Annotated in this window: 81 protein-coding genes and 1 pseudogene (1 of these 82 running past the window's edge); 67 read left to right on the plus strand and 15 right to left on the minus strand. The window is 44.7% G+C overall.

All coding sequences use genetic code 11. The features are described 5' to 3' along the window. The 8 genes from NQ117_RS00005 to NQ117_RS00035 all read left to right on the plus strand — a co-directional run. On the plus strand, positions 1-13,860 hold a 13,860-nt coding region (locus NQ117_RS00005), incomplete at its 5' end, for a non-ribosomal peptide synthetase (RefSeq protein WP_258275985.1). Between the two features lie 548 nt (positions 13,861-14,408). Beyond that, positions 14,409-14,573 carry a hypothetical protein gene (locus NQ117_RS00010; RefSeq protein ID WP_258275986.1) on the plus strand — a complete coding sequence of 55 codons (165 nt, stop codon included), beginning with the start codon at positions 14,409-14,411 and terminating at the stop codon, positions 14,571-14,573. A 17-nt stretch (positions 14,574-14,590) separates the two neighbouring features. Continuing rightward, complete coding sequence (locus NQ117_RS24085) at positions 14,591-14,737, plus strand: hypothetical protein (RefSeq protein ID WP_375163007.1); 147 nt, start codon at positions 14,591-14,593, stop codon at positions 14,735-14,737. Positions 14,738-14,772: 35 nt separating this feature from the next. Continuing rightward, positions 14,773-15,177 carry an ApeP family dehydratase gene (locus NQ117_RS00015; protein WP_375163039.1) on the plus strand — a complete coding sequence of 135 codons (405 nt, stop codon included), beginning with the start codon at positions 14,773-14,775 and terminating at the stop codon, positions 15,175-15,177. Positions 15,178-15,541: 364 nt separating this feature from the next. Next, a complete protein-coding gene (locus NQ117_RS00020; RefSeq protein ID WP_258275988.1) occupies positions 15,542-16,081 on the plus strand; it encodes a GNAT family N-acetyltransferase in 540 nt (179 codons plus the stop codon). Between the two features lie 294 nt (positions 16,082-16,375). Next, a complete protein-coding gene (gene gltP, locus NQ117_RS00025) occupies positions 16,376-17,650 on the plus strand; it encodes a glutamate/aspartate:proton symporter GltP (protein WP_258275989.1) in 1,275 nt (424 codons plus the stop codon). Between the two features lie 132 nt (positions 17,651-17,782). After that, positions 17,783-18,238 carry a WapI family immunity protein gene (locus NQ117_RS00030; RefSeq protein ID WP_258275990.1) on the plus strand — a complete coding sequence of 152 codons (456 nt, stop codon included), beginning with the start codon at positions 17,783-17,785 and terminating at the stop codon, positions 18,236-18,238. Between the two features lie 22 nt (positions 18,239-18,260). Further along, positions 18,261-18,629: a VOC family protein gene (locus NQ117_RS00035; protein ID WP_258275991.1), complete on the plus strand. Its 369-nt coding sequence runs from the start codon at positions 18,261-18,263 to the stop codon at positions 18,627-18,629. A 70-nt stretch (positions 18,630-18,699) separates the two neighbouring features. On the opposite strand, the gene NQ117_RS00040 is transcribed toward NQ117_RS00035, so the two are convergent. Next, positions 18,700-19,263, minus strand: a complete 564-nt coding sequence (locus NQ117_RS00040) for a GNAT family N-acetyltransferase (RefSeq protein ID WP_258275992.1) — start codon at positions 19,261-19,263, stop codon at positions 18,700-18,702. 367 nt (positions 19,264-19,630) lie between these two features. On the opposite strand from NQ117_RS00040, the gene NQ117_RS00045 reads away from it, so the two are divergent. From NQ117_RS00045 to NQ117_RS00105, 13 genes are all read left to right on the plus strand, one after another. Continuing rightward, a complete protein-coding gene (locus NQ117_RS00045; protein ID WP_258278111.1) occupies positions 19,631-21,484 on the plus strand; it encodes an assimilatory sulfite reductase (NADPH) flavoprotein subunit in 1,854 nt (617 codons plus the stop codon). A gap of 75 nt (positions 21,485-21,559) precedes the next feature. Beyond that, entirely contained in the window at positions 21,560-23,293 is a 1,734-nt protein-coding gene (gene cysI, locus NQ117_RS00050) for an assimilatory sulfite reductase (NADPH) hemoprotein subunit (protein WP_258275993.1), read from the plus strand. Between the two features lie 200 nt (positions 23,294-23,493). Beyond that, positions 23,494-26,184 carry a winged helix-turn-helix domain-containing protein gene (locus NQ117_RS00055; RefSeq protein ID WP_258275994.1) on the plus strand — a complete coding sequence of 897 codons (2,691 nt, stop codon included), beginning with the start codon at positions 23,494-23,496 and terminating at the stop codon, positions 26,182-26,184. Positions 26,185-26,281: 97 nt separating this feature from the next. After that, positions 26,282-27,214: an NAD(P)-dependent alcohol dehydrogenase gene (locus tag NQ117_RS00060; protein WP_258275995.1), complete on the plus strand. Its 933-nt coding sequence runs from the start codon at positions 26,282-26,284 to the stop codon at positions 27,212-27,214. Between the two features lie 206 nt (positions 27,215-27,420). Beyond that, complete coding sequence (locus NQ117_RS00065; RefSeq protein WP_258275996.1) at positions 27,421-27,924, plus strand: GNAT family N-acetyltransferase; 504 nt, start codon at positions 27,421-27,423, stop codon at positions 27,922-27,924. Between the two features lie 70 nt (positions 27,925-27,994). Next, positions 27,995-28,588 (plus strand): HD domain-containing protein, encoded by a 594-nt coding sequence (locus NQ117_RS00070; RefSeq protein ID WP_258278112.1) that lies wholly within the window; start codon positions 27,995-27,997, stop codon positions 28,586-28,588. Between the two features lie 87 nt (positions 28,589-28,675). After that, complete coding sequence (locus NQ117_RS00075) at positions 28,676-29,146, plus strand: GNAT family N-acetyltransferase (protein WP_258275997.1); 471 nt, start codon at positions 28,676-28,678, stop codon at positions 29,144-29,146. Between the two features lie 19 nt (positions 29,147-29,165). After that, on the plus strand, positions 29,166-29,489 hold the full coding sequence (locus NQ117_RS00080; protein ID WP_258275998.1) for an alpha/beta fold hydrolase: 324 nt from the start codon (positions 29,166-29,168) through the stop codon (positions 29,487-29,489). Positions 29,490-30,657: 1,168 nt separating this feature from the next. Further along, positions 30,658-31,215: a glycerol-3-phosphate responsive antiterminator gene (locus NQ117_RS00085; RefSeq protein ID WP_258275999.1), complete on the plus strand. Its 558-nt coding sequence runs from the start codon at positions 30,658-30,660 to the stop codon at positions 31,213-31,215. 194 nt (positions 31,216-31,409) lie between these two features. Beyond that, positions 31,410-32,207, plus strand: a complete 798-nt coding sequence (locus NQ117_RS00090; RefSeq protein ID WP_258276000.1) for an MIP/aquaporin family protein — start codon at positions 31,410-31,412, stop codon at positions 32,205-32,207. A 51-nt stretch (positions 32,208-32,258) separates the two neighbouring features. Continuing rightward, on the plus strand, positions 32,259-33,749 hold the full coding sequence (gene glpK, locus NQ117_RS00095) for a glycerol kinase GlpK (protein ID WP_258276001.1): 1,491 nt from the start codon (positions 32,259-32,261) through the stop codon (positions 33,747-33,749). 156 nt (positions 33,750-33,905) lie between these two features. Further along, positions 33,906-35,567 carry a glycerol-3-phosphate dehydrogenase/oxidase gene (locus tag NQ117_RS00100; RefSeq protein WP_258278113.1) on the plus strand — a complete coding sequence of 554 codons (1,662 nt, stop codon included), beginning with the start codon at positions 33,906-33,908 and terminating at the stop codon, positions 35,565-35,567. Positions 35,568-35,884: 317 nt separating this feature from the next. Next, the gene (locus tag NQ117_RS00105; protein WP_258276002.1) at positions 35,885-36,250 is read left to right on the plus strand and encodes a MerR family transcriptional regulator; all 366 of its coding nucleotides are present in this window, start codon (positions 35,885-35,887) and stop codon (positions 36,248-36,250) included. A gap of 76 nt (positions 36,251-36,326) precedes the next feature. On the opposite strand, the gene NQ117_RS00110 is transcribed toward NQ117_RS00105, so the two are convergent. After that, entirely contained in the window at positions 36,327-37,088 is a 762-nt protein-coding gene (locus NQ117_RS00110) for an SDR family oxidoreductase (RefSeq protein ID WP_258276003.1), read from the minus strand. Between the two features lie 260 nt (positions 37,089-37,348). Between NQ117_RS00110 and NQ117_RS00115 the strand changes: the two genes are divergently transcribed. The 19 genes from NQ117_RS00115 to NQ117_RS00205 all read left to right on the plus strand — a co-directional run bounded on the left by NQ117_RS00115 (position 37,349) and on the right by NQ117_RS00205 (position 64,444). Further along, positions 37,349-38,053, plus strand: coding sequence for a pentapeptide repeat-containing protein (locus NQ117_RS00115; RefSeq protein ID WP_258276004.1), 705 nt, complete (start codon positions 37,349-37,351; stop codon positions 38,051-38,053). Between the two features lie 40 nt (positions 38,054-38,093). Then, positions 38,094-38,714, plus strand: a complete 621-nt coding sequence (locus tag NQ117_RS00120) for an HD domain-containing protein (protein ID WP_258276005.1) — start codon at positions 38,094-38,096, stop codon at positions 38,712-38,714. Between the two features lie 145 nt (positions 38,715-38,859). Then, the gene (locus tag NQ117_RS00125) at positions 38,860-40,803 is read left to right on the plus strand and encodes a stalk domain-containing protein (protein ID WP_258276006.1); all 1,944 of its coding nucleotides are present in this window, start codon (positions 38,860-38,862) and stop codon (positions 40,801-40,803) included. 334 nt (positions 40,804-41,137) lie between these two features. Then, complete coding sequence (locus NQ117_RS00130; protein ID WP_258276007.1) at positions 41,138-43,207, plus strand: serine hydrolase domain-containing protein; 2,070 nt, start codon at positions 41,138-41,140, stop codon at positions 43,205-43,207. Between the two features lie 260 nt (positions 43,208-43,467). Further along, positions 43,468-45,540, plus strand: a complete 2,073-nt coding sequence (locus NQ117_RS00135; RefSeq protein ID WP_258276008.1) for a serine hydrolase domain-containing protein — start codon at positions 43,468-43,470, stop codon at positions 45,538-45,540. A gap of 265 nt (positions 45,541-45,805) precedes the next feature. Next, on the plus strand, positions 45,806-47,878 hold the full coding sequence (locus NQ117_RS00140; protein WP_258276009.1) for a serine hydrolase domain-containing protein: 2,073 nt from the start codon (positions 45,806-45,808) through the stop codon (positions 47,876-47,878). A 230-nt stretch (positions 47,879-48,108) separates the two neighbouring features. Further along, the gene (locus tag NQ117_RS00145; RefSeq protein ID WP_258276010.1) at positions 48,109-48,777 is read left to right on the plus strand and encodes an HAD family hydrolase; all 669 of its coding nucleotides are present in this window, start codon (positions 48,109-48,111) and stop codon (positions 48,775-48,777) included. A gap of 284 nt (positions 48,778-49,061) precedes the next feature. Then, positions 49,062-50,081 carry an ABC transporter substrate-binding protein gene (locus tag NQ117_RS00150; protein ID WP_258276011.1) on the plus strand — a complete coding sequence of 340 codons (1,020 nt, stop codon included), beginning with the start codon at positions 49,062-49,064 and terminating at the stop codon, positions 50,079-50,081. Between the two features lie 34 nt (positions 50,082-50,115). Then, positions 50,116-51,129, plus strand: coding sequence for a FecCD family ABC transporter permease (locus NQ117_RS00155; RefSeq protein WP_258276012.1), 1,014 nt, complete (start codon positions 50,116-50,118; stop codon positions 51,127-51,129). Further along, a complete protein-coding gene (locus NQ117_RS00160; RefSeq protein WP_258276013.1) occupies positions 51,126-52,169 on the plus strand; it encodes a FecCD family ABC transporter permease in 1,044 nt (347 codons plus the stop codon). The genes NQ117_RS00155 and NQ117_RS00160 overlap by 4 nt, the downstream gene beginning before the upstream one ends. Positions 52,170-52,199: 30 nt before the next feature. After that, positions 52,200-52,979: an IucA/IucC family C-terminal-domain containing protein gene (locus tag NQ117_RS00165; protein WP_258276014.1), complete on the plus strand. Its 780-nt coding sequence runs from the start codon at positions 52,200-52,202 to the stop codon at positions 52,977-52,979. A 420-nt stretch (positions 52,980-53,399) separates the two neighbouring features. After that, positions 53,400-54,395, plus strand: a complete 996-nt coding sequence (locus NQ117_RS00170) for an ATP-grasp domain-containing protein (RefSeq protein ID WP_258276015.1) — start codon at positions 53,400-53,402, stop codon at positions 54,393-54,395. A gap of 35 nt (positions 54,396-54,430) precedes the next feature. Further along, positions 54,431-55,795 carry a diaminobutyrate--2-oxoglutarate transaminase gene (locus NQ117_RS00175; protein ID WP_375163040.1) on the plus strand — a complete coding sequence of 455 codons (1,365 nt, stop codon included), beginning with the start codon at positions 54,431-54,433 and terminating at the stop codon, positions 55,793-55,795. Beyond that, positions 55,789-57,222, plus strand: a complete 1,434-nt coding sequence (locus tag NQ117_RS00180; RefSeq protein WP_258276017.1) for an MFS transporter — start codon at positions 55,789-55,791, stop codon at positions 57,220-57,222. The genes NQ117_RS00175 and NQ117_RS00180 overlap by 7 nt, the downstream gene beginning before the upstream one ends. Then, positions 57,200-58,870, plus strand: coding sequence for an IucA/IucC family protein (locus tag NQ117_RS00185; protein WP_258278114.1), 1,671 nt, complete (start codon positions 57,200-57,202; stop codon positions 58,868-58,870). The genes NQ117_RS00180 and NQ117_RS00185 overlap by 23 nt, the downstream gene beginning before the upstream one ends. Next, positions 58,854-60,632: an IucA/IucC family protein gene (locus NQ117_RS00190; protein ID WP_258276018.1), complete on the plus strand. Its 1,779-nt coding sequence runs from the start codon at positions 58,854-58,856 to the stop codon at positions 60,630-60,632. Before NQ117_RS00185 ends, NQ117_RS00190 begins: the two co-directional genes overlap by 17 nt. After that, the gene (locus NQ117_RS00195) at positions 60,629-61,408 is read left to right on the plus strand and encodes an HpcH/HpaI aldolase family protein (protein ID WP_258276019.1); all 780 of its coding nucleotides are present in this window, start codon (positions 60,629-60,631) and stop codon (positions 61,406-61,408) included. Before NQ117_RS00190 ends, NQ117_RS00195 begins: the two co-directional genes overlap by 4 nt. Then, positions 61,405-62,610, plus strand: a complete 1,206-nt coding sequence (locus NQ117_RS00200) for a type III PLP-dependent enzyme (protein WP_258276020.1) — start codon at positions 61,405-61,407, stop codon at positions 62,608-62,610. Before NQ117_RS00195 ends, NQ117_RS00200 begins: the two co-directional genes overlap by 4 nt. Position 62,611: 1 nt before the next feature. Then, complete coding sequence (locus NQ117_RS00205) at positions 62,612-64,444, plus strand: IucA/IucC family protein (RefSeq protein WP_258276021.1); 1,833 nt, start codon at positions 62,612-62,614, stop codon at positions 64,442-64,444. Positions 64,445-64,606: 162 nt separating this feature from the next. On the opposite strand, the gene NQ117_RS00210 is transcribed toward NQ117_RS00205, so the two are convergent. Continuing rightward, entirely contained in the window at positions 64,607-65,485 is an 879-nt protein-coding gene (locus NQ117_RS00210) for a LysR family transcriptional regulator (RefSeq protein ID WP_258276022.1), read from the minus strand. A 90-nt stretch (positions 65,486-65,575) separates the two neighbouring features. On the opposite strand from NQ117_RS00210, the gene NQ117_RS00215 reads away from it, so the two are divergent. Then, positions 65,576-65,884, plus strand: a complete 309-nt coding sequence (locus tag NQ117_RS00215; RefSeq protein WP_258276023.1) for a cupin domain-containing protein — start codon at positions 65,576-65,578, stop codon at positions 65,882-65,884. A gap of 110 nt (positions 65,885-65,994) precedes the next feature. Here the strand turns inward: NQ117_RS00215 and NQ117_RS00220 are convergent, their stop codons facing one another. Further along, on the minus strand, positions 65,995-66,618 hold the full coding sequence (locus NQ117_RS00220; protein WP_258276024.1) for a helix-turn-helix domain-containing protein: 624 nt from the start codon (positions 66,616-66,618) through the stop codon (positions 65,995-65,997). A gap of 305 nt (positions 66,619-66,923) precedes the next feature. On the opposite strand from NQ117_RS00220, the gene NQ117_RS00225 reads away from it, so the two are divergent. The 4 genes from NQ117_RS00225 (at position 66,924) to NQ117_RS24090 (ending at position 69,988) form a co-directional block, all read left to right on the plus strand. Further along, complete coding sequence (locus tag NQ117_RS00225; RefSeq protein WP_258276025.1) at positions 66,924-67,466, plus strand: AAA family ATPase; 543 nt, start codon at positions 66,924-66,926, stop codon at positions 67,464-67,466. A gap of 126 nt (positions 67,467-67,592) precedes the next feature. Continuing rightward, complete coding sequence (locus tag NQ117_RS00230) at positions 67,593-68,570, plus strand: glycerophosphodiester phosphodiesterase family protein (protein WP_258276026.1); 978 nt, start codon at positions 67,593-67,595, stop codon at positions 68,568-68,570. A 259-nt stretch (positions 68,571-68,829) separates the two neighbouring features. Beyond that, positions 68,830-69,288, plus strand: coding sequence for a hypothetical protein (locus NQ117_RS00235; RefSeq protein ID WP_258276027.1), 459 nt, complete (start codon positions 68,830-68,832; stop codon positions 69,286-69,288). 70 nt (positions 69,289-69,358) lie between these two features. Further along, positions 69,359-69,988: a VanZ family protein gene (locus NQ117_RS24090; RefSeq protein WP_375163008.1), complete on the plus strand. Its 630-nt coding sequence runs from the start codon at positions 69,359-69,361 to the stop codon at positions 69,986-69,988. A gap of 118 nt (positions 69,989-70,106) precedes the next feature. Here the strand turns inward: NQ117_RS24090 and NQ117_RS00240 are convergent, their stop codons facing one another. After that, positions 70,107-75,257 carry a DUF7507 domain-containing protein gene (locus NQ117_RS00240; protein WP_258276028.1) on the minus strand — a complete coding sequence of 1,717 codons (5,151 nt, stop codon included), beginning with the start codon at positions 75,255-75,257 and terminating at the stop codon, positions 70,107-70,109. 341 nt (positions 75,258-75,598) lie between these two features. Between NQ117_RS00240 and NQ117_RS00245 the strand changes: the two genes are divergently transcribed. Both NQ117_RS00245 and NQ117_RS00250 read left to right on the plus strand, forming a co-directional pair. Beyond that, the gene (locus NQ117_RS00245) at positions 75,599-76,375 is read left to right on the plus strand and encodes an alpha/beta fold hydrolase (RefSeq protein WP_258276029.1); all 777 of its coding nucleotides are present in this window, start codon (positions 75,599-75,601) and stop codon (positions 76,373-76,375) included. A 4-nt stretch (positions 76,376-76,379) separates the two neighbouring features. After that, positions 76,380-77,033 carry an NAD(P)H-dependent oxidoreductase gene (locus NQ117_RS00250; RefSeq protein WP_258276030.1) on the plus strand — a complete coding sequence of 218 codons (654 nt, stop codon included), beginning with the start codon at positions 76,380-76,382 and terminating at the stop codon, positions 77,031-77,033. 132 nt (positions 77,034-77,165) lie between these two features. Here the strand turns inward: NQ117_RS00250 and NQ117_RS00255 are convergent, their stop codons facing one another. The 4 genes from NQ117_RS00255 to NQ117_RS00270 all read right to left on the minus strand — a co-directional run bounded on the left by NQ117_RS00255 (position 77,166) and on the right by NQ117_RS00270 (position 89,053). Next, the gene (locus NQ117_RS00255; RefSeq protein WP_258276031.1) at positions 77,166-77,594 is read right to left on the minus strand and encodes a hypothetical protein; all 429 of its coding nucleotides are present in this window, start codon (positions 77,592-77,594) and stop codon (positions 77,166-77,168) included. A 547-nt stretch (positions 77,595-78,141) separates the two neighbouring features. After that, a complete protein-coding gene (locus NQ117_RS00260; RefSeq protein WP_258276032.1) occupies positions 78,142-83,031 on the minus strand; it encodes a DUF7507 domain-containing protein in 4,890 nt (1,629 codons plus the stop codon). A 216-nt stretch (positions 83,032-83,247) separates the two neighbouring features. Further along, positions 83,248-88,128 carry a DUF7507 domain-containing protein gene (locus tag NQ117_RS00265; protein WP_258276033.1) on the minus strand — a complete coding sequence of 1,627 codons (4,881 nt, stop codon included), beginning with the start codon at positions 88,126-88,128 and terminating at the stop codon, positions 83,248-83,250. 427 nt (positions 88,129-88,555) lie between these two features. Continuing rightward, positions 88,556-89,053: a LysR substrate-binding domain-containing protein gene (locus NQ117_RS00270; protein ID WP_258276034.1), complete on the minus strand. Its 498-nt coding sequence runs from the start codon at positions 89,051-89,053 to the stop codon at positions 88,556-88,558. Between the two features lie 53 nt (positions 89,054-89,106). Between NQ117_RS00270 and NQ117_RS00275 the strand changes: the two genes are divergently transcribed. From NQ117_RS00275 to NQ117_RS00290, 4 genes and pseudogenes are all read left to right on the plus strand, one after another. Next, positions 89,107-89,460, plus strand: coding sequence for an arylamine N-acetyltransferase (locus NQ117_RS00275; RefSeq protein WP_258276035.1), 354 nt, complete (start codon positions 89,107-89,109; stop codon positions 89,458-89,460). 63 nt (positions 89,461-89,523) lie between these two features. Further along, complete coding sequence (locus NQ117_RS00280; protein ID WP_258276036.1) at positions 89,524-89,646, plus strand: hypothetical protein; 123 nt, start codon at positions 89,524-89,526, stop codon at positions 89,644-89,646. A 23-nt stretch (positions 89,647-89,669) separates the two neighbouring features. Beyond that, a pseudogene (locus NQ117_RS00285) lies at positions 89,670-90,413 on the plus strand (alpha/beta hydrolase). A 306-nt stretch (positions 90,414-90,719) separates the two neighbouring features. After that, positions 90,720-91,433: a glycosyltransferase family 2 protein gene (locus NQ117_RS00290; RefSeq protein WP_258276037.1), complete on the plus strand. Its 714-nt coding sequence runs from the start codon at positions 90,720-90,722 to the stop codon at positions 91,431-91,433. Positions 91,434-91,530: 97 nt separating this feature from the next. Here NQ117_RS00290 and NQ117_RS00295 read toward each other — a convergent pair whose 3' ends face one another. Continuing rightward, positions 91,531-96,459 carry a DUF7507 domain-containing protein gene (locus tag NQ117_RS00295; protein WP_258276038.1) on the minus strand — a complete coding sequence of 1,643 codons (4,929 nt, stop codon included), beginning with the start codon at positions 96,457-96,459 and terminating at the stop codon, positions 91,531-91,533. Positions 96,460-96,663: 204 nt separating this feature from the next. Between NQ117_RS00295 and NQ117_RS00300 the strand changes: the two genes are divergently transcribed. Both NQ117_RS00300 and NQ117_RS00305 read left to right on the plus strand, forming a co-directional pair. After that, positions 96,664-97,266 (plus strand): prolyl hydroxylase family protein, encoded by a 603-nt coding sequence (locus NQ117_RS00300; RefSeq protein ID WP_258276039.1) that lies wholly within the window; start codon positions 96,664-96,666, stop codon positions 97,264-97,266. A gap of 33 nt (positions 97,267-97,299) precedes the next feature. Continuing rightward, complete coding sequence (locus NQ117_RS00305; RefSeq protein ID WP_258276040.1) at positions 97,300-98,586, plus strand: glycosyltransferase; 1,287 nt, start codon at positions 97,300-97,302, stop codon at positions 98,584-98,586. Positions 98,587-98,726: 140 nt separating this feature from the next. Here the strand turns inward: NQ117_RS00305 and NQ117_RS00310 are convergent, their stop codons facing one another. Both NQ117_RS00310 and NQ117_RS00315 read right to left on the minus strand, forming a co-directional pair. Next, the gene (locus tag NQ117_RS00310) at positions 98,727-99,749 is read right to left on the minus strand and encodes an aliphatic sulfonate ABC transporter substrate-binding protein (RefSeq protein WP_258276041.1); all 1,023 of its coding nucleotides are present in this window, start codon (positions 99,747-99,749) and stop codon (positions 98,727-98,729) included. A 42-nt stretch (positions 99,750-99,791) separates the two neighbouring features. Continuing rightward, positions 99,792-100,727: a TauD/TfdA dioxygenase family protein gene (locus NQ117_RS00315; RefSeq protein ID WP_258276042.1), complete on the minus strand. Its 936-nt coding sequence runs from the start codon at positions 100,725-100,727 to the stop codon at positions 99,792-99,794. 444 nt (positions 100,728-101,171) lie between these two features. Between NQ117_RS00315 and NQ117_RS00320 the strand changes: the two genes are divergently transcribed. From NQ117_RS00320 to NQ117_RS00365, 11 genes are all read left to right on the plus strand, one after another. After that, positions 101,172-101,942 carry an ABC transporter ATP-binding protein gene (locus tag NQ117_RS00320; protein WP_258276043.1) on the plus strand — a complete coding sequence of 257 codons (771 nt, stop codon included), beginning with the start codon at positions 101,172-101,174 and terminating at the stop codon, positions 101,940-101,942. A gap of 27 nt (positions 101,943-101,969) precedes the next feature. Next, complete coding sequence (locus tag NQ117_RS00325) at positions 101,970-102,818, plus strand: ABC transporter permease (RefSeq protein ID WP_258276044.1); 849 nt, start codon at positions 101,970-101,972, stop codon at positions 102,816-102,818. 641 nt (positions 102,819-103,459) lie between these two features. Beyond that, positions 103,460-104,227, plus strand: a complete 768-nt coding sequence (locus NQ117_RS00330; protein WP_258276045.1) for a nucleotidyltransferase domain-containing protein — start codon at positions 103,460-103,462, stop codon at positions 104,225-104,227. 446 nt (positions 104,228-104,673) lie between these two features. Further along, positions 104,674-105,345, plus strand: a complete 672-nt coding sequence (locus NQ117_RS00335) for a DNA alkylation repair protein (protein ID WP_258276046.1) — start codon at positions 104,674-104,676, stop codon at positions 105,343-105,345. 213 nt (positions 105,346-105,558) lie between these two features. Then, positions 105,559-105,807: a DUF6597 domain-containing transcriptional factor gene (locus tag NQ117_RS23995; RefSeq protein ID WP_309137869.1), complete on the plus strand. Its 249-nt coding sequence runs from the start codon at positions 105,559-105,561 to the stop codon at positions 105,805-105,807. Next, the gene (locus tag NQ117_RS00340) at positions 105,731-105,982 is read left to right on the plus strand and encodes a hypothetical protein (RefSeq protein ID WP_258276047.1); all 252 of its coding nucleotides are present in this window, start codon (positions 105,731-105,733) and stop codon (positions 105,980-105,982) included. Before NQ117_RS23995 ends, NQ117_RS00340 begins: the two co-directional genes overlap by 77 nt. 13 nt (positions 105,983-105,995) lie before the next feature. Beyond that, complete coding sequence (locus tag NQ117_RS00345; protein WP_258276048.1) at positions 105,996-106,127, plus strand: AraC family transcriptional regulator; 132 nt, start codon at positions 105,996-105,998, stop codon at positions 106,125-106,127. A gap of 310 nt (positions 106,128-106,437) precedes the next feature. Next, positions 106,438-107,910 carry a protein adenylyltransferase SelO gene (locus NQ117_RS00350; protein WP_258276049.1) on the plus strand — a complete coding sequence of 491 codons (1,473 nt, stop codon included), beginning with the start codon at positions 106,438-106,440 and terminating at the stop codon, positions 107,908-107,910. Between the two features lie 57 nt (positions 107,911-107,967). Next, complete coding sequence (locus NQ117_RS00355; protein WP_258276050.1) at positions 107,968-108,420, plus strand: GNAT family N-acetyltransferase; 453 nt, start codon at positions 107,968-107,970, stop codon at positions 108,418-108,420. A 274-nt stretch (positions 108,421-108,694) separates the two neighbouring features. After that, positions 108,695-109,192, plus strand: coding sequence for a hypothetical protein (locus NQ117_RS00360; RefSeq protein WP_258276051.1), 498 nt, complete (start codon positions 108,695-108,697; stop codon positions 109,190-109,192). 272 nt (positions 109,193-109,464) lie between these two features. Next, positions 109,465-109,827 carry a hypothetical protein gene (locus tag NQ117_RS00365; protein ID WP_258276052.1) on the plus strand — a complete coding sequence of 121 codons (363 nt, stop codon included), beginning with the start codon at positions 109,465-109,467 and terminating at the stop codon, positions 109,825-109,827. A 110-nt stretch (positions 109,828-109,937) separates the two neighbouring features. Here NQ117_RS00365 and NQ117_RS00370 read toward each other — a convergent pair whose 3' ends face one another. Then, positions 109,938-110,921 (minus strand): zinc metalloprotease, encoded by a 984-nt coding sequence (locus NQ117_RS00370; RefSeq protein ID WP_258276053.1) that lies wholly within the window; start codon positions 110,919-110,921, stop codon positions 109,938-109,940. 301 nt (positions 110,922-111,222) lie between these two features. Between NQ117_RS00370 and NQ117_RS00375 the strand changes: the two genes are divergently transcribed. The 3 genes from NQ117_RS00375 (at position 111,223) to NQ117_RS00385 (ending at position 113,327) form a co-directional block, all read left to right on the plus strand. Continuing rightward, positions 111,223-111,702, plus strand: a complete 480-nt coding sequence (locus tag NQ117_RS00375; protein ID WP_258276054.1) for a MarR family winged helix-turn-helix transcriptional regulator — start codon at positions 111,223-111,225, stop codon at positions 111,700-111,702. 124 nt (positions 111,703-111,826) lie between these two features. Next, the gene (locus NQ117_RS00380; RefSeq protein ID WP_258276055.1) at positions 111,827-113,035 is read left to right on the plus strand and encodes an ArsA family ATPase; all 1,209 of its coding nucleotides are present in this window, start codon (positions 111,827-111,829) and stop codon (positions 113,033-113,035) included. Further along, positions 113,022-113,327, plus strand: coding sequence for a hypothetical protein (locus NQ117_RS00385; protein ID WP_258276056.1), 306 nt, complete (start codon positions 113,022-113,024; stop codon positions 113,325-113,327). Before NQ117_RS00380 ends, NQ117_RS00385 begins: the two co-directional genes overlap by 14 nt. A gap of 312 nt (positions 113,328-113,639) precedes the next feature. Here the strand turns inward: NQ117_RS00385 and NQ117_RS00390 are convergent, their stop codons facing one another. Together NQ117_RS00390 and NQ117_RS00395 are read right to left on the minus strand one after the other, a co-directional pair. After that, complete coding sequence (locus NQ117_RS00390) at positions 113,640-114,506, minus strand: pentapeptide repeat-containing protein (RefSeq protein WP_375163009.1); 867 nt, start codon at positions 114,504-114,506, stop codon at positions 113,640-113,642. 156 nt (positions 114,507-114,662) lie between these two features. Beyond that, positions 114,663-115,343, minus strand: partial view of a DUF418 domain-containing protein gene (locus NQ117_RS00395; protein WP_258276058.1) — the 3' portion only. 489 nt of this gene lie beyond the right edge of the window; the window shows 681 of its 1,170 coding nt (coding positions 490-1,170); its start codon lies beyond the right edge, outside the window; it ends in the stop codon at positions 114,663-114,665.

Raw genomic sequence — 115,343 nt, forward strand, 5'->3', positions numbered from 1 at the left:
AACGACAAGAACCTGTTCGACTTCGGGCCATCCGATACGTGGACGCTGTTCCACTCGTTCTGCTTCGATTTCTCCGTTTGGGAAATGTACGGAGCGCTGCTGTATGGAGGCAAGCTGGTCATCGTACCACCGCTCACGGCGAAAAATCCGGCCGATTTTCTGGCGCTGCTGGGCCGCGAACAGGTAACGATTTTGAACCAGACACCAACGTATTTCTACCAGCTGCTGCGTGAGGTCTTGGCGGATCATCCGTACAATCTGCGGATTCGCAACGTCATCTTCGGGGGCGAAGCGCTGAGTCCGCTGCTGCTCAAGGGCTTCAAGACAAAATACCCGGAGACGAAGCTGATCAATATGTACGGCATTACCGAGACGACGGTGCACGTGACGTATAAGGAAATCACGTGGGTCGAAATGGATGCGGCGAAGAGCAATATCGGGAAGCCGATCCCGACGCTGAGTGTGTATGTCTTGGATGAAAACCGCCGCCCTGTGCCGATCGGCGTAGCGGGCGAAATGTACGTGGCCGGGGAAGGCCTTGCGAGAGGCTACCTGAACCGTCCGGATCTGACGGCGGAGAAGTTCGTTAATTCCCCGTTTGCGGAGGGGGAGAAACTGTACCGCTCCGGGGACTTGGCGGCTTGGCTGCCGGACGGCAACATCGAATACCTGGGTCGGATCGACCACCAGGTCAAAATCCGCGGCTACCGGATCGAGCTGGACGAAATTGAGACGCAGCTTCTGAACGTCGAGGGCGTGGAAGAAGCGGTGGTGCTCGCCCGTCAGGACAGCGGGGGCGAGAAGGCGCTCGTCGCCTACTTTGTGGCGGACCGGACGTTGACGGTTAGTGAAATGAGAACCTCACTGGCCCAGGAAATGCCGGGGTACATGATCCCGTCGTACTTCGTGCAGCTGGAGCGCATGCCGCTGACTTCCAATGGCAAAGTGGACCGCAAAGCGCTGCCGGAGCCGCAAGGAGACTTGCAAACGGGCGTCGAATACGTAGCGCCGCGTAACCGGACGGAGTCCGAGCTTGTGAAGATCTGGGAGGAAGTGCTAGCCTACTCCGGTATTGGAGTCCTGGACAATTTCTTCGAGCTCGGAGGCCACTCCTTGCGGGCGACGAACCTTGTCAGCAAGATTCGGAAGGAAATGAACGTCGAACTTCCGCTGCGCGATGTGTTCCGCTACATGACTGTAGAGTCGATGGCCGGGGCTATTGCCTGCTTGGAAGAACTGCAGCATAGCTCGATTCCGAAAGCGGAAGAGAAAGCGTACTATCCGGTTTCCTCTGCGCAAAAAAGGCTGTACGTCCTACACCAGCTGGATAGCTCGGAGCTGAATTACAACCTCCCAAGCGCCTTGCAATTGGAAGGGACTTTGAACGAGGCCAAAGTGGAAAAGGCGCTGACTACTTTGGTGGCCCGGCACGATATGCTGCGCACCGGGTTTGAAATTGTGGATGGGGAGCCGGTTCAGCGTATTCATCCGCTCGTAGCTTTCAAGGTCGAGAAGCTTCAAGCAAGCGAAGATCATGTTGCGGCCATTCTTGAAGGCTTCATTCAGCCTTTTGACTTGACCCAGCCGCCTTTGCTGCGTGCCCTGCTGATCGAACTGGAGAAAGAGAAATTCCTGCTTGCGCTGGATATTCATCATATTGGTTCCGACGGCCTTTCCATGGACGTGCTGCTGCGCGAATTCGTGCGGCTTTACAATGGGGAAGAATTGCCGGAGCTGCGGATTCAATACAAGGATTACGCCGTTTGGCAGCAATCCGATGAGCAGCGCCAGCGTATCAAACGGCAGGAGGAATACTGGCGCGAGGTATTCAGCTCCGAGCTTCCGGTTCTTGAGCTGCCTCTCGACTTCTCCCGCCCGGCCGTTCAGCAGTTTGACGGTCAAACGCTTACGTTTACGCTGGATGCGGAGAAAAGCGAAGCTCTCAAACGGCTTGCCGGCGATTCGGGGGCGACGCTGTACATGCTTCTGCTGGCTGCGTACTCCGTATTGCTTTATAAATACGCGGGGCAGGAAGATATCGTGGTCGGCACTCCGATTGCCGCCCGTTCTCACGCCGACCTGCAGCCGATTATCGGCATGTTCGTCAATACACTGGCCCTTCGCTTGGGTCCGGCGGCGGAGCGGACGTTCGTGGATTACTTGCAGGAAGTGAAGGAAACGACGCTTGGAGCCTACGAGCACCAGGACTATCCGTTCGAGGAGCTGGTGGAAGCTCTTCAGGTGAGCCGGGATTTAAGTCGGAATCCGCTGTTTGACACCATGTTTTCTTTGCAAAAGCACGAAAGCTTGGATTTAACCCTTGAAGGCTTGCAATGGTCGCTGTTCGACATCGAGGAAAAGACGGCAAAGTTTGATCTTAGCTTAGATATCGTGGAAGCCGATAGCGAGTTGGTTTGCAAGATCGAGTACGCTACCTCGTTGTTTAGACAGGAAACGATGGTACGTCTGGCGGGTCATTATGAGCAGCTTTTGGCGTCGATCCTAGCTCAGCCGGGTGCGCGGATTGCGGATTTGGATATCTTGACGGACAGTGAAAAGCATGATTTGCTGGTCGGGTTTGACGTGTCGTCTTCGGCTCTTGCGAAGCAACCCGCCGCAGACGGTACAGGTTTGGAAGCGGATGAGTCGTGGAGAAAGAGAACATTCCACGAGCTGTTCGAGGAGCAGGCGAAGCGTACTCCGGGAGCGCTGGCGGTTGTCTACGAAGACAGCAAGCTGACGTATGCGGAGCTGAACGCCAAAGCGAATCGTCTGGCGTATGCACTGCGGGCGTGCGATGTGAAGCCGGAGCAGGTGGTCGGCATTCTGGCCGGCCGTTCGGCGGAGCTGTTGATCGGGGTGCTCGCCGTATGGAAAGCGGGCGGCGCTTATGTGCCGCTCGATCCGGACTATCCGGCGGAGCGGATCGAGTATATGCTCAGGGACAGCGGGGCGTCGGTGCTGCTCACACAGACCCGTCTGCTGGAGCAGGTGGAAGCTTGGCGCCGCGACGGAGCTCTAGTGCTGCAAACGGTGTTTGCGCTTGACGACGCCGCGACGTACAGTCTCGGAGCGGCGGAAGCGGCTGTGGGCGTACAAGCTTTGGGCGAAGCAGGCGCAAAGTCGGAGGTTTTGGCGCCAGCGGAAACGGCTTCTGCCGAAATGTCCGCCACGGCAGAAGCCGAGAAGAACGTACTAGCGGCGGATCTCGCATCGAATCCGGCGAATGTGAACAAGCCGCACGATTTGGCTTACGTCATCTACACCTCCGGTACGACGGGCCAACCGAAGGGCGTGGCGGTGGAACACCGTAGCCTGGTAAACACGGCGGTGGGCTACCGGCGGGATTACCGCCTGGATCAGTTCCCGATCCGGCTACTACAGCTTGCCAGCTTCTCGTTCGATGTGTTCGTGGGCGATATTGCGCGGACGCTGTACAATGGCGGCACCATGGTCATCGTGCCGAAGGACGACCGGATTGATCCAACCCGGCTCTCCGGCTGGATTCGCGACTACGCCGTGACAGTGTTCGAATCGACTCCGGCGCTGATCGTGCCGTTCATGGAGCATGTGCATGCCGAGGGTCTGGACCTCAGCTCGCTGCAGTTGCTGATCACAAGCTCGGATGCGTGCAGCGTAGCGGATTACCGCACCTTGCAGGAGCGATTCGGCTCGCAGTTCCGTATTATTAACAGCTATGGCGTAACGGAAGCAGCGATAGACTCCAGCTTCTATGACGAGCCGCTGGAGAAGCTGCCGAAGACGGGCAGCGTGCCGATCGGGAAAGCGTGGCTGAACGCCAAGTTCTACATCGTGGATACGAATCTGAAGCCGGTGCCGATCGGGGTGTTGGGTGAGCTGGTTATCGGCGGAGCGGGTGTGGCCCGCGGTTACTTGAACCGCCCGGATTTAACGGCGGAGAAATTCGTAGACAGCCCGTTCGCCGCTGGAGAGCGGCTGTACCGGACCGGGGACCTGGCGCGCTGGATGCCGGACGGCAACGTGGACTTCATCGGCCGGATCGACAACCAGGTGAAAATTCACGGCTATCGAATCGAGCTTGGTGAAATTGAAGCGGCCATGCAAAATGTTGCGGGCGTGCGTCAAGCGCTTGTCATCGACCGGACGGATGAGCGTGGACAGAAATACTTGTGCGGGTATGTCGTAGCGGATTCCAGCTTCGATCTGGAAGGGCTTGTGGCCCATCTGGACGCCGCGCTGCCTTCCCATATGGTGCCTTCGCGCATCATGCGCCTGGATCAAATGCCGCTTACGCCGAACGGGAAGATCGACCGTAAAGCGCTGCCTGTGCCGGAAGGAAGCATTCGTGCCGAGGCCGCATATACGGCGCCTCGTACTCCTGCCGAGCAAGTACTTGCGTCGGTCTGGCAGTCGGTGCTGGGTGTGGATCAGGTCGGCACGATGGACAATTTCTTTGCGCTCGGCGGCGATTCGATCAAGGCCTTGCAGGTATCGTCCCGTCTTTTGCAAACGGGGCACAAGCTGGTCATGAAAGATTTGTTCCATTACCCGACGATTTCCGCCCTTAGTTTGCAGCTGCAAACGGCGGAGAGAACGGCAAGCCAGGCTGAAGTGACGGGAGAGGTCATCTTGACCCCGATTCAGCGCTGGTTCTTTGAACAAAATCCGGCCGACGTGCATCACAGTAACCAGGCGTTCATGCAGTTCTCCAAGCAAGGCTTTGACGAAGAAGCTTTACGTCAAGCGGTGCGTCAGCTTGTCGTGCATCACGATGCTCTCCGTACGGTATACCGTCTAACCGAGAACGGCTATACAGCCTGGAACCGTGGCGCCCGGGAGAACGAAGCACTGTTCGATCTGGAAGTTGTCGATTTCAAGGGAGTCGGCGACGTGAAAGAAGCGGTAGAGGCTAAGGCAAATGACATTCAAGCGAGCATCGATCTGGAAAACGGTCCGCTGGTGAAGCTCGGCTTGTTCCGCTGTGACGACGGCGACCACCTGCTCATCGCGATCCATCACTTGGTCATAGACGGCGTATCCTGGCGGATTCTGCTTGAGGATTTTGCTGCCGGCTACGAGCAGGCGCTGCAAAGGCAGCCGATTCGTTTGCCGCTCAAAACGGACTCCTTCCAAGCGTGGGCGAAACAGCTCACTGATTATGCGAACGGTCCGGCGATGGAAAGAGAGAGAGAGTATTGGCAGCATATCGAGCAATTGACCTATGAGCCGCTTCCGAAAGATTTTGACCAAGGTAAATCCAAGCTGAAGGATAGCGGGCTCGTGACCGTTCGCTGGACGGCGGAGGAAACCGAACAGCTGCTGAAGCAGGCACACCGTGCTTACCATACCGAAATGAACGATTTGCTGTTTGCCGCGCTCGGCCTCGCGGTACAAGCTTGGAGCGGCCGGGAACGCGTGCTGGTGAATCTCGAAGGCCACGGCCGGGAAGATATTTTGCCGGATGTGGACATTACGCGCACGGTAGGCTGGTTTACAAGCCAATTCCCTGTCGTTCTGGAGCCGGGTCACGCTCAGGCGCTCGGTCATCAGGTGAAACAGGTTAAAGAAAGCTTGCGCCGTATTCCGAACAAAGGAATCGGCTACGGCATCCTGCGTTATTTGTCGGCGCCGCGTGACGGTGAGCGCTTCGCTTTGGAGCCGGAGATCGGCTTTAACTATTTGGGTCAGTTCGACCAGGATTACGAAAGCAGCGGCTCGCAGCCGTCTCCGTTCAGCCCGGGCTCCGATTCAAGCCCGAATGCAGTGATGGATTTTGTCCTCGACATCAACGGTATGGTGTCGGAAGGAGTGCTGGAACTCACGATCCGTTATGGGGAAACTCAGTATAAGCGGGAAACGGTAGAACGACTGGGCACCCTGCTTCAATCGAGCTTGCGTGAAGTCATCAGTCATTGCGTATCGAAAGAGCGGCCGGAGCTTACGCCTAGCGACGTACTGCTTCAAGATGTGACGGTGGAGGAGCTGGAACGGCTGGCCGAACATACGGCGGCGCTCGGCGAACTGGAGAATGTATACACACTGACTCCGTTGCAAAAAGGGATGTTGTTCCACAGCCTGCTGGATGCCGATTCGGAAGCTTACTTCGAACAGGTGACCTTCGATCTGTACGGAAGTCTGAATGTCGAAGCCTTCACCCAAGGATTGGATACGCTGGTGCAGCGGAATGAGGCGCTGCGGACCAACTTTATTATCGGCTGGAGAGACGAGCCGATTCAAGTGGTATTCCGAGAGCGGAAGTGTGAAGTGTACTTCGAAGATATTCGCTCGGTAAGCGATGAAGACTCGGAGAAGACGATAACCGATTTCGTGAGCGCGGATAAAGCGAACAAGTTCGATTTGGCCCGAGGCTCTCTTATGCGCGTGACCGCTTTGCGCACGGGTGACGAGTCCTATCATGTGATCTGGAGTCACCATCACATTTTGATGGACGGCTGGTGCATGTCCTTCATGATCAAGGAAGTGTTCGACACTTACTTCGCGTTCCAGGAGAAGCGGACGCCGGAGCTTCCTCCGGTTACCTCGTACTCCCGGTATATCGAATGGCTGGAAGCTCAAGATGCCGAGAAAGCTTCGCGTTACTGGTCCGATTATTTGGCGGGTTACGATCAGCAGACCAAGCTGCCCCAAGAGAAAATGCAGCTGAAGCAGGGCGCTTTTGAAGCGGCTGAAATCGATGTGGAACTCAGCAAGGAACTGACCAGGCAAATCGAGCGGGTGGCGCGCCAGCAACAGGTGACGCTTAATACGTTCATGCAGACCGTATGGGGACTGGTTCTGCAGGTATACAACAACAGCGAGGATGTCGTATTCGGCTCCGTCGTATCCGGGCGTCCGGCGGAAATTCCGGGCATTGAAAGCATGATCGGCCTGTTTATTAATACGATCCCGGTCCGTATTCAAGGCAAAGCCGAGGAGACGGTAGCTGATATTTTGAGAAAAACTCAGGATCAGGCGCTGGCATCGGGAGCTTACGAAACGTTCCCGCTGTTCGAAATTCAGTCGCTGAGTGAGCAAAAGCGCGATTTGATCAACCATATCATGGTCTTTGAAAATTATCCGATGGAAGAACAGATTGAGCAGGTCGTCGGCGGAGACAAAGAAGCGCTGAAAATCGCTAATATCCAGTCGCCGGAGCAGACGAACTATGACCTGGATATTACCGTCATTCCGGAAGAGCATATTTTGCTGCGGTTTACGTACAATGCGCTGACGTTCAGAGAGGAAGACATCAGGCTGATCTACGGTCATTTTGCTTGGGTAATGGAGCAGGCTGCGGCTAACCCGAACATCCGCGTGAATCAGTTGGAGCTTTTGACTGCGGCGGAAAAAGAGCAAATTCTTGGCGCGTTTAACCCGGCGCAGCCGGAAGCGGCTCCTGCGGCCGCGTTCCACCGGCTGTTCGAGGAACAGGCGGAGCGCACGCCGGAAGAGGCAGCCGTCGTGTATGAGAACGACAGGCTGACGTATGCGGAGCTGAACGAGCGGGCGAACCGCGTAGGGGCCACGCTGCGCGCAAGCGGCATTGGCCGGGAGACGATCGTCGGCATTCTCGCCGAGCGCTCGGTGGACTTGCTGGTGGCCGTGCTGGCCGTCTGGAAAGCGGGCGGGGCGTATGTGCCGCTCGACCCGGATTATCCGGCAGACCGCGTGCGCTTCATGCTTGAAGACAGCGGAGCGAAGGTACTGCTGACGCAAACGCCGCTGCGAGAGCGTGCTGATGCCTGGCTCGACGAAGAGGAGCTGGGGCTGGCGGCGGTGCTGTACCTGGACGACGAAGCGTCGTACAGCGAGGAGCGGGCGAATGCGCCGATTGGCTCCGGTATGGTCTCCGGCAAGCTGACGGATGCTGTGGATGCCAGCGATGAGAACCATCCGAATGTTGGCACGAACAGCTTCCATGAAGCCCGTCCGGAGGATCTGGCGTACGTGATCTATACGTCGGGAACGACGGGCAAGCCGAAGGGAGTAATGATCGAGCACCGCAGCCTGGTGAACACGGCGGCGGGCTACCAGCGGGAATACCGGTTGGATCAGTTCCCAGTGCGGCTACTGCAGCTCGCCAGCTTCTCGTTTGACGTGTTCGTGGGAGATATTGCGCGGACGCTGTATAACGGAGGCACGATGGTGATTGTGCCGAAGGACGACCGGATCGATCCGTCTCGTCTTCACCACTGGATGGAGCGGGAGCAGGTCACCATTTTCGAATCGACCCCGGCGCTAATCGTGCCGTTCATGGAGTACGTGCACGAGCAGGGACTGGATATGAGCGGGATGGAGCTGCTAATCACGAGCTCGGACAGCTGCAGCGTGGCGGATTACCGGGCCTTGCAGGAACGCTTCGGCTCGTTGTTCCGGATCATCAACGCATACGGCGTGACGGAAGCGGCGATCGACTCCAGCTTCTACGACGAGCCGCTGACGAAGCTGCCGCAGACAGGGCATGTGCCGATTGGCAAAGCGTGGCTGAATGCGAAATTCTACATCGTGGATGCGCATCTGAATCCAGTGCCAGTCGGAGTACTGGGCGAACTGGTCATCGGCGGAGTCGGGGTAGCGCGCGGGTACTTGAACCGTCCGGAGCTGACGGAAGAGAAGTTCGTAGACAGCCCGTTCGCCGCGGGCGAGCGGCTGTACCGCACGGGAGACTTCGCGCGGTGGATGGAAGACGGGAACGTGGACTTCATCGGCCGAATCGACAACCAGGCGAAAATCCGGGGGTACCGGATTGAGACGGGCGAAGTCGAAGCGAAGCTGCTGAGTGTAGGTGGCGTGAAGGAAGCGGTCGTCGTCGTCAGGGAAGATCAAGAAGGTCAGAAAGCTTTGTGCGCTTATTATACAGCGGAAGAAGGCTTGACGGCGGCAGATCTGAAACGGGCAATTGCCAGCGAGCTGCCAGGGTACATGATCCCGTCGTACTTCGTGGAGCTGGAGCGCCTGCCTTTGACGCCGAACGGAAAGATCGACCGGAAGGCGTTGCCGGCACCGGAAGGGGGAGCAGGCGGAGGCCGCGAATACGTGGCGCCGCGCACCGAAATGGAGGCGAAGCTGGCCGCCATTTGGCAGGATGTGCTTGTTCGGGAGAAGGCGGTAGGCGTAACGGACAACTTCTTCGACCTCGGCGGACACTCCCTGCGGGCGACGACGCTTGTCAGCAAAATGCATAAGGAGCTAGGCGTTGAATTCCCGCTTCGCGACGTATTCCGCTACTCGACGGTTGAGGAAATGGCCGCGGCTATGGAGCGGATGGAGATTGGTTCGTTCACGGCTATTCCGGCTGCGGAACCTAGCGAGTATTATCCGCTCTCTTCCGCTCAGAAACGTCTCTTTATCTTGAACCAGTTGGAAGGAGCCGAGCTGAGCTACAACATACCGGGAGCTATGCTGCTCGAAGGGGAGCTCGACCGGCAGCGGTTTGAAGAAGCGTTCCGCGGGCTCGTAGCCCGTCATGAAACGCTGCGTACCGGCTTTGAGATGGTAAAAGGCGAAGCGGTTCAGCAGATTTACGAAGAAGCCGCCTTTCAGGTGGAATTTGTGCAGATCAGCGGGGAGCAGGCGGAAGAAACGGTGCGCCAATTCGTTCGTCCGTTTGATCTAGCGAAGCCTCCACTTCTGCGGGTAGGCCTTGCCGAACTGGCGCGGGACCGGCACATTTTGATGTTCGATACGCATCATATCGTATCTGACGGCGTTTCGATTGACGTATTGATCGAAGAGTTCATCTGCTTGTACAGCGGGGAGCAGTTGGAGCCGCTCCGCATTCAGTACAAAGATTATGCGGTATGGCAGCAATCGGACGAGCAGAAAGCTCAGCTTGCCAAGCAGGAAGCCTACTGGCTCGACATGTTCCGCGGAGAGCTGCCGGTTTTGGAATTGCCGACGGACTATCCGCGCCCGGCTATGCAGAGCTACGAGGGCCGCACGCTGCAATTGTTTATGCATAGCGAGAAAAGAGAGGGTCTGAAACGGCTTGCAGCCGAGAACGGCGCAACGCTTTACATGGTTCTGCTTGCTGGTTATACAATTTTACTGCATAAATATACAGGGCAAGAAGACGTGGTGGTCGGTACACCAATTGCGGGAAGAAATCACAGCGACGTTCAGCCGCTGATCGGGATGTTCGTCAATACCCTGGCTATCCGCAGTTATCCGGCTGCTGGTAAGACGTTCCTTGACTACTTGAAGGAAATCAAGGAGACGACGCTGGGCGCTTTTGAGCATCAGAATTATCCGTTTGAGGAACTGGTGGATAAGGTGAACGTGGCTCGCGATTTAAGCCGCAATCCGCTGTTCGATACGATGTTTGCTTTGCAGAATACAGAGAATTTGGAAATCCAGCTTCCTGGACTCCATTTGTCGACGTATGCGAGCGAAGAAATTGTTTCTAAATTCGATCTCAGCTTGGACGTCACGGAGATCGAGGAAGGCTTGGAATATCTGTTTGAATACGCCACTGCTCTTTATAAAACCGAAACGGTGGAGAAATTGGCCGCTCACTACTTGCAGCTGCTTGAATCCATTCTCCGCAACCCGTCGGCGACTATTGCCGAGCTAGGCATTTTGACACTGGCGGAAAAAGAGCAAATTCTCGGCGCGTTTAACCCGGCGCAGCCGGAAGCGGCTCCTGCGGCCGCGTTCCACCGGCTGTTCGAGGAACAGGCGGAGCGCACGCCGGAAGAGGCGGCCGTCGTGTACGAGAACGACCGGCTGACGTATGCGGAGCTGAACGAGCGGGCGAACCGCTTGGCGACCACGCTGCGCGTAAGCGGCATCGGCCGGGAGTCGATCGTCGGCATTCTCGTCGAGCGTTCGGTGGACTTGCTGGTGGCCGTGCTGGCCGTCTGGAAAGCGGGCGGGGCGTATGTGCCGCTCGACCCGGATTACCCGGCGGAGCGCGTGCGGTTCATGCTCGAAGACAGCGGAGCGAAGGTACTGCTGACGCAAACGCCGCTGCGAGAGCGTGCTGAAGCATGGCTCGGCGAAGAGGAGCTGGCGCTGGCAGCGGTACTGTACCTCGACGACGAAGCGTCGTACAGCGAGGAGCGGACGAATGCGCCGATTGGCTCTGCCATGGTCTCCGGCAGGCTGACGGATGCTGCGGACGACGGCGATGAGATCCATCAGAATGTCGGCACCGACAGCTTCCATGAAGCCCGTCCGGAGGACCTGGCGTACGTGATCTACACGTCGGGAACGACGGGCAAACCGAAGGGCGTGATGATCGAGCACCGCAGCCTGGTGAACACGGCGGCGGGCTACCGGAGGGGTTACGGGTTGGATCAGTTCCCGGTGCGTCTGCTGCAGCTCGCAAGCTTCTCGTTCGACGTGTTTGTGGGTGATATCGCGCGGACGCTGTATAACGGGGGCACGATGGTGATTGTGCCGAAGGATGACCGGATTGATCCGTCTCGTCTGCACCACTGGATGGAGCGGGAGCGGGTCACCATCTTTGAATCGACGCCGGCGCTGATCGTGCCGTTCTTGGAGTACGTGCACGAGCAGCGGCTGAATATGAGCTTGATGGAGCTGTTGATCACGAGCTCGGACAGCTGCAGCGTGGCGGATTACCGTACCTTGCAGGAACGCTTCGGCTCGTTGTTCCGGATTATCAACGCTTACGGCGTGACGGAAGCGGCGATCGACTCAAGCTTCTACGACGAGGAGCTAGCGAAGCTGCCGCAGACAGGCAATGTGCCGATCGGCAAAGCGTGGCTGAATGCGAAATTCTACATCGTGGACGCGCATCTGAACCCGGTGCCGGTCGGGGTGCTGGGAGAGCTGGTCATCGGCGGAGTCGGCGTGGCGCGCGGGTACTTGAACCGTCCGGAGCTGACAGAAGAGAAGTTTGTAGACAGCCCGTTCGCCGCAGGCGAGCGGCTGTACCGCACGGGAGACTTGGCGCGGTGGATGGAGGACGGCAACGTGGACTTCATCGGCCGGATCGACAACCAGGCGAAAATCCGGGGCTACCGGATTGAGACGGGCGAAGTCGAAGCGAAGCTGCTGAGTGTAGGTGGCGTGAAGGAGGCGGTCGTCGTTGTCAGGGAAGATCAAGAAGGTCAGAAAGTTTTGTGCGCTTATTATACAGCGGAAGAAGGCTTGACGGCGGCAGACTTGAAACGGGCGATTGCCAGCGAGCTGCCGGGCTACATGATCCCGTCATACTTCGTGGAGCTGGAGCGCCTGCCTCTGACGCCGAACGGAAAGATTGACCGGAAGGCGCTGCCGGCGCCGGAAGGGGGAGCAAGCGCAGGCCGCGAATACGTGGCGCCGCGCACCGAACTGGAGACTAAACTGGTCGCCATCTGGCAGGACGTGCTCGGGCCGGTCACGATTGGCGTGACGGACAACTTCTTCGACCTCGGCGGGCACTCCCTGCGGGCGACAACGCTGGTCAGCAAGGTGCACAAGGAGCTGAGCGTGGACCTGCCGCTGCGCGATGTGTTCCGGCACTCGACCATCGAAGCGATGGCCGAAGCGATCAGCCAATTGGAGCGGCAGGAACACCTCTCCATTCCGGTTCTGGATAAGAGGGATTACTATCCGCTTTCCTCCGTGCAAAAACGGCTGTACATCCAGCAGCAGATGGAAGGCGCCGAGCTTAGCTACAACATGTCCGGCATGACGGTTCTCGTCGGGCGCTTGGAACGGAATCAATTCGAGTCGGCGCTCAAAGGAATGATAGCTCGTCACCAAATTTTGCGAACCGGCTTCGAAATGGTCGACGGCGAACCGGTACAATGGATTTATCCGGACTTGAAGTTTGCCGTCGAGTATACGAAAGCGACGGAAAGTGAAACGAAGAGCATCGTAGACGGCTTTGTGCGCGTCTTTGATTTGGAGCGGCCGCCGCTGCTGCGTGTGGGCTTAGTCGAATGGGGAGCGGAACGGCATCTGCTCATGCTGGACATTCATCATATCGTCACGGATGGCATGTCGATGGGCATCTTCGTCGAAGAGCTGCTGCGCCTGTATAACGGCGAGACGCTGGAACCGCTTCGGATTCAATACAAGGAATTCGCCGCTTGGCAGCAGTCCGAACCTGTAAAAGAGCGGCTGAAACGTCAGGAAGCCTACTGGCTGGACGTTCTGGAGGGCGAACTGCCGACGCTTGAACTGCCTACGGACTTTGTCAGACCTGCCGCTCGCAGCTTTGAAGGAGATGTGCTGCCTTTCAGCATCGACAAGCAGATGACCGACAGCTTGCAGCGCATCGCCGATGAGAACGGTGCCACCCTTTATATGATGTTATCGGCGGCCTATTCAATCCTGCTCAGCAAGTACTCGGGACAAGAAGACTTCATTGTAGGCACGCCGGTTTCGGGCCGAACACATGCCGATCTGGAGCCGCTCATCGGCATGTTTGTCAACACTTTGGCGATTCGCCATTATCCGTCCGGGGAGAAGACGTTCCTCGCTTACTTGAACGAAGTCAAAGAAACGATGCTGGGGGCCTACGACCACCAGGATTATCCGTTCGAGGAGCTTGTGAAAAAGCTGCAGGCGCCGCGAGATCAAAGCCGCAATCCTGTATTCGATGTCATGTTTGCTCTAGAAAATAAGGAAGATAACGTTCAAAGCTTCGGGGATATCAAGATCGAATCTTATCCGGAAACTCATACGGTTTCCCAATTTGATCTTACCTTGATCATTTCGTTGCTGGATGAGGGGATGAACGGGCAGTTTGAATATGCCACCAAGTTGTTTACGCGCAATCTGATCGACAATTTCGCTCAGGACCTGCTTGTGATCATCACCCAAATTTGCGAACAGCCTTCGGTGCTGTTGAAGGATATTTCCCTGAACGGGCAATCCGAACAGGAGCAAGATGTGCTGGAGGCCATTGATATTATTTTCTAATCCCTTACCCGGCTTGGGTGTATGCCGTATTTCTCTCGGTACGCATCCTGCTGGGTGTTTTTTTAAAAAATGTAAGAAAAAAAACGCCATAGGAATCTGACGTCAAGTGCCGTCGAGCAACTATTTCGATTTATTGGAAAACCGACAAAACACAACAGAAATCGTAGTTTACCTTTGGCATACTAAGAATCAAATAGGCAAGAAAGCATGTGAGTGGAAAAATGATAAAATATCCAGAAATAATGCTGATTATTCTAGTGATTTGGCGGAAGCTAATGATAGAGACATTTTGGCCTTCATGTCCGTAGGGGACGTTGAGTTGTATCGAAATCCTGACGATTATTCATAGAATATGGGTATATTCATGCTGATGCTGTGGGGCTATCACCTCACGGTCACTTTGTGTATAATTATGGAATATTACTCGAATCAAAAACGCCCAAGTTTAGATAAAAGCTGTCTAAGGCCTAGACGTTTCGTAAATGTAAGGACGTAACTAAACATGGATGAAAATATATTAATAACTCTTTTAAAAGGGGATGGCAGCCATGCAGAACCATTTTAAGTTAGAGGATCTGGCGAAAGAACTTCAAGATGGGAAACCATACATTGAATTTTTACGAGTTCCATCCATGTCAGCTGGTATTTATCACTTAAAGAAAACAGACATAGATAAGCAACCCCCCATACTGAGGATGAAATTTATTACGTAATAGAAGGAAAGGCAAGGATGTTTGTAGGCAAGGACGATTTTGAAGTGAAAAGTGGATCTACTATTTTTGTAGAAAAAAATGGTGATCATAAATTTCATTCCATTGAAGAGGACTTAATGATATTGGTGTTATTTTCACCGGCCGAATATACAAATAGAGAATAGTAGTATATTAATTTTAAAAGAGGAGCATGTAAATGATTGATATTCCAAGCGTAATACCACACCGATATCCGTTTTTAATGATTGATCGGATTGTAGAGGTAGAACAAGGTAAATGGGCGAAGGGGTATAAAAATGTGTCATGGAATGAATGGTTTATAACGGAATCAAGAAACGATATGCCAACTATGATGATTGTGGAGGCTTTAGCGCAGCTAGGAGCATTTGCAGCAATAGGTCAAGAAAAAAGTTTGGGATTCCTATCCTCGTTAAATGGTATTGAATGTTTTGGGAATGCGTATCCAGGAGATAGAATCGAATTGTACTATGAAGTGGTGAAGAATAAAAGAGGCTTTGTACTGGGGCAAGGAGAGGCTGCTGTAGACGGACAAGTAATCATTAGAGCTAAAGAAATTATGATTTATATACAAGAGCCCTCATGAAACATATCAAATGGCTTGGATTTAATGCATTTCTTCTATTCCTCGTCTTTGTTGTTAGCATCATTAGATGCAATTGTATTTACGGTAATACACGTAACAGCATCAGTGCTTTACGTACTATTATCGAGATATCAAATAGGAACGTATTTAAGTAAGCCTATTATTTCGCTATTGATTATTTTGTTGCATCTAGTATTCCTGTTTTATGCTCTAGTTCTTTTCGAAGCGGTGTTTCCGTTAACAGTGATGAGATCTGTTGTGAATGTAATGGGAGTGCTAGTTATCATAATGAGCATAATGGATATAGTTACATATGTAAAAAGAAAGAAGAAGCGGATACCTATCACTTAGTGGAGAGAATGTCATGACAGTCACAATAGAACTGACCGATCAAACTACAAAATTTATTATCAACAATTTATATCCTCTTTATTTGCATGATTTATCTGAGATTTGGGGTTGGAAGCCCAATAAATACGGTGTTTTTGAAGAAGATGAGACGTTGACTTTACATGATCAAAATAAAGTTTTTGATATTTGGTGGTCGGATCCAGCCGTATTTTTCCCCTATTTGATTAGAGTAGATGATATTCCAGCAGGATTTGCATTAGTAGCCACACCACCTTATACGCCTGCTGGTTGCGAATATTATTTAAATGAGTTTTTCATATTGCGATCATTTCGTGGCAATGGAGTGGCAGAAGCAGCAGCGGTGCAGGTGTTCAATAATCATCAAGGCTCTTGGGAGGTGCAAACTAATCCTCACGAAGGAAACAGTAGAGCACAATCTTTCTGGAGAAAGACATTACAAAAATACACAGGTGGATCTTGTGTAGAAGAGACTGCAAATACACAAAACGACGGCATTAAGATCATTTTTAAATTTAATAACAGCTCCACATAAATTAGAAATATCGAGGCGTTTTCATGGACTTCAGATGCATACATAAAAGAATTAGAGCTATGCGGCGAATTGTTAGAATGCTACCAAGCTGGAGTGAATAGTATAAGAGTTGGATATAGATAATTTTTTCAAGCATGAAAAAAAATGTTTATCCAAAAAACTGCCTCTATGGAATTTATTTGCATTGTGCGAACATATATTACTCTGTTATATTACGTATAGAAATCTATCAAAATCGACAAATCGTTGTCGGAACTAGCTCAGATATTACAACTTAGACAGCGAGGTGTCAGGATGAAGCGATTTGGACTTGCCATTCAAATTGTAATTGGTCTTATTCTTGGTATTATCGTAGGTGCAATCTTCTACGGCAATGCTGAAGTCGTAAAGTACTTGCAACCTATTGGTGATGTATTCATACGTTTGATTAAAATGATCGTAGTACCTATCGTAATCGCGACGATTATCGTCGGCGTGGCTGGGGTTGGTGATACGAAGAAACTTGGCAGATTAGGTGGGAAAACGATCCTCTATTTTGAGATCATTACCACAATTGCCATCGTTGTCGGTTTGTTCGCTGCTAACATTTTCCAACCTGGTGTAGGTGTGGACATGAGCCAAATTCAGCAGTCAGACATTAGTTCTTACGTCGAAACGGCTGAACAGACAGAAACAAAAGGTATGATTGAAACGTTCGTCAACATCGTTCCGACAAATGTTTTTGATGCAATAGCTCGCGGTGATATGTTGGCAATTATCTTCTTCTCCGTTCTCTTCGGACTTGGTGTAGCTGCCGCAGGGGAAAAAGGAAAACCAGTGCTGAATTTCTTCCAAGGTGTAGCCGATGCTATGTTCTGGGTTGTAAATACAGTTATGAAGTTTGCTCCATTCGGTGTGTTCGCGTTGATTGGAGTAACAGTTTCCAAATTCGGGTTAAGTTCGTTATTGCCGCTTGGTAAACTGGTCATTCTTGTACACGGAGCTATGCTGTTCTTCGTATTTGTAGTACTTGGTCTCGTTGCTAAGATCAGTGGTATCTCTATCATGAACATTATTAAGATCTTGAGAGACGAACTGTTGCTTGCATATTCTACAGCGAGTTCTGAGACTGTACTTCCAAAGATTATGGAGAAAATGGAGAAATTCGGTTGTCCTAAAGCGATTGCTTCCTTCGTAGTACCAACAGGTTATTCCTTTAACCTAGACGGTTCCACTCTGTATCAGGCGATTGCAGCAATCTTTATTGCTCAAATGTACGGTATCGATTTAACGATTGCTGAGCAGGTGACATTGGTACTCGTACTGATGGTAACTTCTAAAGGAATCGCAGGTGTACCAGGCGTCTCCTTCGTCGTATTGTTGGCGACATTGGGTGCAGTAGGTATTCCAGTAGAAGGTCTTGCATTTATTGCAGGTATCGACCGCTTCTTGGATATGGCACGTACAGTAGTTAACGTTATTGGTAACGCTCTAGCTGTAGTTGTTATTTCCAAATGGGAAGGTCAATTCGACCGCAAGAAAGCTGATTCTTATCTCGATGAAATTGCTTCTGCGAAAGCAGCAGCTTAATAAAGATAGTATGACCTCCTGTCAGGATAATCTGGCAGGAGGTTTTTTGATGTGGATAAGATGCGCTGTGAATATTAAAATAAGTGCTATAGAAGTAATTTCATCAGAGATCAAAAGTGAGAGGTTATCCAAATGGACAAAGTGCAAATTTATGGAGAGAATAATCAGTACATAACTATCGAATTACATAATATCTATGGTATCCCAGATGAAACTAGTTATTTGGGAGGCTATGAAGCTGAGGGAATCATTAGCATTAAGAGTGGTGGTTTCTTTGGATCGGGAGATGTATGGGTATCTACTGGACAGCTATTTGAATTAAAAAATAGGATACAAGAAATTTATGATAGGTGTAGTGGCGAAGTTATACTTGTAACAAGTGGAGCTGAATTTGAAATGAATATGAAAATGGAGGAGAGAGGAAGAGTATGTATTGCGGGTAGGTACAAAGAGTCTTATGCAAGTGATAATGAACTAACGTTTAGCTTTGAATCGGATCAAAGCTATTTAGTAAGGACGATAGAAGAGCTTAATGAAATCGCATTAAAATACGGTGGAATGGAAGGATTAAGGTCACAGAATAAGTAAAAAGAAAGGTGACGATTAGGTAATGAACACGAACCGTGTTACTCCCATATTTAGAATATTCGACGAGCATAAGGCGAAAGAATTTTATCTTGAATTTTTAGGTTTTCAATTAGACTGGGAACACCGATATGAGAGTGACTTTCCATTATACATGCAGATTTCTAATAACAAATTAACTTTGCATTTAACGGAGCATTACGGGGATTGCTCACCTGGATCTGCAATTCGAATAGAGATTACAGGAATAGAGGAGTTTCATCAAACTTTATTAAACAAGAACTATAAATACTCACGACCAGGAATCGAAGCAACTGAATGGGATACGCAAGAAGTGCGAATTGTTGACCCTTTCGGAAATAAGCTTACTTTTTTTGAAGAGTTGAATCGTTAAAGAAGAGAAGCAAAGGGGCAAATGCAGCGATGCCCCTTGTTTACACAATCCTGCTTATGACGAGTACTGATTATTTCTGAAACTCTGAGCGTAACAAGCTGTATACCCACATATCTCGGCACTCATTTGTGACACTATGGCATTCATACTGTCGTAAATAGCCTTCTTCTTTGAAATTGAACTTGTTGAGCATTTCCTTGGAACCCATATTCTCATCACTAACAAATGCTTGAATTCTTACTAATCCCAACTGATTAAACCCTAACGCCAGAACCTCTTGTAATGCTTCCGACATAATTCCACGACGCCAATACGTTTCGGATAATTCATAGCCAACCTCAGCTCTAACATCTTCAATCTCGGTTAAAAAGATCGTTCCGATAATCGTATCGGTTTCTTTATCAGCAATTGCAAACCGTATAAGCCACCCGTCATGGTATCCCTTATTCCAAAATTCAATCACTTTATAGCTGTCTTCCAACGTCTCGGGTCCATTCCAATCCAGATAGCGGTATACATTTTCATTTGAATAATAGTTTAATAGTTCTGGAGCATCTTCGGATCTTAATTTTCGTAATCTAATTCTCTTCGTTTCTATCTCTGGAAATGAATGAAATATGGCTGCGAAATTCATAAATGTCTCCTTGTCACATGGTTAGGAATGAAATGAATGTTATCGAAATCATAATCTAATTTAATGGGCCAAAATGGAATTTAAATAAGCATATCATCTTAGATGTTTTCTGTACATTTTTCGGACAATCATCCTGATTTGGACTTTAATCAGGGCAGTCACTTCATTGATTTAAGTAAATATTTCAATGAACGCGCCTTGCGAAATAGCGATTTATAATGAAAAGTAATTGATGATTTCAAAAACTCTTATATACAAATTTTGAGAAATAGATTGAACCGTGCTTGATACTGAGTTAGTATAATGAAAGATAAAACAAAGTAACGTAGTCGGAATTAAAGAGATTGATGTGAGGTGGAGGATGTTGTTGCAACTACAGGTGACGAATAGTCCGTTTACAGCCGAGCAGGCAGAGCTACTAAATAAGCTGCTCCCGACGTTGACGGAAGGCCAGATGAATTGGCTTGGGGGATATTTAGCTTTTTATCGTGCAGGAAATGTAACGACCGCAGCATCGGAATTGGCGGTTAGCCAAGTCGTGGAGGTACCAGTACCAGCCGCAGCAGTTGTAGCTCAAGAGCCGCGCGAAGCGACGATTTTATTCGGGTCGCAGACAGGGAATTCGCAAAGACTTGCGGGAAGGTTGGCAGATAAGCTGAAAGGTGAAGGCTTTGAGGTTACACTGTCCGCAATGAACAAGTATAAGACGAATAACCTGAAGAAAGCAGGCTATTTGTTTATCGTTGTTAGTACGCATGGTGAGGGAGACCCGCCAGATAACGCGCTGACGCTGCATGAATTTTTGAACAGTAAACGTGCGCCTAAGCTAGATGGAATAAAGTTCTCTGTTCTTGCGCTAGGTGACACATCCTATGAGTTTTTCTGCAAAACAGGCCAAGACTTTGACACGAAGCTCGCAGAGCTTGGAGCAGAGCGGATCGTGGATCGCGTAGATTGCGATGTGGATTTTGAAGACGCTGCTGCTGGCTGGATCGCAGCTGTGAATAGTGCAGTCAGCGCTGTTGCGACATCGGTATCTCCACAAGGAATAGCGAATGTAGCATCAATTGCTGCTCCTGCTGCTGTTGAATCTGAATATTCACGCACGAATCCGTTTATGGCGGAAGTATTGGAAAATTTAAATTTGAACGGCCAAGGTTCGGATCGTGAAACACGCCATCTGGAGCTGTCTCTTGAAGGTTCAGGTCTTACGTATGAGCCGGGCGATGCGGTTGGTGTGTATCCACAAAACGATCCAGCTTTAGTTGATGATATAATTTCGTTCCTGAAATGGAATCCGCAAGAGTCTGTTGTAACTGGAAAAGCAGGCGAAACTTCTACCCTACGCGAAGCGCTTCTTCACCATTATGAAATTACCGTATTAACAAAGCCTTTACTTGAAAAAGCAGTTGCCTTCTCTGGAAACGGAAAATTGGCTGACCTGTTTAAGCCAGAAAATAAAGAAGAGTTAAAAGCATATACGAATGGACGCGATCTATTGGATTTGCTTCGTGATTACGGTCCATGGACATTCAAGGCTGGGGATGTTGGGAATATACTACGTAAGCTTCCACCGCGTTTGTATTCCATTGCTAGCAGTGTGAATTCCCATCCGGAGGAAGTCCATCTCACGATTCGTAAAGTAGAATACGAGGCACATGGTCGTGCTCGCAAAGGCGTGTGCTCTGTGTACACATCTGAAAGAATTGAGGCGGGCGACAAGCTGCCGATTTTCATTCAGCAAAATCCAAACTTTAAGCCGCCAGTTAATCCGGATACGTCTGTTATTATGGTGGGGCCAGGCACAGGTGTTGCACCGTTCCGCGCATTCCTTGAGGATCGTGAGGAGTCTGGGGCAGCGGGTCAAACATGGTTATTCTATGGCGATCGTCATTTCGTGACAGATTTCTTGTACCAAACGGATTGGCAGCGCATGCATAATGACGGTGTGCTGACGAAGCTTGATGTAGCATTCTCCAGAGATTCAGATGAGAAAGTTTATGTACAGCATAGGATGTTGGAAAATGGCGAGGAGCTCTACAAGTGGTTGGAAAATGGCGCTCACCTATACGTCTGCGGTGATGAGAAGTATATGGCGCATGATGTTCAATCTGCATTGCTTACGATCATTTCGCAATACGGTGGCAAGTCCACGGAAGCAGCAGCTGCATATTTAGCTGATCTGCAAGAACAAGGGCGTTACCAACGAGACGTATATTAAGAGATAGAGTTAAAGCGACTTATTTATAGATATAAACGGGTACGAACCGATCATGGGATAAAGGAGCTAACAGCAATGGCAAAAAAACTAAAAGTACAGCCAATTGGTGGGCCACCGAGTGACGTCGAACAGCTAAAAGACGAAAGTAATTATTTGCGCGGTTCGTTAGTTGAATCGCTGTCCAACCGTATTACAGGCGGATTGCCTGAATTGGACAATCGTCTTCTCAAATTCCACGGCAGCTATATGCAAGATGACCGTGACTACCGCAACGAGCGTGAAAAGCAAAAGTTGGAGCCATACTTTCAATTTATGCTTCGTATCGTTACACCTGGCGGTGTATCGACACCGGAGCAATGGCTTGTTATGGATGAGCTGGCTGAGAAATATGGAACAGGCAGCCTTCGTGTCACGACACGTCAAGCATTCCAACTGCATGGCGTATTGAAGTGGAATTTGAAAAAAACGATTCAAGAAATCAATGAAGCTTTGCTTACTACTTTGGCTGCTTGCGGTGACGTTAGCCGTAACGTTATGTGTAATCCGAACCCTTACCAATCGGACATTCACAACGAGGTCTTTTATTGGTCGCAGCAACTGACGACACATTTGGCGCCTAAAACACCTGCGTATCATGAGATTTGGTTGGATGGTGAGAAGGTTGTAGACAGCTCGGAGCAACATGGTACGCCTGTTGAGGTAGAACCGATTTACGGGCATGTGTACTTGCCGCGTAAGTTTAAGATTGGTATTGCTGTACCTCCATCGAACGATGTGGATGTATACTCGCAGGATCTTGGATATATTGCGATTGTTGAAAATGATAAACTTGTTGGTTTTAACGTTTGTGTTGGCGGAGGCATGGGCATGACACATGGGGATACAGCCACGTACCCGCAGTTGGCTCGTGTTATCGGCTTCATTACGCCAGACCAGGTACTTGATGTAGCAGAGAAAACGGTCATGATTCAGCGCGATTACGGCAACCGTTCTGTGCGGAAAAACGCTCGATTCAAATATACAGTCGATCGCCATGGCTTGGACTGGTTTGTTGAAGAATTGCATGAGCGCTTGGGCTGGGAGCTTCAGCCTGCACGCGAGTTCTTCTTTGAAAATACAGGCGACCGCTATGGCTGGATTAAAGGCAAGGATGGCAAATGGAATTTAACGCTGTATGTGCAAAGCGGGCGCATCGTGGACATCGAAGGCTATAAGCTGAAGACGGCTTTGCGTGAAATAGCTAAAATTCATACGGGAGATTTCCGTCTGACCGCGAATCAGAATTTGATCATTGCCAACGTAAGCAGCCAGAAGAAGACGAAAATCGTTGCGCTGCTTAAGGAATATGGCATTGAAGAGGGAACGCAGTATTCAGCTCTTCGCCGCAGCGCGTTGTCTTGCGTAGCATTACCGACATGTGGTCTTGCGATGGCAGAGGCAGAACGTTATTTGCCAACGCTAATTGATAAGTTGGAGCCTGTTATGGAGCAAGCGGGCCTGCGAGATGAAGAAATTAACATCCGTATGACAGGCTGCCCGAACGGTTGCGCACGTCCTGCATTGGGCGAGATCGCGTTTATCGGCAAGTCGCCTGGCAAGTACAACATGTATATGGGCGCTGGCTTCTCAGGGGATCGCTTGAGCAAGCTGTTCCGTGAGAACATTGGCGAAGAGGAAATTATTGATACGCTTACGCCAATTATTAACCGCTATGCGGCTGAGCGTGATAAAGGCGAGCATTTTGGTGACTTCGTCATTCGTGCTGGCTATGTAAAAGCGGTTACGGACGGAACGAACTTCCACGATTAATATATATGATAGCGAAGGCGATGCAGTGAAGTACTGCATCGCCTTTTCATTTGCATTTTTACGCACATCAGAGATGATATTTTGTTTCAGCGCATGGAGGAGGACTTACCTTACAAGGTAAATACGTACGAACTATCGAACATAATATGACGTATCACTTATCCAAGCGCTGCATCATACAGCGAAGAATGGTGGTTATTATGGATTCTTCAATGATATCGACAAAACTGTATATACCGCAGACAAGGTCACCTCTTGTGAGACGGACACGATTAACTGAGACATTGGAAAAAGGTGTGCAAAACAAATTAACTTTGGTATCTGCCTCTGCTGGTTATGGTAAAACAACGTTGGTCAGCAATTGGCTTACTTATTGTGATCGTCCTGCCGCTTGGTTGTCGTTGGATGAAGGGGATAACGATCTGGCACGATTTTTTCAATATCTCTTTGCTGCGTTGAAGAAGATGAGTAATAGGGATGAGGATACAGCGGGAGGGATGGATATTGTTCACTCTTCTCAGCTTCCTCCGATAGAAGTGTTGCTATCTACGTTCATTCATAAAATGATATCTATTACAGCTGAAAAAGACCACTTCATCGTGCTGGATGATTACCATGTTATTCAATCAGAAGCAATTCATCATGCGGTTGATCTTCTAATTGAACGTATGCCTATCCATATGCATGTAGTAATCATTACTCGGAACGATCCGCCTTTATCGTTGGCACGTTTACGTGTTCGAAATCAAATGACAGAAATACGAGTATCGGATTTACGGTTTACTCAACCCGAAGCAGCCGAGTTTTTGGAGAATGCTATGGGCGTGCATCTTTCTCCAGAACAAACCGTGCTGCTGGAAAGTCGAACGGAAGGCTGGATTGCAGGATTGCAACTAGCTGCTCTTTCAATTAAGGAGCAAAAAAATGTTTCGAATTTCCTTTCATCTTTCACGGGCAACCACCGTTTTATACTGGATTATTTAGTTGAAGAAGTGTTGAAACAGCAGTCTGTTAACATTCAGCATTTTTTGCTGCGAACATCCATTCTTGACCGATTATGTGGTCCCCTGTGTGAGGCAATTTTGCAGTCGGGAGAGGGAGAACGAAGCGAACACGATGCTTCTGGGCAAGAAATGCTGGAATATCTCGAACGGTCCAATTTATTCATCGTGCCGTTGGATCATGAGCGCCGTTGGTATCGTTATCACCATTTGTTTGCCGATTTACTGCGGCAGCGTCTCCTTCAGTATGTAGATTCCACTACTAGACAGGTAGATCAAGATATTGCAATCATGCATCAGCGGGCTAGCGAATGGTATGAAAATCATAACTTTGAGCTAGAAGCTTTTCATCATGCTGTAGCTGCTGATGATATCGAGCGTGCTGCTCACTTATTAGAAGGAAAGGGAATGCCTCTGCTGTTTCGAGGAGCCCTAATTCCTGCATTGAAATGGTTAGATTCACTTCCACGTAAGGAGCTCGATGCAAGACCTGTATTGTGGGTGTTGTACGCATCTTCGCTGATAATGAGCGGTCGTATAACGGAAGTGGAATCCAAGCTGAAAGCTGCCGAACATGCAATGCACATTACAGTGCAAGATCAAACTAGCAATGATCTTCTCGGTCATATTGCATCGATTCGCGCCACAATAGCTCTGAGCAAACATGAGGTAGAGACGATTCTCCTCGAGTCTAATCGAGCTTTAAAATACTTACACCCAGACAACCTGCCTATTCGTACAGCCGCAAGTTGGTCGTTGGGATATGCCTATCAATTGCAAGGGGACCGAACTGCTGCCAGCAAGGCATATATGGAAGCTTTGACTAATAGTAAGAAGCTGGGCCATGTAATTATCACCATCATGGCTTCGCTTGGTCTTGGCATGATACAGGAAGGTGAAAATCAACTGCATATGGCGGCTGAAACGTATCACTGGGTTCTAAATCAAATAGGTGATATGCCAATGCCAGCTGTGTGCGAAGCATATCTGGGTCTGGCTCGTATTTGCTATGAATGGAATGATCTAGATACTGCTTTGCATCACGTTCAATTAAGTATTCAACTGGCGAAACAGCTTGAGCAGACGGATAGAGCGGTTGCAGGAGAACTAGTTTTGGCACAGATAAAACTTGCACAAGGAGATGTAGGAGGGGTAGCAGCGATCTTATCGAGAGCGGAACATATAGCGACCCAGAACCATTTTATACTTCAGATTCTACGTATTGCTGAGGCGCAAGTTCATGTGATGATTCAACAAGAGCACTTATCAGCAGCAGGCATATTGTCGCAAAAATATGACCTTCCACTAAGCCGAGCGCGAATATACTTGGCTCAAGGTGATACTGCTGCGGCATTAGCCATTTTGGAATCAGCTATACAGAAGGTGGAGGCAAAGGATTTAAAGGATGAACGGCTCAAAATTTTTATCCTCATGGCCATTGCTCTATATGCACATGGTGAGAAAACAAAGGCTTTGGAAGCTTTAAGAGAAGCTTTAACGATGGCAGAGCCTAGTGGATTTATTCGTCTTTTTCTTGACGAAGGAAAGTCCATGAAAATTCTTCTAGGCGAAGCGGTTGTTCATAGAATCATGCCTGACTACACAGTTAAACTACTAGCTCATTTTGATAATGAGGAACAGATTCATAAATCTGCATCGAATATTCAATTACAATCCATACCAGATCGAGGACTTATTGAGCCGTTGAGCGTAAGAGAATTGGAAGTACTGCATCTTATTGCGCAAGGACTATCGAATCATGAAATTAGTGAACGGTTATTTATCGCATTAACTACAGTCAAAGGGCATAATCGTGTAATCTTTGATAAGCTGCAAGTAAAACGCCGCACCGAAGCTGTGGCACGTGCTCGCCAGCTAGGCCTGATATAAAAGGAGATCCGCATTTCAAAACCATACTTTAGTATCTGCATATAGCTATCACATTGACGCTATACTCATGGCAAAAACGAATTTCAGGAGGACGCCAATGAGAGCCGTCGTATGCACGAAGTATGGATCACCCGATGTATTGGAGCTTAAAGAAGTAATGAAACCTTTGCCAAAGGATAATGAAATACAGATTAAAGTCTATGCCACAACGGTAGCGACAGGGGATTGTAGAATTCGCAGCTTTAAAAGTCCGCCTTTACTCTGGTTAGCTATGCGAATTGTTCTGGGCTTTACGAAACCGAGAAATCCCATTTTAGGAGTGGAGCTAGCAGGGGAAGTCGAAGCAGTAGGTAAAAACGTAAAGCGATTCAAAAAAGGCGATCAAGTTTATGCCCTAAGTGGGATGCGCTGTGGTGCCCATGCCGAGTATATTTGCCTGTCTGAGGATGCAGTAATCGCATTAAAGCCAAACAATGCAACCTACGAGGAAGCCGCTGTTATTCCTTTCGGAGGAACTACTGCATTGCATTTTTTTAGAAAAGGAAATATCCAAGTTGGTATGAAAGTTCTTATTTATGGAGCATCAGGGTCTGTAGGTACGGCCGCTGTGCAGCTTGCAAAATATTATGGAGCAGAAGTTACTGGGGTGTGCAGCGGTAGAAATGTTGACTTAGTACAATCACTCGGCGCGGATCATGTCATAGATTACACGAAAGAGGATTTTATAGGAAGTGCAGACCGATACGATATTATTTTCGATGCGATTGGAAAGATCAAAAAGTCCCATTGCATAAAAGTTCTGGCGCCAAATGGGAAGTTCTTGACCGTCGATGGACTGGGGATTGCCAAAGTCAGTGCAGATGATTTAATTTTCCTTAAAGAGTTGATGGAGAAAGGAAAAGTGAAAGCTGTCATAGATAGGCGCTATTCACTCGAACAAGTTCCCGAGGCACACCGATATGTAGAAACAGGGCGCAAAAGAGGCAATGTGGTTGTTCATGTACACCCTACGCATAAAGAAATACAATAACGAAATACACAAGTTCGAAGCTCTTCATTACTGGTTGTAATTTAGAGATTCGGACTTTTTTTGTCTTGAAATTAATAGCGGAAATCTTAAGTTTGTATGCAATAGAAACGAGCTATGATAAAATTTGGATGTTATAATTTGTTAAAATTAATATATTCTATTCCCTATTAGATGAAATGCTACCTCAATACGAAAGGTTGAACGCGATGATGACATATCACTTTTACCCAATGAACAAAGAACATGCTGCCACGATCTGTACTTGGGAATACGCTGATCCATACTCTATATACAGCATGGATGATAGCAATGAATGTATTTGTGAACTTATGAATGATGAGTACTTTTGCGCACTAGATAGCGATAACCAATTAGTAGGCTTTATTTGTATCGGGAATCCGGCTCGTGTTCCAGGAGGGTACCCTGTCGGTATTTATGAACATCAGGATCGAGTAGACATCGGATTAGGACTTAGACCTGATTGTACAGGTGGAGGTAACGGTTTAGAGTTCTTGCTGCAAGGCATTGATTATTTGAAACAGAATACGAACGTGCTCAAACTTCAACTTGTTGTCGCAACATTTAATGAAAGAGCGATCAAAGTCTATGAGCGTGCTGGATTTGTTCGAGGAATGCGTTTTATGAGCAGAGTTGGGAATAACCAAGCTGAGTTTTTGTCGATGACATTATCTATGAAAGAACGTCTGTAATATGGAGAAAGACAAGACGAGAAAGGAAATTGTGACACAGAAAATCAAGATAATCCAAAGACATCATAGAATGAAAGAAGATCTCGATTTCAATAGTCAGCTCCGCTTTCTGATCGAATTAGATAAACTCAAAACTATTGAAAGAAAAACTAAACTTATCAATGGTTCACGTCACGAGAATGATGCGGAACATTCGTGGCACCTTGCTATGATGGCACTTATTTTATATCAACATTCCAATCAAGAAATTGATCTGTTTAAAGTGATAAAAATGCTGCTCATTCATGATATCGTAGAAATTGATGCTGGTGATACTTTTGCCTATGACACTGCTGGGCATCATGATAAGTTTGAGCGAGAGCTGCGAGCGGCCACTCGAATATTTGGTTTGCTCCCAGAGGATCAAGGGAAGGACCTTATAGATTTATGGCTTGAATATGATCGTAAGGAATCGAAAGAGGCAAAGTTCGCAGTATCGTTGGATAGTTTGCAACCGTTAATACATAATTATTTAAATCAAGGTAAAACGTGGAAGAAACACGGCATCACAAGCGAAAAAGTGTTAGATCGAAATCGTAAAATAGCAAAAGGTTCCGAAAGGTTATGGGAGTATGCGCAGGAAATGATAGAGAAATCAATAGAGGAAGGATATTTAAGTAAATAATGCAATGGAGATCGACTGCACATATACGTAGTAGGGATTTATACTGCTTTGTATTTTACAATTTACCTAAACTACAGAGAGTGGGAAATGACCATGAAGCTTCGCTTAACGAATGCTGATGATATTGAACAACTTGTAAGAATGCGATGGGACTTTACAAATGAATATAGTCACAAAAAGTTCGAAGAGGATGCATATGAGGAGTTTGCTTTGGAGTGCAGAGCATTTATGCAAGATGCCCTCGATTCTGATAAATGGTTTATTTGGGTTGCGGAGCAAGAAGGTCTTATTCTTTCGCATATTTATATTGAATTAATCGATAAGGTACCTAGGCCGGGTAGAAAGACGAATCCTTTTATTTATATGACCAATGTGTACACGCTGCCTGAGCATAGAGGGAAGAGAATCGGAGCTCAATTATTGAAAAAGATTGAAGAGTGGGCACGTGCGAATCATTATGAATTTATTATCGTATGGCCAAGTGAATGGAGTGTAGAGTTTTATGAACGCAATGGCTATAAACTGTGTAAGGAGCCAATGGAGTTGATGCTAGATTAAGTTCAAGGAGGAATTTGTTTTGAAACTGCTGTCCAAAACCGCGACTCATAATGGTCTAAACATTCATTTTCTTGATTCCATTATTGAAGCTGATCCTGAACTAACTCCCATCGTCGTATGCCCAGGCTTGTCTGAAACAGCCGAAGAATACATAGACTTGTTAGAATTTCTATTTCCGCGAAGAGGGATCGTACTATCGTTTAGAGGAAGAGGACAAAGCCAAACACCACAAATAGGGTATGACCTTGAACATCATGTATCTGACATTGAATCTGTTGTGAAAGAATCAGGTGTTGCGTATTTTCATCTATTGCGTATTCTCGTGGCGTATCTTATGCGCTAGAATACGCAAACCAAAACTCCAAGCAAATTGCATCTCTAATCATCGAAGATTATCCTTCCGAACATAAAGCGATGCCCTTGCAGTGGGCAAATGATTACATTGAAAATTATTTAATTCCATTTCAGAGAGATACTCATATTCGTGAAGAGGCGGTTCGAGGCATTCAAGGCGAATCGACTCAAAAGTCGATACATGTTAATTTCGATCGGCCGGTACTTGTGGCTAGAGGTTTATTGGAAGGTTCATTAATAACTGATGATGATCTTGAGAGGTATAAGAAACAATTTCCCCATTTACAACTCCATGAGTTCGCTAACAGTGGACACGACATTTGCAGAACAGAGAAATCAGCTTTCTATAAAGCTGTAAAAGATTTTTTAAGCTAGATTGGATATCGTAACAGCAAAAGGGAACGTTAATAAGCACTATGCATGGGTACAAAAATAACAGGAGATGAACGAACTGATACACGCTTGTGACGGTCTCACGATTATTACAAGCACAGGCGTCGGATCTCGGGTTGCGAGGCGAGACGGGGCAACTCTCGAGAAGCTTTTGTTGCACGTTGGTGCTTTTTCTAACGAACGCCATTGACGTTATTTATACGAAATCACCCATAATTAAATTTTAACGGTTGTAGAAGAGCTTATTTTAGCAATTTTGGTGAGTTACATTGCTAAATCCGGCAAATAAGCACTCTGACATCCGTTACATTTCAAAATAAGTAAATGTAAGTAGGTTAGCCTCTGTGACAACCGTTAAGTGCATTGCAATGTGCTGCGCAGGCAATTTCCTTGTTAACAACACTTTTGCCTTCTTATGTTTGAATGGCTATGGAATAGTTGAGTTGTGAAATCGTCTCTTCTTTAAGGACAAGAAGGCGGTTATTTGGTATGAGTGATTTTCAAAAATGGCGAATCAGCAGTTGTGTTACTTATAAATGAATAAAACACAGCGGAGAAAGGAATAGTGGTTATTAGTTAGTGATTACCCCTTGATTATTGATTATTAACCACTCAACATACACTCATCCCTTTAAATGATTGGGCTATTCCAAATTATACAATTGCAACCAACATCCATTTCCTGGTGTATACGGAAGTCATTGCTCCATGTATAATGATACACATAATTTTAGCGCTGGTCGATTAAAGGGGAACAAAGACAGATGGTATTTTATAAACAACGAGTATTGCCTGCTTCCAGACAAATGAAAGACTTAGAAAAAGCGATTGCGTCTCCATATGAGTATCTTATCCTGTTGGATATTCACGTTGCTCAGTTAAAGCATGCCGTTGATATGGTGCACAAAGCGGACAAGAAGCTGCTGCTGCACTTGGATTTAATTCAAGGTTTGCAAAGCGATGCTTATGCCACGGAATATTTGTGCCAAGAGTACCGTCCGTATGGCATATTGTCTACGAAAGGGAATGTCATTCAGCGTGCGAAGCAAAAAGGGGTTGTCGCTGTTCAGCGCATGTTTCTGATTGATAATAGTGCGTTGGAGAAGAGTTATAAGCTGCTTGAAAAGACACAGCCTGATGTCATTGAAGTGCTCCCAGGAGGAATGCCGGATGTCATTCGCAAAGTCAAAGAAAATACACAATTGCCGATTGTTGCTGGCGGATTTATATCTACGAGAGAAGATGTGGAGCGTGCACTAGGTGCCGGAGCGGAAGCTGTAACAACATCGAACAAGCAATTGTGGACATACTATGAAAAATAGTGATTGACAACGCTTACAAATATGAATAAACTATGAATTAAGTTAATACTTGTTACGGAGACTTGGAGATCTACTTTCAGAACACATTTATCCTCTCAAGGGATAAGATGTGTACTCGATCGTGGGTCTCTTTTTGCATTCTCCTTAACAGAATATATTGTAACAACAGTGAGGATTTTACAGGAGGGCTAATTATGTCAGCATTTTGGGCAGAAGTAATTGGAACGATGATTTTAATCGCGCTTGGCGGCGGCGTCTGCGCGGGTGTATCGCTTAAAAAATCTTTTGCTGCCAATTCAGGTTGGATCGTTATTACGTTAGGTTGGGGTTTGGCTGTAGCAGTAGCTGCCTATTCCGTCGGTTCGTTTAGCGGAGCGCACTTGAATCCAGCTCTTACAGTCGGACTAGCCTTCACGGGAAGCTTCCCGTGGGCGGATGTACCATCTTATATTGTCGCACAATTGATAGGTGCTATATTGGGAGCTGTACTTGTATACTTACATTACTTGCCGCACTGGAAAGTAACCGAAGATCCAGCTACCAAATTAGGTGTTTTCGCAACAGGTCCTGCTATTAATCATCCGTTCTCAAACGTGATTAGTGAAATGATTGGTACCTTTATTCTCGTCCTTGGCATATTGGCAATTGGTGCAAACAAATTTGCAGATGGATTGAATCCGTTTATCGTCGGCTTTTTAATCGTTAGTATCGGCTTGTCGCTTGGTGGTACAACCGGTTATGCAATCAACCCGGCACGTGACTTGGGTCCAAGGATTGCACACTTCTTGCTTCCGATCCCAGGTAAGGGTGGTTCGAATTGGAAGTATGCATGGGTTCCTGTAGTAGGACCATTGCTAGGTGGTTCTCTTGGCGGGTTATTTTATAAAAATGTGTTTCTAGGTGAGCCTGATTCCATGTTGTGGTTGGTGTTAGGAATAGCGGTTGTTGTTCTAATTGGAGCACAGCTCCTTTCAAAACGAACAGCAAACTAAGTGCATAGCAAAACTTATTGAATTGTCAAACAATACAGGGGGGAATCTTGTATGGAAAAATATATTTTGTCATTGGATCAAGGAACAACAAGCTCGCGTGCTATTTTGTTTAATAAAGAAGGGCATATTGTACACACAGCACAGAAAGAATTTACACAAATCTTTCCTGAGCCAGGTTGGGTTGAGCATAACGCACAAGAAATTTGGGGAACGATCCTATCTGTAATTGCGACATGTCTGATCGAGTCCGGTGTGAAGCCGAGCCAGATTGCAGGGATCGGAATTACGAATCAACGTGAGACGACAGTGGTATGGGATAAACAATCCGGTCGTCCTGTATATAATGCGATTGTATGGCAATCACGCCAAACGAAATCGATTTGTGATGAGCTGAAAGAAGCAGGTCACAGTGAGTTGTTCCGTTCGAAGACAGGCCTGCTTATTGATTCTTACTTCTCAGGCACAAAAGTAAAATGGATTCTCGATAATGTTGAAGGTGCTCGTGAAAAAGCGGAGCGCGGCGAATTGCTGTTCGGTACAATTGATACATGGTTAATTTGGAAGCTGACGGACGGCAACGTTCATGTTACTGATTACAGTAACGCTTCACGTACGTTGATGTACAACATTCATGAGCTGCGTTGGGATGATGAGCTGCTTGAATTGCTCACGATTCCGAAACAGATGCTTCCAGAAGTTCGTTCTTCTTCTGAAGTTTATGGTGAAACGGTTGATTTCCATTTCTTTGGGGAAAGCATCCCGATTGCCGGTGCAGCGGGTGATCAACAAGCTGCGTTGTTCGGTCAGGCTTGCTTTAACAAAGGCATGGCTAAAAATACGTATGGCACAGGTTGTTTCATGCTTATGAATACAGGTGAGCAAGCGGTTCAATCTTCGCATGGGTTATTGACGACGATTGCTTGGGGAATTGACGGCAAGGTGGAATATGCGTTAGAGGGCAGTGTGTTCGTTGCTGGTTCGGCTGTACAATGGCTGCGTGATGGTTTGCGTATGATTAAGGAATCGAAAGACAGTGAATTGTATGCAAGTAAAGTGGATACAACAGATGGTGTCTATGTCGTTCCTGCATTTGTAGGACTTGGCACACCTTATTGGGATAGCGAAGTGAAAGGTGCTGTATTCGGTTTGACGCGCGGTACGTCTAAGGAGCATTTCATTCGTGCAACGCTAGAGTCTCTCGCTTATCAGACAAAGGATGTGCTGCAAGCGATGGAAGCGGACTCTGCGATTGAGCTTACAACGTTGCGTGTAGATGGTGGCGCGGTCCAAAATAACTTCTTGATGCAGTTCCAGAGTGATATGTTAAATGTCCCGGTTGAATGTCCGAAAGTATACGAGACAACTGCGCTTGGAGCGGCTTATCTTGCAGGTCTTGCTGTTGGATACTGGGACAGCCGTGAGGAAATTGCGGCTCAATGGAGTATTGATCGTACGTTTAATCCATCTATGGAAGAAGAACGGCGTGATGAATTGTATGGTGGTTGGAAGAAAGCTATTTCCGCAACAAAAGTGTTTAAATAAATTAATTATTATGTTATTATAATTACAAGTTAATATTTGATTCGGTTGGAGAATAGAGAAGCCGCAATTGCACTGTCGTCTTGTGTATAGACTATAGTGTTATTGCGGCTTTTGTTATTTCGGTCACCGATTGCTCAGGAGGTCATACAGATGAAGATGGAGTTTAACGCGGCAGGGCGTCACGATATATTACAAGCTATGAAAGAGCAGCCTCTCGATGTGATCGTAATCGGCGGTGGTATTACAGGAGCTGGCATTGCACTAGATGCATCGACACGGGGTCTTAACACAGCATTATTTGAAATGCAGGACTTTGCAGCAGGCACATCAAGTCGCTCGACGAAACTTGTACACGGCGGGCTGCGCTACTTGAAGCAATTTGATGTAAAAACAGTAGCTGAAGTCGGAAAAGAGCGTGCCATCGTATATGAAAATGGTCCGCATGTTACGACACCAGAGTGGATGCTGCTTCCGTTTCACAGCGGTGGGACGTTTGGCAAGTTCAGTACGTCGATCGGCTTGCGCGTCTATGACTTTTTGGCAGGTGTAAAACGTAGTGAACGTCGGCGTATGTTTACGGATAAAGAGACGATTGAGCGTGAACCCCTGCTGAAGCGAGAAGGCTTAAAAGGCGGCGGTTATTATGTTGAATATCGGACAGATGATGCGCGTTTGACGATTGAAGTCATGAAGGAAGCGGTAAGCAAAGGTGCAAAAGCACTGAACTATATGAAAGTAGAGTCGTTTTTGTACAAAGAAGGCAAAGTTTCAGGTGTTCTTGTGCGTGATCAGTTGGATGGTCAGCCATACGAGTTGTATGCAAATAAAATTATTAATGCAGCTGGGCCATGGGTGGATGTCCTTCGAGAACAAGATGGATCGCGTACAGGCAAGCGTCTTCAAATGTCTAAAGGTGTTCACCTTGTCATCGATCAGTCGAAGTTTCCGCTGAAGCAAGCGATATATTTTGATACACCCGATAAACGCATGGTATTTGCGATTCCGCGTGACGGAAAGACATACGTGGGCACGACAGATACATTTTATAAAGCTAATCCGGTTCATCCAGTAATGACAGCAGAAGATCGTAAGTACATTATGGATGCGATTCATTACATGTTCCCTACGGTTAAACTTACTGTGGAAGATATTGAATCGAGTTGGGCGGGGGTTAGACCGCTGATTTATGAAGAAGGAAAAAATGCGTCTGAAATTTCTCGCAGAGATGAAATATGGCAGTCTCCTTCTGGCCTAATTACGATTGCTGGTGGAAAATTGACAGGTTATCGAAAGATGGCGGAGACGATTGTTAATTTGGTGACTAAGCTCATTCATGAGCAAGATGGACGTTCGTTTGCGGCAGCAACAACGAAACAAATGCCGATCTCAGGCGGCGATGTTGGCGGCTCTGCTTCGTTTCCTGCATTTGTAAGCAAGAAGACAGCTGAAGGTGTAAAGCAAGGTTTGGACGAAAAGTTGGCCAAGCGTTGGGCTCAATTTTACGGTTCCAATGTAGAGCTTGTATTTGAGTTGGCACGTGCCTGTGCGGTTGATTTGAAGCAATTGGATCTTCCGATTGATGTACTCGTACCGCTCGTATATGCAATGCAGCATGAGATGACGGTGAAGCCGGATGATTTCTTTGTTCGCCGTACAGGTGCGGTGTTCTTTAATATTGCATGGGTGAGACGTTGGAAACAGCCAGTAATCGACTATATGGCTGCAGCGCAAGGTTGGACTGAGGAGCAGAAAGTACGTTACACAGAAGAGCTAGAGCAAAGTTTAGAACGCGCAGTAACTCCACAGATCGAAGCGTAATTGCTGTAAAATGCAGTATTCATACAGGTAAATTGTACAACGCCAAGTTCTCATTTTGCGAGCTTGGCGTTTTATTTTGGATGCAGATATTATATAACTGCAATAGTCTTTTTTAAGTTAAAGTCTAGACATAACAAGCAACTTTCCTTTATTTTAAAAAGATGCATTCTCTTAATCCTCCAAGTTATACTCTACAAAATACTGGTTTTTCTAAGAAGTACTCCACGACATTAGAATCCGTAATCATATGCTCTATGATTATTACTGTTCCTGCATACTCTTTCATTATCGTCTACATACAAGGAGGTCCTTAAAGCGTGAGAATAAGTGAATTATCGCAATTGACCAAGGTTAGTGCTCGATCGATTCGGCATTATGAAGAAAAAGGCCTGCTACAGGCGGAGAGAACGGAAAATGATTATCGTAAGTTTCATGAATCGGCTATCGAGCGTGTCAAAGCGATTCAGTTGTATTTGAAGCTCGGGTTAACGGCGGATGAAATCGGCAGTCTGTTCAGGAGTGAGATCGCATCTCCTGATGACTATGAGTTCTGTGAGGAAATGTTGAACATATATGAACAAAAGCTAAGTCATGTAAACGATCAAATGATAGCCCTCCACGACTTGAAAAAAATGCTAGAGAGGCAAATTTCACGGACGAAAGCGAAGAAGATTTATAGCTAATCGAGTAAATTGGAAATGCCCCAGGGCATAGAACACGTCTATGCTCTGGGGCATTTATTTCATTCCTTAATTGCGTTTAGATTGCACTCAAATTTTGGCCGAGTCCTCCGTCTACGGTAAGCCTTGCACCGGTTGTGAAGGTGGCATCGAAGGCAAAGAATAATACTGCCTTTGCAACTTCTTCCGCCGAGCCATGACGCTTCATCGGTGTAATCTGATTGCCAAGCTCTTCGAAGGAGGTACGCTCTGCATCGGTTAAACCTTCAACACCCTTCGATGGGGTTTTGATAAAGCCAGGACTTACAACATTGACGCGAATGTTTCTCGGCAGCAGCTCTACTGCAAAGCCAGCTGCCAATGAGCGAAGTGCAGCTTTGGATGCGCTGTATACGCTCATGCCGGTATAGCCGCCTTTATCAGCTACGGAAGAAGTAAACACGATTGAGCCACCATCTACAATTAGCGGCGCCAAGCGCTGAACGGTGAAAAAGGCTCCCTTCGTGTTAACGGCGAATGTTCGATCGTAAGAGCTTTCAGTTACTTCGTGGAACGGTTCAAGCACCGACATTCCTGCGTTTACATGAAGTAGATCAATTTTTCCAAAATGCTGCTCCACATAAGCCCCTAATGCTTGAATGTCCTCCAAACTCGAAACATCGGACAATATCACATGTGCTCGTTCATTGCCTAATTCTCGTCGTGCCTCTTCAATGTTCTTCGGATTACGTCCAGTTACGATCACTTCCGCTCCTTCAGCCAGCAGCGCTTTCGCAGTGGCAAGACCCATTCCATGTGTTCCACCTGTAATAACAGCTTTCTTCCCTTGATAATTACTCAATTGACTTCCTCCTCGAATGGTTTGATTTAGCTTTCTGACCTTAGTCTAAAGCTTTACACTAGTGTCAAAGTCAAGGGCTTTTTCGGAGAAAATATAAATCGTGATAAGGGTGGAACACCAATGGAGTATTTCTAGATTGAAATCGAGTTGAAGTTATAGGTTAGCTGATTCATAATAAGACTTCTGAGTTATATTTGCACCGTAATTAGACGGATCAACATATTGAAAAGAGCTAGACGTAAGTAGAAAGAGGTATCTATATGAGTGAAGCATCAAAGGGTGTCGCAGAAATTAGGGAAATGATTCATGCCGCTATAATGGAAGAGAGAGTAGTGTATGACTTAGAGCTTCAAGGTGTAGATCTTTCTTTTTCGGACATTTGCGATCTAAAAGCCGATCGTATCGTAGCAAAAGGTGCTAATCTGCAAGGAGCTTCTCTTATGAGAGTATCTCTACGAGGTTGTGAATGGGATAAAGTGAATGCAGAAGGTACTAATTTTTATGAGGCTGACATTGCTGATAGCTCTTTTTATAAGGCTAACTTTCGCCAAGCTAAAATGAAATTTGCCGAAATTAAAATAAGTTCATGTGTAGAGGCATGTTTTGATGAGGTGGACTTTTCCTATGGAAATCTATCTGGAACAATATTGACGGCAGCAACATTTCGCAAAGCCAGTTTAAAAGAAATAGAAGCGGATGAAGCTGTGTTTAATGAAGCTGATTTATCAGGAGCTATTATAATAGAAGGAAACTTTATGAACACGGACTTTATAGGTGCGAACTTAACCGGTGTAGATGCACGAAATGGTAATTTTAACGGTGCCAACTTAAGTAATGCTATATTGTGTGATGGCAATTTCGCGGGCGTGGACTTTTCCTATGCAGTACTGGATGGCGTACAGTGGAAAGGTGCAAACATTGAAGGTGCCAAGTTCGATGCCAATGTCGAAGAGAATATTTTTTAAACAACTGTAAAATTTGTCTATACAGAGGAGCATAACCGAGATGGAGCAGCTAAGAAATGTACTCGAATTGATAAAACTTGGCGAAAAATTAAAAATGGAACTGCGTCATGGTTGGCTATCAAACGGACGTAGAGAAAGTGTCGCGGAGCACACATGGCGGCTTGCCTTAATGGCAATGACGATTGAACCGTATTTGCCTATTAAGGTTAACAGTGAGAAGCTGCTAAAAATGATCATTATCCATGACTTGGTGGAAGCATACGCAAAGGATATTCCTGCATTCGATACGATGAATAATAGTGAAGCGAAAGCTTTGAAATATAAAAATGAGATAGCAGCTATCGAGCAGATTCGAAATATACTTGGTGATGAACATGGTCAGAAGCTCTATGACTATTGGTTTGAATTCGAACGCAAAGAAACCTATGAAGCAAAAGTGGCTAACGCGTTGGATAAGCTAGAGGCGCAAATCCAGCATAATGAAGCAGATATCGAAACATGGCTGCCGATTGAGTATGAAATGACCTTTATGCTCGGTATACATACGGATTTCGATCCAGTGCTTACAGAGTTGAAAAATCTGATCGAGCAAGAAGGGGAGCAGAAGCTTATAGCCGCTGGTATCAATGTAGAAGCATTGAAGCAGCAAAGAGTACAATAACATAAAAAATCACGGCTTTTTTAAAGAATCTTTATGAAATTGCTGCAAGCAGCCAATGATAACCCAAATAATCCTAACTTTATTCGACAGCATTTGCTATAATATTAGATGGCATTTGTTTACATATACATAAAGGGGAATGAATATGAGGAAATGGATGGTTGTGCTGGTTGCTGTATTTGTGTGGGTCGTGAGTACCGTGGAGACGGCTTCTGCTACAGATCACTCATCTACAAGTTCAGCAAAAATTGTGGACGTGTTAAATGAAAATATCATGTTGCTGGAAGATGGAAGTTTGTGGCGTGGCGCTGGAGTACTTAAATATTTGGACAAAACGAATTTTATATCTATTGTAGGAGATTTTGATAAGGGTTGGGGATTGACGAAAGATGGAGAAGTTTTCTCATGGCAAGACGGGAACCCTCATTTGACTCGAAGACCTGCTCTTCAACAAATTGTGCAACTTGGTAATGGTTATGGCGTCAAACAAGATGGTACAGTCTGGTCTCGTTATGGTCAAATAGACGGTTTGCGTCAGATAAAATGGTTGAGTTCTTATGATCAATTTCACGCTGCTTTGGATCAGGAAGGAACGATTTATAGGTGGCATTCGGATACTCCCTATCAGCTTGAGAAAGTAGGAAATGTTCCGACAGCATCAAAAATATACCTATTTGAAGATCAAATTGCTTTAATTGACCGGGATAAAACAGCTGCTTACTATGATACGGCGGTTGCAACTCCAATCACAATTGCTTCTGGAGTAAAAGATTTAGTATGGAGAGATTCGAACCGACTTGTACTTGTAAAAGAAGATGGGACAGTGTGGAACGCTGTTTTAAACAATAACGAGTTTGTACTAACGCAAGATCAAAGATTCACATCTAGTGTACGGGTAGTTGTTTCCTCAACATCTGATAACTATAACCTGTTGGTGATGCAAAAAGATGGAACGTGGTTGAGTTCCTCTAATGATAAAATTACTACGATGAAAGCGCCTACGTTAACGAGTGTGAAAGTCAAATTGCCTAAGCAGAAAGTCAAAGTAGGTGAGTCTTTCTCTATTAAATTCGAAGAACAGTATTCAAACGGATACAAAGAAGAACGCTTTTCTCAACAGCATGAATTGCAATTTAGTATGCCACAGCATGTTGTGCAGTTAAAAAATAATTCATTTAAGGCAAAAGCTGTTGGTGAAATCACGTTTCAAGGAACTGTGTCGGGGGAGAAAGCTGAAGGAAAGATTTGGGTAACCTCAGATAAGCCGCTGCAAAAAGCAGTGCAAAAAGACGGTGTGTTATATGTGCCGCTAAAATCCTTGTTTGAAACGATAGGCGGTACATTAACTTTTGACTCGAACGTTAAAAAATACCACATTCAGCTGGGTTCTAAACAGATTAAGTTACAGGTAGGCAGTAAAGTTGCTTGGTTGGACGGGCAGAAAATTGTCATGAAGGGTCCTGTCCATGCGAATGGAAAAACAATCGTTTTTCCAGCTGAGTTGCTGAAACATACCTCGAAAGCGGTAATCACATGGGATAAAGAGTATAAACGGGCAGTGCTGAACTTTGGTCAAGCTCGAATGATGGTAGAATCCGATGAAACGGCAAAAGTGTTCAAAAACGAACGATTAGGAACGTTGGTCAGATTTATTGGGGTAACTTACTGGATTAATGACTTCCATGGTTGGGAACGATTTAACAAGGTAACGGTAACTGATATTAGGCCAGTACAACAAACGGGTGATTTTATTATCGTATTTAAGCACGCTAATGGAAAAACGATACACAGTGTTAATTTGCCTGAGCATCTAGTAGAGTTCGCTTTGACGCATGAATCTATCTTTTTGCATTATGATCCTTACAAACGATATAACTGGCCGAAGCCGATTTGGGATAAAGTAAAAAAAGGAATTATATCCCTCGGCATGACAAAAGAACAAGTCTTACTATCCTGGGGTACACCTCAAGATACCACCTATACTTCAAGTCCTAACCTTGTCCTAGAATTGTGGACGTATCGTAATGAAGGGAAATTTAGTATTATTACATTTAGAAATGGAACGGTGTCGAGACTCTATCAGTCGTAAAGCCTACTAAAATATAAGAATTGGACATATTCCACTTTATAATGTTGATTGACTAGCCAGATTTTACGATATACTTACAATCGTATAGGTAGCATGTAAGTACACTAAGTATTATAAGCATCATAAGTAAGGTAGATATCTAACCTGCAGAATGGAACTTTGAAAAAAGCCCCATTTTGCGGGTTATTTTTGTATGATTCATTTCCATTTTAACTGTAAGTTTATTGTAAGGTTTCTGAAAGAAGTGAGAAAGACATTTATTTTACAATACAAATATTACCTAAAAATGCAGTCATGGAGTTAAAAGAGTAACCATACTGAGGGAGGTATGTTCATGAAAAAAAGTAAAAGAGTACTTTCGTTGCTATGTGCACTTATGATGTTATCTTCATCGCTTCCGATATCTGTTGCCGCTGCTACAAAGGATGCTTCGGTCAATCAACCTACGCAGCATGCTATCGCAGCTACGCCAGCAGCTAAAAAAGCGGCTGTGCCATTGACCAAGGCAAATGTGGAGAAGTTCACGAAGGAGTTCTTTGCTAACCCAGCTATTAAAAATAGGATAGCCGGAGCAGTAGTCACTGTCGTAAAAGGCGACGAAGTGCTGCTTGAAGAGGGGTTTGGGTACGCAGATAAAGAGCAGAAGAAGCGGGTAGATCCAGAGGAAACGTTGTTCTTTATCGGCTCTGTATCGAAAATATTTACGGCGACAGCGGTCATGCAGCTCGTGGAGCAAGGGAAAATTGATCTGAACGCAGATATAACCAAGTATTTGGGCGATGTCAAAATAAAAAATGAAACTGGAAGTCCTGTTACTGTGAAGGATTTGCTTACACATACGAGTGGGGTAGATTATGCGGATGCGGGATTTGTTATTGATGCAGAGCTGGATCCCAAAGCTCATTATTCCATTAAAGATGAATTGCTGAACAATAAGGTTCGAATTGTTAATAAACCTGGTGAAGTATATAGCTATGACAATTTTGCATCCCAATTGCAAGGATATATGGTTGAACAAGTAACGGGCCAAACATTCGAAGCGTATGCAAATGAACATCTATTTGAAGTGCTGGATATGGAAAATACGAGCTTTGTGCTGGAGAAAGATAGATTTCATAAATTGGCTAGTTCTTATGATTGGCATGGGAATAAGTTAAAGCCAGCTTTATTTAAGCCAACGGTGTTGCCAGAAGGATCTATGTCATCTACAGGCGAGGATATGGCTAATTATATGTTAGCCGTCCTGAATGGTGGAGTTTTTGGAGAGGAACGATTATTGAGCAAAGATTCTTTAACAAAGATGCTTACCCCACAAGTAAGTATTCATCCTTCTGTACCGAACATGACCTTTGGCTTTGAGTTTTATAATCATCATTTGTTCAACGGACATAACTTTGTGTCGAAGGGTGGGGGATTGCCCGGATTTACTTCTCAGGTTACGTTTTTGCCTGACAAAAAAGTTGGTGTATTTATAAGTGACAATCAAGGAAGCAGTCTATATGCTCCTTATATGGAAGCATTTATGGATCATTTCTATCCAGATGAAAGGCCAGCTCCGAAGTATTTGCAATCGACCCAACAAGAACTTGCAAAATTTGAAGGGCGATATGCAAATCTGCGGTCGGGATATGAAGTGACAGAAATTAAAGCGAACAGCGATGGATCGTTAACCGTCAATGATCTACTCGGCAGTATGACGTATCGTCAAGTTGATCCGTTTCTCTTTTTAAGTGAAGAAGGTTTGCCTTTAGCATTTAAAGAAGAGAACGGTAAGGTGAAGTATATCTACACATCACTAACCTTTGTAAGCTGGGCAGAGAAACTTGAAGCACCAGTTGTTTATAAGGATGTGGCAGGAAATCACCCGTATCGTACGTATATAGATGGTTTGAGCCCGATAGTTACATTAGGTGAGAAAGATACTGATTTGTTTGAAACGACTAAAGAAATGACGCGTGCCGAGTTTATTCATGTGTTGATCGAATTGCTTGATGTAGGCTACCGACATCATAAAGAGCCAGCCTTTAAAGATGTGGAGGGACACAAATATGTGGATGCTATTAATGAGGCGGTACGTCTCAAGATCATTGATGCATCGCAAGTTAACGATAGGAAGTTCGAGCCAGATCAAATCATAAAGCGTCAAGAGGCAGCGGTTTGGCTTTATAGCTTCCTAAAACAGTATCCTGTAATGCCGACACCGCCTGTAAAGCTTGCAGGAGAGACGGACGAATGGGCAAAGGAAGCAGTTCAGTATATGGCTACGTTCGGTTTCTACGGTCCTGAAGTAATTAAACATCAGGATGGGGCCATTGATTACTTGTCCAAAAAAGGGTTGAAGCGTCAAGAAGCCGCGGCTATCCTTTATCAACTTGTGTATCCTTATCACGCTAAGAGAGGTTAAGTTGATCGAAGCTACATCCAAAATATAGTTAAAAATGCAGGCTGTATGATTACATGTAAAATCATGTGTTCATGCAGCCTTTTCGATTTAGCGGATTGACTTTAGTATGAAATGTTTTGTAGGGATCGTTTAATGCCTATTTGTAAGTTTAATGTAAGGTTGCTGAAAGAAGTGAGAAAGACGGATATTTTACAATACAGATATTACCTGGAAATACAATCATGGAGTTAGAGGATTAACTATACTGAGGAGGTATGATCATGAAAAAAAGTAAAAAAGCACTCTCACTGTTATGCGCACTTATGATGTTATCTGCATCACTCCCTATGTCTGTCGCGGCTGCAACAACAGAAGCACAGGTAAACCAACCAACGCAGCAAGCGGTTGCGACGGCAAAGCCAGCATCAAAAAAAGCGACAATTCCGTTGACCAAGGCGAATGTGGAGAAGTTCACGAAAGAGTTTTTTGCCAACCCAGATATTAAGAAAATGGTAACCGGAGCAGTAGTTACCGTCGTAAAAGGTGATGAAGTACTGCTTGAGCAAGGGTACGGGTACGCAGATAAAGAGAAGAAGAAACAAGTAGATTCGGAAGAAACATTGTTCTATATCGGTTCCGTGTCCAAAGTATTTACTGCGACAGCCGTGCTGCAATTGGTAGAGCAAGGAAAGATTGATCTAAATGCGGATATCACGAAATATCTCGGTGACGTTAAAATTAAAAACGAAACGGGAAGTCCGGTTACAGTGAAGGATTTGCTTACACATACGAGTGGGGTAGAACACGCAGACACGGGATTTTCTCTCGATGCGGAGCTGGATTCAAAACCCTACTATTCTATGAAAGATGAATTGCTGAACAATACGTTCCGCATCGTAAATAAGCCTGGTGAAGTATACAGCTATGATAATTTCGCCTCCCAGTTGCAAGGATATATCGTTGAACAAGTAACGGGGCAAAAATTTGAGGATTATGCAAAAGAGCATTTATTTGAAGTGCTGGATATGGAGAATACGAGCTATGTGTTAGAGAAAGATGATGCGGATCAGTTGGCTAGTTCTTATGACTATAAAGGGAATAAGTTGAAGCCATTAGTATTTAAGCCAACGGTATTGCCAGAGGGCTCGATGTCATCGACAGGTGAAGATATGGCTAATTACATGCTAACTGTGCTTAATAACGGAGTTTTTGAAGGGGAACGACTGTTGAGCAAAGATTCGTTGACGAAGATGCTTACCCCACAAGTAAGTATTCACCCTGATGTCCCAAATATGACCTACGGCTTTGAATATTATACCCATCCTCTATTTAACGGACATAACTTTGTGTTGAAAGGTGGAAATGTACCTGGATTTGCTTCGCAGGTCTCCTTCTTGCCTGATAAGAAAGTTGGTGTCTTTATAAGCGACAACCAAGGAAGCAATATACGGACTGCCTACATGTCAGCCTTTATGGATCACTTCTATCCAGATGAAAGACCTGCTCCAACATACTTACAACCAACTCAACAGCAGCTTACGAAATTCGAAGGACGCTATAAAAATTTACGTATGGGATTCGATGTTACCGAAATTAAAGCGAATAGCGATGGGTCACTAACCGTATATGATGGGCTTGGCAGCACGAAATATCGTCAAGTAGATCCGCTTCTCTTTTTAAGTAATGAAGGATTCCCGTTAGCATTTAAAGAAGTGGACGGTAAGGTGAAGTATATCTATACGTTACTGAACTTTGTTACCTGGGCGGAAAAGCTTGAAGCGCCAGTTGCTTATAAAGATGTGGCAGGGGATCATCCGTATCGCAAGTATGTGGATGGACTAAGCCCACTTGTTGTATTAGGTGAGGAAGGTTCAAATGTATTGGAACCAGCTAAAGAAATGACTCGCGCCGAGTTCATTCACGTGTTGTTAGAATTGTTTGATTTAGGATATCGTCACCATGATAAGCCGGCCTTTAAAGATGTGGAGGGGCACAAGTATGTGGATGCTATTAATGCGGCGGTTCAAATCAAAATCATTGATGCTAAGAAAGTTAAGGATGGAAAGTTCGAGCCAGATAGAATCATTGAGCGTCAAGAGGTAGCGGTATGGATGCACAATTTCTTAAAAGAGTATCCTACTATGCCTAAACAGCCAGTTAAGCTTGCAGGAACGACGGATGAGTGGGCAAAAGAAGCGGTTCAGTATTTGGCAACGCACGGTTTCTATGGCCCTGAAGTCATAAAAAATCAAGATGGTTCCATCGACTTCTTGTCCAAAAAAGGCTTAAAGCGTCAAGAAGCGGCGGCTATCCTTTATAATCTCGTGTATCCGTATCACTCAGAGGGGAAGTAAGTAAAATCAGTTTTTTAAAGTTTAGCTGAAAAAAGGTAGGCTGTATGATTACATGAACAAATCATGTTTTCATGCGGCCTTTTTACTGCACCAATATAGATCTTTATTCGTATAAAAAAATGTATGAATCCTTGTTTTATACTCAATTGTAAGTTTATAGTAAGGTTACTGAAAGAAGCGAGAAAGATAGATTTTTTGAAATACATATATTACCTGCAAAACAGTCATGGAAATAATAGATTTGCCATACTGAGGGGGTACGAGTATGAAGAAAAGTAAAAAATCACTCGCACTGCTATGTGCCTTAATGATGTCATATGCATCGCTTCCTATATTTGCTGCGACTGCTACTACAAAGGATGTACCGATCAGTCAACCGACTCGTCAAGAAGTGGCGGCAAAACCAGCAGCTAAAAGAGCAGCTGTTCCGTTAACGAAGGAAAATGTGGAGAAGTTTACGAAGGAGTTCTTTGCCAACCCGAATCTTCAAAAATGGGCAACCGGAGCTGTAGTTTCCGTCGTAAAAGGCGACGAAGTGCTGCTTAACGAAGGATACGGATATAAGGATAGAGAAACGAAGCAGAAGATAGATCCGGAAGAGACTTTGTTCTATATCGGCTCCGTATCGAAAGTATTTACGGCAACAGCGGTTATGCAGTTAATTGAGCAGGGGAAGATTGATTTAGATGCTGATATAACGAAGTATTTGGGCGACATTAAAATTAAAAACGAAACGGGAAGTCCGGTTACGGTGAAGGATTTACTCACTCATACGAGCGGTGTGGATTATGCGGATACCGGATTCAGCATAGACGCGGAGTTGGATTCGAATAACTATTATTCCATGAAGGACGAGCTACGGAACAATACATTCCGTATTATAAATAAGCCTGGTACCGTTTATAGCTATGATAATTTTGCGTCTCAGCTGCAAGGATTTATTGTTGAACAAGTAACAGGTCAGAAATTTGAAGATTATGCAGAAAAGCACTTGTTTGACGTATTGGATATGGAGAATTCGAGCTTTGTGCTAGAGAAAGATAAGGCAGATCAGTTGGCCAGTTCTTATGATTGGAAGGGGGAAAAGCTAAAGCCTGCCGTCTTTAAACCGACGGTAATGCCAGAGGGATCGATGTCATCTACAGGTAAGGATATGGCTAATTATATGTTAGCTGTGCTGAATGGCGGAGTTTTTGAAGGCAAACAATTATTGAGCAAAGATTCTTTGACGAAAATGCTCACTCCTCAAGTGAGTATTCATCCGGCGGTACCGAATATGACATACGGCTTTGAGTATTATACCCATCATGAGTTTAACGGACATAATTTTGTGTTAAAAAGCGGAAATATACCTGGATTTGTGTCCCAAGTTGCCTTCCTACCTGATAAGAATATTGGCGTATTTATAAGCAGCAACCAATATAATAACTTGCGTGGCATCTACATGTCGGCGTTTATGGATCACTTCTATCCAGATGAAAGACCTACTCCCAAATATTCACAACCCTCCCAACAGCAGCTTTTGAAATTTGAAGGGCGCTATAGAAATTTGCGCGAGGGATACAATGTAACACAAATAAAAGCGAATAGCGATGGTTCTATAACGGTGATTGATGGTATGGGTACTACCATATTTCGTCAAGTAGATTCACTTTTCTTTTTAAGCGAAGAGGGCTTCCCGTTAGCATTTAAAGAAGAAGACGGTAAGGTGAAGTATATTTATACGTTACTACACGGTCTTAGTTGGGCAGAGAAACTTGAAGCATCAGTAGTCTATACAGATATCGTGGAAGATCATCCGTATCGCAAATATATAGATGGCTTGAGTCCTTTAGTTGCATTTGGTGAGGAAGGATCAACTGTACTGGAACCGACGAAGGAAATGACGCGTGCGGAGTTTGCTCATTTGCTGATGGAACTATTTGATTTCGGGTATCGACACCACGATAAACCGGCATTTAAAGATGTGGAGGGACACAAGTATGAAGTAAGTATTAATGAGGCAGTTGTTTACAAAATCATTGATGCATCGATGGTTAAGGATGGAAAGTTCGAGCCAGATCGAATGATAGAGCGTCAAGAGGCAGCAGTATGGATGTACAAGGTATTGAAAACTTTTCAAACTGCACCGAAACCGCCAGTTAAGCTTGCAGGAACGACGGATGAGTGGGCAAAAGAAGCAGTTCAGTATATGTTAGCGCACGGTTACTATGGACCAGAAGTGATTAAGCATCAGGATGGTTCTATCGACTTTTTGTCCAAAAAAGGATTGAAGCGTCAAGAAGCAGCAGCTATTCTCTATCGATATGTGTATCCTAATTACTCAGAGAGAAAGTAAGTTAATTGCTATTATTTCCATTATATTCATAGATGGAAGGAGTATAGGCTGTATGATTACATGAACGCATGTAATTGTACTAGCCTATTTTTTATTGCATCGAATACAAAAGTACTTGAAAGGGATAAATCATCGTTTTTCTAAATATCTACAAATCTATATTCTATAAACAAAAGCTACAATTTACTTTACATGAAAAATTTTATATGTGGTTGAAAGTAGGTGAAAACATGATTAAAGCCGTTATCTTTGATTTGGATGGGACGCTGCTAAATCGTGACAGGTCATTAAGGCTGTTTGTGGAAGAACAGTACAATCGATACGCTCATCAATTAACTCAAGTTCCGAAAACAGTCTTTGTTGCAAGTTTCATTGCGCTTGATCAGCGCGGATATGTTTGGAAAGACAAAGTTTATCAGCAGCTTATTGAGGAATATCAGCTTCATCAACTGGAGTGGGAAACGATGCTAGCAGACTACATCGAACATTTCCCAAAGTTCGCAGTGTCATTTCCGAACACGGTAAAAATTTTGGATTGGTTGAAGGAGCAGCAAATCAAAATGGGTATGATAACAAACGGTTTTACTCACTTTCAAACAGCCAACTTAGAGTCGCTTAAGATTAGAGACTACTTTGACGAAATATTAATTTCACAGCAAGAAGGCACTCGAAAGCCAGAGATAGAGATATTTTTAAGAGCACTAAAACGACTGAAGGTTGAACCAGAAGAAGCAATGTATGTTGGCGACCATCCCATCAACGATGTTCAAGCATCTATAGATGTAGGTATGAAAGGGATTTGGAAGAGAGACAAGGGTTACTCGCACAAGGTTGAGGCGGATGCAGTCATTGAGGATTTAATTCAATTGCGAGAAATAATAGCAGGATATCAAGTATAGAACTTACATCTTTTACAGATTCAAACTAATGTTATGGAGCGTGTTTGCTAGAAAGTGTCTTGTCTTTCGTGTATGAAAATACCATTAATAGTTTCTAATGGGAAAAAAGACTGCCCTATATTTGTACTTTTTAATCACTAGTTTGTATTTATGTGCTAATAATGAGTAAGTTGATGCGGATTTTGGCATATAATGCTTGTCATAAATTGTATCGTCTCCTATAATTGCAAATGAGACTCAATATCAATTAAGTAAAAACGGGCAGAGTAGGGAGAGAAGCGAACGTGTTTAAACTAGGGAAAAAATCACTTCTTGTACTTGCATCAATGGTGTTATTAGTTTCAATCATTGCAGGTTGCGGTTCTAATGGACAAGCAGGCACGACATCCGACTCAAGCAAGCCGGCAGCAGAGAATCAAGCTCAAGGAACAAATAATGCCCAAACAAGTGAAGCTGAAACTGTTCGAGTTATCGAGCACCCGCTGGGCAAAACAGACATAAAAGGAACGCCTAAAAGAGTAGTGACTTTATATCAAGGAGCTACTGATGTAGTAGTTGCACTTGGCGTAAAGCCAGTTGGCGTTGTGGAAGCTTGGGGAGAGAAGAAGGTATTCGATTATTTAGCCGCTGATCTTCAAGGAGTTCCATTACTAGGTTTGGAAACACAACCTAACCTTGAAGAAATTCATAAGCTTAAGCCTGATTTGATTATTGCATCGAAGTTCCGCCATGAAGAGATTTACGATCAATTATCAGCGATTGCGCCAACGGTTTCGACAGAAGTGCTGTATGACTGGAAAGCAACCTTAAAAGTTGCGAGTCAAGCGTTGAACATAGAGGAGCAAGGAAATAAGCTGCTTGCTGATTGGGATAGCCGAGTAGCTGACTTTAAGCAAAAGATGGGTGATCGATTGCCTATCGAGGCTTCCATTATTAACTTTAGAGCCGATCATGTCCGTATTTACTACATGGGTTATGCAGGCACTATTCTCAAAGAGCTAGGGTTTACAAGACCTCCAGGTCATGACGCAGATACTTGGGGTATAGAAATAACATCTAAAGAAAGCATTCCTGATATGAATGCCGATGTAATCTTTAATTTCAACTATGCAGGCAAAGATGCAGAAGCGAACAAAAAGACAGCAGACGAATGGATGAGTCATCCGCTTTGGAAAAATATCGATGCGGTTAAGAACAATCAAGTCTATGAAGTGAATGACATCATCTGGAATATTGCAGGCGGATACAAATCGGCTCATATGCTGTTAGACGGTCTGTACGATACGTTTAAATTACAAAAATAGTCACACGTTTATCAACATATGAAAGAGTGAGATTATGTTTCACCTTTATGCAAGTGTGAAAATGAAAGTAGCAGGCTTTTGCCTGCTACTCCTTCTATTAGCAGGTGCGTTTGTGTCCAGTATCATTTTTGGACGGACGCCCCTTACTTTTTCTACTGCGATGCAGGCTTTTCTCTATTATGATGAAGCTCTCATTGAACATGTTGTTGTTCTAACAGAGCGTCTGCCTCGCGCTGTTATTGCTACTGTAGTAGGAGCTAGCTTAGCAATTGCGGGTGCGCTTATGCAAGCCCTAACACGCAACCCACTTGCTTCGCCTAGTACATTCGGCATTAATGCAGGTGCTATCTTTTTTATTGTAATTGCTATCGTTATTTTTTCGGTTTCATCATTAGTTCAATTAACGTGGGTTGCCTTCGTGGGGGCGGCAATTTCCGCTGTTACTGTGTATAGTCTTGGTTCTATGGGTAAAGATGGGTTGACTCCAGTTAAGATTGTGTTAGCAGGAACAGCCATTACGGCTCTATTTGTTTCGTTCACGCAAGCGATTCTTGTACTCGACGAAACGGGACTGCAAGATGTGATGTTCTGGCTAGCAGGTTCAATCAGCGGTCGTACATTGGATATGCTTGTTCCCGTGCTTCCTTATATGGCAGCAGCAGGCGTCATATCCTTATTTATGGGTAGAGCGATCAATCTGCTTATTACTGGTGATGACATTGCGAAAGGCATGGGACAAAATACGCTTCTCGTAAAATGTATGATGGGGGTTGTCATTGTGCTGCTTGCTGGCAGCTCAGTTGCAGTTGTAGGTGCTGTTGGATTTATAGGTCTAGTTGTACCTCATCTATCCCGTGCATTTGTAGGGAACGATTACCGTCTGCTTATCCCATTTTCAGCTATAGCAGGCGCGGTATTGCTATTGTCTGCTGACGTTATAGCAAGATTGCTCATTATGCCGTCAGAAATTCCAATTGGCGTCATGACAGCTTTAATCGGCGGTCCCTTTTTTGTGTATATTGCCCGTAAGGGGGTAACAAAAATTTGAGACAGCATATTACTTTTCGTACTAAAAGCGACTCCATCTCACTACAGATTGAAAGGAAGTCACTAATCGTCATTAGCGTCCTTTTCTTCCTCTCCATCTTGGCGGTTATAGCAGGCACCAGCTTGGGAAATACAGTGATTCCGCCGTTGGAAGTCGTTCAATCCATTTTGAAAATTGGATCTGGTGAACATGATTTCGTTATCCATACGTTAAGGCTGCCTCGTGTCCTTGTTGCTCTGCTAGTTGGGGCTGCACTAGGTGTGTCAGGAGCTATTTTACAAGGGATTATTCGAAATCCGCTTGCTTCACCGGACATTATTGGCATAACAGGCGGAGCATCTGTTGCAGCGGTTGCTTTTGTCACATTTTTAGCAGGTACGGTAAGTATTTCATTTATGCCTTTTGCCGCAATCGTTGGGGCTATGGTCGTATCTATCACCATTTACTTGCTAGCTTGGAAAAATGGTGTGACACCTATACGGCTTGTATTAGTTGGGATCGGCATATCAGCTATTATGGGCGCGGGTACAACGTTTATGCTTGTTATGAGTCCTTATTTCACAGCAGGGAAAGCCTATATTTGGCTGACTGGCAGTGTGTATGGCTCTACATGGGAAGATGTATATCTGCTCTTACCGGTAACGGCAGTCGTCATTCCTAGTGTTGTTATATTAGCACGAAATCTTAATTTGCAAGAGTTTGGCGATGAAGTGGCTACCGGATTGGGCGCCGCTGTTCAGCGACAGCGCTTAATATTGCTAGCGCTTAGTGTATTGTTAGCGGGCGTTGCTGTGTCGATTGGCGGTGCTATTGGCTTTGTAGGACTAATTGCGCCGCATATAGCTAGAAAGCTTGTTGGCCGTCCTTTTGGCAGTTTAACCGTTGTATCAGCCTTAATTGGTGCTTTGCTGGTATTCGTTGCGGATTGGATTGGTAGAACAGCCTTTTATCCGCTGGATATTCCTGCTGGGATATTCACTGCGGGCGTAGGTGCGCCATTCTTTCTTTATTTGCTGTTTAAGAACAGAAATCAATTATGAGAACGCTAAATGAATAGAGGGAGACCACATATGGCAGTACAGTTTACACCGGATGAGTTGGAGATGTTAACAGCGAAATATCGATTCACAATGGAGGAGTCTTCGGATGAAATCTATTCGATTCGAGCGCTAGATTTTCTAGACAAAGACAATAATATTGCGTATTTCGATAAAGTTGCGAGTATATACGAGTCCACCTCTGAAGTGGTTACCGCTTCCATGTTTGCAAAACGATACGCTTGCTTAAGCATTGCCTCTGGGTTGTATGCGATGTCGATGTACAACAAAAGTATGGATTACTCTCTAGAAAATTGTCATATGGAATCTATATTTCATGGAGAAGCATGGCTTCCGTGCGTGCGCCTAACGAATAGCGAAGTTTCACAGCCAGAAGCGAGATCACGCAATGAGTGGCGTGACCGTGTTATTCAAAATATTTTTGCAGACAATGTTGCTAGAGTGTGGGATTCCTTTGCCAAGTCAGTAAAAATCTCAAAATCTGTCCTGTGGGAAAATACGGCAATCTATGTGTATTGGCTGTATGAAAATCAATTTGGCGAAGGTGCGAGCGCGTGTCAGCAGGCTCAACTTCTTGAGGACTATCAATACTTAGTGGATGAAGCGCCAGCTCATTTATTTGGCGAATCGAAAAATCCATTGAAAAAGTTTAATAGCCCCAAGAAGGTAACGACTGCATCGGAAACACCGCTTCGAATTCGTAAAACTTGCTGCTACTACTATCAAGTTGCGGATGACAATGAGTATTGTCCGACATGCCCCAAAATTAAACATGAGTTTGTTTCTGTATAAGTAAAAATGGAAATTATCAGCCTGTAATCTGTAGCTAAAGCAACCTCGTATGGCTCATATATCAACTTTGTTCCTTCCGTTCAAATGTTTCTTACTATTCATCTCTATTTTTAAAGTGAATAGATAATAAGTACTTTGTTTATTTAGAAAACAAAGTACTTATTATCTATATTTTGGGTAAAACAGATAGCTATTATTGAAAATTAAAGGTTGACAATAATCAATGCTATCTATTATATTTTCACTAAATTGATATTGATTATCACTATCAATAAATAAATTAACAAATCTCTGCCTATGAACTTGAGAGTAGAAGGGATTAACCGTACAGCATCTTAGATCCATGGGGGAGGAGGACTACGAGAGCAGAAGCTTCGGGAGTCTGTCTAGCGTCGATACTTTGTGTAGGGAGGATTTGTAGTGACACAGCAAATCGTTCAAAACTTGCAGAACAAATTAATAATGAGTGCAGCAAAAGAAATGCAAATAGAATGCAAATTGTTATTACCAGGTTGTGAAGACTTTTTAGAACTAACATACAGAGGCAGGACCATTATTATTAACAAAACGAGATCTCATAAGCTTCCATTGATGTCTGGGTTTTTGGCTAAAAATAAAGAAGCCTCCAATCTCTTGTTGGAAAGAGCAGGTTTGCCTGTACCCGCGTATATCGTAGTTCCTCAAATGTGTGAAGAAGCTGAACATTTTTTAACTACGTATCGGAATGTAACGGTTAAGCCGTTGGACGCAAGCTGTAGTATTGGCGTTACCTTAGGGATTAAGTCGGTAATGCAGTTAGAAGATGCGATTCAACTTGCGAAGCAGCATAGCGATAAAATTATGATTCAAAAATATGTTGAAGGCAATGACTACCGTGTACTGGTTATAGCAGGGAAAGTAGTCGCTGTTATCGGATATGAGCTGGCAAGCGTAGTAGGTGACGGCCAGTCCACGATAGCGCAGCTTATCAGTCAATTGAATGAAGCTCGTATCATTCGAAATGAAATTTGCGAAATCGAATCGTTTAAAGAAATTAACATCCAATCGAATGTATTGCATGCAAATTTACAAGCACAAGGCAAAACGATTCATAGTGCGTTAGAGCAGGGTGAGCGTGTAGAACTGTTCTCGATTGATAATATACCGGCTGGCGAAATTAGTGAGATCAATATGAATCGAACGAATGACATTTGTATGGCCAATGTGAATATTGCAGTTGAAGCCGCACAAGCCTTGAATATTGATGTTGCTGGTATAGATATCAGATGCCAAGATATAACCGCCCCGATCACTGATGAAAATGGGGGTATCCTCGAAGTTAACGCATTACCTGATATGTCTACTCATCTCCTACCTTTTCAAGGGTCTTCAATAGATGTGTACAAAGCCTACTTGGAATATTTGTTTGAAGAATAATAAACGGACTCACATACATGTAAAAGGAGAATGCGATCATGATTACAACAACAAATGTAGAGAACGAATACTATAAGCTTCAATCTGAAAAGGAATCCAATGCAAGATCGTATCCACGCAAATTCCCTCTTATTATTAAGAAAGCCAAAGGTACAATGATTACAGATACAGAAGGCAAACAATACTATGATTGCCTTGCAGGTGCAGGTACATTAGCACTTGGACATAATCACGAGGTTGTTACGGAAGCCATAAAGGATGTACTGGAACAACAATTGCCACTTCATACATTAGATTTAGCTACCCCATTAAAAATAGAGTTCATGCAAGAAATATTCTCTATCTTGCCAGACGAGCTAAGAGATTCTTCCAAAATTCAATTCTGTGGTCCGACAGGCGCAGATGGAGTAGAAGCGGCTATTAAACTTGTTAAAAATGCAACTAAGGGAAAATCAATTCTGGCTTTCCATGGCGGTTATCACGGTTCCACACAAGCAACGATGGCAATGAGCGGTAACTTAAGTAAGAAGCAGCATTTGCAAAGTTTGCTGCCGGATGTTCATTTCTTGCCATTCCCGTATGAATATCGTTGTCCATTTGGTGTAGGCGGAGAGCAAACAGCTCAAATTAGCGCGCATTATATCGAACATTTGCTAGATGATTGTGAAAGCGGCATTGCTGCTCCTTGTGGAGTCATCGTCGAAACGGTTCAAGGTGAAGGTGGATCGGTTCCTGCTAATATTCAATGGTTGAAAGAGCTGCGTCGTATTACAGCAGAAAGAGGAATTCCTTTAATTATTGATGAAGTACAAGCGGGAATTGGAAGAACGGGTAAAATGTTCTCATTCGAACATGCTGACATTGTTCCAGATGTTATCGTTTGTTCAAAAGCAATTGGCGGCAGCTTGCCGATGGCTGTTGTGATCTACAAAGAGGAATTGGACAAATGGAATCCAGGCGCTCATACAGGAACATTCCGTGGCAACCAAATGGGCATGGCAACAGGACTTGCTACTTTAAAATATATAAAAGAAAATGATGTGCTTGAAAATGTAAAAGAACGCAGTAAGCAGTTCTTTGAATATCTCAACGGCTTGAAAAGTAAATACGAGATCATTGGAGATGTTCGAGGCAGAGGACTGATGATTGGAGTAGAAATTGTGAATCCAAGCGGTCGCAAAGATCAACTCGGTCATTATCCTCAGTTCGGGGAATTAACGGCACGTATTCAAGAAAGATGTTTTAACAATGGCCTCATCATTGAAGTAGGGGGACGTCGTTCTGCCGTACTTCGCTTCTTACCACCGCTTACCATTACCGCACTCGAAGCAGCTAAAGTATTAGATATTTTTGAAAAATCAGTCAAAGAAGCAGTTGAGCTAATGGCTAACCCATGTTAATTCCAAGCTACTTGAAGAAGCATTCTGTTTTATTTTCTATTTTTACAGGTGCGTTTTCATTAGTTCTTACGAATAGTGCATTTAATATCTTACTTCCTAATTTTGTGAGCATGTATGGTATATCAACCTCGCTTGGTGGATGGATTATCGCGCTATATATGTTGGCAATGACCATTACAATGCCCTTGACCTCGCTTTTTGTTGATCGTCTAGGCAGAAAGCATACGTATATGTTAGGAATTGGCCTTTATGGTTCTTTCTCGATCATAGGCGGTTTGTATTATTCCTATGTAGAGATTGTGATGTTGGTCCGTTTCGTGCATGGGATATCAGCTGGATTAATGATCCCGTTGTCTTTGGTCTTGTTATTTGATTGTTATGGAAAAGAAGCGCGTGGCAGAGTAACTGGCATATGGGGCATGCTCCTCATGATCGCTCCTGCAATTGGCCCAACATTAGGCGGCATCATTATGGAAGTTGGCGAGCTGCGCCATCTGTTCTGGATTAACGTTCCGTTTGCACTCTTTTCTATTGTCATGTGCGCTGCGCAAATTAAACCGTATCAACCAGCCCGTAGAAAATCCATTCATTTGGAGGGCATTATGCTGCTCGTAATGAGCATTGCTTTGCTCAGTTTAGGTATTCAACTGTTATCTAACCCCACTGTTTCTATGTGGATCGTGTATATATTGTTTGGATTAGGTGCTGTGGCTTTGATTCGCTTTTTCCAAAAGGAAAACACGAGAGAAGAACCGATTATTCGTTATAAGCTTTTTCGTCGGAATCCGATTTTTAGAACCGTTGTTATCATTTCAGTCATTCAGGATACCGTCATGTTTGGTGCGATCTTCGTTCTTCCATTACTGTTTCAAGAAGTATTCGGCTTATCACCGTCTGTTATTGGTGCCATGTTTATTCCAACTGCAATAGCTACGAGTTTATTCGTTTGGATTGGCGGCAAGTGGATGGACGCAGGAAAATCGTTGAATTTTATCGTTGTTGGCGTTGGGTTCATTGTTATTTCCATGATGGCTTTCGCTTTCTTACCTCCGGGCATTTCTATTATCGTTATTGTTATCTTAATGGCATTGCGAGGGATTGGGATGGGGTTATCTGATATGACCGTCACGACCATCGGGCTTAACTCGCTGCCCGAAGAAGATATGCATGAAGGTTCTGCGTTATCAAGTACGATCGAACGTTTACTTTCATCCTTTGCCGTCATGCTGTTAGCTATCTATTACGATGCTCGATGGCAGATGTTAGTTCAAGCGGGTGAAACTGTTGAATATGCCAAGTGGCTTGCCCTCAAAGAAGAGTGTTTTGTTCTGGGCAGTCTCCTGTTGCTTACAATGCCACTTATTTTATTCATAAATAGGAAGAAGGTAGACGTAGTTGTTGGAAGTGAAAACAAGTCAGCTGTCTAATCATCAAGAACTAGCCAATTTCCATACATGCAAGACGTTGTTGAATTGCTATATTCGAGAGTTCTGTCAAGAGAATCATCATTTATTGTCTATCGATTCTAAAGGCCAGGCGTTTACACTTTATTTCCCAACTAGTGAAGTGACCTTGTCAGGAGTGTTCTCCTATTATTCAGCTATTGGCGAACATGAGTATAAGAGCATGTATGTACAACAGGGGCAGGAACTTCATTATCCTGAACTCATTCAATGGATAGTGAAAGAGCTGCAGCAGCAGGATTCACTCGTAACAGACAAGACGGGGCTGGATTTTTCTAAAAGAATTGATAACAGCTATCGCAACTTAGCCCTATATCTGAAGCACTCCGCAGATGCTCCAATTAGTGATTATTTATCATCTGAACAATCTTTGCTTTATGGGCACCCATTTCACCCGTTTCCTAAAAACACGTTGGGATTTACGGAAGACGAAGTAAAAAAATATTGTCCTGAGCTGCGAACTTCATTTCCATTATGTTATTTGGCTGTCAAGAAAACCGTTTATCAAGAAGAGTGGGTAGCCATAGGACAACAAACGAAGCTGCATGAAACGGTTGAAGAACAAGCTCAAGCGGTACTTGGAGCGCAACGAGATGAGTATGAAATTTTACCGATTCATCCTTGGCAGTATAAGCATGTGCAAACGGTGAAAGCAGTCAAAGACTATATTGCGCAAGAAAACATTATTCTTCTAGGAAGCTTTGGGCCTACCGCATATCCGACTTCTTCGGTACGAACGGTGTATGTTCCTGATATGAAATGCAATATCAAACTATCGTTGAATATTCAAATTACAAATATGTTGAGAAACAACAATAAGGAACAAATGCGCAGAACGTTGGATGCTTCCAACTATTTGCTGCAGCACAATTGTTTTGATTCACATCCACATACCGAAATCTCTTATGAAGAAGGCGTTTGTACGGTTCAATTTGAGGATGAAGATATATCGAAATTGTTTACAATTGCCTATCGTCCGATCCAGTTTGACGTAACGTCAACGTTTGTGATGTCCAGCTTGATTGAAGCTCCTAGAGCAGGAGAGTCAGCACGATTATTGTCACTCATCGACCGCAATCAGCTTGAGCCGTGGTTTAGACGTTATTTGGAAATATCTCTGTTGCCGGTTGTTCGCGTAGCTGAGGAAAAAGGCATTCATTTTGAAGCACATTCGCAAAACTGCTTGTTAACCATAAAGAATGGAATGCCGCATACCTTCATTATTCGAGATTTGGAAGGTGTGAGTGTGAATCAAGAAAAAGTAGCGCACAACATTGATAAATCTGGCCTGCTTTTTTATGAAAAAGAGAAGGCGTGGGCGCGTACGTCCTATTATTTTATCGTAAACCACTTAGGTTCATTGATTCATGCACTGGCGAGCAGTGTACAGACAGCAGAGGAATATTTCTGGAACATTGTGCGTGATGTACTTACGGAAGAAGTAGAAGTGCATCGCAATGAATACGTTGTGCATCTATTAGAGGCGGAAGGATTCTATGCGAAACGAAATATGATGAGCTGTCTTGGTGGAATTAGTGAGACGCCTTCTTACGTTCTTGTAGACAACATCATGAACAAGATTGGGAGTGGACCAAGTGATTCAAGCAAGTAATTCAAGCAAAGCAGAGACGGTATGTTTTGATGAAGTTAAAGAAAGAATTATGCGTCAGACGATGGAAGCGATGCTGTTCGAAGGCATCATTAACGTTGAGAGAAATAACCGAGTATGGACTTTTACTGGTAAAGATGCGGAAGGTAAGCTTGTGCATTATTCATGCGAAGCGGATGAAAAGTGGTCCTTTGGCAGAGTGAAAATAGATAAAAATTCAATACAAAGAGAAGGCGAACCTTGTACAGATATTTATGTATTTTTGGAAGAAGTCATTCAAAATAATTTGGATGGTGCGCTTACAAATCAATTTATCGGTGAGCTGCTGGAAACGTTAGCAAAGGACAAGCAATCGAAGGTGTATCAAGCGGACGAAATTCCATCTGAGGACAAGCACTATGAAGCATTGGAAAGTCATATGGCTGACGGACATCCTTACCATCCGAGCTACAAATCAAGAATCGGTTTCTCTCTAAATGAGAACTATTTGTATGGTCCTGAGTTTAATCAAGACATTGCCTTGCAGTGGATTGCGGTAAGTGATCAACTTGCTGATGTCGCAGTATCTAAAGAAAGCTCCCTAGAAGAAATGTACAAGCTTCATCTTACAGATCAAGATCGGGTTAGATTTGATCAAATCCTGAAAGAGAAGGGTTCAAGCGATAAGAGATATATTTTCATACCCGTGCACCCGTGGCAAATGGAGCATCGCACGACATCTCTTTTTATACAGCAATTGATCGATAAAGATATGGTTCTATTAGGGACATCGAACAGTAAGTACAGGGCGCAGCAATCGATACGTTCCATGTCACATCGCGACCGTACGGATGCACCTTATATTAAGCTGGCTATGAGTCTTATAAACACATCCACGAGCCGTATTTTGGCCCATCATACAACACAAAATGCCCCGCTGATCAGCGACTGGCTGCATCATATTATTCAGAATGATGCATTGCTGCAAAGAGAAGGATTTCACTTTTTAAGAGAAGTGGTCGGTGTTTCTGTTCGCTATGATAAGCTGCACTCCATCCAATACCGCTCGTCCTATGGAACGCTTGGTGCGGTCTATCGAGAAAATGTTTCTACGTATTTAGAAGCGAATGAAGAAGCATGGCCGTTGAATGCGATTACACTTATTCAGAAAAATGGTAAGTCGTTTATTCAGGAAGCGATTGAGCAGCATGGCATCGAGAAGTGGAGTGAAGCGCTAATTAAAGTAGTGTCGCTTCCGATTATCCATCTGTTATACGCGCACGGAATTGCACTGGAGTCACATTCGCAAAATATTATTTTAGTCGTTGAGAATAATTTACCGGTCAAAATTATTATTAAAGATTTGCATGATAGTGTTCGTTATATGACCAAGCATCTTTTACACCCGGAGTGGGCGCCACAGCTGCATCCTGAGCCGGAAACTCATCGCAAATTTAATCGTTACTCATTCCTTCAAGCGGAAACGGTAGCTGAAGTAAGAGATTACACGTTTGATGCGTTCTATTTTATTTGTATGACGGAAATATGTTTTACGCTGGAGAAGTTCGGTCTACGAGAAGAAGACTTCTGGCGTACATGCACGGAGACGATCTTAACGTATCAAGCAGAGCATCCTGAACATAATGAGAGATTCGAGCTGTTCAATCTATTTTCAGAAGATGGGCTAATCGAAGAAATGACGAAGCGTCGTATTTATGGCGATGGTGAGTTGTTCTTCCGTAAAGTGAAAAACCCTCTCTTACAAGCAAAAGGGATTTTGATATGAGAAAAAACAAGCTAAAAGAAAAAATAAGTCGAAATGAATCCGTCTATGGATTATTTGTCTCGATCCCACATCCGATTGTCATTGAGCTGATTGGTTATGCGGAGTACGACTTTGTCATTATTGATTATGAGCATGCGTCAACAAATATGGAAACGATCGAGGATATGATTCGAGCTGCTGAATTACTGGATATTACGCCGCTCGTGCGGATATCCAAAGTGGATCGAAATGAGATATTAAAAGTGCTCGATAGCGGTGCTCAAGGCATTGTCATTCCTCACGTGGAGAGTAAAGAGCAAGTCGAGCATGCTATTTCTTACGCCTATTATCACCCTGTTGGCATGAGGAGTTTGAACAGCGGGCGTCCGGGCGCATTTGCCAAGTATTCGTTAACCGAATATATCAAGGAAGCGAATGACGAAGTAATGATCGTTCCGATGATAGAAAGCGCACTTGGTGTTGCTGAAAGTGAAGGGATTTTATCGATACCGCAAGTTAGCTTTGTATTAGAAGGAGCAGCGGATTTATCTCAATCTCTTGGAGTACCTTGGGATACGGATCATCCTGAAGTGCAGCGTAATTTGGAGCAAGTCTATGAAACGTCCGAGCGGTGCAGTGTACCGTATGCGATCGTTTCTAGAAGTTTGGAACAACATGCGAAGTGGGCTGCGCAAGGGGTCCATATTTTTGTTCTAGGTGATGACCGAAATACAGCATTCCGAGCTTATAGAACAAAGCGTGATGACTATCGACAGGTGATGGGTGGGAGCCAATGAATCAGGTAGTACAAAGGTTGATTACAGAGTGGCATGCTCAGAATGATGAGCCTGTCTGTGCGTATATTTACGATTTGCAGGGCATTCAACAGCATGTGAAAAGTATGTTGGAAACGATGCCGAGCCAAACGAATTTATTTTATGCGATTAAAGCGAATCCAGATCCAAAAATTATTGAAGCTTTAGTGCCTTACGTGAAAGGGTTTGAAGTGGCATCAATTGGAGAGTTGCTGAAGGTAAGGGGTGTTTCCGCTGATGTTCCTGTCTTATTCGGTGGACCTGGGAAGAAAGACTATGAGCTTGAAATGGCTATTAAGCAAAATGTTACCTACCTTCATGTAGAGAGTCTGTTAGAGCTGCGCAAAATTATCCTGTTAGCTAAGAAGTGGGAGCGGACTACGCAGATCTTGTTGCGTATTAATGTGAGAACAAATTCGCTTCCGCAAACGAAAATTTCGATGGGTGGCCGTCCAACTCAATTTGGCTTGGATGAGCAGTTGCTTGAAGAAGCTATCACGATTTTACGAGATGCTGAAAATACGCATGTTCAACTTAGTGGGTTCCATTTCCATTCTCTCTCGAACAATTTGCATGCTGAACTGCATGTGGACATGGTTCAGTTTTATGTGCAGACCGTGAAAGAGTGGGAGCGTTTGTATAGCCTAGATGTTGAAGTGATCAACGCTGGCGGCGGGTTTGGTGTTACGTATGACGGTACGCCTAGTTTTGAATGGAAGTTATTCACTTCATTGTTGGCGAAGAATGAGGCTTTGCGGGCTTTAGGTAAAACGCAGCTTTTCTTCGAGCCAGGACGATTTATCGTCGCTGATTATGGCTATTATGCTGCTGAAGTGATAGATATTAAACAGTCCCAGGATCAATGGTTTGCGGTGTTAAGGGGTGGAACTCATCATAATCGATTGCCTGCGTCTTGGGGGCATAATCATCCATTCCATGTAGTTCCGATTGATAAATGGGAGTATCCATTTGCACGACCGGAAATTATCGATGGAACAGCTACCATTGTAGGTGAGTTGTGTACACCGAAGGATCAACTGTATGCGAATGCTGAATTGGAGCGATTACGTGTGGGAGATGTGATCCTGTTTGAGAAGTCTGGTGCTTATTGCTGGACGATTTCCCATCATGATTTCTTAGGGCATCCACATCCGAAATTTTATTACATAACGGAAGGGAATTAGGATGAATACAACATTAACGCTATCGCAAAACCAAACTGCTGTGCAGCGAATTATGAAAGATGTAATGGATGCGTTTTTAGCAGAGCAGTTTTTTCAATTAGATGAACGTACAACAATAGCTTTATCGGCCGCATCGAATGAATGGCAGCAGCTGTATCCCTTTTATGAGGGAGCTTCCGTGTACGTAGGAAACATCGTGTTTCTGGTAGAAAAGTGCTACAAGCAAGGATATCAATGGGTAGCGGGTTCGCCTATTTATAAAAATGAGGATGAGAAATGGGTAGAGATCAGTTCTCCTATTAAAGTTGCTCAAATGGTACTGCGTTACGCATTGTCTGAAGAAGCTTATGCTCATCCAGGAGTATCGGAGTTTTTGGCTGGACTGGATATCGCGATTCAACAATTACATACAAGCTTGGAGCAGGTTGGGGATGCGTTGTCCTTTACCCCTAGCTCAGCCTATGAATGGTATGTGAAAGGCGAGATGATTGCCTCCTTGCGTGATCGTCCGTTTCATCCATTGTCTAAGGCCAAAATAGGCTTTACGACGGAGGACTACCAAAATTACATGGCTGAGTTTGGGAAGAAGACAGCATTGCATTGGGTGGCTATCCACAATGATTCGGTTGTACAAGGTTATTCTGAAGGCGCAGATACAGATAAAGTGGAGCCATATGATGTGCTGAATGATGAGCAGAAGGCAACCATTAATCAAGAGCTAGACAGAAAAGGGATTGCGAAAGTGCAGTATACAGTCATACCTGTTCATACCTGGCAGCTGCAGCATATCATTTTGCCAAGATTTAAGAAGGAAATAGAGGACAAGACGATTATCGTGCTTGATACTCAAATCGGTGATTTCTTTGCAACTTCTTCGGTTCGTTCGTTAACTTCGACGAGTGCGTCTACGAAGATGTTAAAGCTGCCAATAAGCGTATTATCGCTGGGGGCCGCTAGATATTTGCCTGTCGTGAAGCTGCTGAACGGGATTGTGGGAGAGAAAATGTTCCGCCAAGCACTAGCGTGTGATGAGACTCTTGCCGATAAAGTGTTCTTATGTGAGGAGAACAACTGGTGGGGATATATGCCTGCATCAATGGGGTTGTTCGACGATCATCCTCGTCATTTGGCCGCACAAGTGAGATTATATCCGCAGCAGTTATTAGATGACAGCTATAAATTTCTCCCGATGTCATCGCTAGGCGTCGTACTGCCGGATCAGCACTTTTTGACGGAGATCGCAGGGGGAAGCATTTCGAAAGAAGACGTCATCCAGTTCTATTCGGATTTGGCTGCCACGTTCTACGATATTGTAATGAGATTGTTTAAAGTCGGCATCGTCCCTGAAATTCATGGACAAAATTGTTGTGTCGTTCTTAAGGACAACAAAGTGAGCGGGCTGCTGTTCCGTGATCATGATTCTGTACGATTGCATCAGCCGTACTTAGATAAGCATGGCATTGAAGATCCGCGTTATCATATTCGACCAGGCTATTCAAATAGCTTGTACAATGAAACGCTGGAGAAATTGATTTTCTACGTTCAATCCTTGGGTACGCAAGTTAATCTTGCCTCGATTATAGAGGCATTATCGGAATCATATCAGATTCCGGTGAGCACGTTCTGGGACATTACCGAAGCGAAGCTGAAGGATGCCTTGCAAATCATCGACATTCCTGAGGCAGACAGAGATGTATTGCGCTATGAGTTGTTCGAAAATAAAGTGTGGCCTGCAAAATTAATTATTCGCCCGCTGCTTGAAGCGGATGGTGTGCCTGGTGCGATGCCGTCTGGCAAAGGGTTAGGGTTCAATCCTTTTTATAAAAATAAATAATGCGAAAGAAAAAACGTCCAAATTTAATTATTAGGACGTTTTTTCTTTTTAATTTATACGGGATAGCGTCAGGATAATCGTTTTAATGTTATAAATTCACATTTTCCTGACGGTACCCCTTTGAGGGGATAATACCGAAACCGAGTGCTTTTTTGTGCTTGTTTAGCAGGATGAAAATAGGTTAGCTATCAATTTTTCTGTAGCAGGGCTGAGGACTTTATTTTTTTTGCGCATTAATCCAACAGGTAAAGCGAATGAAATATCATCGATGTCACGAATAGCGTATTGATGTGAATTGGCAACGAAATTGCTAGGCAGCATAGCAATACCAAACCCTTGTCGTACAAGATTTAAAACCATCTCTATGTTTGCTGCATCGTATTTAGAGTGTAAATGAACGCCCTGATGAAGAAAAACCTGCTCTGTTTTTCTACGATATTCACACAATTGTCCAGTTAAAATGAAATTTTCATCTTCTAAATCACACATATTAATTTTTTCCTGTGTAGATAATGGATGATCGATTGGCAGTATCAAACAAAGCTTTTCTTCATATAGCGGATAAAATTCAAGATTTAATTCTGGTGATGGAGGGGGGCATAAGGCAATATCAAGTTCGTTAGCGATAATCCGTTGACTAAATTGTTGGGTTACGCCACTTTCGATAGAAAGACAAATTTGTGGATGTTCTTTCATAAATGTTGTTAGTACGGAAATCAAATTTGTTTTGCCAATGCCAATGGAATCAATTGCTCCAATCCGAATAAGCCCTTTCTGACCAATTGAAAATTCTTTTGCGGTTTCGGTGATTACATCCACTTGATTTAATAAAATATCTGCCTGTTCTTTCATAAGTCTTCCGGCTTCGGTTAGCACCATTTGCTTTCCTTGACGCTCAAACAGTTTGATACCGAGTGTTTCTTCTAATTGATTGATGTGTAAAGTGATGGTAGATTGTGCGTATTGCAGCAGATTTGCTGCTTTTATCTGACTACCATATTGGACAACAGCTTGAAATGTCTGTAACAAACGGATTTCCATAATTCATTTCTCCTGAAGTATATTTCATTTTTGTTCATATTGAATAATATATCATCGTAAGTTACGATTTGTATAGAAGGAGATGATGACATGAAAGATTTCTTTAGCGTTGATATCACAAACAGTGAGTGGAAATTTGTTATGGATGGTCTAGAACAATTGCCATTACGAGATGAGAATGGTGAACTGCGTTATGTCGTGCGATTTGCACCGGGGGCAAAATTCCCACAACATACACATAAGGATACTGAGGAATTATTCGTATTAGATGGAGCTCTTATCAGCAATGATGTTGAGTATGGAGCAGGTTCTTATCTCTGTTATGGACCTAATACAGAACACGAACCATGGTCTGAAAAGGGTTGTTTGGTTCTTGTAATGGAACGTAATGCTGGATAGTGGTACATAACAATAAAGGCTGTACTTCGTCCATGTAGATGGTTGGAGTACAGCCTTTATTTGGTTGTTTAACAACCTGAAGTACTACGAGTGATTCGTTGTTTCCAAGATCATTTCTCTTCGCCGTCAGTTGATTGCTGAGGAACATCTTTCAGTCGATAGGATAGCAGCACATGAACATACTCATCTTGCTCTGTTTGATTCTCAAACGCTCCCAACTTAGCATTGACTAGATTAAAAGGCACTTTCGCCTCAGTTGTAGAAAGCGCTTGCGCAACATTGTGCATTTTCTCCGCCCATTCACGTGGGTCCAGCGAGCTGTGTGCGATATTGACTTGTGCTAAGCTTCTCTGATGTGTATCGCCTTTGCGTAAATTTACGTCCACAACATCAATGCCTTGCTGAATGAGTCGCAGCAGCTCTTGAAGGATAAAATCAGAATTCGCCGCAGCCATGGAACGATCTAGCGTATAGCTTCCTTTGTGTGTATTATCGGTGAGATAATACTTTTCAATTAAATTTCCTTGCTGTTTGGTTTCGACTAGCTGGAGCAGGCCGTGTTCTTCGAGTTTATTTACGTGGTAATACAGGCGGGATGGTTTCTCTTGTAGTTGTTCTGCCATTTGCTTAACGGTAACGGGTTCGTTCTTGGCAATCCGTAAAATAGCCAGCTTTCGCGGATCTAGCAGCATTTTGGCTAGCTCCATATCTTGCAGATTACGAAAATGATTCAATAAAGAGCCTCCTTATCCGAAAGAAGATACGGCTTGTTGGCATACTTCTTGCGGCGTGGTAGAGCCAGTCTGTTGAAGGGCTTAATTATATTTTAGCAGAGTGAAAACGGCACGTACAATAAGTAACAGTAATTCTTCAATTATCTGTAATAGATGGGGTTTATGTATGATAAATGAATGAAGCTTAAACGCCTCGCTGAATGTTAAACTGCTCTCACTTGGCTGAGAGATTCGAGTGTTGTATTCATTTAAATAAGATCATAATCTGTAGTTATAACAATCGATGCTGAAAAGGTGGAATGAAAATGCTAACTAATCAGAATAGAGGGATTTACCTTATTACTGGCGTTATGGCATCTGGGAAATCTACCGTTGCACAGCTGCTTGCAGAAAAGTTTGCGCGCGGTGTTCATGTACGTGGAGATACGTTCCGTAAAATGATCGTAAGCGGGAGAGTGGAGATGCTCCCGAACACAGAGGAAGAAGCGATTAGACAGCTGCGCTTGCGCTACCAAATTGCCGCTAACGCAGCAGATACGTATTACGAAGCAGGCTTCAACGTTGTATTACAGGACGTCATGATTGGCCCGATGCTGCAAGAAATGGTCGAGCTTATTCGTAATCGTCCTCTATATGTGATCGTATTGAACCCGTCAGAGGATGCAGTTGCGCACAGAGAGCTATCTAGAACCAAGCAAGGATATGGGCTTTGGACGATTGCTGAACTAAATCGTTCCTTACAAGAGGAAACACCGAAGATGGGGATGTGGCTCGACACAACGGATTTATCTGCTGAGGAGACTGTAGAACAGATTTGTCAAAGGGCATGTACAGAAGGTCGCGTCTGAGCGTAGTTGATAGTTAGATGATAGATAGAGTCGATATAATAAAAAGGTCAATCCATATGTGCGTACCAGTATGCTAAACTATTGAAAGCAGGTGAATACTTACTTAAGAAGGAAATTGGAGGGAATATGAAGAAGTTGAAACGATATGGAAAGCGGTTCTTTATTTTTTTCGTTATTTTAGTCGCATTTATGTTTGTGAATAATACGTCTCTATTTATAAAAGATAGTGGCAAGTCACCTGAACTGCTAGCTCATAGAGGGTTGGGTCAAACGTTCCCGATGGAAGGAATCCAGAATGATACTTGTACGGCGGAGCGAATCTATGAACCGGAGCATTCTTACTTAGAAAATACGATACCTTCGATGGAAGCAGCATTTGCAGCAGGAGCAGACACGGTAGAGTTGGATATTCAACCTACTACAGATGGCGAATTTGCTGTGTTTCATGATTGGACACTGGACTGCCGAACAGATGGCAAGGGTGATACTAGGGATCATTCAATGGCTGAACTTAAGAAATTGGATGTTGGCTATGGTTATACAGCCGATAATGGTGCGACTTATCCGTTCCGTGGTAAAGGGGTCGGGCTAATACCTACACTTGGTGAAGTATTAACGCAATTTCCAGAGAAATCTTTGCTTATTCATATAAAAAGTAATGATCCAAATGAAGGAGTGCTGCTTGCTCAATATCTATCTAAGCTCCCTACTAGGCAGTTGGAGCAATTGGCGGTTTACGGCGGTGACGAGCCTATTGCAGCTTTAAGAGAGAAGTTGCCGAATATCCGTGTAATGTCGATGGATACGATGAAAAGTTGCCTTCTTCCTTATGCAGCAGTAGGATGGACAGGTTATGTTCCAGCAGCATGTGAAAATACACAGCTCCATATTCCAGAGAAGTTTGCCCCTTATTTGTGGGGATTCCCAAGCAAGTTCCTCGCTAGAATGGAGGAGGCAAATACAAAAGTCATCCTCGTAGCAGGTAATGGAGGTTGGTCTGAAGGATTTGATAAGGAACTTGATCTGGCACGGCTTCCAGAAAAGTATGACGGCGGCATTTGGACGAATCGTATTGATGTAATAGCGCCTGCTGTGAAAGAGTGACCAGAATAAGGATTCGACGTATCCGACTTTTATATGATTTCCTAGCAGCAATGAATGGATTATTTAATAGTGCGTATAGCGTGTATGATAAAGAACCCGGCCCTTTCGTGGTCGGGTTTTTTTGTTATTCATGGCCATGCACGGCATAAATAAAGATTGTGTAATCTTACAGTTAAAGTCATATTAGGTCATATGTGAAAATACTATGGGTAGGGTGATCTATCGTGTTTTACAAATCATTAAAGGAGGAATACATGTTATGAAACGGTTCGGTCATGTTTTATTATCTTCAATTGTAATGATTATGGTGCTCGCCGCAGTTCCTGTTTATGCAGCATCAAGTACGTGGACGCTTGATATGTCATTATGTATGTATAACGGAAAAGTTTATAAGCAATTTCATCATTTAGCAGATGGGAAAAATGGAATAACAGTCTCAGGCACGGTGACAACGAAACAAAAAAATAGTGGAGCAAGCGTGGTGCCCCGCGAAATTACTGTCTTTCTCAGGGAGGATGATGGTCATACAAATAATCTAATCGGTAGTTTTAAGGTAAAGCCATCAAGTGCAGTGGGTGGAACGGTTCAATTCAGCCAGTACTTCCCTGGAGCTAACTCGGTAGGCGACCCAGATGGCATTGGTGAATACTATCTAGTTTGGAGTAAAGGAGCCAACGATTACTGGAGAATTACAGGTACGGGAACCATTTCGAATTAAAATCATGCTATGAGCAGGACAGTTGAAATGGTTCTGCTCGTTTATTCTAATCATGGGGGACATCGTAAAAATGTTTGATATAAGCTTTACGCTGCTTTACATCTACTCTTTACCATTATTCCTTCTGGCGGTGTTACTTGGAAAGTTTGTAATAAAGAAAAGCAATACCTATTTATTATTCCTTTCGCTATTCTTTTTTTACATATTAGCCTTGTTAAAATTAACGTTATTACCTCTCCCACTAGGCAGCCTTCTACATTCTCTTAGAGAGGAGGAGCAAAATACACTGCTTCTTATCAATCTCAAGCCTTTATGGCTCGCTGAACATTATTCCTTCCTACTTAGTGAGCAGCTGCTGAATGTACTATTATTAATCCCATTTGGTTTTTTAATAAATTATCTCTGTCAATCAAATACAAAAAATATAATGCTATATATGGTAGGATTCACGTTGTTTATTGAATTCCTTCAGTTTATGTTGTGTCTCTATTTACGTTATCCTTATCGTGTCATTGATATAAATGATGTTATTTATAACTTCGTTGGAGCATGTATGGGTTTCGTTTTCTTTAAATTGTTTTCATTCGTTTATGTCTTATATATTGATAAATACAATATTAAATTAGATCCTATATCGCAATTCATGTATAACGCTGGTAGCAGACATCGTCCAAACAGGAATAATTACGTTTCGCAATAAAAGTAAAACCGGCCTTATTTCACTAAGGCCGGTTTCTTTTTTCTTAAACGAGTTATTCGGTATGGATTAAAACGTTGTTGGAGTTAACCGTAAACCGTGGCTGGTCAGTTTTTAGTATTTATTCATGATGCTCTTCTACTTTAACGATGACAGTGTTGGAATCGACGGTAAACCTGCGAGGCAAATTGCCTAGCTGGAAGCTTACCGAGGCAAAGTTGCGCACTTTCTCATTAGGCGGCAAGCAGACTTGCTTCACCTCGAACGATACTTGGACGGATTGACCAGATGCTATCGTGCCTAACAAAATGCCTTTTTCCGGATCGGCATCTGGAATGCAGCGTCGATCAACCTCGACACTTTTTGGCACCAATTTCGTGCCTTTCTGCAGCAGGTCGGTCAACACGACGTTGTTGGCTGGAATGCTGCCTGTGTTGGTCACCGTAATTCTAAATTTGACCCTATCTCCAACGAAGATCCGTTCAGCATCCGATTTCTTTGTGACGGTAATCGGAAGCTCCGCGACTCTAACGGCTACAGAGGTGCTTAACGGTCCTGTTTGTGCGGAATCAACGAACGCCGTATTCACAATCGTTTCTCCCGGAACTGAGGTAGGAGGCACGGTAAACGGAATGATAAGTGTGACTGCAGCTCCGATATCCTGAAATACAACGGTACCGTTAAGACCAAGAAGCGGATCGCTATAGCGAATATTGGTCAATGGAACGTTACCTGTATTAACTCCTCGTGCCTGGAAGAATACGGTTTGGCCTGGCAAGGCAATAGGCGGAAAGACCGTCTTACTAATGTCGAGTCTTGGGAGAGAAGCTACGGTTACTTCCGCTGTAGCAGAAATAGGCTCTGTCTGGTCGGAGCTTAGTACGGCCGTATTTGTTAATACAGTTCCTCCAACTGCATCAGCAGGTACCGTGAATGTGCGGGACAATATAATAAAGAAATCAGCTGGGAGGAAATCCACTGTTTTATCTATGCCAAGAAAATCATCGACAAATCTTACGTTAGTGAGCGGAGCACCAGTTGTGTTACGTATTTCAAAAGTAAAGGTAACCGTTTCTCCTGGTGAAGCGACAGATGGCTCTACCCGTTTAACCAGACTAAGCTGCAGCGCAGGCAGCACGGTGAGCGAAGCTGTAGAAGAAGATGGTCCAGTTTCATTGGATGTTGCTGTAGCTGTATTAGTCAATACCGTTCCCGCAGGTACACTTGGTATCTCAAATGGAATAGGAATCGAAATGGACGAACCTGCTGGTAGAGAAAGAAGAACCGAACTGAAATTCAAGGTTGGATCGGTGATGACGACATTCGTCAAGCTGACGTTGCCTGTATTTTGTACGACAATCGTTGCGGTAACGGTTTGCCTTGGAGCGGCTTGTAGTGGATCGATGGTTTTGGTTACTTGTAAGCTCGGACTTGGATCAACGGTAACCGTAGTAGTGCCTTCTTCAGGGTTGGTCTGATCGGACACGACCACTGCTGTATTCACAATCACGGATCCGTTCGGTGCATTTGCAGGAATCGTGAACTGGAACGGTAGTGTCTGACTTTGACCTGGATTTAACGTACCGAGCTCTTGGTTGATGCCAAGTGTATCGTCCGTCAATAGGACATTGGTTAATACGACCGTTCCCAGATTGGATACAGTAATCGAGTACGTGACCGTTTCGCCTGGGGCGGCAGCTAAGCGATCTGCTGTCTTTACAACCGTTATTATTGGTGGTAGCGGGTTGACAAGAACTTTGGCTGTTGCTGTTACCGAATCGGTCTGATCCGATACCGCTAGGCTGGTATTTATAATAACCGTGCCGATTGCTGCATCAGCAGGGACTGTGAAAGTAGGTGTCAGGCTCGTCGATTGTCCGACAGCTAGAGTAGGTATTACCGTATTTAGGCTGAGCAGGGGATCACGGATGTTGACGTTCGTTAAGTCTACGTTGCCCGTGTTTGTAACCGTAATGGTATACGTGATTAGCTCACCAGGAAGTGCATTATCTCGATCTGGCGTTTTCGTAATGGCAATAGCGGCAGCGTTGTTGACCGTTACCGTTGTCGTTGCATCCTTCGGTGGCGTTTCCGTAGGGGTTACGGTAACGACGTTCGTTATAACTGAGCCACCAGCAGCAGTGCTAGGAATGACGAACGGTATCGTCTTGGTCACGGAGACGCCTGGAGCAAGAGAAGCGATCGTATTATTAATCGAGAGCAGCGGATCGGAAACCACGACATTGGTCAACGTGAGCGTGCCCGTGTTGGTAATCGTAAGCGTGAAGTTGACTGTGTCGCCCGGGTTGGCTTGCGTTTGATCAACGGCCTTGCTAACGAGAAAGTCAGGCTGCAATACGACAAGTGATGCATCATCGCTATCCTGTACCGTTTGCGAATCAAACGATCCGGTTACGGTAGCAATATTATTGAACGGACTGGTGGCGCCGCTTGGAACGACAAACGGGAACGTAATCGTTTGCGAATCACCGACGGCGATTGTACCTATCGTCTGGCTTAATCCGAGCAGTGGATCAGTTAGCAGAACGTTGGATAATGCGGTATTGCCCGTGTTTGTCACTTCAAATGTATAGGTGACGGTGCTGCCAATAGATGCTTCAGCAGGTGATACTGTTTTGATAAGCACAATGCCAGGCTGTCCGAGTACAGCTACGACCGCGTCTGCTTGACTCGGACCCGTCTGATTGGTTGTCACCGTTGCAACGTTTACGATCGTATCGCCCTGCACGGCAGTTATTGGGATATCGAATGGTATCGTGAGAACGATAGAATCTCCTGGTTCAACCGTATCAAAGGTTTGATCAATACCTAACGTAGGATCGACAATGCGCAAATTCGTCAGTGTCTCATTGCCCGCATTCGATGCTGTAATGGTGTAGTTCACCGTATCGCCAGGCGCGGCGATTTGTGGAGAGACCGTTTTTACAATAAACACATTTGGAATTGGGGTGACGACTATGGTCGCCGTGTCGGATGTCGGTGGCGTTTCATTGGAAGTAGCCGTTGTTAAGTTGGTAAATACAGTGCCAGCAGGAGTTCCAAGAGGTACCAGGAACGGAGCCGTAAATGTCTGGGTTTCGCCGATACCCAATGAAGGGATAACTTGAGCAAAGCCGATTAGATCATCTTTAACGGTGACATTTGTAATTGGTGCGTTGGACGTATTGGTAACCGTAAGCGTATAGGTTACCGTATCACCAGGCGCGACGCTAATCCGATCGACTGTCTTCACTACATCCAAGCTAAAGGTTGGCAGTACGGTGAACTCGGTAATAGCGTTTGCCGGAGGCGTCTGATCAGAAGTTCCGGTAACGATATTGCTAATGACTGTCCCAGCAGGTGTATTTGGCGGTACGACAAATTTAGCTTCGAGTGTTACCGATGCTGCAGCAGGCAAGCTGGATAATATATCGATCAAGCCAAGTGTTGAATCCTCAATGCGTACGTTCGTTAAATCAAAGCTGTTCGGATTCGTAACCTTAAATGTATAGAGGACGGTATCACCAGGGAAGGCGGTTTGCTGGGATGCTGTTTTAGAAAGAAGAAGAAGAGCGCCTGATGGAATGATTTCTAAAATATAATCTTCTACTTCCCCATCTGAGGCAGGGCCTACACTTCTTGTATCTTCTCCGAATAGAAAAACATTCTGGTTAACTAAATTGTCTGTTGTGAGTCTTAATCTTACAAATGTTTGGCCAGGAAATAATACTAATGAAGGAGTGAGAGAGTTAGCTGTTGTGAAACGAATTGTAATGGTTTGCGTACCCGATAGTGAAGGGACGACTTGAACATCAGATGCTTCAAAACCCTCGAAAATACCGTTACCATTAAAATCAACCCAACCATATAAGTTGGCAGGAATTCCTGTATTGTTGGTTACTCTTACATTTAATGAATACGTAGTTAACAGTGGGCCTTCTACGAGGACAGGTAAAGGAACGGTTAGTCCATCATCTTGAATGCCTTTTGGAATATCGTCGCCTGTGGCCGTTGGATTTTGAAGCGCATCAAGCTCTGTTGTTACTTGTGTGCCAAGGAAAAGGGCATTGGATGTCTGATGGCGCGGCCCATTGTTAGCAAGCAAGGTAGAATAGTCACCCGGTCCATTTCCTGCTGAAATATCTGGTGCATCACCAAAGTCAGTGCCTACCGTCGCAAAAGGGCATAAGGTAGCATCATTGAATTGGGTGATAACGGTCGTGGAAAATCGTGATGAGGTTGCCGTATTGCCAGAAATGATATATCGGTACACGCCTCCGGTATTATTCGCAATGGCAAATATGGCTCCAGTAGCATCGATAGCCATAGCACCAAAGGAAGTAGTGGTAACGAGCGGAGTTGTCGTTAGGCTGGTGACCGCTCCTGTAGTAGGTACAATCCGCTGCACGGGTCCCGTAGGTAAAATACCGTATAAATTTCCATCTGCTGGACGAAATACCCAGTCACTAATAGTTGCCGTTCTGGTCAGGACAACGCCAAAATTGCCAAACTGTTCTTGATACCCACTGGCAGGGCTAACTAGCTTTAAGTAAGTTGCAGAATTCGGACGCAGGTCGATGACATAAAATTTTGTACCATCATTGACATAGATATATAAAAATCCGTTCAAATCAAAAGTGCCTACATTATATCCGTCTGCAGGCAATCCGGGTGGTAGAGGGGACAGGATCGTTACATTGCCACTACGGTCGACACGAACAATATGATTCGTCGTCTGTTCATAGCCATAAACGTAATTGTCTAATGGATTGTATCCAATCGCATTGACTTCAAGAGCTGGATTTAAGAGGCCTTGCGAAATAGCGGCCCCCGTTACAAGGTTAATATTAAACCATTCCGTAGGTCGGCCTGAAAATTGAACCATTGTCGTCGTACAGAATAGTGGATTATCAGTCGTGTCATGGCTAAAATTTTGATTCGCTATAACCGCGTTTCCAGTAACCTGAGCAGCGGTCACAACGATTGTGAATTTCCTTGGCCCATTGGATACGGTAAATCCAGTAGGTTGAGTAAACGTGGTAGGAGGGCATGTCAATCCAGGGTCAGCAACCGTCTCATACACGGTATAAGTCCCGGCAGTCGTAATCGTAAAGCTGTAGTTTCCATTTGCATCGGTGATCGTAGAGGCACAGGTTCCGCCTGTACTGCTGAATAACACAACAAACACGTTAGGTATGCCCGGTTCTCCGGCATCAAAGAGGCCGTTATGGTTTAAGTCGTTAAATACAATTCCCGTAATTGTTGCTGGCATCTTGCTGTCTCACTCCTTTCTAATTGCCTTAATTCTAACTACACAATCCAGTGGCTAAATATCACATCACTCCGCATTCGCCTATTTGTACTGTGGATATTATATGCGTGGTTACATCTCACCGTGCCCATTATCTAACTCATGATGGAATTGAGGTGAATTGTTTTCACAAGCTGTTCAAATACGGGGATCATGTAACTAAGAAAAACGTTGAATCGATTTGAAATCACAGTTCAATGTGATAAACTTCACATAAATATATGTAAGAAAAGATATATTTCAGGTAATCCTTTTATTATCTATATGATTGCAACTAGTATGAATCGTGGAGATGAGTCAGCATGAGATTTTCTTACGGGAGCAATTCTATTTATTATCAAAAAGAGGGGCAGGGACCTGTTCTTCTTTTTCTACATGGACTTGGTGGCAATTCGAGCAACTGGATTTATCAGCGAAAGTACTTTCAGAATCATCGAACGGTCATTTCGGTGGACTTGCCTGGTCATGGTCAGTCAGAAGGATCACATATCCGATTCCATGAATATTGGGAAGTGATTGCTTCCTTATTAGAGCATCTGAACATTTCATCTTGCACAATTTGTGGACTCTCTAAAGGAGCGCGGGTTGGTCTTGACTTAGCCTTTTACCGTCCAGAAATGATCGATGGCTTAATTATGGTGAATTCCTTTGTGCGTCTGCGATCTGATGATCGGGTTGCACGCATGAATATTTATGGATTACTTGATTTAGATGATGGGGGAGAACAGTGGTCGGACGTTTTGCTTAGAGAAATGGGTGTATTAGAGTATCCAGCTATCGTTAGAGGATTTAAACATTCATTAAAAACGATGAATCGGAAGCATGTGCAGCAGCTGTTTTATGAATTGGCAGATGTCGATCAGAGGGACAAGCTGGAGCGATTAAACTGTCCGGTACTCGTTATAAGAGGGGTTCATGACCATTTCGTTCCTGAATTTTACGCAAATGAAATCAATCATTTAGTGAAACAATCTGAGATCGTAGTGATGGAGCATTGTGGTCATCTTCCTTATTTGGAGAAGTCAGCTGATTTTAACCATATTGTTGATGCGTTTTTGCTAAGAAGAGAAGGAGATTAAAAACATGAAACCATTTATTGTATTTGCTCACCATGAGCCGCAATCGTTTTGTGGTGCGCTTAAAGATACAGCGATAGATTTATTTACCGAACGAGGTTATGAAACGAAACTCTCTGATTTGTATCAAATGGCGTTTAAGCCTGTTGCGGATTGGAGTGACTTTCAAACTCCCCAAAATCCAGACTATTTAAAATATGGTGCCGAACAGCGTCATGCTTATGAGCATGACAACTTATCACCAGATATCATACTGGAGCACAACAAGTTGACGGAGGCTGATCTGGTCATCTTTATTTTCCCACTCTGGTGGCATTCTGTGCCGGCCATATTGAAAGGCTGGTTCGACCGCGTGTTGGTGCCAGGCTTTGCGTATGGAAGAAACCAAACATTTGCGAACGGCTTATTAAAAGGAAAGCGCGCCATGCTTGTGTTTACAACGGGAGCAGAACCAGAGCGTTATGAGGATGAGAACGATCTGGGTATCCTAGAATATCATTTGCATGGCATCGAGCATGGAACATTAAAGTATGTCGGGATGGACATTGTGCCTTATTTTGCGGCATGGCAACCTGCCCATGTTTCTGTGGAGAAGCGGGTGGAATATTTGCAACAATTTAGAGAAAGATTGATAGCTGTGATAGAGGAATCTGAGCAGTAGTTGTGTTCGAACATACTATTCTTACCCTAAGCGATGAAAACCCTATATTCCAAACAATAACCGGCCTTCGAAAAGGCCGGTTATATCTTTATTCCGCATGTGCTTCACTTTTAGATGCTTGAAGTTCTATTTTTATGGTTGTGCGTAAGCAATCGCGTTAAAGCTTTCTGGACCAATACGGTTAACACCAATGCCAATACCAGAAACACTTATGAAGGCTTGGTAAATTAAGAAGTCCGGCGTAGTTGGTACATTAAAGTCGACTGCCGTAATCGTAAAGCTAGCCGCACTCCCAATAACTGCTGGTGTCGACTCGATTCCTGAATATACAACTACTGTACCATTACGGACGATTGTAATTTGAGCCGTACCTAGTACAGCGAGCAAGACGCCAAGTGTAACGGTTGCGTTCAGGTGCACATTTACGGTACCTGTACCAGCATTCGAAATGTCCAAACCGAGTGTAGCGAACAGCGCAGGAGCTGGCGTAGCTGGAATTGCAAGAGAGTTTGCATAGCTTGCATTTTGTGAAACTTGTCCGTCTAGAAATCTTGATGCCATTTATATCACCCCATTATTAAGATATGAGGATTTAATAGAATAGTGTGGACAATAAGAGGGTCATATAAATATCCGCTATTGACAAACCAATTTTAGAGAAACTTAATTAATTGACTTTAATGGCAGGTAACACTAGTTGCGAATATTTTCAAACTCATATATAGAAAAAGAATTAGTTTCTGTATCAGAGTTAACCTATTATGCATATCATATAACTTAACCCCCAATGAGTCTTTTTATTTCTCCTGGCTCGATTTAGAGTAGGGGTTTCTTCATTTACAGTCTTCTTGGGTTCATAGCTACGGAAATGACCAACTTCAGTGACAATACCTTCTGGATTTCAATAGAGAGTGCTATCTTAATAGGTCTAAATACGTGCAGCCAGTCGAAGGGATACGTCCTTTGATTGGCTGTTTTTATTGCTCATTACATTTGGAGCAACCTTCTTCTCCTTTATTTGGTCTCTTTCAACTGCTATATAAAGAAGCGTCCTATTGAACGGAAGCTCAATGGGACGCTGTTAAGGTGTAGATGTTAAAAGTAACTTCTATTCCGCATGCTCATCTACTTTAATGACGACCGTGTTAGAAATGACAGAGAGTGTTTCTGTAGCGCCTTCTGGGATAAAGGTCACTGTGGTGCTATTGCGCACTTTCTTCGAAGGCGGTTCGAACTTTTGTTTAACAAGGAACGTTACTAGAACCGACTGATTTGGAGCTAGTGAACTGATGTTGATGCCTGATTCCGGATTTGCACCACAAACATGCTTATTGTCGATATGAACGCTGTCGCTTATAAATTTAGTGCCTTCTTGCAGCACATCCGTAAGCACAACGTTGTTTATGGTCGATTGACTCGTGTTGGAAATGCGAATGGAGAACTTTAACGTGTCACCAACAAAAATGGACTGACAACTTGCTTCTTTAGTTACCGTTACTGGAAATCCGGCAACTTGGACGGTTGCTACAACTTGTTGCGGTGCTAACTGAGAAGAAACAACGAGCAATGTATTGACAATTTCACTGCCAGGAACCGCTGTAGTCGGGACGACAAATGGAACGATTGCGGATACGGTAGCCCCGACGTCCAATGATACGACGGTAGCAACTAATCGCAAGAAAGGATCGGCGAATCGAATGTTCGTCAATGGCACATTTCCCGTATTGGTTGCAGCTAAGCGGAAGAATACCGTTTCACCTGGTGAAGCGACCTCAGGCTCAACAATTTTGCTAAGGGCGAGCTGCGGAATGGCTCTCACCGTAATGCTTACAGCGGCAGTGACAGGTTCCGTTTCATCGGAGCTTGCTGTGGCTATATTCACAGTAGTACTTCCTCCCAGACTGCCTGCTGGAATCGTAAATGTACGGCTTACGACGGTAAAGAAGCCGACAGGAATCAAATCTACTGTTCTATCAATACCGAGCAGTTCGTCGACAAAACGCACGTTAGTTAACGGAGCATTAGACAGGTTCCGGAGTTCAAACGTAAATGTAACTGTTTCTCCCGGAGCAGCTGTAGCCGGTTCTACGCGCTTGTTTAGGCTTAACTGGAATTGGGCAAGGACGGTCAAGGATGCTGTTGAAGTACTTGGTTCTGTCTGGTCTGAAGTCGTTGTAGCAGTATTTGTGATGACAGTTCCCGCTGGAACGAAAGGCACCTCAAAAGGAATCGTATACACTTCTGTTGCGCCTGCTGGTAATAATGGCACGGTCGCAGAGAAATCTAATGTTGGATCCGCTATGGATACATTTGTTAGATCGACGTTGCCTGTGTTCCGAACAGTAATCGTAGCTGTAACCGTTTGACCAGGTGCTGCTTGCGTCATGTCGAGTGCCTTTGTAACGAGCAGAGCTGGTAATGGAAGGACGGTTACCGTAGTAGTCGATTCTTTAGGATTGCCTTGGTCGGTAGTAACGACTGCGGTATTAACGATCGAAGAACCCGGTTCTGCATCTGCTGGAACAACAAAAGTGAAGAATAGTGTCTGCGTGTCACCTGGATTTAAAGTACCGAGTAGTTGAGATATGACGAGAACTTCATCCGTCAACAACACATTTGTTAAGACGACGGTACCTGCATTTGTGACGGTAATAGAGTAGGTAACTGTTTCTCCCGGTGCAGCCGTTAGGCGGTCTGGTGTCTTCACGATTGTTACGACAGGCGGTAATGGGTTTACGAGCACATGTGCGATAGTATCTACCGAGTCGGTCTGATCGGACACGGCCGTGCTTACATTCGTTATAATGGTGCCGATCGGTGTTCCTAGTGGAATAATAAACGAAAGGACATAACTTTGAGATTCACCAATGCCGAGTGTTTGGATGACAGTATTTAATCCCAGTAATTCATCACTAACACCTACACTTGTTAACGCTTGATTTCCAGTGTTAGTCACTGTAATCGTGTAATTCACCGTATCACCAGGTAAACCATTGTCTACGTCAGGTGTCTTGGTCAGTTCGATGGCAGGTGCAGGGCTAACAGTTACATCTACTGAGGCTTGTTGAGGCCCAAGTTCAGTAGGTGTTACAGTAACCGTATTGGTAAAGACGGTGCCTGCTAAAGCATCTTCTGAAATATCGAACGGTAAGGTAAGGGTTACCGTCGCACCCGGATCAAGTTGTGGAATCGTTGACACGTAAGATAATAGCGGATCGGATATGTTTACATTCGTCAAGGTGAGCGTGCCTGTATTCGTGATCACGAATGTGAAATTCACGGTATCCCCTGGATTGGCTGTTGCTCGATCGACACTTTTTGTGAGTGTAAAGGCAGGCAGTAGGATATCCAACGATGCAGACGAGCTATCGATTACCGTTTGCACACCGGCATTGCCCGTCACTGTAGCAATATTGATGAATGGAGTTAGTGAAATATTCGGGACTACAAACGGGAAATTTATGGTTCTCGAATCACCCACGGCTAACGTGCCGAGCGTTTGGTTGAGTCCTAGGAGCGGATCGACAATCTGCACATTAGTTAATGTCGTGTTTCCTGTGTTTGTGACGTTAAACGTATACGTAACAGAGGAGCCTGGTGCGGCTTCTGTTGGGAAGACTGTCTTCGTCAATAAGATCGTTGGATCTGCTATTACGGTAACGATTGCATTGGATTGTTCAGGTGGTGTTTGGTCGGTAACGACATTTACCGTATTTACTATCGTGTCGCCTTGTATTGCAGTGGCAGAAACGACAAATGGCTGTGTGAGTATGAATGTGTCGCCTGACGTCAATGCATCGATCGTTTGATCGATACCAAGCGTCGGATCGGTAATACGTACGTTCGTTAACGTTTGATTACCCGCATTCGAGACGGTAATCGTATAGATTACGGTGTCTCCAGGTGCTGCCGTCGGTTGATCGACGGTCTTGAATACAAAGATAGTCGGAATGGGCGTTACAATGACTGTGGCTTGATCGGACCGTGGACCCGTTTCATTGGACGTAGCGGTAGCTACATTCGTAAAGGTGGTTCCTGCGGTTGTGCCCGGCGGGATGGTAAATAGAACCTTAAACACTTGAATGTTACCTGGAGCCATAGGGAGGAGATCAAGCGCAAATCCAGTCAAGGAATCGGTGACGGTTACGCCATTCAGCGTAGCATTTGATAAATTGGTGACGGTAAGGGTGTACGTAACTGTTTCTCCAGGTGCAGCGGATACACGATCTGGAGTCTTTGTGATCGCCAGATCAAAGCTTGGTAGAACGAGCACTTGAGCATCATCACTTATTGGTGGTGTCTGGTCTGAAGTAACAGTCGTAATATTGGAAATCGTAGAATTAGCAGGTGTTCCGGGAGGGACGAAAAAGTCGACAATAAAATTCGTGGTTGTCCCTGGTGCTAAACTGGAGATAACGTTAATAAGTCCGAGCAAGGAGTCCTCTAGCCGTACATTCGTCAACTCTACAAAAGATGGATTTGTAACCGTGATCGTATATTGAACGAGTTCTCCAGGCGAAACGACTAACGGTGAAGCTGTCTTTACAATGTCAAGCTGAGGAGCTGGTACTACAATTACATCTACTTCATTAGACGGGATATTCCCATCCAAGATCGGGCCGCCAGCAACGCTCTGATATTGGAAAATGGCATTAGCCTGATTTCTTATTACATTATCAATAGGCAGTGTCGCAATTTTTACTTGGAATTGAATACGGACCGATCCACCAGGGGCTAGAGAACCGACAGGAACTCCGATGGTGGGGTCTGATCCAGCTGGAGCAGGTGAACTATTAATTAGTACGCTGCCAGGAATAAAGATAGTGTCGTTCGGAAGGGGGTCGACGATAACGGTAGAATTGGCAGATGTTGTCCCGGTATTTTGAACAGTGACAGTGTACGTTAATATTTGCCCGACGAAGGCCTGACTTGTATCGACGGTTTTATCGACGTTGATGATCGGTGCATTGATGTCAATGTAGAGACCAGCGGCATAGATCGTGTATCCATCTGATGCTGTTCGCAATTGGAGTACAGCAGACGTCTGATTGTTCGTTAATGTGCCGGAAACGTCGACATTTGTAATATCCCAGCCTTGTCTGCCACCTACAACTTGAACGGAACCTACGGCGTTTCGAGTGCCGAACGTACCTGCTGTATCCACATTTCCGCTATCATCATTTATTTGACTAGCAAAGAAATTGTTTGAGGTATTATTGGGTCCCGTTATTATAGTCAAATTCCCTAAAGCTGGACCAAATCTAATCTGATCCCCTCCTTTGCCGGCATCACCATCCCCTGCACAAAACTGAAGTCTTCCTGTTACTGGGCCGATTGTTGGTGTTACGAAGCCTGAAATCGTAGTATTAACCGTGGGACTGCCTGCGAATTCAATATCCACGATCCCAACATTCAAGCTTAAATTACGGAAAGGTAATGAGAAGTTCTCGTACACGACGCAAAGCGTCCATCCATAATGGTTCCCTGAATTGCTTCCAGCATTCTCAATATTTCCGACAACTCCGCCTACCGTATATGTTCCAGCACCACCGGCTTGAATAATTGATGTTACGTTAGCCGATCGGAAATAGTTGAAATTCCCGTTGATGAACAAAAGCTGCGCGGTAACCGGATCAGGTGCAACGCTAACTGTTGAGCCTAGCGGCGTCGTAACGGATACAGATTTGTCGATAAACGGTGAAAAATCAGTAGTTCCACCTGTTACCGCGTACGTACCGGCCCATACAAGCTCCGCGTAAAGGATGCTGCTTCCGGGCGGCAGGCGAAGGACGGCGCTAGCGCTATCTTGATTGAAATCATTCGTCGTACCTGGTGGAAAGGTTCCAAACCGCAAGGGTGTGTTCGTCGTCACAAGCGCTCCGATGTAGTCTAGAGTGCCAGGTGCTCCAGGGAACCCAGATACGCTTAATCCGAGTGTATTTCCGGTGAACGTAATTGCGCCAGTATTGTTCCCCGTAAATCTAAGAATAAAGGCCAAAGGATTTCCTCCTTGTTCGTTTATACAGAATGAAATACATACAATAAGATTGGATTCGACCTTGAGTATTAATGTATTTTTTATATGTGCCCCATTTTAATATGTTCCACTTTCATGAAGGGCCGTCATGAGCAAAATGACCCCTGCAATATGCTGTTTCGCAGGGGTCATTTTGTATCAAGTTAAAGGCTTCTTATGAAGTAACTGTATAGTTAGCTATTCAGAATGCTCCTCTACGGAAACCACTACCGTATTGGAGACAACGGAGATTGGCTGAGCAGCGCCTTCCAGTAAGAATGAGACAGTAGCACTATTGCGAAGCTTTTTGCTAGGCGGCTCAATTTTTTGCTTAACACAGAAGCTAACTACTACAGTCTGGCCAGGTGCTATCGCTCCTAGGTTAATGCCTCGCTCTGGATCAGCATCTTTAATGCAGCGGTTACCAATTTGGACACTGCCAGGATTAAACTTCGTGCCTGTCTGAAGCAGATCGGTAAGAACGGCACTAGTAATAGGTACTTCACTTGAATTCGTAACCGTAATCGTGAATGTCAATTTGTCACCGACAAAGACGGTTTTGCAGCTCGCTTGCTTCGTGACGGTAAGTGGGAAGCCTGTAACGCGAATCGTAGCTGTAGTACTTTGAAGCGGTGTCTGATCGGAAGCGACTAATACGGTATTGACGATCTCACTTCCAGGTACTGCCGTAGGTGGAACAACAAATGGCACGATAAGTGATTGAATGGCGCCAACGTCTTGGGATAAGACAACGCCGGATAGGCCAAGGAGTGGATCACTGTATCGGATATTCGTCAGCGGAACGTTACCTGTGTTGATTCCCTCCATTCGGAAGAAGACTGTTTCACCAGGGAAGGCGGTTGTCGGCTGTACGATCTTGCTAATGGTTAGTTCCGGATTACTAGTTACTGTAACAGAAGCATTTACGGTGACTGGATTCGTTTCATCAGAAGTTAACGTAGCGGTATTTAGAATCACACTGCCTCCAAGGGCATCTGCTGGAATCGTAAACGTACGTGTCGTTACAATGGTGAAGCCAGCTGGAATGACATCTACTGATCGCTCGATTCCAAGCAGTTCATCTACGAAGCGTAAATTCGTTAACTCGGCATTTGATAAGTTTTGCAGGGTGAAAGTGAAAGTAACTGTATCGCCAGGGCCTGCTGTAGTAGGATCTACCGTCTTCGTTAAATTTAGTTGGAACTGTGCAAGCACGGTAAAGGATGCGGTGGAAGTTCTTGGTCCTGTCTGATCGGAAGTTACTGTAGCTGTGTTTGTAATAACGGTTCCGGCTGGAACAAACGGTACTTCAAAAGGTAAGGTGTACACTTGTGTTGTACCTGCTGGGAGCAGTGGAACAATAGTGCTGAAACCAAGTGTTGGATCGGTTACGGAGACGTTTGTCAGATCAACATTACCCGTATTTCTCACCGTAACCGTAGCAGTAACGGTTTGACCAGGTGAAGCTTGAGCGGTGTCAAGTGACTTACTAATTGTCAAACCTGGAGCAGAAATAACGGTAACCGTGGTTGTTGACTCTTCAGGATTCGTCTGGTCAGAAGTGACGACAGCTGTGTTGATGATTGTGGAGCCTGGCTCTGCATTAAGCGGAACAATGAACGGGAAGCTAAACGATTGTACAGCACCTGGATCCAATGTGCCAATTGGCTGGGAAACACCGAGTATTTCGTCGGTCACAAGCACATTTGTCAAGGTAACGGTTCCTGCGTTCGTTACGGTGAACGTATAGTTGACCGTCTCGCCCGGAGCAGCTGTTAGCCGATCAGCCGTCTTAACGATCGTAATGACAGGCGGCAGTGGATTGACAAGCACATGCGCAGTATCTTGGACGGAATCCGTCTGATCGGATACAGCTGTACTTACATTTGTAATAACGGTACCGATTGGAGTTCCAGGTGGAATAACAAAGGTAACCGTAAAGGTTTGAGATTGACCGATAGCAAGCGATGGAATGACCGCATTTAAACCAAGCAGCTCATCACTTACGCCTACACTTGTTAACGTCTGATTACCCGTATTCGTAACCGTAATCGTATACGTGATGGTATCTCCAGGCAGGCCATTATCGACATCCGGTGTTTTCGTGAGATCGATCGCAGGGGCAGGATTGACGGTTACGTCAACAGATGCTTGCTTCGGACCTATCTCTGTCGGTGTTACTGTAACTGTGTTGGTAAACACGGTACCTGCCAGCGCATTTTCTGGGATATCAAAAGGAATGGTTTCCGTTACCGTTGCACCCGGTGCAAGCTGATTAATGGTTTCCAGATAAGATAGCAGTGGATCGGAAATGACCACATTGGTTAAGGTGACATTGCCTGTGTTTGTAATTACGAATGTGAAGTTTACCGTATCTCCTGGATTTGCTTGTGCACGATCTACACTCTTCGTTAATGTAAAGTTGGGAATTAAAATCTCCAATGAAGCGGAAGCAGTGTCTGTCACTAATTGTGGACCGAAGCTGCCTGACGCAGTGGCGACATTAACAAACGGAGTGATCGTTATATTCGGAACAACAAACGGGAAATTGACCGTTCTTGTCTCGCCAACAGCAAGTGTACCGAGGGATTGGTTAAGACCGAGCAGCGGATCGATAAGACTGACGTTTGATAATGGTGTATTTCCTGAATTCGTCACGACAAAGGTGTAAGTAACCGTGCTGCCTGGGGAGGCTTCTGTTGGCGCAACGGATTTCGTTAAGACGATCGCCGGGTCACCAATGACGGTAACGACAGCATTAGCTTGCTCCGGAGGCGTCTGGTTGGACGTCACGGTTGCGGTATTCACGAGTACATCGCCCTGTACAGCCGTAATCGGGATCGTAAATGGGGTGACAATTTGGACCGTATCTCCTGGATCAAGCGCATCGAAGGTTTGATCGACTCCAATGACCGGGTCGACAATCCGAACATTTGTTAACGTTTCATTTCCTGCATTTGTGACGGTAATCGTGTAGTTCACGATGTCACCTGGAGCGGCAGTAGCTTGATCGACCGTTTTTACAATGATGAGGCTTGGTACAGGTGTAACCACAACAGTCGTCTGATCGGATGCTGGAGGTGTTTCGTTGGAGGTGGCAGTAGCTACGTTTGTGAATGTAGTACCTGCGGTTGCAGCGGCTGGTATCGTGAATGTTTCTGTGAAGGTTTGGACAGCACCTGCAGCAAGGGTAGGAATCGTTGTTGTGAATCCGGTTAACGAGTCGTTTACGGTAACGTTTGTTAGAGGAGCATTTGAATTGTTCGTTACAGTCAACGTATAAGTGACGACATCTCCTGGTGCACCAGAGAAACGATCTGGGGTTTTGGTAATCGATAGGTTAAAGGAAGGTAAAATGATTACAGTTGCCGTGTCTGTTACAGGACCCGTTTGGTCAGATGTGGCAGTGGCCGTATTGGTTAGGCTTCCAACTGGTAGGAATGGCAGTACAAAGTCTACATTAAAAGTAGAGGTTGCACCTGGAGCTAAGCTGGAAATCGTATCGATTAATCCTAGCACGTCGTCCGCGAGGCGGACATTCGTCAAGGTAACGGAGCCCGTATTCGTAACTACGAATGTATAGGTAATCGTATCACCAGGAGCACCAGAAAGCGGTACCGCTGTTTTTGTCAAACTAAGTGCTGGCGCTAGAATAGGAACATCTACTTCGTTAGATGGAATATCTCCATTTGTGATGACACCAGGGACGCTCTCAAATTGAAAGCGTGCAGATGCTTGGTTAGAAATAACACCACTTGGCGGTATTGATGTTACCGTTACGCTAAAGGTAACCGTCACGGACTGCCCTGTTGCCAGTGTTCCTACTGGAATGCCTACCGCAGGGTTTGAACCAGCTGGGGCTGAAGAGCCATTGATGAGTACACTGCCAGGAACGAGCTGTGTGTTGTTTGGTAGGGGATCAACGACCACAGTTGAGTTTGCTGAGGCTATTCCTGTATTGGTGACAGTGACAGTGTAGGTTAACGTATCCCCTACGGCTGCTTGCACGACGTTAACCGACTTTTTGACATTTATCTGTGGAGCATTAATATCAAAATAAAGCCCTAACGCATAAATCGAATAACCGTCACCTTGTGTACGCAATTGTAGTACGGCAGAGTTTTGGCTGTTTCCTAAAAAATTAGAAATATTTACATTGGTAATATCCCATCCTTGCCTACCAGCGACGACGTTGGCCCCCGGGGCTCCTTGGAGCATATTACGCGTACCGAACGTGCCGGACGTATCCTGATTTCCGGTATCGTTGTTCATTTGCGAAGCAAAAAAGTTGTTCTGGAGGTTATTCGGTCCGGAGAGGAAGTTCAAGCTGGACGTGTTAGGCCCGAATAGGACTTGATCACCCGATTTGTTCGCATCACCATCCCCTGCACATAGCTGAACTCTTCCTGTTACAGGCCCAGTCACTGGAGTGGAGAAACCTGTAACAGGAAAATCAACAGAAGGGGTACTCGCAAATTCAATATCAACAATACCGACATTTAAGCTTAAGTTACGGAACGGAAGAGTTGGGTCTTTATAAACGACACATAATGTCCATCCACAATGGTTACCTGAAGAGGTAGCTATGTTTTCAATGTTTCCGACAACGCCGCCAACCGTATACGTACCTGCGCCTCCACTCTGAATGATTGAGGTAACGTTGGCAGAACGGAAGTAGTTAAAGTTACCGTTAATAAACAGTAGTTGAGCTGTCGCAGGATCAGGGGCCACACTTAGTGTTGTATTTTGGGGCGTCGTGATGGAGACGGACTTATCAATAAACGCTTCAAAGTTAGTCGTTCCATTCAGTACTGCATAGGTTCCGGCCCAAACAAGCTCCGCATAAAGAATGCTACTTCCTGGGGGGAGACGAAGAATGGCGCTGGAATTATCTAGATTGAAATCATTGGTGGTACCCGGTGGAAAGTTCCCTAACTGAACAGCAGTATTTGTTGTGACAAGCGCACCAATAAAATCCTGTGTTCCAGCTGTACCATTGAGGCCGGATAACCCAAGCGTATTTCCGGTAAACGTAATTGCGCCTACATCGTTGTCTGAAAATCGAACAATAAATGGCAAAGGAAAGCCTCCTTACTTTTAGCTAATGTATGAATTAGGGTGCATATTCCGGTCAGCAGAGGCTGCACGCCTATTTGAACCATATATATGTTAGGCGGTTTGATTTGTTGCAGATGCAACAGCATCTCTTCCGAGCCAGATTGATAACGTAGAACTGTTTGTTATTTTTCGTATGAACTAAACTTAGCCATAAAAAAACTGCATCTCCAATGTTAGATAGTGTCTAACATTTGGGGTGCAGTTCAGAAAAGGCGGTTAATTAAACTATTGTTTCCTAATTTTTCTCTAATATAACAAGTGAATAAACGGCTCCACCACCACCTGCACCTGACATAGCACTCTGAGAGACAACCTTCTATCCCGGAGCTGTCAGGCATTGGCCTGGCAGCTTTTTATCTTGTGATTTCCTTGAATGCTGGTAGTACATTTACGGTTTGGCTTTATAGTCATAGTTTATAACAAAATCACGAAAAGTCTGTGCAGCAAGAGACAAGTACTGATTTTCATTCCAAGCTACATGAGGGGTCCATTGGCAAACAGGTTCTTCTATATGAAGGAGCGTAAGCGGTGGCAATTCCTTTTTAGCGGCAATTGGGATTAAGGCAATACCAAGGCCAGCACGAATCAAGCCAGTGATGGTTGCTGGTTCGTCCCCTTCAGAGACGATATTGGGAATAAATCCAGCTTTGCGACAGAACTCATCGGTAATTTCACGGAAACAGTACCCTGGTTTTAGCGAAATAAATCGATCATTTGCTACCTCGCTGAGGTGGATACGTTGACGGTCTTTGAGACGATGTGTATCTGGTACAGCCAGTACAATTTCTTCCGTCATTAATAGTAAACAACCAATTCCCGGTCGATCTATAGATGAAGAAGTGAGACAGAAATCGATTTCTCCTTTTTCGAGAAGTTCAATTTTCAAATCCTCTGTTAATCGTCCCACTTGATAACAAGGAATACTTGGTGGATGTAGGCATGGGCGGCAATTCGCCGCGGCTTCCTGTTCCATTAAGTGGAGATGAAGTTGTTGATAGCGATGGAATATATCGAGTTAGTAAGGATGAGAGCGAATCGTTTTACTATTTACAAAAGAAGGCTGATGGAGAGTGGGAAACTCAATATCGATTTGAGCAGCCTTCCCGTCAGTGGAATTTAGAGAACATCCATCCCATCTGTGTTCTAACTGAAACATCTCCTGAGTCTATGTTCAACAAGATGTATTTCTTGTCGAGAGTGACGGAAAATGGGCGTATTACTCTGCTGGGAGACAAGTTGATTATCGTCAACGGAACAGAGAAGACAAAGCAAAATAGAAAAACACGAGATTGAAGAAACGGCTCGTCGCTATTTTTAGCTCGATATTTGATAACAAGGTGCAAGGAGGAATAAGATATGGCTTTAGATCCACAAGTCCAAGTGTTTATGGAACAAGGGGGTAATTTAAATACCCTCACAGCGAAAGAACACGGGGAAGCAAAGCCCGTATCAAAAGTAGAAGATTTTTTGTCCCTGTAAATAACGGTGAAATCAAAGTTCGAGTGTATACGCCAAATGAAAAGGATTCATTACCTGTTTTTGTTTATTTACATGGTGGCAGCTGGGTAGGAGGAGATATTAATGCTGTAGATATCTTGTGCCAAAACATTGCTCATGATGCTGAAAGCATCGTTGTTTCCGTAGAGTATTATCGCCTAGCTCCTGCGCATAAGTTCCCAGTTCCTATAGAGGACTGCTGCGCAGCGATTCAATGGGTAGCTGAAAATAGTGGCATGCTTCGTGTAGATAAAACAAGAATTGCAATAGGTGGGGACAGCGCTGGCGGAAATATTGCTGCTTCCGTTGCCGTCATGGCTCAGAAGTTCAACAATCTCTCGTTAGCAGCTCAAGTACTCGTGTATCCAGTGGTCGATCTTACTTTGACCTTTAAGGCACAATCATACCGTGACAATGCTGAAGGTTATTGCTTAGCCAGAGGGCATTGCCTGGACAGCTTCAACCTATTTGCTTTACGAAATCGACAGATACAATGTCATTGCTTCACCAATATTGAACAATGAATTGGACAATTTACGCCGACACTTATTATTACGGCAGAATACGATCCTTTAAGAGACGATGGTGCGGCATATGCTGAACGTCTGAAGGAAGCGGGAGTTCCTGTAGAGTACAAGTGCTATGAGGGAATGAACCATGGATTCTTCTGGATGGCTGGGATTCTAGATAAAGGGCTTCAAGCACGTGAACAAGTTTCGAATTATTTAAAGGATGTATTTGCAAAATAATAGAATACTGAACGATGATCTGTAAGTTGGACACTTTAAAAGGTGACCTTCTTACGGGTCATTTTTGTTTATCATTCTACGTTGAAGTAGCAGTGTGTAGTGAAAGTAACTTTGAGGGATGGATACAGAATGAGGGGTTTTTCTTATAAAAGGAGCATATCTCAATTGGTTTGCATATAATGCCGAAATTGAATGCTAAATTAGCACTATCTAAGCAATATTATTCAATATTAGCCTATAATTTTCAAGTTAATTTAACATATATGATCCAATACTGCAAATCGTATGTTTGGAGGAAAGTTTACGATGATTAGTGTGTTAACCATAACCTATCGACGCCCTCATTTATTAGAGGAAGCCATTGAATCTTTTCTTCGTCAAGATTTTTCAGGTGAATCAGAAATGGTCATTATTAATGATAGCCCTAGAGTTGAGTATGTATTTAAGCACCCCCAAATTCGAATTGTTAATGTAAAAGAAATGTTTACATCCATTGGAAGTAAACTTAAATTTGGATTTTCTCAATGTAAATATAAATATATATACCGCCTTGATGATGATGATTTATTGGCACCGAGGGCATTGAGTCATACATGGGATGACATTATTGCTCATCCAGGTTATGAAATTTATCGAAGTGATGGTCATTATTTTTTTGTAGATAACAAATTCAAAGGAATATATAGCAATGTTAATACTGGAAATGTGTACACAAAGAATTACTTGTCACGTATTGAAATACCTGATAGCAGTTTTGGAGAAGATTACACAATGACTTTTAGTTTTAATGCAAACATTTATAAATCTCCCCGTGAGCAAAAAACGATGATATATCGCTGGGGTATGAATACGTATCATATATCTGGAATGGGTAACATTAATGAAATTGCTAGACGTGCATGGACTGATCTTATTGTTGAAAATGTAGCAAAGGAAAGGAATACAAGTGTAGAGGAGGGGTTACTTATGCTCCGTCCCCACTTTCAAGAAGATTATTACCAACAAATATCTATAAATTAATGGGCTTTAATGTGTAGACAAAACCATCGTGATTCGATGGTTTTTAAAAATCCTATTCAAAAAAACAACCGGCCTTTGAAGAGGCCGGTTGTTTTCGTTATTCCGCATGTTCCTCCACTTTGATGCTAATGACGTTGGAATCGATCGTAAACGGTTGAGTTGAATTGTCTAACTGGAAGCTGACTGATGCCCGATTTTGTACCTTTTCATTAGGCGGCAGCACAGTTTGCTTCACTTGGAACGTCACTTTAATTGTTTCACCCGGGGCGATATTGCCTAACGGAATACCGGCATTTGGATTTGCTCCAGGTAAGGCGCATCCTGCGACCGTTACGCTGCCTGGGACGAACTTCGCACCTGTCTGTAAAATGTCCGTCAACACGGCATTCGTGACCGTAATCGAACTCGTATTGGCTACCGTAATCGTGAAGCGAACCTTATCCCCAACAAAGACGGTGTTGCAATCTGCTTTTTTAGTAACGGTTAGCGGCAGTCCTGCAACATTGACAGTTACGGACGTACTTAGCGGACCTGTCTGAGCCGAGTCGAGCAAAACAGTGTTGACAATCGGCTCGCCTGGCGTGGCGTTGGCTGGAATGGTAAATGGAACAATCAGTGATACGGCAACGCCGACATCCTGTGATTGCACGATTCCGTTAATCCCAAGCAGCGGATCGGAATAGCGAATATTCGATAGCGGTACGTTGCCGGTATTAACGCCTATCATATTGAAGAATACTTGTTCGCCAGGGAAGGCAACTGGCGGAAACACCGTCTTGCTGATCGTCAACTCCGGATCTTCAGCCACGGTAACCTGAGCCACAGCAATGATTGGTGTCGTTTGATCAGAGCTGAGCGTAGCTATATTGGTAATGACGCTATCACCTCGTGCATCCGCAGGGATCGTAAACGTGCGAGACACGTTAACAAAAAATCCAGGAGGAAGGGATTCTACCGTCTTGTCGATCCCAATTAACTCGTCAGTAAATCGAACGTTCGTAAACGTCGTGTCGGTTGTATTGCGAATTTCGAATGTAAATGTCACCGTTTCACCCGGCAAAGCAACGGACGGAGAGACAGTTTTGACCAGTGTAAGTTGGGCCCCCGGTAGTACCGTGAGCGTCGCCGTCGCAGATGTTGGGCCAGTTTCGTTGGACGACGCCGTCGCTGTGTTCGTGATGACCGTTCCTGCCGGTACAGTAGGCGTCGTAAATGGAATTGGGAATGTGCTTGTCGATCCTGCAGGCAGAGATGGAATCACAGAACTGAAATTGAGGATCGCATCTGTGATGACGACGTTTGTGAGGTCGACGTTGCCCGTATTCTTCACCGTAATGGTTGCCGTCACCCTTCCGCCTGGTACGGCCTGAGTTAGAGAGAGCGCTTTGGTCACGGTTAGTCCTGGGGCTGGATCAACTGTAATGGTAGCAGTGCTTTCCTCCGGATTCGTCTGATCCGAGGTCACGACGGCTGTATTCACGATGACGGAGCCGCTTGGTGTGCCAGCAGGAATGATGAAGTCAAAGGTAAGTGTCTGGCTTTGGCCGGGATTGAACGTGCCTAGTGCTTGCGAGATGCCAAGCGTCGTGTCTGTCAAGAGTACATTGGTCAACACGACCGTACCCGTGTTCGTCACCGTAATCGTATACGTGACAGTCTCTCCCGGTGCAGCAGCCAGCACAATTGGCGTTTTCACAATGGTTATCGATGGTGGCGCATCGTTGACCAGTACTTTGGCAGTCGCAGTGACCGATTCCGTCTGGTCTGAGACGGCCGTGCTTACGTTCGTGATAACGGTTCCGATTGGTGTTCCCGGTGGAACGACGAGCGTTAGCGTGAAGCTCTGGGATAGACCCACTCCAAGCGATGGAATAACGGTGTTTAGTCCTAGCAGCTCGTCGCTGACACCAACACTTGTTAAAGGGACGCTGCCTGTATTCGTTACTATCACTGTATAAGTAATCGTATCACCCGGCAGCGCATTGACCCGATCCGTCGTCTTCGTGAGCGAGATCGCGGGAACCTGATTCACCGTTACGGTGGCTGTCGCTTGCTGCGGCCCGGTTTCTGTTGGGGTCACGGTCACGACATTTGGAATGACCGATCCTGGCGTTGTACTTGCAGGAACGGTGAATGGAATCGTCTGGGTAACCGATGTGCCAGGTGCTAGTAAAGCAATTGTATTCGTATAGGCCAATAACGGATCGGAGACGGCGACATTGGTTAACGGTACGGCTCCCGTATTGACGATCGTAAACGTGAAGTTCACTGTTTCACCCGGATTGACCCGCGCCCGATCTACTCTCTTCGTCAGCGTGAAAGCGGGGAAGAGCAGATTCAGAGACGCGCTGTCACTTGCCTGAACCGTTTGCGAACCAGAGGTACCTGTAACCGTCGCGATATTGATGAACGGATTGGCGGCGCCACTTGGGATGACAAATGGGAAGTCAACCGTTTGTGATTGACCAGCTGCGAGTGTACCAATGTTCTGATTCAATTCAAGCAGCGGATCGGTGAGCTGCACGTTCGTCAAAGACGTATTGCCTGTGTTCGTAACCTCGAATGTATACGTAACCGTAGCTCCTACCGTTGCCTGCTGCGGCGAGACGGACTTCGTTAGTGTAATAGATGGAGCGCCGATTATGGTCACGACGGCATCCGCTTGCGTTGGTCCCGTCTGATCGGATGTAACGGTTGCGACGTTAACGAGTGAGTCTCCTTGCATGGCGGTTAAAGGGATTATAAACGGTATCGTGACAACGACCGAGTCACCCGGATTCACGGCATCGAACCTTTGATCGATGCCTAACGTCGGATCGACAATTCGCACGTTGGTAAGCGTCTGATTGCCAGCATTTGTGGCCGTGAGCTTGTAAGTGACGGTATCTCCTGGTGCAGCCGTCTGCGGCGAAACGGTTTTGAAAATGACCAGATTCGGAACGGGTGTGACGATGATCGTTGCAGAATCGTTTGCAGGCCCCGTTTCATTAGATGTTGCGGCCGTCACGTTTGTAAACACGGTGCCGGCCAGCGTTCCCAGAGGTACGGTAAATGGAACGGTAAACGATTGTGACGCCCCAGCGTCTAGTGAGGGGATCACTTGCGAAAAACCGAGCAGATCGTCTGTCACGGTAACATTGGTGAGCGGAGCATTGGACGTGTTCGTTACGGTCAGCGTATACGTGACGATATCCCCGGCTGCGACGGAAACCCGATCCGCCACTTTCGCAACGGCGAGACTGAAGCTCGGAAGTACCAATACTTGTGCTGAAGCGTCTTTGGGCAGCGTTTGATCCGAAGTGACCGTAGCCGTGTTGTTAATGAGGGTGCCGGCCGGCGTACCTGGCGGGATGACAAAATCAACATCAAATGTGACGACGTCTCCCGGCGGCATATTAAGCAGCACAAATAAACCAAGCAGTGGGTCATTCACTTGCACGTTCGTGAGCGTCACCGTGCTCGTGTTCGTCACCGTAAACGTATACGTAATCGTATCACCAGGGACGCCGGACAGTGGATTGGCCGACTTCGTAAATGCAATAGTTGCCGGTGATACCTGAACACAGATCTCGCTGGACGGTATACTGCCGTTTAATATGGGACCGCCCGCAGCGCTCTGATACTGGAAAAATGCCGTAGCCTGATTGCATGCTAATCCGTCCGGAGGCAATGACACGATGGTCACAGAAAAAGTTACGACAACCGACGTGCTCGGAGCGAGCGTACCGACGGGAACGCCAACCGTAGGGTCCGCGCCCGACGGCGCGCCGTTGATTGTGACGCTTCCCGGAACAAATACCGTGTTGTTGGGCAGCGGGTCGACGATGACGGTTGAAGTGGCGGAGGTTGTTCCGGTATTACTTACGACGACGGTGTAAGTTAACGTCTGTCCAACGACGGCTGTCCCTGCGATGATGGTTAGATCACTACCGGTAATTATGGATGGTACAAAGGAACCTATGAATTTATTGACGACGATTTTTGGGGCGTTGATGTCGAAATAGATGCCGACCGCATATACGCTATAGCCGTCACCTGTCGTTCTTAACTGTAAGGTAGCAGATGTCTGATTGTTCGTTAGCGTCCCCGAAATGTTGACATTCGTAATATCCCAGCCCTGCCGCCCAGCGACGACGTTGGCCCCCGGGGCTCCTAGGAGCATATTGCGCGTACCGAATGTGCCTGTTGTATCCAAATTTCCGCTATCGTCGCAAATTTGCGAAGCAAAAAAGTTGTTCTGGAAGTTCCTTGGGCCAGAGAGGAAGGTCAAGCTAGCCGGGTTAGGTCCGAACAGCACTTGATCTCCCGATTTGTTGGCATCCCCGTCACCGGCGCAAAGCTGCATCCTCCCCGTAACAGGTCCAGTGATTGGCGTGCTGAATCCCGTAATGGTCGTGTCGACCGAAGGCGTGCTCGCAAACTCGATATCGACGATGCCAACGTTCAAGCTCAGATTGCGGAACGGCAAGGTGGTATTCTTGTACACGACGCATAGCGTCCAGCCGCAATGGTTGCCCGAAGAAGTTGAGACGTTTTCGGTGTTGCCGACGATCCCTCCTACCGTATAAGTACCAGCACCACCCGTCTGAATGATTGAAGTGACGTTAGCGGAACGGAAATAGTTGTTGTTCCCGTTGATGGAAAGAAGCTGTGCCGTAGCCGGGTCTGGAGCGACGCTGACGGTGGTACCTAGCGGTGTTGTTACGGATACGGACTTGTCGATAAATGGGAAAAAATCGGTCGTGCCGTTTAGAACCGAATACGTTCCTGCCCATATGAGCTCCGCATATAAAATTGTCGTTGTTCCCGCGGGCAAGCGTAGAATGGCGCTAGAATTGTCTAAATTGAAATCGTTAGTCGTACCCGGCGGGAAGTCTCCAACTTGAAGAGAAGTATTCGTCGTGACAAGCGCGCCGATAAAGTCTTGCGTTCCGGCTACGCCATTCAAGCCGGATAGCCCGAGCGTATTGCCCGTAAATGTAATTGCACCCGTATCGTTACCGGAAAATCGAAGAATAAATGGCACTACATAACCTCCTTTCGTAAAATAGGTGTTTTCAATCGATAGGAAGAAGAATATGAATAATTAAGGGTGCGTGGCAAAAAGTTGACCATAAATCATCATCGACACATAATTATGTTGGAATGGCTTGGCTTTATGTCGTGAGTAGGGAGAAGATTCGTGTTATACAAAGAACCTATCTAATTTGGGAACGAGGGGGAGATCTGTTTGTTGCAATCGAGCATCGTGTATCATCAGGACCCGCTAATTTCTTACTATAAGAATGTCGCATCTGCCGATGAGTGCCAACAATTGATTGATTTGGCGACAGGGAAATTAGTCCCATCCGTTGTCGCAAGTCACAATGCGGTAGGTTTATCCCAATCCCGAATATCGGAGCAAGCGTCTTTCGAGCACGCTTCATCCGAGATCGTCCGAAGAGTGACAAGCCGCATTGCGGACATCGTGTGCCAACCACTCAGCAGAGCCGAGCCGGTTCAAATCGTTAGATATCCGTTCGGCGGAAAATTCGATCCCCATTACGATACGTTCGACCCGGTTTCCACTACGGGTCAACAAAGTTTGCAAACGGCAGGTCAACGGTTGTATACGGCTATCCTGTACTTAAACTCGGTACAGCTAGGCGGAGAAACCTTTTTCCCGTTTCTTAACTTGCATTTGCCACCGGTAAGAGGGGATTTGCTTGTGTTTCAGAATTGCAAGAACGATTCGTCCGAAGCTCACCCGTTTTCCATGCATGGCGGGCACCCGGTAGTAGAAGGGGAGAAATGGATCGCGACATTATGGTTCCGCGAGCGGTCGTATGATTAAGAGGATTCCTTCATGTGAAAGGGGACTAGTCTTTTGAAAGTTGCCATATTGACGATGTTTACTGGATTAAGCAGTACGTATTCTGTGGTCAATGTCGTCGCCGAACAACTACGAATGCTTCTGGATGCACATATCGCGACCAAGTTACTGGTCTCTGAGCACTTTTCTTGCGAAGAGAAAGTTGGGGTTTTTCTGGATGAAAGGATTGAATGGGTGAAAATTACAAACAAACGGAACCTCAATATTATGGAGAACGGCAAGATTCGCGATGGCTTTTATGAAGAAGCAGACGTCATGGCACATGATCTTGTACGGAATCTGTCAGATGTAGACGTTTGTTTCATGCACGATATTCTTTACCTGGGGGAGTTTCTTCTTCAGAATGTCGCTGTCAGGACGGCACAGCAACAGTTGCCCGACGTGCGTTTTATCGCTTTTACCCATTCGTTTCCTGCAACTCCGCAGAAAACGGATTGGCCGTTTTCTGCCCGGTTTACGCCAATGCCCAATACGACTTATGTGTATCCTACAGCCTCAGGAATCCCCGCTTTAGCCAAGCAGTATGATGTGCCTGAAGAGATGTGCCAGGTTGTCAACAATAGCCTCGATTTTCTTGCTTTCTGCAGCGATGAGGTACGAACGGTAGCCCAAAAAGTCGATTTGCTTTCTCCTGATTATCTCGTCGTCTATCCTGCCCGTTTATCCTCGGGAAAACAGCTTGAAAAAGTGGCTTCTTTCTGCGGTGCAATCAAAGAGTTGACTCGGAGAAACGTTACCGTTCTTTTTTGTGATTTTCCGTCCAATGAAACTGATCCGAAAAGCTATAAGCCCTTGATTCAACTGACAGGCTATGAAGCTGGACTGAACGTCGATGATATTGTTTTTACTTCGGATATCGGTTTTGAAAAGGGATTTCCAAGAAAGGGGGTCTTGGAGCTTTTTACACTGTCGAATTTGTTCGTTTTTCCATCGTCTTCCGAAGCATTGCCACTTATCCTACTGGAAGCAGCCAGCAGAGGCAATTTTCTTGTTGTCAATGAGAGTGTACCCGCTCTTGAGGAACTGGGAAAGAAACTGGGGGCCTATTTGATAAGGTGGGATCCTCACAACTTTGGGTTTCATACAACCGAATTCTATCCTCAGACCGAGAAGGTTTATTTACAGGAACATGCAGCAAAAATTGTCGATAGGATGCAAAACGATTCCGTCATCCATGCCAAAACGTTGGTACGGCAGCAGTTTAGTCCTCAGTGGGTATGGAAAAATCAGCTGGAACCGCTTTTAAGTCCGTTCGTTTCTACAAAACCTACTAATGTATAAGTATAACTAAGTTCATCGTCCAATAAAAATAAACAACCAACTACCGATGGGGACGGCAGTTGGTTATTTCATGAGGGGTTTGTTTATTTTCTACCATAATGGGGAGTGTGAGTACTGATAGAGTGGGGAAGTGGTGCAATTTATTTAACAACCTTTTCAATCCATTCATTATTTACAACGGACTGGAAGTCTAGCTTCTTCTTAATAAAGCCATGCTCTAGCAATTGATCAGCAGACTGCTGTTGGGCTTGCAGTACTTCGGCTGTATATCCAGACACGGTAAAGGATAAATTCGCAACGAGAGATTTCATAATATCTTGCGGTATTTTCACTCGATTAGCGAAGATTTTAGCCGTTTCATCTTGATTCGCATTCATCCAGTCAATAGCTCTCTTGTATGACTTTAAGAAAGCAGTAACGACCTCGGGATGCTCGTTAAGAAACTCGGTGCGGCCGATCAAGGAGGAAGGGGCCAATATGTTGTCTTCGTCCCAGGCGATCGTACGCGCCTTATTTGTTTTGGTTAAATTCGTAATATGGGGGTCCCAAGTTCCCCATGCATCCAATTGTCCGCTGGCAAACGCAGCTGCACCATCATCTGGCTGCAAGTTAATAAGTTGGACATCATCGATAGATAGACCGTATTTAGCGAGTACTTTTAGAAGATAGACGTGTGCCGTTGTACCTTTGGCGAGTCCAACTTTCTTTCCTTTTAAGTCTTTTACGCTTTGAATGGGACTATCTGGAGGAACGAGAACGGCGTTGAACTTGGCTCCTTTGGACAGTAAGGCGATAACTTGAAAAGGCAACCCAGCCGATGCTCCGCTAATCGTCGCTCCATCTCCGAGAAGAGATAGATCTACACGTTTCGCAGACAATGATTCGAGTATAGGAGGGCCATTGGAAAATTCACTCCATACGACTTCTGCATTCAACGCTTTAAATTCCTCTTCCAGCCAACCTTTATTTTTTAAAATGACAAGCGCGTTGAGGCTCCCATTGATGGCTACATTGACCTTGATTTTCTCCTGAGCTGCTGTACCATCAGCAGCTGTAGAACTAGCCTTATTGCCGCCGGTATCTGAGCAGCCAGCCGCGAGTATAAGAAGAAGCACTGCGAAACTGATGACATAGGCAGCTTTAGTTTGCTTAGATTTTTTCATAGGCGGCATCTCCGTTTCCATTTCTCACTTCGAATTTTGCGCTTAATAAGGTACGTCACCAACAATAGAGACTCTTTCTACGACGCGACGATTCGGGAAATAGTCTGATACGGCATAATGCTGTGTGGCTCGGTTATCCCAAAATGCAATCGTATTTGCTTCCCATGTATAGCGAATTTGATATTCAGGTATATGAGCCTGCTGGAATAAATATTGGAGCAGTTGTTCACTTTCTTCAGGTTCCAAGCCGACAATTCGTATGGTGAATGCTGCATTGAGGAATAACGTTTTGCGGCCTGTTTCTGGGTGTATGCGTACAATCGGATGCTCAGCAGCAGGATACTCGTCTTGTTTAATGGCCAACAATTCAGAAGAAAGGCGACGCCCGAAAGACGGGGTGAAATCATGAATGGCTGTAAGTCCGTCAATTTTCTCCTTAATGTCATCAGGCAAATTATCATAGGCAGCGGCCGTATCTGCCCACAGTGTATCTCCGCCATATGTAGGGGCTTCCACCATGCGGAGCACAGCACCAAGTGCAGGGTTGAGGCGCCATGTGACATCGGTATGCCATATGTTTTCCATCCCGGTTACTTTCTCATCTTTTGCAAATCGAGCAATTGCTTCCTGATCACCTTGCGGCAGGAAAGGATGGGTTTCCAATTCGCCCCAATGTTTCGCAAATGCAACATGCTGCTCACTTGTAATGTCCTGATTGCGGAAAAAGAGTACCTTCCACTCAAGCAGAGCACGGTTTAGCTCGTTTTTCACTTCTGGAGTAAGCGGATTGCGCAAATCAACTCCTTCTATTTCTGCACCAATAAGCGGGCCTAGTGGCTTTATGTGAAATAAGGTGTATGGGGAACTCACTTGCCCTTCTGGAAGGCGATGCAGCTTGCGTGCACCGGATACTTTGTGTCGCTGAGGGAAGTAGTCACGGGATAACGTTTCAATAATATCGATTTGCTGTGTCATCATAATCACTCCTAATCGTTTAGTAGGTAACAGACGAGTTTGACCTTTCTAGTTAGTACGAAGTGAGGAAAACAAAAAAAGATCCAACACACATGTTCACTAACATGTACGTTGAATCTCTGGTCGTCCAGTGGATTCATTACTATTATCGTTATCGTTTTCACTAGGTAACTAATTAGTCAGTCTATCTTTGAATAGGGAAATGATACCAACTGAATGTGGGCGTGTCAATAATTAATTCAAATTAATCCGATTATAATACAAGGATATTGACAGTGGGGTATTGCGGTGCTACAATCTCTTGAAAACAAGCTGGCTATATACGGTCAGAATTGAATATTTGCCGAGTCGACTAGACGTCTAGAGATTCATCAAGGAACAAGCCTGAAATACGGCGTTTCTATTGGTGAGTCTCTTTTTATTTTTATAAACAGGGAGGAAGGCAGTATGGCGAATACGATGCTGGAATTGACGGAGTTGAATAAGACGTTCTACTCGTCAGATTATGCGACACATGTGCTGGATCAAATTCATTTAACGATTGAAACAGGTGAATTTATAACGTTAATTGGGCCGAGCGGCTGCGGCAAAAGCACGTTGCTCAAAATCATCGCCGGCCTTGATGTTGATTATACAGGAGAGGTACAGCTTGAGGGCGAGCCAGTGAAAGCTCCTTCTCAAGAGAAAGGATTTATTTTTCAAGAACATCGCTTGTTTCCGTGGCTGACGGTGGAGCAAAATATAGCGTCTGAGCTCTCGCTTAAAAATGCCTCTATTAGACAGAAAGTAGATGAGTTAATCTCGCTAGTAAAGCTGAATGGTTTTGAAAAAAGTTATCCGAAGCAGCTCTCTGGCGGTATGTCACAGCGTGTTGCCATCGCACGGGCATTGCTGCGGAATCCAAAGGTTCTGCTGCTGGATGAGCCATTTGGTGCATTAGATGCCTTTACCCGCAATCATATGCAGGAAGCCTTGCTGGATATTTGGAGAAGCAATCGCACGACTATGGTGCTCGTCACTCATGATATCGATGAATCGTTATTTTTATCGAATCGGGTTATTGTGCTGGATACGAAGCCCGGCAGAATTAAGGCAAACATCCCGATTGATCTGCCTTATCCACGCAAGCGCTCAGGCAAAGCTTTTCAAGAGCTAAGGGCGAAACTGATCGCTCTGTTGGAGCATGAAACAATCGATAAACAGGATTGGCAAATATAACGTAAGCAGAATGGAGCGTCGATACCGATGAGCAAAACGTCTAACCATGCTATTCCTGCCGCAAACCCTATATCTGACCGCCCATCGTGGAGCAGCCAAAAAGAGAAGAAATCTAAGCTGAATCTCTCTATTTTCCGTGGAGGTTTGCTGCCTGTTTCGGTTCTGTTAACTTGGCAGATTCTTAGCATCAATGAAATTATTCCGTCGCAATTGTTTCCACCACCATCGCTCATTTTTCAGACCTTTATCGAAATGATTGCCTCAGGAGAGCTGTTTCATCATTTGAAAATAAGTATTGTCCGAGCACTGCTGGGCTTCACCATCGGCGGAGTTGGTGGTCTATTAATTGGTTTATTCGTAGGGATGTTCCAGCGGGCAGAGCAGTATATTAATCCAACCGTGCAAATGCTGCGTGCCATTCCGCTGCTAGCGATCACGCCATTGTTTATTTTATGGTTCGGATTTGGTGAGTTGTCGAAGGTGCTGCTTATCTCCTTGGGTGCATTTTTCCCGATGTATGTGAACACCTTTCTTGGGGCTCGTAATGTAGATAGCAAGCTGTTTGATGTCACGCGTGTGCTTGAGTTCAGCCGTGTTCAGCAGGTGACGAAGCTCATTCTTCCATCTGCGCTGCCCAACGTGCTGCTTGGTCTAAGGCTTTCGTTAAGCATTGCGTGGATGTGCTTGGTCGTGGCCGAACTGATGGGTGCAGATGCAGGAGTTGGTTATCTCATTCAAGAAGCTCGTTCGTTTATGCGGACAGAAGTGATTTTTCTAGGTATTTTACTGTTTGCAGCGGTAGGGAAGTTGTCGGACTCGGTGGTGAGGGCTTTGGAAAGTCGACTACTGCATTGGCAGGATAATTATAAGGGGTAGAAGGAGGTAACAAAAATAACAAAAAAGTGCAAGAATGCTCCCTTTTATTTGTAACTAGAGGGGAGTATTTTTGTGGGGTTATATAGTGAAAGTAGATACACTTCGCACTTCTATCATTTTAATGCTAACGGTTGTCACAGAGGCTATTTGATGGTAATTTACTCATTTTGAAATGTAACGGTTGCCAGCGAGCTTATTTGTTATTGGTAGCGATATCATTCACTATCAATGCTAAAATAAGCGCGCTCACGACCGTTAAAACTAGAAATTGATCGAATTCGCGTTAATAACGTCAGTGGCGACCGTTAGAGAGAGAGAGAGGAATACTCATACTACTACAAGGGCTTACATAGAAGCTCGAGGAAGAAAATAAACAATTGCGAGAACAACTTAAGTTTTCGTATGCGGAGGTCTATCAAAAGATCTGACACAATGCTCTTCCCTCTCGTGCTTGAGCTGAACTAGGTAGGATACTTGAGCAACAAGTTGAAATACCGAAGAAACAGTCATATTGCGGTTCTTTGCTCAACTAACTGGCAGGATAGTTGAATGGTTTCGCGAATAACTTAAGTCATGACGAATTTACGAAGTTCGCAAAAAGACGTTAGCCGAAAGAAGTTCTTAGTTTAGGAGGAGTCTATATGATATTAGAAAAAGTTATAAATAGAATTGTAATACAAAGTGAATATAAGGATTTTGTTGATAAGTATATAGATAATATACTTACCGAATTTAAAGGTAAGATTCATAGCATTTATATGTGTGGCTCGATTCCAAAAGGAACTGCTAAACCTTTTAAGTCAGATGCAGACTTTACTATTGTATGTGTAAATCCCAAAGATATTGATTACGAAAGATTGTCAAATATTAAAGACAGGCTTTTGGAAGAATATCCAGTATTAACTAAGATTGATACGATAATTTGCTCGATTGACGATGTATTAAGTAGACCAAATGAGTGGGGTTTTTGGGTAAAGATAATTTGTGTTTGCATATATGGTCATGACGTTGGTGAAAAAGTACCACCGATAATTATTTCTCCAGAGTTCATTTTAGACTTAAATACAGAGACCAAGGAGGAAGTAGATCGTATACATAGTTTACTTTCTAATGCTAGTGATAACGCAATGAAAACTAGATATATTAAAGGTTACTCTAAGAGATTAATTCGTGCATTATACTCTTTGGTTTTAGAAGATGAAGGTATATGGCAAGATGACATTATTAAGATGAAGAATGCCATATTAAACTATTGTGAGATTGACTCCGCTTTAGTTGATTATCTGTATGCTTGTTACTTGGATAGTAATGTACTTGTTGAAGAGTTTCTGGGAATTGCAGATGAAGTATATAGCTATTTTGAGAACGCCTTAAATGCAATGGCTGCTTCCAGAACTTCCTTCGGCTAACACCATATTGACGCTCCGGGTTACTCTGAGAAGCGAGTGACCACATCCAGCCCCTAAGCCCGTCGGGACGTCACTGCGTTAGGTGTTCGGCAAGCCTCACAACCACTATAAGCAGCGACTCTAATTAAAAGATAAGACTATTGAGAGCTAACGGGAGACGATAGTTAAATATAAAGAGGGGTTCCACATATTATTCATGACTAATATGCGGAACCCTTTATTATATCTGACTTTTTTATATTTAGCTCTTGATAAACCGAGATAATAAAGTAGTAGACTGAAAGCATCGCTCAACGGGCAGATTAGTTAAAAGTGCTATGAGATGAGGGTAACCCCCAATATGCGGTAATATTGTTATCAAGGAGGGATTCCGAGGGATTCCGTGTGAAACAGTCGAATCTGAGGACATATTATGAAACAGGGCTTTAATAAAGGAGTTGTATAAAATGAATGAAAATAAAGGTGCAGAAATAGAACGTTCTTCAAAAGCAGAAAACATTCTATCTCAGATCAATAGTAAAACTAAGCTAGGCGACTTACGAAAAATCGCAAAGGACATTAAAAAAGATCACGAACTAGCTATGGAACTTTGGTCAACCGAAGAGTTTTTGCCCAGACTATTAGCAATCTTAATTATGGATAAAAAACTTCTTTCACAAGAAGTGTTAAATAAGCTTGATAAGGATATGCAGACTCACACTTTTGATGAGCGAAATAACTTAATGGATTGGTTAATGGCTAATCAGCTCTCCAAAGACAAGAAGACAATTGCATTGATGGAGTCATGGGGAAATAGCCCTTCTGCTCTTCAAAGGCGAGCCTTCTGGTATTATCAAGCGAGATTGAGATGGACTGGACAAACACCACCTGATAACACCGCAGACTTACTATCTACATTAGAAGCTAATATTACGCAGGAAGAACCGGAAGTTCAATGGGCTATGAATTTCACCGCAGGCTGGATAGGCGTTTATGATGAAAAGAATCGTGCACGTTGTATTAAACTTGGTGAGAAAACGGGTCTATACAAAGATGAAATAGTAGCAAAAGGATGTACTCCCAGCTATTTACCTGAGTTCATTACGATTGAAGTTAACAAACGACAAAGACTTATGTGATGTTCAACAATTGGGTAACGTTTGTTCAATGAAAAAGCGACAGGTTTGTCTGATAGTCGTTGACCATCTTGTTAGGAGGAACGGACATTGGAAATCATACCTGGACGGTTACCTAAAGGAATTCTTAATGCCTAAACAGGAGATCAGACGTATGCACTAACAAGATTTCATCCTTCTCCTAAACTAACCGCCTTCGTACAGCATTATTGGGTGGTGCAGTGGGATGTGCGTGGAAAAGCTCCATATCCTCAAACGGTACTGTCCCATCCTAATGTAAATCTTATCGTGGAGCGAGATATAGCTCGTATATACGGAGTTTCCAGAACGACCTCAACGCGTCTAATTGAGGATCATGGCTGGGTTGTCGGAGTGAAGTTTAAGTCCAATGGAATTGGTAGAATCAGCTGTGCAGTTGGTGGAGTCGATGTTAGCAGCGGTGATCGAACGACTTCCGGAAGTTGATCCAGATATATTGTTCGTAGGTGAAGTGGTGGCTAACATTCAATCGGATCGGACGATTATGAAAGTAGACGATGTCGTGCAGCGAACGGGCATTCATATCCGCAAACTGCAGCGTTTATTTGATTGCTATGTAGGGGTCTCTCCTAAATGGGTCATAGCAGTATCGGCTGCATGAAGCGGCTGCCTCTATGGAGGCGGGAGAAGCAACGGATTGGTCGAAGTTTTCGCTCGATCTTGGGTATTACGATCAGTCTCATTTCATACGTGATTTTAAGGCGTTTATAGGCCGATCACCTGAGGAATATGTGCGAAATGCATAGTTGCGATCCGATCTCAAGTTGCATCAGCGTCAGCTCTAAGCAGTTGTGGCTAGCTCCAGCAAGAGAGGAATAGGAGATTCAGGTCTCTATTACGTAAGCAACTTAGTGGTTGGCAAAGCAGGTAAATATGAGATTAACATGTAGATGTACACCATCATAATCGTATAATAAAGTAAAGGCAGCAAACACTAACTCAACTTAGAAATGTTGATTAAGGAACATACATGATATACGATTCAGAATCAGATATATTAAGAGTCAAACGAAAGAAACAAGGAATACATAAGCCACAATCAATAAAGGAGATACGATGATAGATAACAACGAAGTAATAGAACCAGGCTGGAAGTTCGACAACAGTTATACGCACCTTCCTCAACTATTTTTTACAGCACAGGGACCCACGGCTGTTCATGCACCAGAAATAATCATTTTCAACATGCCGTTGGCAGCATCACTAGGATTGAACGCCCAAGCGCTGCAAGGTGAAGAAGGAGTCGCTGTGTTTGCAGGTAATCACATTCCTGAGGGAGCTGCGCCATTGGCTCAAGCCTATGCGGGCCATCAGTTCGGACATTTTAATCGGTTAGGGGATGGGCGTGCGCTGCTCATCGGTGAACACATCACCCCTCAAGGTGAACGATTCGATATTCAGCTGAAAGGTTCAGGCAGAACACCCTATTCTCGCGGCGGAGATGGTCGAGCGGCACTTGGGCCGATGCTGCGCGAGTATATCATTAGCGAAGCGATGCATGCGCTGGGAATTTCCACGACTCGCAGTCTAGCAGTTGTGACTACTGGAGAGCCCATCTACCGTGAAACTGAGCTGCCAGGTGCAGTTTTGACTCGTGTTGCTGCCAGTCATATACGCGTTGGGACGTTTCAATTTGCAGCAAAATTCGGATCGGTTGAAGATATTCGAGCACTTGCTGATTACAGCATTCAAAGACACTATCCGGAAGTTTACGATCATGAGAACCGCTATCTGGCGCTGCTGCATGAAGTGATTAAGCGTCAGGCAGCATTGATTGCGAAATGGCAGCTTGTTGGCTTCATTCACGGGGTAATGAATACCGACAATATGGCGATTAGCGGGGAAACGATTGATTACGGACCGTGTGCCTTTATGGATCGCTATGATCCGGCAACAGTGTTTAGCTCCATTGACAGGGATGGACGCTACGCCTATGGCAATCAGCCACGTATTGGCGCTTGGAATCTAGCGAGATTGGCGGAAGCACTGCTGCCGCTTATTCATGACGATGAGGAGCAGGCCATTGCAATGGCTGAAGATGCGATAGCAGACTTCATTGAGCTGTATCATGTAAATTGGCTGGAAGGCATGAGAGCGAAGTTGGGTATTTTTAATGAAGAGTTAGAAGATTCATCTCTAATTGAAGGCCTTCTCAGCATGATGAAAAAGTACGAAGCGGATTTCACGAATACGTTCCGTGCTTTAACGTTGCAACAACCAGAAGCTTCGGCGTTGTTTAGCTCATCGGAGTATGCGGAGTGGCATGAACAATGGCAAGCAAGATTGGGCAGACAACCGCAATCCATAACTGATTCTCAGCAATTAATGAAGAACAGCAATCCGGCAATTATTCCTCGCAATCATCGTGTGGAGGAAGCACTTGAGGCGGCGGTAAAAGGGGATTTCAGTGTAATGGAGCGATTGCTTCTTGTTCTTGCGAATCCGTTCGCGTATTCAGAAGAACAAGTTGAGTATACTTCACCACCTGCACCAGATGCTTGTCCTTATCAAACGTTTTGCGGTACTTAAGTAGTTGGTAATATATAGATATTGAAACCGGAACATTACTAAACAAGGAGAGTCACAATGGAAATACGTAAGCTAAATGCTCATGAACATCCGCCAATGGACTTGCTGCTGCTGGCAGACCCTTCTGAAACGATCGTGACAGATTATTTACAGCGAGGGCAGTGTTATGTAGCTGAATTAGCAAGAAGCATCGTGGCAGTTTATGTGCTGCTGCCAACAAGGCCAGAAACGATAGAACTGGTAAATGTGGCAGTGCGCGAGGATCTCCATGGACAAGGGATCGGGAAGCAGATCGTCAACCATGCGATTGAGCAAGCTAGGATGCAAGGCTATAAGACGATTGAGATCGGAACAGGCAATTCAGGTGTAGGACAACTAGCGTTATATCAAAAATGTGGTTTCCGAATCGTTGGTGTGGACCTCGATTTCTTTGTGAGACACTATCCAGAAGAGATTATCGAAAATGGGATTCCTTGTAGGGATATGATACGTATGACTCAGGATTTATAAGGTAATAGCTTATAAAATAAATAATGCTGCGGCCGCTGTTCAGTACGATACTGGAAGCGGTCGTTTTTTTTGTTTTCCTTTCATAAGCATGGGGAGAGAAAGTGGATATTTTATACCAGAAAAATTTTACATAGAAACAACATTCCTTTGACATGCACTTAATATAATCCAGTTAGTATATATCAGTACATAAACACTTAAACATATGAACTAATAAACCGATAATAGATATATCGAATATGCTGTTTTGACCTCAAGGGAGCTAATAGCGACAATGAATCAACATCCACGTGAAAAAAATATCGTTATGGAACGATTGATACAGGTTGAAGATAAGGGACTCGTGTTAGAAATGCCATTCAACATGTCGTCTGCCACAGAACAGCTTGATATACAGATAAAGGTAGACACGTTCGGTGAGGGAGCATCCGTGATAGATTTGGGCTTCAAGGACTCTGATGGAATGCGGGGTTGGAGCGGGGGAACAGATATATCTTTTCAATTAGGGAGAGGTGTGCCAGCCAGGAGTTATGAATCCCCGGAATTAGAAACGGAGTCTGAATGGGCGGTGCTGCTATATGCTAATGAAGTGCCGCAAGCAGGATGCCGCGTCACCTTGTATCTAACTTGTCATCTCATGGCTCCTTGCCGGCAGAAGGATCATAAGTACAGTGACTACTTCCCGAATATAGAAAAAAACCTGCAGAAAAACTTCGACATCAATACTCATCCGGGCTGTATTTTGAATGAACTGACACGAATAATGGACTAATTCACGAAGTAAATGTACGTTTAGGCGAGTGTAAAGAAAAAATTTGGGCTGTTTCATGTGAATGGAAAAGGTAAGCGCGACAGAAATGTTACCGATAAACATTCTTATTTCTAATGGTTATCTTTAGGTCGCCTTAGATGTTTGTATTTGAAGGGCGTTCATCCAATTAATTATGGTGCTCTACATGTATGTTGGCATAAATAGACCAATTGTGGGCCAAATTAGGTAGGCAAGATCACGGATAGGATGCCGATTCAAAGGAGATTACAAACATGACAAATACCGAAGCAGTCATACAGGTTCAAGCTTTTATTAAATCAGTTGAGAACGATGTTACGACCAATGGGTATACGCAGCACTACTTGCGCATTCATGAAATTGTCGTAATGAATGCGGAAGGAATTAAAGTATCAGAAATCAACAAAGAAATCACCGCTTTGATTCGTTATGGTGATGAACATAGCTTTCCCGAGCCAATTACGGGATTGGCAGCAGGACAATCGCTTGAGATCAAAGGCGTTTATTTGGAGAAGAATACAATAGATCCGATTATCGGAAGTCCAGAAGATGCGGTGCTGTACTATGCACATCGTCCAGTCGGCTATGTTGTGTATGGTGGTAAGCGCTACGAATAAGCTAGCTGATGATGAAGTACATATTAGCACAGCTATAAATAATAGCCTGCCTCCTCTTCGAGGATAGCAGGCTGTTTCATTTACCCGTGTTAATCAGTTAGTTGTATATTTTATAGTAGCAATTGCTTGGGCTCAGGAGAATTAGGAGAAGACAAAAAAGATGATCTAGGGCCCTGCAAGCAAGCATGCATGCGCTCTACCTGTTCCTCTGTAAACATAACCATGGCCGAATCATTTACATAGTCCATATAATTCATGAACATATCGCCGTCTGGGCCGTTGTTACAGGAGATCTGAGGGAAGCTTGGGGTGCCAAAGTTAGGGCTCGCTTGATTTGGCGTATCATCTACATGATCGGTGCCTATGCATTCTGTACCTGGTTCCGCACCATCATCACCCCAGATGTGACGGAGATCGAGCCAATGACCAACCTCATGAGTAAGGGTTCTGCCCAAATTGAATGGAGCCTCCGCTGTTCCTAATGTACCGAATGCTCGATACGTACACACGACACCGTCAGTATGAGCAGGTCCTCCAGGAAATTGTGCGTAGCCAAGAATACCATAGCTTAATGCGCACACCCAAACATTCAAATATTGATCGGATGGCCAGGCGTCAGTTCCCCCAGTAGCGCTTGCTTTGACATCATCCTCAAAGGCTGAAAATTCAACTTTGGAGGTTTGGGTTCGTGTAATTCCTGTCGTAGGAAGCCCTTCAGGATCAACGGTTGCCAAATAAAATTCAATGTCGGCATCTTCGGCAGTATCCTCCCAAATAGGCGGAACTTGAGAAATATCGGAGTTTTGTTTGCGGAAATCTTGATTGAGTACGATCATCTGACTAGCAATTTGTTCATCTGAAATGTTCTGTTCTGGCTTGTTCCAGAGTACATGTACAACAACAGGAATGCTTATCACATCGCGTTGTCCAACACGTGCAAGCATGACATTCTGACGATAGCCAGCCTCAATACGTTGACGTTCCTGTGCATAATGCTCAGACTGTGCTAATAGTAGTTGATGGACTTGTGAGGCAGCGCATGTTCTCCTTAGTGGCAGGTCTTTTGTTGGAAGCTTAGCATGTGGTTCATTCATACCTATCCCTTCTTTCCATTTAAATTAGGAGATAAAGAAGATAGTAATGACAATAGATGTTAGACTAGAACTACTAGACGCCTCAGGATAAGGATATGTGGGTGGAAGATGTCAGTTGACATCTTGTACTAGAAGAACTTAATTATACCATATTTGCATCCGATTGTAATGTCACGATTTGTGTCAAAGTAAATGGAGAGAAATAAATCCAGATTATAGGTAAATAAAGATTGCTATTTATTACGATATCGTATTAAAATAAAAAACAAGAAGTACATCGTCATACTGGAGGAACTACACCGTGATAGAACAACTGCTGGATCTGTTCGTTAAGAACGGATTGCGGCCTTTAAATTGGATGCCAGAGGCACGAGAGCTGGAGCAATCGGTAAACAGCTCGGAACTATCTGCGCTCGTACTGCTTGATTATTATGAGGAGCTGACGATGTCGGAGTTGGCTGAGCATTTAGGGGCTCCTTTGAGTACGATTACGAGTTTGGCGAAACGACTTGTTCGGAAAGAATTGATTGATCGCAAGCAATCTGACCGAGATCAGCGGATTATTCTTGTCCGGCTTACTTCTGATGGAAGGCAGTTGGCAGCACAGGCTAAGGGCATATTAGAAAGTTCTTTAGTACGTGTTCAGGATACGTTAACGGCTGAGGAACTGCAGCAATTTATAGCGTTGGCGTTAAAGGTTGGCAGGGCGCTGCAGCAGGGTGATAAGGAAGAGAAAGCAATGCCAGCAAAGTCGCTGCACAAAATACAAATAGAAGATTAGCAGCTGCGGGCTAGTAAATTTTTTTATCATATTACTACGATATCGTAGTAAATGAAACATAGATGTTCCTCAACTTAGATTATGCAGAAGACGGCATTAAACGACGAGATGGAGGGCTTTTGTGATGAGAATATTGCTATATACCGGAAAAGGCGGAGTAGGTAAAACGAGTGTGGCAGCAGCGACAGCTGTAAAATTAGCTGCAGAAGGATATCGTACGTTAGTGTTGAGTACAGATGCGGCACACAGTTTATCAGATTCGCTCGATGTACCGCTTGGCAGTGAGCCTGTTCAAGTTGCGGAAAGGCTATGGGGACTTGAAGTGGATAGTGTGCGTGAGACCGAAAAACATTGGGGAGCCGTACAAAGCTGGCTGACAGGAATGATGAATTGGGCGAAGCTCAATGACGTGTCTACTGAAGAAATGCTTGTGTTTCCGGGTATGGAGGAACTATTCAGTCTTCTGCAAATTAAGCGTCATGCAGATAGCGGAAATTATGACATCATCATCGTAGACTGTGCCCCAACTGGAGAAACGCTGCGTCTGCTTAGTTACCCGAATGTGATGAGCTGGTGGATGGAGAAAATATTCCCTTATGAACGCAGACTCGTCAAGCTTGTACGTCCTGTTGCCAAGATTGTCACCGGTGGAATGGAACTGCCTGACGATAAAGTTATGAACAGTATTGAATCATTCGTTCATGAAATAGGAGAACTGCATAAGCTTATTCTCGATCCAGCTATAACATCGGTCAGGTTAGTGATGATCCCCGAGAAGATGGTCGTGTCAGAAGCGAGAAGGGCATTTACCTATTTGAATTTGTTCGGATTTAACACAGATGCGATTATCGTCAATCGTGTACTTCCAGAAGAGGCTGCTGTAGGGTATTGGGATGAATGGCGCAGTATTCATGCCAAGTATGAAGAAGAAATACAGAACAGCTTCAGTCCTTTGCCTATATTACTTATTCCGTTAATGAAATCCGAAGTAGTTGGTCAGTCGATGCTTCAACAAATTAGTGAGGAGGCATTTGGTGAGCTGAATGCGGGAGCTGTGCTGCATGTAGGAAAAGTACAAGAAATCCGTAAAGAGGGTGCCGTTTATTATTTAGATCTGACGTTGCCGTTTATGCATAAAGAAGAGCTTCAGCTTAGTCAAAAAGGGGATGAGCTCACGGTTCAAGCAGGTCCATATAAAAGGAAGGTGCTGCTGCCGAGAGCCTTATTTGGCCGTTCGATCGCAGGTGCTCGCTTTATTGACCAAAAGCTGTCGATAAAGTTTGGAGAACGTTCGGCTGAACAGGAAAGGGGTCTTGGTGATGAAGCGCGATGACGTTATACTACTTGTAAACCATCTGTATACGATGCATGAAGCGTTGAAAGAAAGCTATATGCCTCGTATTCCGGGTAACGCACAAGTTCATTTTCGTGCGATGAAAAAAGAAGCATTGCTTGGGACTCGTTCTCTGTTAGACGCTGTCATCGAAGGATTGGATAACTCCGCTGATAGAGGGGCGGTTTCTGCCCAGCAGAACAAACCTAATCAAGGTCATGGAGGCCAAGTTAACATAGAAGGCAGGCGCTCTCACCGCAGTAGCAGTTCTAACATTGAGATTACAGATTGACTTTCTTGGTACAGGAAGTAGCGAAATCATGTACAGGGCCAACGTCATGTACAGCACTCATATAAAATAGCTGCAAAAATGCATCAGTTTAATCTGAAAATAGCTGATTTTAAAAAACGGATACAAAAGTGCAGTTATTTCACTGGCCCGGTTCCTTGGAGTGAGGATCGCAGCGAAATAACTGCATAATTGTATCCTTTTACATTCTTACTGCTGCTCATAGCGCTCAAAGAGCACGTGTTTGCATCAATTTTTGTTAGCAGGTTAGCTGTTTGTGAAGCAATTGTACTTCATTTCGACTCTTTATTCCCATTAGGCCATCCAGTGCTCAGGAGTATTTAGAGCAGCAGGCAATTTAGTTGTTCTATCTCCATTGGCAGAATTTACTTGCGCTTGTGTAAGAAAAATACTGCCTACAAGATTCGTTCCTCTTAGATCAGTGTCTCTTAAGTCTGCGCCAATTAGATCCGTCATTCTCATATCAGCATTCCGGAGGTCAGCAGCAATAAATAGCACACCTCTCAAATTCGCACCTCTTAGATCAGCACCTCTTAAATTGACCCCGATAAAATCTCTTCCTTTGATCAAATTACGCTGGCGATTCAAGAGTTTACTGCTGCTTGTTACTTTTGAACGCACCAATTCACTTGCTTTCAGCAATAAGGGATTAATTGTGGCTCTATGCTCATCAATATGAAGCTGTAAGAGAGCTGGTGGTGTAAGCTGTGTCAGACGTTCCGTTTCCGCAAGAGCTATCTTCATATCTTCATAGATCGGGTGGGCGTCCTTGAAATGAAGTGCTTCATGTAAGTAATAAAGCATTTCATGGAGCTGCTGCATAATAGGCAGTACATCAAACATTTCCTTAGCTATGGCAGGATTATCTCGCCAATTTTGTCCGTTATATGTATGTTGTGAAATTTTTTGGCCTGCCCCAAAGCATTCATAGACTGTACAGCCGCGAAAGCCGTTATTTCTCAACTGGTTATGAATGCCACAGCGATAATCTGCTTGCAGGTTGCGACAAGGTGTACCGCTATCTTTATCAAAAGCAAAATCCGCGGTTTTCGCATAGGGGAGAGCAATACAGCATAAGCCAAAGCATGTTTCGCAGTCTGCACGAAATCTATTTTTCGTTTGGTTGTAATCAATTGATGTAGAGGACAAGCGATTGCACATCCTTACTAAAGTATTGGTGTTTTAATTTACCATATTTTACGTATTCGACATTACGTTGTGTTAATCCTTGCTGTGAGTATGCAAACAAAGAGTGCTGACGAATCGAGTCGGCACCCTTTGTACGATAAGCACTAGAAACTTTTTTACACTCAACGTTTACTGTATATGACTTATAGTTGTATTCGTGTTCGCAGATGGTTTCTCGGCAACTGTCGATTTTTTAATCGGTGTCCATTTCCAATACGTAAACATTCTCCACAACCACTCAATGGGCCCGTATGCAAATCGAGTCAACCACCAAGAGCTGAATTTGGCCTGCAAGACGATTGTGACACAGGCAATAACAAGGCCCCAGAACACGCCGACGCTGTGGATGAGACCGATACCCTCCAACAAGATGCCTGCAGGAATGAACAATAGGGTGAATATAATCGTGTGTGATAAATAATTGGATAGCGACATTTTCCCAATCGCTTGAAAAGGCTTGAAAAAGCGTTCTCCGAAACTAGTTGTAAATAAGTACATGATGCCGAACAAATAGCCCAGCATCGTAAGTCCATTCCCGATAATGAGTAAATCAGCCCACACTTCGTGACTATTTGAAAGGTACAATATTGCTTTGATTGGCCATCCAATAATCAAAAATATTAATGAGAGCAAGCCATTTCGCGTCTTATTGTCCTCTAATCGATGAAACCAATTGCTGCGCATCGCATACACCCCAAGAAGGAAATAGGGAAGTACTTCGGTCGCGGCAGCCCATAGCGTATGAAATAAACTCTCGAACGGATCCCATAATTCAGGGGAAATTAAATTTGCCAAGTCCATAATATGAAA

It is taken from the genome of Paenibacillus sp. SC116 (assembly GCF_024733555.1).
In the GTDB taxonomy this organism is placed as follows: domain Bacteria; phylum Bacillota; class Bacilli; order Paenibacillales; family Paenibacillaceae; genus Paenibacillus_B.

Excerpts from the sequence above, each read along its gene's own strand:
- NQ117_RS00010 (WP_258275986.1), top strand. The coding sequence starts at position 14,409 with ATGCAGAACCATTTTAAGTTAGAGGATCTGGCGAAAGAACTTCAAGAT.
- NQ117_RS24085 (WP_375163007.1), top strand. The coding sequence starts at position 14,591 with ATGTTTGTAGGCAAGGACGATTTTGAAGTGAAAAGTGGATCTACTATT.
- NQ117_RS00020 (WP_258275988.1), top strand. The coding sequence starts at position 15,542 with ATGACAGTCACAATAGAACTGACCGATCAAACTACAAAATTTATTATC.
- gltP (WP_258275989.1), top strand. The coding sequence starts at position 16,376 with ATGAAGCGATTTGGACTTGCCATTCAAATTGTAATTGGTCTTATTCTT.
- NQ117_RS00030 (WP_258275990.1), top strand. The coding sequence starts at position 17,783 with ATGGACAAAGTGCAAATTTATGGAGAGAATAATCAGTACATAACTATC.
- NQ117_RS00035 (WP_258275991.1), top strand. The coding sequence starts at position 18,261 with ATGAACACGAACCGTGTTACTCCCATATTTAGAATATTCGACGAGCAT.
- NQ117_RS00040 (WP_258275992.1), bottom strand. The coding sequence starts at position 19,263 with ATGAATTTCGCAGCCATATTTCATTCATTTCCAGAGATAGAAACGAAG.
- cysI (WP_258275993.1), top strand. The coding sequence starts at position 21,560 with ATGGCAAAAAAACTAAAAGTACAGCCAATTGGTGGGCCACCGAGTGAC.
- NQ117_RS00055 (WP_258275994.1), top strand. The coding sequence starts at position 23,494 with ATGGATTCTTCAATGATATCGACAAAACTGTATATACCGCAGACAAGG.
- NQ117_RS00060 (WP_258275995.1), top strand. The coding sequence starts at position 26,282 with ATGAGAGCCGTCGTATGCACGAAGTATGGATCACCCGATGTATTGGAG.
- NQ117_RS00065 (WP_258275996.1), top strand. The coding sequence starts at position 27,421 with ATGATGACATATCACTTTTACCCAATGAACAAAGAACATGCTGCCACG.
- NQ117_RS00070 (WP_258278112.1), top strand. The coding sequence starts at position 27,995 with ATGAAAGAAGATCTCGATTTCAATAGTCAGCTCCGCTTTCTGATCGAA.
- NQ117_RS00075 (WP_258275997.1), top strand. The coding sequence starts at position 28,676 with ATGACCATGAAGCTTCGCTTAACGAATGCTGATGATATTGAACAACTT.
- NQ117_RS00085 (WP_258275999.1), top strand. The coding sequence starts at position 30,658 with ATGGTATTTTATAAACAACGAGTATTGCCTGCTTCCAGACAAATGAAA.
- NQ117_RS00090 (WP_258276000.1), top strand. The coding sequence starts at position 31,410 with ATGTCAGCATTTTGGGCAGAAGTAATTGGAACGATGATTTTAATCGCG.
- glpK (WP_258276001.1), top strand. The coding sequence starts at position 32,259 with ATGGAAAAATATATTTTGTCATTGGATCAAGGAACAACAAGCTCGCGT.
- NQ117_RS00100 (WP_258278113.1), top strand. The coding sequence starts at position 33,906 with ATGGAGTTTAACGCGGCAGGGCGTCACGATATATTACAAGCTATGAAA.
- NQ117_RS00115 (WP_258276004.1), top strand. The coding sequence starts at position 37,349 with ATGAGTGAAGCATCAAAGGGTGTCGCAGAAATTAGGGAAATGATTCAT.
- NQ117_RS00120 (WP_258276005.1), top strand. The coding sequence starts at position 38,094 with ATGGAGCAGCTAAGAAATGTACTCGAATTGATAAAACTTGGCGAAAAA.
- NQ117_RS00125 (WP_258276006.1), top strand. The coding sequence starts at position 38,860 with ATGAGGAAATGGATGGTTGTGCTGGTTGCTGTATTTGTGTGGGTCGTG.
- NQ117_RS00130 (WP_258276007.1), top strand. The coding sequence starts at position 41,138 with ATGAAAAAAAGTAAAAGAGTACTTTCGTTGCTATGTGCACTTATGATG.
- NQ117_RS00135 (WP_258276008.1), top strand. The coding sequence starts at position 43,468 with ATGAAAAAAAGTAAAAAAGCACTCTCACTGTTATGCGCACTTATGATG.
- NQ117_RS00140 (WP_258276009.1), top strand. The coding sequence starts at position 45,806 with ATGAAGAAAAGTAAAAAATCACTCGCACTGCTATGTGCCTTAATGATG.
- NQ117_RS00145 (WP_258276010.1), top strand. The coding sequence starts at position 48,109 with ATGATTAAAGCCGTTATCTTTGATTTGGATGGGACGCTGCTAAATCGT.
- NQ117_RS00155 (WP_258276012.1), top strand. The coding sequence starts at position 50,116 with ATGTTTCACCTTTATGCAAGTGTGAAAATGAAAGTAGCAGGCTTTTGC.
- NQ117_RS00165 (WP_258276014.1), top strand. The coding sequence starts at position 52,200 with ATGGCAGTACAGTTTACACCGGATGAGTTGGAGATGTTAACAGCGAAA.
- NQ117_RS00180 (WP_258276017.1), top strand. The coding sequence starts at position 55,789 with ATGTTAATTCCAAGCTACTTGAAGAAGCATTCTGTTTTATTTTCTATT.
- NQ117_RS00195 (WP_258276019.1), top strand. The coding sequence starts at position 60,629 with ATGAGAAAAAACAAGCTAAAAGAAAAAATAAGTCGAAATGAATCCGTC.
- NQ117_RS00200 (WP_258276020.1), top strand. The coding sequence starts at position 61,405 with ATGAATCAGGTAGTACAAAGGTTGATTACAGAGTGGCATGCTCAGAAT.
- NQ117_RS00205 (WP_258276021.1), top strand. The coding sequence starts at position 62,612 with ATGAATACAACATTAACGCTATCGCAAAACCAAACTGCTGTGCAGCGA.
- NQ117_RS00210 (WP_258276022.1), bottom strand. The coding sequence starts at position 65,485 with ATGGAAATCCGTTTGTTACAGACATTTCAAGCTGTTGTCCAATATGGT.
- NQ117_RS00215 (WP_258276023.1), top strand. The coding sequence starts at position 65,576 with ATGAAAGATTTCTTTAGCGTTGATATCACAAACAGTGAGTGGAAATTT.
- NQ117_RS00225 (WP_258276025.1), top strand. The coding sequence starts at position 66,924 with ATGCTAACTAATCAGAATAGAGGGATTTACCTTATTACTGGCGTTATG.
- NQ117_RS00230 (WP_258276026.1), top strand. The coding sequence starts at position 67,593 with ATGAAGAAGTTGAAACGATATGGAAAGCGGTTCTTTATTTTTTTCGTT.
- NQ117_RS00235 (WP_258276027.1), top strand. The coding sequence starts at position 68,830 with ATGAAACGGTTCGGTCATGTTTTATTATCTTCAATTGTAATGATTATG.
- NQ117_RS24090 (WP_375163008.1), top strand. The coding sequence starts at position 69,359 with ATGTTTGATATAAGCTTTACGCTGCTTTACATCTACTCTTTACCATTA.
- NQ117_RS00240 (WP_258276028.1), bottom strand. The coding sequence starts at position 75,257 with ATGCCAGCAACAATTACGGGAATTGTATTTAACGACTTAAACCATAAC.
- NQ117_RS00245 (WP_258276029.1), top strand. The coding sequence starts at position 75,599 with ATGAGATTTTCTTACGGGAGCAATTCTATTTATTATCAAAAAGAGGGG.
- NQ117_RS00250 (WP_258276030.1), top strand. The coding sequence starts at position 76,380 with ATGAAACCATTTATTGTATTTGCTCACCATGAGCCGCAATCGTTTTGT.
- NQ117_RS00255 (WP_258276031.1), bottom strand. The coding sequence starts at position 77,594 with ATGGCATCAAGATTTCTAGACGGACAAGTTTCACAAAATGCAAGCTAT.
- NQ117_RS00275 (WP_258276035.1), top strand. The coding sequence starts at position 89,107 with ATGGGCGGCAATTCGCCGCGGCTTCCTGTTCCATTAAGTGGAGATGAA.
- NQ117_RS00280 (WP_258276036.1), top strand. The coding sequence starts at position 89,524 with ATGGCTTTAGATCCACAAGTCCAAGTGTTTATGGAACAAGGGGGTAAT.
- NQ117_RS00290 (WP_258276037.1), top strand. The coding sequence starts at position 90,720 with ATGATTAGTGTGTTAACCATAACCTATCGACGCCCTCATTTATTAGAG.
- NQ117_RS00310 (WP_258276041.1), bottom strand. The coding sequence starts at position 99,749 with ATGAAAAAATCTAAGCAAACTAAAGCTGCCTATGTCATCAGTTTCGCA.
- NQ117_RS00315 (WP_258276042.1), bottom strand. The coding sequence starts at position 100,727 with ATGATGACACAGCAAATCGATATTATTGAAACGTTATCCCGTGACTAC.
- NQ117_RS00320 (WP_258276043.1), top strand. The coding sequence starts at position 101,172 with ATGGCGAATACGATGCTGGAATTGACGGAGTTGAATAAGACGTTCTAC.
- NQ117_RS00325 (WP_258276044.1), top strand. The coding sequence starts at position 101,970 with ATGAGCAAAACGTCTAACCATGCTATTCCTGCCGCAAACCCTATATCT.
- NQ117_RS00330 (WP_258276045.1), top strand. The coding sequence starts at position 103,460 with ATGATATTAGAAAAAGTTATAAATAGAATTGTAATACAAAGTGAATAT.
- NQ117_RS00335 (WP_258276046.1), top strand. The coding sequence starts at position 104,674 with ATGAATGAAAATAAAGGTGCAGAAATAGAACGTTCTTCAAAAGCAGAA.
- NQ117_RS00340 (WP_258276047.1), top strand. The coding sequence starts at position 105,731 with ATGGAATTGGTAGAATCAGCTGTGCAGTTGGTGGAGTCGATGTTAGCA.
- NQ117_RS00345 (WP_258276048.1), top strand. The coding sequence starts at position 105,996 with ATGGAGGCGGGAGAAGCAACGGATTGGTCGAAGTTTTCGCTCGATCTT.
- NQ117_RS00350 (WP_258276049.1), top strand. The coding sequence starts at position 106,438 with ATGATAGATAACAACGAAGTAATAGAACCAGGCTGGAAGTTCGACAAC.
- NQ117_RS00355 (WP_258276050.1), top strand. The coding sequence starts at position 107,968 with ATGGAAATACGTAAGCTAAATGCTCATGAACATCCGCCAATGGACTTG.
- NQ117_RS00360 (WP_258276051.1), top strand. The coding sequence starts at position 108,695 with ATGAATCAACATCCACGTGAAAAAAATATCGTTATGGAACGATTGATA.
- NQ117_RS00365 (WP_258276052.1), top strand. The coding sequence starts at position 109,465 with ATGACAAATACCGAAGCAGTCATACAGGTTCAAGCTTTTATTAAATCA.
- NQ117_RS00370 (WP_258276053.1), bottom strand. The coding sequence starts at position 110,921 with ATGAATGAACCACATGCTAAGCTTCCAACAAAAGACCTGCCACTAAGG.
- NQ117_RS00380 (WP_258276055.1), top strand. The coding sequence starts at position 111,827 with ATGAGAATATTGCTATATACCGGAAAAGGCGGAGTAGGTAAAACGAGT.
- NQ117_RS00385 (WP_258276056.1), top strand. The coding sequence starts at position 113,022 with ATGAAGCGCGATGACGTTATACTACTTGTAAACCATCTGTATACGATG.
- NQ117_RS00390 (WP_375163009.1), bottom strand. The coding sequence starts at position 114,506 with ATGTGCAATCGCTTGTCCTCTACATCAATTGATTACAACCAAACGAAA.